Genomic DNA, 115,343 nt, shown 5'->3' with positions numbered 1-115,343 from the left:
GCCGGATGCTGAATTGGATGGCGACTATGAGCCTGGTGACCCACGTCAAGTGTTGGTGCAACAACTGCTCTTGTATCAACAATTCCAAGATGTATCCCCCTTGCTAGAGATGCGTCAAGAGGCTCGGGCAGCGCTCTTCTCTAAACAAGCTGATGACTTGTCGGACTACCAGGAGCAGATTCCGCTTCAAGAAGGTGAGATTAGCCTGGATCAACTGGTGGCGCGTATGCAAGATGTCTTGGCCCGCCAACTAGCTCGTCAGCCCTTGGAACGCCAAATTCATCATGATCCTTTGACAGTGGAGCAGAAGATGGATGATATTTTAGCGCGCTTGGGACGACTAGAGCGGCAAGAACGCTTGTCTTTTGAACAGTTGATTGACAAGGCCAGTCGCCCGGAGATTATCACGACCTTTATGGCGCTTCTGGAGCTAGTCCGTAAGCAGTTCATTGTTTTCTACCAGGCCGAAGCCTTGGCACCAATTGAAATTGAAAAAATAGACGGAGTCGAATAGATGGAATTAATTACCCGCCTGCATGGCATTATCTTTGTAACAGGAATTGAAGGAGTCAGTCGTAAAGATTTGGCGGCTAGCCTTCAGGTGCCCTTAAATCAAGTGACAGAGGCCTTGCAACAACTGCAATTGAATTTACAGGAAGACCCACTGTCACCTGTAGAATTGGTTAACTACAATGACCAATACCGTCTGGTGACTAAGTCTGAGCTGGCGTCTGATGTGGAGGCCTATGCTCACTCGCCCTTTACCCAGAAGCTCAGTCGTGCTGCCGTTGAGACGCTAGCTATTGTAGCTTATCGCCAGCCTATTACCCGTATGGGGATTGATGAGATTCGTGGCGTGTCCAGTATTACCATGTTACAGAAGTTACTTGCCCGCGACTTGATTCGTGAGATTGGTCGACTAGAAGCGCCAGGACGCCCAGTCCTCTATGGGGTGACGGACTACTTCATGGATTACTTCGGTCTCAAGTCTTTAGAAGATTTACCAAATATTGAGCCACTTAACCTCAATGATGAGGTCACTTCGGATGAATTATTTAATACTAAGCAATGGCAGATTAGTCTAGATGACGAGGCGTCTTATCAGGATGAGCCATTTCTTGATTCCGATTTAGAAGAAGGGGAGGAGGATTAGATGGATCGTTTGCAGAAAGTAATGGCCCATGCAGGTATTGCTAGTCGTCGTAAATGCGAAAGTTTGATTACAGAAGGCCGGGTCAGCGTTAATGGCCAGACAGTTCGTGCATTAGGGACTCAGGTATCCAGTAAGGATCTTATAGAAGTAGATGGCGTTCCAATCTATCGGGAAGAACCTCGCTACATTCTGATTAATAAGCCAAGACATGTCATAAGTGCTGTATCCGATGACAAGAACCGTCAAGTCATCCTAGACTACATTCAAGGCATTGAAGAGCGAATTTATCCAGTCGGACGTTTGGACTATGATACGACTGGGCTTCTGCTCTTGACCAACGATGGGGCTTTTGCTAATCAACTCATGCATCCGCGCCATCAAATTGATAAGGTCTATGTGGCCAAAGTCAAAGGGATTCCATCTGAAAAGTCACTTGCTCGACTTGAAGCCGGTATTGTGTTAGATGGTAAGAAAACAGCCAAAGCCAAGGCTCAGCTCTTAAGCCAGAATCTGGATAACCAGACGGCAATTGTAGAATTGACCATTCGTGAGGGGTGGAATCACCAAGTTAAGCGTATGTTTGAAGCGGTGGGGCACCCAGTCAACAAACTCAAGCGGGAACGCTATGCTTTTCTGACTCTAGGCAAGCTCTTGCCAGGAGAATGGCGAGAGTTAACAGCTCATGAAGTCAATAAGCTTAAGCAAATGAGTCAGAGCGAGGGACAAGCCGGGCAAGAAGCAAGGACAGCTAAACCTAAGCGTATAATGGGACGTCCAACTGGTCAAAAGCCGTCTCGTAAATCGCCTGCATCTAGCTCAGGCCGTAAGGCAAGAAAAGGGCAGTCCAAGTCCATGCCTGCCAGAAATTTTAAATAAGAAGATGCCCGGCTAGTCAAGTCGGGCATCTTGTGCTATAATGAAGGTATCAATCGAATAATACAATTAGTCTTCAGGGCAGGGTGAAATTCCCGACCGGTGGTAAAGTCCACGAGCCTAGTACTTTAGGGTCTAGGTTGAACTGGTGAAATTCCAGTACCGACAGTAAAGTCTGGATGGGAGAAGTAAGCTAATTAACAGATAGATTCACAGGGTTTATTTGTCTTTGCTGCGTTTACTTTCCCAAGTAAGCGTATTTTTTTGGCTTCTAGAAGACGGATAAAAGGAGGAATATCTATGAAAAACATGCGATTGACACGTCAAGTATTACTGGCTATTTTAGGGGCCTGGGCAGTGGTTTTCCGACTGCTCGATTTTCCCTTGTTGCCATCGGCACCTTTTCTTAAGTTCGACTTTAGTGATGTCCCGGTCTTCATTGGGCTTTTAATCAATGGTCCGATTGGGGCTGCAGTGGTAGCCTTTATCCGGGATTTTATTGAATATCTGCGTAAAGGTGGAGAAGCAGGCATCCCACTAGGTGTCAGCATGAGTTTCATTGGCACCATGACCATGATGTTGATTCTGAATTTTTATCTACGTCACAAGAAGGGCACTTGGCAACTTGAACAGATTGTGCTCACATGCATCAGCTTGGCCTTTAGCTTGACTTTGGTCATGAGCTTGCTCAATTATTTCATTGCACTACCTATCTATGTAGAGGTCATGCATTGGCCAATCAAAAATATGATGGGGATGGTCCTAGTTGCCATTGTGCCGTTTAACTTACTTAAGGCAGTTATCTTAGGAATTATCATAGCCTTGGTTAACAACCAATTTAAGGCTTATCTGATTAAGAGAGGTCTCCTGCTAGCTAGCTACCAATAAGCAATAGAAAGGCCGGGATTAATCCCGGCCGTTTTTTTGTTTTATAGCTACTGAGATGGGGAAGGGGTATAGTCAACTTCTTCAATAGCGCGAGTCGGACAATCGAAGATAGCAGAACGCGCTAAAACCTGTGCTTGCTCAGTGGCATCTTCTTGCACAAAGGCAATTCCATCGTCTTCACAATCAAAGACTTGTGGAAAATTGAGATAACACTTACCGCAAGCAATGCATTTTTCCGATTGAACAATTAACTTAGACATACAATTAGACATACAAAAACCTCCTTTTATGTTACGGAAATGTTACAGAGCCTTATCAAATTCATATAAAAGCGTTTACTTCCACCGTATTTTTAGCACAGGTCGCTTAGAATATGGTACTATAAACTAGTAAATACTAATATGTGCAACATGTGCCCTTTATGGATCTAGTCACATTGTATCATATTTTAGGAGGAATTTTGATGTCTGAAGAACAAAAATCAAATTTCGATCAAGAAAATTTGAATGAATCATCAAATCAATCATCGGAAACGTCAGGCAAGTTTAGAATGCCATGGAACAACAAATTTGGCGAAGACGAAAACTTAAAAAATCGACAATACTCTCGGACGGCTCGTAACCAGCCAGAGCGTGAGGCAACTACCTTGTCCAAGGTCTTACTCTTTATGGTTATCTGCGTATGTATCGTACCATTTATTCTCTTCTTCTGGGTCAATGCGTCACGTCCACAGAATCCATCACCACGGACGGCTTCACAAGTGTCTATCTCTCGGGCTGAAAGTTCAAGTGCAAGCTCTAGCAGCGCTAGCGAATCTAGCTCAGCTGTAGCCTCAGCTTCAAGTCTTGAATCCAAAGCAAGTGAATCTGGTCAAGGCTTGAATAACCAGCAAGGTGAACACCCTAACCAAAACCAACAAGGTCAACAACAAGGCCAAAACCAGCAAGGTCAACAACAGGGTCAAAACCAACAAGGCCAGCAGCAGCAAAACCAAGGTGGTACGACTTATGTGGTACAAGCAGGGGATTCCTGGTACCGGATTGCAGCCAATAATGGGGTTTCTCTGGATGCCTTGTTAGCCGCTAATGGTGCGACGGTTGAAACAACCATCTTACCTGGTCAAACCATTGTTATTCCATAAAAAATTGAGAATTCCCTAGTTTTAGGGTAGAATAGAGCTTAGGAAACTAAGCTCTATTTTTTTGTAGAGAGATAGAAGAGGATGAAGCATAGATGACACATTTGACAATCGCAATTGACGGGCCTGCTTCCTCAGGCAAGAGTACGGTCGCTAAGTTATTGGCTGGCCAATTAGGCATTACCTACATTGATACAGGAGCTATGTATCGTGCAGTTACCTTAGCGGCGCAGCGCCAAGGAGTGAGTGTAGAGGATCAGGCGGCCTTAGAGAACCTATTAGCCCAACTTGATTTGTCCTTCCGTCGCCAAGATGGAGTACAACACGTTTATTTGGGAGAGGAAGATGTCTCATCTGCTATTCGTAGTGTTGCGGTGACACAAGCGGTCTCTGAAGTATCGGCTCAGCCCCAAGTTCGTGAGGCTTTGGTTGCCATGCAACAAGCCATGGCAGCCAAAGAATCCGTGGTAATGGATGGCCGCGATATCGGGACGGTGGTTTTACCTAATGCCAGCATTAAGTTTTTCTTCGTCGCTGATGTGGCCGTTCGAGCTGCGCGTCGTTATAAGGAAAACTTAGAGCGGGGCATGACCGATCAGACCTTGGCTGAAATTGAAGCGGATATTGAAGCGCGTGATCTCTATGATAGTACTCGTGAACACAGTCCGCTTAAACAGGCAGACGATGCCATCTTAGTTGATACCAGCCATGAGACTTTGGATTCACTTTTGACCAAACTGACGGAGATGATTCAAAAGCGAATGTAAGGCCTTAAAAGCCAAGCAAAATTCGACTATAAAAGAATAAATTGCAATTATGACTAGACTAATCGGTTAGAATTTGATAAAATAGATGCTAAGTAGGTTCACAAATCGTAAAAATTTTCTGAACAACGCTTGAGTATTGCCTTAGGAGGAACTGGTAGATGACAGAAACTGTAGAAAACCAACAATTACAAACAATGGAGGATGCTTTGGATAGCGTCTTAGACATCAAACCTGGTGATGTCGTAAAAGGGGACGTCTTGGCTTTTGAAGATAACCAAGTACGTGTCTCAATTAAAGAAAGTGGCGGTTTAGAAGGTGTAATTCCACGTCGTGAACTTTCAGCAAAACCATTCAACGAATTAACTGAAGTAGTAAACATCGGTGACGAAGTTGAAGTAGTGGTTTTAAAACCAATCCGTGATAAAGAAAACGGGAACTTCTTACTCTCAAGAAAACGTCTTGAGTCTAAGAAAGTATGGGCAGAGCTCAAAGAAAAATTCGATAACAAAGAAATCATCACAGCACCTGTTAAAGAGGCTGTTAAAGGTGGTTTAGTAGTAGATTTAGGCTTACGTGCTTTCGTGCCAGCTTCTATGGTTGATTCTTTCTACGTAGAAGATCTCAAAGTATACGTTGGTCAAACCTTAGACTTTGTCATCGTTGAACTTGATGAAAAAGAAAACCGTTTAATCCTCTCTCACAAAGAAATCGCTGAACGCGAACGTGCAGAGAAACGCGCAGCTGCTTTAGCTAACTTGGTAGAAGGTTCTATCGTTGAAGGGACAGTTGCTCGCCTAACTAACTTCGGTGCTTTCGTTAACTTGGGTGATGTAGATGGTTTGGTTCACTTGAGCCGCATCTCTCACTCTCACATCCGCAAACCAGGCGATGTCTTGAACGTAGGCGACAAAGTAAATGTTAAAGTACTTTCAGTTAACCCAGAAGACGGCCGTGTATCCCTCTCTATCAAGGATACTTTAGAAGGCCCATGGGATAACATCCAAGAAAAAGCTGCTGAAGGGACTGTCCTAAAAGGGACTGTTAAACGCTTGACTGACTTTGGTGCTTTCGTAGAAGTTTTACCTGGCGTAGAAGGTTTGGTTCACATTTCTCAAATCTCTCATGAGCACATTGCAACTCCAGGTGAGAAATTACAAGAAGGTCAAGAAGTTGACGTGAAAGTATTGAGCGTTAACCCAGAAGACCAACGTTTATCATTGTCTATCAAGGCTTTGTTGGAACGTCCAGCACGCCCTGAAGGCGAAGTAAGCGACAAGCCAAAACGCGAATCAAAACCACGTAAACCTAGAGCTAAAGCTGAACCAGCTCCTACAATCGTAGCAGAAGCTGAAGGTTTCACTTTAGGTGATGTGTTAGCTGGTGCTTTCGGCGACCTTAACACCGAAGAATAAGCCACTGTAACCACGAAAGACTGGCCTGAGTGTCAGTCTTTTTCGTGTCATAAACCATAAATGAAGGAGGAGACCTTATGTCCATGCCAACCGTGGCCCTCGTAGGCCGCCCAAATGTGGGGAAGTCCACAATATTTAACCGATTGGTGGGGGAGAGACTCTCCATTGTCGAAGATTATCCAGGGGTGACGCGTGACCGTATCTATGCGACGGGTAAATGGTTAGGCCGTGAATTCCGTGTCATTGATACCGGTGGGATTGATATGATTGATGAGCCCCTTATGGATCAAGTGCGCTACCAAGCTGATATTGCCATGGAAGAGGCAGATGTCATTGTTTTCTTGACTAGCATGCAAGAAGGTTTGACGGATGCAGATGAGGCCATCGCCCATCGCTTGCACCGAACTAATAAGCCAGTTGTACTGGCTGTTAATAAGGCAGATAACCCAGAAATGCGCCAAATGGTCTATGATTTTTATGCCTTGGGGCATGGCGATCCCTATCCTATTTCCGGTTCCCATGGGACGGGTTTAGGGGATCTCTTGGATGCAGTTGTGAGTCATTTTCCAACAGACTTGTCTGAAGCTGAGGAAGAAGATGTCATCAAGTTCTGCTTTATTGGTCGTCCTAATGTCGGTAAGTCCAGTTTAGTTAACGCCATTCTTAAGGAAGAGCGGGTCATCGTCTCCAATATTGAAGGGACCACGCGTGAAGCAGTCGATACCCATTTCACAGATGAAGAGGGGACGCGCTATACCATGATTGACACTGCTGGTATTCGTAAGCGAGGCAAGGTATACGAAAACACTGAAAAGTATTCAGTGCTGCGGGCCATGTCCGCCATTGAACGTTCCGATATTGTCTGCTTGGTTTTAGATGCTGAGACTGGGATTCGAGAACAAGATAAGAAGGTGGCTGGATATGCCTATGAGGCAGGTAAGGGTATGGTCATTCTGGTCAATAAATGGGATGCAGTAGACAAGAGTGATAAACTCTTTGAGACCTTTACCAAGGAGATTCGTGCGCATTTCCAATACTTGACTTTTGCGCCAATTCTCTTCGTTAGTGCCCATACAGGTCAACGTCTCAATAAGTTACCTGAACTTTTGAAGACTATCTACGATAACCGTCATCGTCGCATTCAATCTTCAGTCTTGAACGATGTCTTAATGGATGCAGTCGCCATGAACCCAACCCCAACAGATAAAGGCCGTCGCCTCAAGATTTACTACTTAACTCAAGTGGCTGTCAACCCACCAACCTTCGTGGCTTTTGTTAATGATGTTGAGCTCATGCACTTCTCTTATGAGCGTTTCTTAGAGAACCAATTGCGTCAATCATTTTATTTTGAGGGAACCCCGATTAAATTGATTACGAGAGCGCGACAATAAGGCGAAAAGTGGTAAAAAATCAAATTTTAAAGGGCGAATCTATTGTATTAAAGCCTATTATGTGGTAATCTATACAAGAAATAGCAATCTGCTATGGAAAAACGCGTAACCACGCATACTTTAGGAGGAGTTTTATTATGGCAAACAAAGCTGAATTAGTAGAAAAAGTAGCAGCTAAAACTAACTTAACTAAGAAAGATGTAACAGCAACTGTTGAAGCGTTGTTCGAAACCATCCAAGAAACTTTATCAAAAGGTGAAAAAGTTCAAGTAATCGGCTTCGGTACTTTCGAAGTACGTGAACGTGCAGCTCGTAAAGGCCGCAACCCACAAACTGGTAAAGAAATCAAAATCGCTGCAAGCAAGGTTCCAGGTTTCAAAGCTGGTAAAGCCTTGAAAGACGCTGTTAAATAATAACAGTCATTAATTAGTAAGTAACAGAGGTTGAAACTTAGCTTTCAGCCTCTTTTTTTATCTTTAGGGCAAGCTAGTAGATAGAAAAGGACCCAGGTCTTAACCTAGGTCCTTAATTGTTTTATTCTATAAAAGTTCCATGACATCAACCATATCTTTAAAATGCTCGGTCTGGTTATAGGCGATGAGCTGGAATTGGCCATGCAGGTACTTAACGGTTGTCACCGAGGCGTTGGCTAGAGGGTCGCCCAACTCGAAATCCGCTACTAGACCATGGATGAGGTTCTGAATAGTCAGGCCATGACAGACTACCAATATTTTGTGGTCACTGCCAGCATGGCGATTTAAGAGCTCTAAGAGACCTGTTTCAACACGATGCCAGAATTCTGGGTAATTCTCAGCCATACCGGTAGGATCAGAAGCCTTCATTTTATTCATAGTCGCTTCTACTTGGATGCCAGCATCCCGTGGGAGGCCCAGTTCTTTGTTAGTTTCAGCAATCATATCCCGCCAGACGGATTGAGCTTCTAGCCCCTCGTAATAACCGAAGAAGACTTCGCGAAATTCCGGCATAGGGGTGATAGTTAAATCTTGGCTGTGGTGGTTTTCTTCCAAGAGAATTTGAGCAGTTTTGATGGTTCGCCCTAAATCACTCGTGTAGACAGCATCGAATTTGACGTCGGCAAGGCCACGGCCAGATTGATGGACAACTTCTAGGCCTTCTGGGGTAAGGGGAGCATCAGCCCAACCTTGGAATCGACCCAAGCGATTGAGATAAGTTTCGCCATGTCTGACGAAGTAGAAAGTAATGCCTTTAGTCATTGGATAGCCTCCTTGTCTTATACAGTCTCATTATATCATTCTACGTTCCGACTGTCATCTGAGGTTATGTTTTTTACTTATAACCAACTATAGGAATAAAATCAGCTAAAAGAATTGGCCAGTAAGTGCATTTTGCGCCAAAATGTGGTAACCTTAATATTATCTATTCTACTTTGCAAAATGCAGAGAACGATTCAACTATAAACAACAAGGGAATGATTATTAATGAGAACAGTGAGACGCCTGAATAACCATTCAGAGTCGCGCATTGATTATGGCATTATCCTGAATGTCATGATTTTAGCCATAATTGGTTTAGCCAGCCTTTATGCGACCACAGTCATGATTGAGAACAAATCTATTTTGCCGACACTCTACCATGCCCTCTGGTACTGTATTGGGGCTATTGCGATTATAGTGGCTATTCAATTTGATAGCGAACAATATTGGAAATTGTCTACCATCTTTTATGGAGTGGGGTTAGTCCTCTTGATTGCCGTCCTCTTCTTCCACGACCGAGGTTTGGCGGCTGATACAGGGGCACGTTCTTGGTTCCGTTTAGGACCGATTAGTTTCCAACCCTCGGAAATTTTTAAGATTGCCTATATTGTCTTTATGGCTCGGATTATTACGGAACATAATAATGAATACACCAACCGTAGTCTCAAAACCGACTGGCTACTGCTAGGGAAAATCATGCTATTTGCTGCTCCAGCACTCTTCTTGATTCAACGTCAAAACGACTTGGGGACCAACTTGGTATTGCTATCCATTACTGCGGGGATGGTCTTGATGTCAGGCATTTCTTGGAAGATTCTATTACCAATTACCTTATTCGTCACTATCGTTGGTGGGGTGCTCATTTACTTGGCTGCTTTCCAACGTGACTTCTTGCTAAGTACTGGATTAGTTCGACCATACCAAATTGCCCGGATTGACTCTTGGTTCCGACCTTTCGATGATACGCGTGGTGATGCCTACCAGTTAGCTCAATCTATTAAAGCCATTGGGTCAGGGCAATTATCTGGTAAGGGCTTTGGGGTCTCTCAAGTACCTGTTCCAGTCCGCGAGTCTGACTTTATCTTTACGACTATCGGTGAGAACTTTGGTTTTATTGGGGCAGGGGTCTTACTCTTTGTCTACTTCATGTTAATTTACCAAATGGTGCAAACTTGCTTTGAGACCAAGAATGAATTTTACACCTATATAGCGACAGGTGTTATTACCATGATTATGTTCCATATTTTGGAAAACATTGGGATGAACATTGGGCTCTTGCCTATTACTGGGATTCCGCTACCTTTCGTTTCGCAAGGGGGTTCTGCTCTCTTGGGGAATATGATAGGGATTGGCTTGATACTGTCCATGCGTTATCACCATCGCTCCTACATGTTCTCTAGCCAGAACGACTCGGAATTTTAATCGTTGAAGAAAGGATTAAGTATTATGAAACGTTATGGCAATCAACTTTGGGTCCAAGTAGTTGGACCTGACCGTTACCGTATCGGCATGACAGACCAGCTCCAATGTGATGCAGGCGATATCTCCTACGCCAATATTGCCCCACTTGGAGCATTAGATGTCGATGATACCCTAGTTAATTTAGAAGCTTCTAAGGCGGCCATTGAAGTCGCTAGCCCTCTTAAAGGCCAAGTAGTAGCGCGAAATGAGGCGGCTGAAGCAAATCCTAGCCTCTTGGATTCTAAGGATCCGGCTGACCACTGGTTAATTGAATTAAGTCAAGTGGATTTTCAGGCTTTTGAGGCACTCGCTGAAGAGGAATAACCCCACTCACTAGCTCTCTAGCTAGATATAGAAAGAAGGAATGACCATGCGGCCAGTAATCGGTGTGACGGGCAACATTATGCAAGCCCCTGAAGATAAATTCAAATCTTTTAAGGTAAACTACTCCCCTTGGGGATATACGGAAGCAGTACGCTTGGCCGGTGGGACACCGGTCATCCTACCTATGACGGAGCCGACTTGTGCTGCCCACTACGTGAGCCTCATTGATGGTCTGGTTTTGACTGGCGGGGAGGATATCTCACCTTATCTCTATAATGAAGAGCCACATGTCAATATTGAAGCTACTTCGCCAACGCGGGATGCAGTCGAAACGGCTCTTATTAAGGAGGCCTTGGCTCAGGGTAAGCCTATTTTAGCTATTTGCCGAGGCATGCAACTGGTCAACGTTGTTCTGGGTGGTAATCTCTATCAGGATCTAGCAGGCCAGGCTAATGTGACCATTCAGCACGTCCAAAAATCACGTCCAAGCATGGCAACCCATTCCATCAAGGTAAAAGCCGGTAGCTACCTGTCTCAATTAGTGGCCGATGGTTGCCTCATTAACTCCATTCACCACCAAGCCATTCGAGAATTAGGAGAGGGCTTAATCGTGTCAGCCCGCAGTAAGGATGGGGTTATCGAAGCGATTGAAAGCCAAGAAGGTTCCCTCATTCTAGGGGTTCAATGGCATCCAGAGCGCTTGACCAAACACGATGAATGCAGTATGGCGATTTTCCAAGATTTAATCGAGCGCTCGCTTGAGGCCAAGCAGGCTCGTTAGATCTTAAGGTAAGTAAGAAGTAAATAGAAAGGAGGGGACAGGCATGACCTTTCAAGCTTGCATTAGCCAAATTCGCAAGGGCCAATTGGGGGCTAATTACTTTCTAGCTGGTACCGAGCGCTATTTGCGGCAACAGTTGCAGGATGCCCTGATTGATCAAGTAGATCAGGCAGGTAGCTTTGAAGTTAGTCGCTTCGACTTGAATGATACGGAATTAGCCACCATTCTGGACGAGGCAGATGCCTTCTCTTTCTTTGCTGATAAGCGTGTTGTCCTGATTGATAATGCCCAGGTCCTGGTCTCAAACTCTAAGGTTAAGGTCGATGACCATGACCAGAAGCGACTCCTGGCCTACTTGGCAGATCCTAATCCTGGCAGTTTGCTGATTTGGCTCTGTGACAGCAACCAAGTAGATAAACGTAAGAAGCTGACCAAGGCTTTTCAGACGCAAGCCAAATGGGTCGATGTGGCGCCTTTAGACGCTAAGGAAATGGGAGCCTACCTTCAGTCCTATCTGGCAGACAGCACGCTCCAGATTAGCCGTGAGGGGCTAGAAGAGTTACGTATGAGGGTCAATGATGATTTGACCTTGGCTATGGCGGAGCTCCACAAATTGGCCCAATATAGCAACCAAGGCAAGCCTATCACCCTAGAAGTTATCAAAGACTTGGTACCGAGAAGCCTTGAAACGGATGTTTTTAGTTTGTCGCAGGCGGTCTTGAAGCGGAAGTTGAGTCAGGCGGTCCAAATCTACCAAGATCTACTCCTAGCCAAACACGAGCCCGTGGCCTTGCACGCGCTCCTAGTCAGTCAGTTTCGTTTGTTAATTCAGGTCAAATTGCTTGGACACCAGGGCTATCAGCAAGCTGAGATAGCGCAACAATTGAGCGTCCATCCCTATCGCGTTAAATTAGCCCTAGAGACGGTCAGACGCTTAGATTTAAGACAGCTCTATGATTTTTACGATGCCCTTGCAGAGGCTGATTTTCAGCTCAAACAAGGCATTGGTGTTAAGGAGATACAATTTGACTTGCTAGTGAGTCGTTATATTACAGGAAGTCCCTAATTACTGGAGCAGATAGCTGTTCCAGTAATTTTTATGTTGCAAGGGCAAAAAAATAAGCTACCCTCAAGGTAGCCTACTTTCTTAGTTAGCTTTAAGTAAACGAGCCAAACGTGACTTGTCACGAGCTGCTTTGTTTTTGTGGATTAAACCTTTAGTTGCTGCGCTGTCGATTTCTTTAGCAGCTAGACGGAATAATTCCTCAACGTTTGCTTCGCCAGCTTCTACTGCAGAACGGAAACGTTTAACCGCAGTACGCATTGCAGAAACGTGTGCACGGTTGCTTTCAGTCTTAGTAGCTGTTTGACGGATACGTTTTTTTGCTGATGGGTTGTTAGCCATTTGAGTCACCTCTTTCATTGCGATTTGTCTATAGTCCAAAGGACTAAGTCAACAAGCCTTATTATACATGAAAACCCGGTCAGTATGCAATAAAAAGATGGAAAATAATTCAAATTCGTCTAGCTTAGTCTCTAAGTCCTTGGACTAGACAGGGACTAAGCTTTTTGTTATGATGAGAAAAGAAGCGAAAATTTGTTCGCGCATTGATTGACTAGATAGAAGGAGGAGAGGGCATGGATTTTCAATTAGTCGCCCCCTATAGCCCCAGTGGGGATCAGCCTCAAGCGATTGAAGCTCTGGTCCAAGGGGTCAATGATGGCGTTAAGGAGCAGGTCTTGTTAGGGGCAACGGGGACCGGTAAGACCTTCACCATTGCTAATGTTATTAAGCAAACGGGCAGACCGACCTTGGTTTTGGCTCATAATAAGACCCTAGCTGGGCAACTTTATAGTGAGCTCCTAGAATTTTTCCCAAACAATGCGGTCGAGTACTTTGTCTCCTACTATGACTACTATCAGCCTGAAGCCTATGTGCCATCGTCTGATACTTATATTGAAAAAGACGCCAGCATTAACGATGAAATTGACAAACTCCGCCATTCGGCTTCTTCAGCCTTAATTGAACGCCGAGACGTCATTGTGGTGGCCTCTGTTTCCTGTATTTACGGCTTGGTTGACCCTGAGAACTATCGCAATCATGTCTTGTCTTTGCGAGAAGGCATGGAAATTCCTCGTAATGTTCTGCTAGCGCGTTTGGTTGAAATGCAATTTGTCAGAAATGACATTGACTTTCAACGGGGGACCTTCCGAGTAAGAGGCGATGTAGTGGAAATCTTTATGGCTTCGCGCGACAAGGAAGTGGTCCGAGTGGAATTCTTTGGGGATGAGATAGAACGTATCCGCGTTGTTGATTTCCTAACCGGCGAAATTAAGTATGATGTAGACCATTATCCTATTTTCCCTGCGACTCACTTTGTGGCCAGCCAGGAACAGACAGCAGTGGCAGTCGAGTCCATTCGTCAAGAATTGGAAGAGCGCCTAGCCGAATTACGGGCAGACAATAAATTGCTAGAAGCTCAACGCCTAGAGCAAAGAACCACCTATGATTTGGAAATGATGCTTGAAATGGGCTACTGTAGTGGGATTGAGAACTACTCTCGCCATATTGATGGTCGGGCACCAGGTCAAGCACCTTATACACTCTTAGACTTCTTCCCAGATGACTTTCTGATTGTGGTGGATGAGTCTCATATCACCATGTCGCAAATCCGCGGTATGTATAATGGTGACCGGGGACGCAAGCAGCAGTTGATTGATTACGGCTTCCGTTTGCCAAGTGCGCTGGACAATCGACCTTTGCGACTGGAAGAGTTTGAAGAGCATGTTAACCAGATTATCTATGTTTCTGCGACGCCAGGACCTTATGAGCTAGAGCATACGGGTGGTGAGGTCATTCAACAAATCATCCGACCAACGGGCCTCTTGGACCCAGTGGTTGAAGTGCGGCCAATTGAAGGTCAGATTGATGACTTAGTTGCTGAAATTAAGGCTCGGACTGAGCGAGATGAGCGGGTTTTCATCACTACCCTAACCAAGAAAATGGCGGAAGATTTGACCGACTACCTCAAGGAGCTGGATATCAAGGTCAAGTACCTGCATAGTGATATTAAGACCCTGGAGAGAACGGAAATTATTCGCGACCTTCGTCTAGGTGTCTTTGATGTCTTAGTCGGGATTAACCTCTTACGGGAGGGCTTGGACGTGCCAGAGGTCACCCTAGTAGCTATTTTGGATGCAGACAAGGAAGGCTTCCTACGAAGCGAACGCTCCTTGGTACAAACCATCGGCCGAGCAGCTCGTAATGCTAATGGTCGCGTCATAATGTATGCGGATCAGATTACGGCCTCTATGCAGTATGCCATTGAAGAAACAGAGCGACGTCGTTCTATCCAAATGGCCTACAACCAAGAACATGGGATTGTTCCTCAAACTATCAAGAAGGAGATTCGCGATTTAATCCGGATTACCCACGATGTAGAAAACGAGGACAAGCAAGAGTCCCTCCTCAAGCAGTTCCGCAAGCTGTCTCGTCTACAAAGAGAAGAGCAATTGGAACGCTTAGAGATGGAAATGCGTCAGGCCGCCAAGGATCTCAATTTCGAAGCAGCCGCCGATCTGCGTGACATGATTATGGAACTTAAGGGCGCCTATAAATAAGCTTAAGGCAGGAATCGCTTCCTGCCTTTTGATCTATTTACAGGGCAGGTAGGTAAATTTACTGGCATCTTTTGATAAAATTCGGCAGATTTGAGTAAATCAGCCTTTCCATTCTTGCTTAAATCTCCTATAATAGAAGTGTCTATATATTTAAGCAAAGAATAAGGTGATGGTATGCAACAGGAGGTAAAATTACGAGGACTAGATGGGCTTAAAGGTCTATTTTTATTAGTTCTTATGGGCGTTGGGATTTTTCAAGGTGATTTATTGGCGGGCCAATTGGTTCCCCTTGGTCTCTTCACTGTCCTTGGTTATCAATGGGCCTATCGCTTAGAACGACAGCAGGACGTCCCCTTTTGGCGTCACTGGCAAGCCGTCTGGTCTGCTTGGCTGCCAGTTCTGTGGTTGACCTCTATCACCACGATTGGCCTCTTAGCGTTAGATTTTTCACTTTTAAATCAGCGTAAATTTGACTTGATTTTTGGTCCTCTCTTAATCGAAAATGTCAGACAGCTTTGGCTAGGTGGGGTGACTAGCTTAAGTCTTGATGCCTCAAGTGGTCTCAAGAGTTTATGGTATCTAGGCCATGGGGTACAAGTAGCGGGGCTAGTTGCACTTATTAGCTGGCTTCTAGGTCGTACTAGTCTAAGTCTGCTAGGTAAGGGCATGGTCTGGATGGTTGTTCAGGCTAGCCTATGGCTATTGGCTGGTTTTGCTGTTATGAATGGTAGCCCACTCGCTTATATTGAGCTAGCCTTTTATGCCTTGGCTTTTGTGGCTGGGGTTTCCATGGTTTACCTCGTGCCGGTTCTGCTCAATCAAATTTACCGTCTGTCTAGTAAGTATGTCTTATTAATGGGTCTAGGCCTAATCGGTAGCTTAATGCTTCTGGCCTTCTTCCTTAGCCAAACTTGGACAACAGCGCTCATGGGTCTGGTATGGACTGCAGCTGTGCCACTTTTTACCACTTGGCTTATCTTGTCCTACGTGGCTGGGACACCTGTCTTGCGTCGTATTCTTGAGTTTTCAGCTTGTGTAGCCTTGGGGCATCGTCTCATTCATTATTATGTGGCCTATGCCTTTGTAACTTTCTGGTTAGCAAATGGTCCCTTCTGGTTACAAGTGATTCTAGCAATCTTGCTTGGAGAAGTACTCTACTGGCTCTTGGTAAAGGGATTACCGCAGCTTTACTTCTTCAATGGTCGCTCTTGGATTAGCGATTATTATGCCCTCTATCAGGCCATGGCTGAAAAAAATCTCAAGACCTGGCAATTAGTCGGTGCCATTGTCATCTTCCTTTTACTCTTTGTTAGCATTTGTGTCCTAGGTTTACTAGTTCTGATTCAGTAAATCAGGTCTATAAATAAGAAACAGCAAGCCTTAATAGTTCAGGCTTGCTGTTTTTATTAGGCTTCCTAGCCAATGAAATCCTTCATTATGCTAGGGAGTTGTTCACTAATCTGATGGGGTAGGACCACCCACTGAGTCTGAGCCATTTCTTGTGCCAGGTAGGAGTGGAGGAAAACGGCACTACATAGGGCTAAATTAAAGTCATCTGGGAATTGAGCCAAAAAGGCAGCGACCATTCCAGCCAGGGTGTCGCCCATGCCGCCGGTTGCCATGGCAGGTGTGCCGACTGTCAATTGGTAGCAGGAACCATCCGTCAAATAGAGCTCTGTACCTGGTTTCTTAAGTACTAAGTTGAAGCCAAGTTGTTTTTGAGCGGCCAGATTGGCTTGAGGGGTCTGATCTTCAATGGCAAGGTCAGATAGGCGTTGCCATTCAGCCTGGTGGGGCGTGATAACTACAGGCACTCCACTAGGTAAGGGATGGGGATGACGAGCCAAAAGCGTTAAGGCATCGCCATCTAAGACTAACTTTTGTCCAGGTTTTAGCCAATCTAAAATTCGATGCAGACGTTGGCAGGAAAAAGCGTCCAGTCCCATGCCTGGACCAAGCAAAACTAGATCAGCTGCCTGAGTTAACGCCTTAAGCTGAGCTAGGTTAGACCAGTCACTGACCATGGCTTCAGGCAGACGAGCATGGAGGGCTGTGTGGTTGGCGACATCAGTGGCAACAGTCGTGAGGCCACTACCTGCGTAGACAGCCGCTTGGGCAGCTAGAATAATGGCGCCACCTAGATGAGCATTGCCACCTACTAAGAGCGTCCGGCCAAAAGTTCCCTTGTGGGATTGGCTAGGTCGCTTAGGTAAACGATGGGCTAGCCCACCGTAAGTTAAAGGCTGAAACATGACAGTCACTCCTTTGGACTTAGGTCTTATACACTTTTATTATAGCACTTCTAGTTCAAACTAGGCTAGTTTTGCCTAGCCACTGGTGGGAGAGAATGAGCCAATATTCTGCCTATAAGCTAATAAACTGACCTATATCTTGGGAGGAGTGCTTAAAAATCAACTAATATTCCTGATTTTGGGCATTTTTAACAGCCTAGTCATTGAATTTTTGTCCTATTTGTTACATAATAAAGAACATAGATAATCGTGAAAGGACGTGTTTATATGGCTGAAACCTGGTCTAAGGTGGTAGTCTCACTCGACACCCTGGATCCAGCGATGATTGACTTACTCAGTCATCTCCTCTTTGAAGCTGGTGCCATTGGGGTGGAAGTGGATTATGCCCAAGGTTATTTGGAGAATCACCCTAATTTATTTGGAGAATTAGCGGAACCACTGCCCAAAGAACGTCTGGAGCACGAGACAGAGCTAATCGCCTTCTTCGAAGAGATGCCAGATCTAGATAGCCTCAAGACCCAGTTGGAGAGCCAATATAGTAATCCGCTTCGCCTTGAAGCCAGCGAGATTGAAAATGAAAATTGGCAGGAAAATTGGAAGGTTAACTATAAGCCTGAGCGTATTAGTCGCTACCTAACCATTGTGCCGATTTGGGAGGACTACCAAGCCCAAGCAGGTGAACAAGTTATCTACTTGGATCCAGGTTTGGCCTTTGGGACAGGCAATCACCCAACTACTCAACTAGGGGTTCAGGCACTTGAAATGTACCTGCGTGGAGGCGAACGTGTCTTAGATGTCGGTACGGGGTCGGGGGTTTTAGCCTTTGTAGCGGCAGCCTTAGGTGCCAAAGAAGTGTGGGGCTACGACTTAGATCCTCAAGCTGTTGATAGCGCCCTGCAAAACTTGGTACACCAGCAGGAACGTCAAGATGATTTGGCCAAGGTATTCAAAGAAACGCCGATTCATTTCCAAGTTAAGGATTTGCTCAAAGGGGTAGACTGGCCAGTAGAGGTGATTGTAGCCAATATCTTGCCTCATATTCTGGTTAATATGTTAGAAGATGCCCATCGCTTACTAACTGAAGATGGTTACCTGATTCTGGGCGGAATTCTCAACGAAAAGGCTGATCAACTCTTAGAAGACTTAGAAGCACATGGTTTCCGCCTTGTTCAAAGGGTCCAACTAAAGGGCTGGACGGGTCTGGTAACCCAGAAGCAAGAGGATTAAATCATGCAACGTTATTTTATCGACCAAACGGGCTTACATGTTCAGGAATTGGTAACCTTAACGGCTGATGACAGTCGACATTTCCTAAGGGTCATGCGGTCTCAGCCTGGTGCTAAGGCTTGGCTAGTGGCCGGGGACGGGCAATGTTACTTGGCTCAATTAGAAGGGGAAGTGGACCGACTAGCCCAGTTCCGCCTCTTAGAGCTCCAAGAAGGAGCTAACCGAGTAGAGTTGCCTGTTGAGGTCACCGTTGCCTGTGGTTTGTCTAAAAATGATAAGTTAGATTACATTGTTCAAAAGGGAACCGAATGTGGCGCCAGTCATTTTCAACCCCTGTCCCTCAATCGAGATGTCGTCAAATGGGATAATAAGAAGGCTGGCCAACGCCTAGACCGCCTACAAAAAATTGCCAAAGAAGCGGCCGAGCAATGCCACCGCCTCCGCATTCCTCAAGTGGCGCAGCCCCTAAGCTTAGCTCAATTACTGGCTAAGTCAGCTGACTATGATGCTTGCTTAGTAGCCTACGAAGAAGATGCCAAACAAGGCGAGCATAGTCGCTTACGTCAAGCCTGCCAATCACTTAAGGGGCAAGCAGGCGCCAAGGTCTTGGTCGTTTTTGGGTCAGAAGGTGGCTTGACTCCTGAAGAAGTCTCTCAATTATGTCAAGCTGGCTTCCAGACGGTCGCTTTAGGGCCTCGTATTCTCCGAGCGGAGACGGCGCCAATTTATTTCTTATCTGCCTTATCCTATGCCCTAGAACTTGAACTATAAGGAAGGAGTCTATCTCATGGAATTAGCAAAATACATTGATCACACCGCGCTTAAGGCCGATGCTGGCCGTGCTGCCATTGAAACGCTCTGCCAAGAAGCCCGTGACTATGGCTTTATGTCAGTCTGTGTCAACCCTACTTGGGTGGCGACTGCTCATACTTTACTAGCAGGTTCAGACGTTAAAGTCTGCACGGTTATTGGCTTTCCTCTGGGGGCTAATACCTCAGCTGTCAAAGCCTTTGAGACCCGCACCGCTATCCAAGAGGGAGCGGATGAAGTCGACATGGTCATTAACATTGGTGCTGCAAAAGACGGCAATTGGGACCTAGTCAAAGCGGATATCCAAGCCGTAGTGGAGGCTGCTAATCATCAAGCCTTAGTTAAGGTTATTTTAGAAACATGCCTCCTGACCAAGGAGGAAATCGTTAAAGCCAGCCAAGCAGCTAAGGAAGCTGGGGCTGACTTCGTCAAGACCTCGACCGGCTTCTCAACCGGCGGTGCCACTGTCCAAGATATTAGCCTCATGCGGGAAACCGTAGGTCCTGACATGGGAGTTAAGGCCAGCGGCGGAGTTCAAAACCGAGAGGATGCCTTGGCTATGATTGAAGCGGGCGCTAGCCGAATTGGCGCCTCCAAGGGGATTGCGATTGTGACCGGCCAGGCTACAAGCAATGCACCAGGAAGCTATTAGTAATTGCAAGTAAGAAAGGAAGAGTAGGATGGCACAAGCACCAGATTTAACGGCCGCAGATGTCATGGCCCTCTGCGAAAGCTACATGAATGAAAAGCATGTGGCCTTCGTTAAAAAGGCGTTGGATTTCGCCACTGAAGCCCACAAGGAGCAATTTCGCTTATCGGGAGAAGCATACATCGTGCATCCTATTCAAGTTGCGGGAATTCTCGCCCAACTCAAGATGGATCCTGATACGGTTGCAACTGGCTTCCTCCATGATGTGGTGGAAGACACTGACTACACCCTAGAAGATATCGTCCGCGAATTTTCTGAGACGGTAGCCTTCTTGGTAGATGGCGTCACCAAGTTGGGGAAATTTAAGTTCCAGAGTAAGGAAGAAGCCTTAGCAGAAAACCATCGTAAGATGCTCTTGGCCATGGCCAAAGACATGCGGATTATCATGGTCAAACTAGCTGACCGCCTTCATAATATGCGGACCCTTAAATTCCAAAAGCCGTCCAAGCAAGTGGAAAAATCTCAAGAAGCCATTGAGATTTATGCACCGCTAGCTGACCGTTTAGGGATGAACCTGATTAAGTGGGAGCTAGAAGATATTGCTCTGCGTTATATCAATCCAGACGCCTACTATCAGATTGTCAACTTGATGAAGTCCAAGCGGGAAGAGCGCGAGACCTATATTCAAGAAGCCATTCTGGATATTAACGAGGCCATTGAAGAATTACATATCAAGGCCGATGTCTATGGGCGTCCAAAGCACATTTATTCTATTTACCGTAAGATGGTCAAGCAGAATAAGGATTTTGATGAAATCTATGACCTCTTAGCTATCCGGGCTCTGGTACCGACCATTAAGGACTGTTATGCTGTCCTAGGGGCGGTCCATACCAAGTGGAAACCAATGCCTGGCCGCTTCAAAGACTATATCGCTATGCCTAAGGCTAATCTCTATCAGTCCATTCATACGACGGTGATCGGTCCGCATGGCAAACCGGTTGAAATTCAGATTCGGACCTTCCAAATGAACGAAGTGGCGGAGTATGGGGTTGCAGCTCACTGGGCCTACAAGGAAGGTAAGACCCAGCAAGTCCGCGAAGATGAAGCCATTAAGAAGCAACTGACTTGGTTCCGCGATATTGTAGAATTAGAAGATGAAGCCAAAGACGCGGGTGAGTTTATGGACTTCGTTAAGGAAGACATCTTCAAAGACCAAGTCTATGTCTTCTCACCAAAGGGGGATGTCTTCGAACTGCCTAATGGGGCGGGACCCTTGGACTTTGCCTACCATGTCCATACGGATGTGGGGCAGAAAACAATTGGGGCCAAGGTCAACGGTAAGATTGTCCCACTTAACTACAAGCTCAAAAACGGAGATATCGTGGATATCTTAACCAACCCGAATTCCAATGGACCAAGTCGTGACTGGTTGAAATATACCGCCACTTCCAAGGCACGTAACAAAATCAAGCGTTACTTCAAACTCCTTGATCGCGATCGCAATAGTGAACGTGGTCAAGCCATGGTGGAAGAAGAGCTCAAGAAAAATGGCTATAGCCTTAAACAATTGGCTAAGAAGGCCTATGAGAAGGAACTCTTTGAACGCTATAATGTGCCGAGTTTGGCTGACCTTTTTGCAGCCGTAGCCTTGGGAGAAGTATCTGCCATTAGTGTCTATAACTTCTTGCACAGCAAGGAACAGAAGGATGTGTCACCGGCAGAGCCGCTAAGCAATGAGCAAACTCTCAACAAACCTGAGACCGGGGCCATGAAGATCCAACATGAAAATGGCGTCATGGTGCGTGGGGTTAACAACCTTATGATTCGTCTTAGTCGCTGCTGTAGCCCGGTTCCAGGTGACCAAATTGTGGGTTACGTGACACGAGGGCGGGGGATTTCAGTTCACCGTAAGGACTGTCCTAACTTACTCAATGAACCTGATTTGCAGCAACGGACCATTCCAGTTGAATGGGAAAGCACCGGCCAGCTCGGTGCCGACTATGTCACCGAGATTCGAGTAGTTGGCTTTGATCGCAATGGGCTGATCAATGAAGTCTTGCATGTGGTCAACCACTCGGTTAAGACCTTGCGTAATGTTAACGGGAAAGTTGACGACAAGACTTCAACGGCGACAGTCACTATTAAGGTTGCCATCTCCAATACGGCTCAATTAGAAGATCTCATGGTCAAATTACGTAACATTCCGGACGTTTATGAAGTAACCCGGGTCAATAATAAGTAGGAGGCCCCTGAATGCGAGTACTTATTCAACGTTGTCGTCGGGGTCAGGTTTCAATTGACGGTCAAGTGGTAGGAGCGATTGATAGGGGCTTTGTCCTCTTGGTTGGTGTGACTCACGAAGACGGCCCAGAAGATGTGACCTATTGCGCCCGAAAAATCAGCAAACTGCGTGTTTTTGAAGATGAGCAGGGGCGGATGAATGCCAGTCTGGATAGTCTGCCGGATGGCGCCATTCTATCTATTAGCCAATTTACGCTCTATGGCGATGTTCGCAAGGGCAACCGGCCAAGTTTTACCCAGTCGGCTCATCCAGAAGTGGCGGAGCCTCTATATGAGTCCCTTAACCAAGCCTTAAGGGAGGCAGGCTTCCGCGTGGAAACCGGGCGCTTTGGCGCAGACATGCAGGTCTTAATTGAAAATGACGGACCAGTGACCATCCTAATCGATTCAAAAGAAAAATAAGCAAAATCCAGAGATTGAGACTAACTTAATCCCTGGATTTTTTCTTAATAATAAACAAAAAAGGAGCCCTGATAGGGCTCTTTTATGATGCGGAGAAAGGGATTTGAACCCTCACGTCCTATTGGACACATGCGCCTGAAGCATGCGCGTCTGCCGTTCCGCCATCTCCGCTTAGCACAAAATGTATTATACTACATTTTGCTGAAAAAGGGAATGACAAAGGTCTAAAAGCGTTTAAGTTTTTACTTGACTAGAGGCTAACGCCCATAAAGTCACGAATGATGGGAACTAGACCATCTTGGTCGTTGGAGAGGGTAATATGGTCGGCCGCTTCTTTAAGCAGTGGGGTGGCATTAGCCATGGCAACGCCCAAACCGGCTGTCTCAATCATGGTCAAGTCGTTATTGCCATCGCCGCAGGCAATAACCTGGTCCAGCGTCAAACCAAGGTGCTGGCAGAGGACTTTAATGGCTTGGCCTTTGGATACTTGATGGTGAACGAACTCCAGGAAATAAGGCTTAGAGGTGGTGGCATAGGTTAAATCGCCGAAGCGTCCCTTCAATTCAGCATCTGCAGCTGTAACTAGGTCTGGGTCACCAACTCCAATGAATTTCATCCGGGCTTTAGCTAGTTGAGACAGGTTAGCGATGGCCTCCGGATCATAACGGTCGGGAATGCCTGTTAATTGACTTTCAATGTGGCTATAGTCATTGGACTTATCCATGACCACGTACTCGTCGATATAGGTTAGGACAGTCAGCCCCTTAGCTTGAATATATTGGACAATGTCATCTTGAGCGTCAGCTTCTAGGCGTTGGCTGAAGAGTTCCTGGCCATCTGCCATACTGGTGATGGCAGCGCCATTGAAGGAAATGATGTAAGAATCGAAATGGTCTAATTTCAGCTGCTTAGCCGTTTCAATCATAGAAGGGGTTGGTCGGCCGCTAGCTAGCACGACTTTCTTGCCTTGCTCCTGAGCCTTCATCAAGGCCTGGTAGGTGGCATCAGAGATAGTGTTCTTACTGGTCATCAAAGTATCGTCAATATCTAAGACCAGCATTTGATAATCTGTCATAAGTGGACTCCTTAATCAATTTGCTAGATTTATTGTATCGAAAAGCCTAGAAAATGACAACTATCTGCGTTACAATTAATAGGTTAAGGCAAGCGCCAGACAGACCATGTTTAAGGCGTTAAGGAGGCAGGAGAGCAGATGCAAGAATTAGCAATTATCGCCCACCAAGGGGCAGGCGGTGGCCAGGGGGGGGAAGTCTTGGAGGAGACTCTGGCAGCCCTGAACAAACGCCAAATAGCGCCTAAAGTCTATATTAGCACCTATGCTGTCCATAGTGAGCTTTTGGCTCAGCAATTGGCCCAGGAGCCGATCATTGCGGTTATTGGGGGTGACGGTACTTTGCACGAAGTTGTGGCCAGTCTAGCTGGCCGTTCACAGCCTCCTGCCATTCTCTATTTGCCGGCGGGACGTGGTAATGACTTTGCTAGGGCATGGCAGGCTAATCGGAAGCTAGCTCAAGCCTTAGATCAATTGCAAGCAGGTAGCCGACTTCAAGTGCCGATTCTACGTATGCAAGATCAACTCAGTGGACAAATTAGCTATGGGATTAATAGCTTAGGGATAGGTTTTGATGCCATGGTTAATCAGCAATCCAAGGCTTTGAGACTAGGGCGTTTGCTTGCCAAGTGGCATTTGGGCAAGTTGTCCTACCTAGTGGCTGTTTTTGCTAGCTTACCTAAATTAGAGGCTTTTGAGGTTAGCCTTAGCCTTGATGGTCAGCCAGTTCAAGTGGTGTCTGACTGCTATCTCTTCAGTGTACTCAAGAATCCTTATATGGGTGGGGGCATAAAATTAGATAATCTAGGCCAGGCTAGCAATCCAGAGATCAGTGTGATGGCCTTTCACAGTATCAAGGCACGGCATTTACCAGGCTTGATTTGGCGGGTCTTAGTCTCCCATAAGCAGGACCAATCGCCTCAAGTCAGTCGATGGGCCGGGCAAAAGCTTGATTTGGCCATTAAACAAGGCGTTCTAGGTCAAGTAGATGGGGAGGTCCAAGAGGCGGCGCCACGTCAGCTGACCGTTGATTGGTTGACTTATCCATTTATTCTAGCAGAACCTTGACTTTTAGGGACTTTTAGCCGTATAATGATATAGGTATAAGGCTATGTTGAACCCAGCCTCAGAGAGACTTCATATGGTGGAAGAAGTCACGGGTATCAATGCTCCCTTAGGTCTGACTAGTGGCAACATTAGCGTAGGATTGGCGTTAACAATCATTAAAGATGTAATGAAGCAGATTCGTTATAAGCAAGGTGGTACCGCGACTTATCGCCCTTGCATGTAATGAGTGTGTTTTTTATTTTTTAGAAAAAGGAGTTCATCGTATATGAAACAATTGACGAGTGCGCAAATTCGCCAAATGTATCTTGATTTCTTCGCAGAGAAGCAACACCAAATTATTCCAAGTGCCTCTTTGATTCCGGTCAATGACCCAACCCTCTTGTGGATCAACGCCGGTGTGGCACCCCTTAAAAAATACTTCGACGGGACGGAAGTGCCAGACAACCGTCGTTTGGCTAACGTGCAAAAATGTATCCGAACCAATGATATTGAGAACGTCGGTTACACTGCCCGCCATCATACGCTCTTCGAAATGCTAGGGAACTGGTCTATCGGCGATTACTTCAAGAAAGAGGTTATTGCTTGGGCTTGGGAATTCTTAACGAGCGAGCGTTGGTTAGGTTTTGAAGCAGACAAACTCTATGCTACCTACTATCCAGAAGACAAGGAAACACCCGAAATCTGGAAGCAACAACCAGGTTTTATTGCTGATCACTTGGTGGCAGTAGCAGATAATTTCTGGGATATCGGGGCTGGCCCATGCGGTCCGGATACTGAAATTTTCTACGATCGTGGACAAGACTTTAACAACTTGGAAGCGGACGACCCTGAAAACTACCCTGGTGGTGAGAATGAGCGTTGGTTGGAAATCTGGAACTTAGTCTTTTCTGAGTTCAACCATTTACCAGATGACACCTATCAACCACTTCCTAACAAGAACGTCGATACCGGGATGGGCTTGGAACGGGTAGTCTCTGTCATTCAAAATGCTAAAACCAACTATGAGACAGACCTCTTTGTGCCAATTATTCAAGCCATCGAAAAAGTCTCTGGTGTAGACTTTGCTTCAGCTGGTGACAAACAAGTTAGCTTCAAGGTTATTGCTGACCACATTCGCGCGGTTTCCTTCGCGATTAGTGATGGAGCATTGCCTTCCAATGAAGGGCGCGGCTATATCCTACGTCGTCTCATTCGCCGTAGTGTCATGCATGGTCGTAAATTAGGGATTAGCCGTAGCTTCTTAAGTGAATTAGTCCCTGTTATTGCGGACATTATGGGGGCTTATTATCAAGAATTGACGGAACAATTAGCCTTCGTTCAAAAGGTCATCTTAAATGAAGAAGAGCGATTCCACGAGACCATTGAAGGTGGGGAAGCTCACCTGAATGATTTGATGGCTAACCTCAAGGCTGAGGGCAAAACCGTGGTTCCGGGCGCCCAAGCCTTCCAACTCTATGATACCTTTGGTTTCCCGTTAGAGTTAACGGTTGAATTGGCTGATAGCCAAGGCTTCTCAGTTGATCAAGAAGGTTTTGAGACAGAAATGGAAGCCCAACGTCAACGGGCTCGTGCAGCTCGTTCTAAGGAAGAGAGCATGCAAGTCCAAAGCGACCTCTTACAAAACATTACTGATGCCTTTGATTTCGTGGGTTATGAAACGCTTGTTACAAACGCGACTATCAAGGCCATTGTGCTAGATGAAGCCAAGGTAGATCAGTTGCCAGCTAATCAAGAAGGTTGGGTATTCTTCAACCGTAGTCCTTTCTATGCTGAAATGGGTGGGCAAGTAGCTGACTCTGGGATTATCCTAGATGGCGATCAAGAAGTAGGCCAAGTCCTAGATGTTAAGAAAGCACCTCAAGGTCAGTTTATGCACCGCATCAAAACGGGGGATATGCCATTGACTGTCGGTCAATCCTATACCTTGGAAGTGGATCGCGCAGCACGCCTGAAGACCAACCAAAACCATACCGCAACCCACCTCTTACACCGTGCCTTGAAGGTTGTTTTGGGTAGCCATGCCAACCAAGCAGGTTCTTACGTTGGGCCAGATCGCTTGCGATTTGACTTCTCACACTTTGGTAAAGTAACACCTGAGGAACTCAAGCAAATTGAAGCCTTTGTCAACCAATGGATTGCCAACTCTGCTAATGTTGATATCGCTGAAATGTCCATTGAAGATGCTAAAGCAACAGGTGCTATGGCTCTCTTTGGGGAAAAATATGGTGATGTTGTACGGGTTGTGAATATTGCAGGCGAATCTATCGAGTTGTGTGGTGGGACCCATGTGAACAACACCAATGAGATTGGCACCTTCAAACTCCTAGCTGAGTCTGGGATTGGGGCCGGGATTCGTCGGATTGAAGCTTTGACTGGTCAAGCTGCTGTTGCGGATTATCAGGCTCAAGCTGATCTCCTCCAAGAAGTGCAAAATCATCTCAAAGTGGCTCAAGCTAGCCAACTCTTACCACGTTTAGAGCAATTGCAAGAAGAACTCCGTCAAGCCCAAGCTCAGGTGGAGTCGCTCAACGCTAAGTTGCTACAAGCTGAAGCAGGGCAAGTCTTCCAAGATGTTCAAAATGTTGGGGATGTCACTTATGTAGCCATTAACTTAGGCAATCAATCTGTTGACGGTCTGCGTCAAATGGCTGACATCTGGAAGAAAGAAGCACCATCTAATATCTTAGTCTTAGTTGCTAGCCAGGAAGAAAAAGTAAGTCTCATGGTCCAAGTGGACGAGCAAGGCTTAGCAGCTGGTCTTAAAGCAGGTAACCTCATCAAGCCATTAGCAGCAATTGTTGGCGGTGGCGGTGGTGGTAAGCCACAAATGGCTCAAGCCGGTGGTAAGAAACCAGAAGCCATTCCAGAATTATTGGCGCAAGTCAGCACCATCATTAGCGAACAATTATAGGCTTTTTTGCCGGAATTATTGCAAAAAGGTTCCAATCTTGTACAGAGTCATGTACAATAAGATTAAACGAGAGGATTGGTGATAGTATGCAATCATTAGATGAAACCATCTTATTTAGCTTAGATGATCTCAATAAGCAGACCATTCGCGAAGTACTAGAGATTGTATTTAGCGCCCTAGAAGAAAAAGGGTATGATGCAACCAACCAGATTGTGGGTTATCTCTTGTCAGGAGACCCAGCTTATATTCCACGCCATCGTGACGCTAGAAACTTAATTCGTCGTTATGAGCGCGATGAAATTGTGGAAGCCTTAGTCCGCTACTATGTTAAAGGAAATCGCTAAACCATGTATAAACGTATTATGGGCTTGGACGTAGGATCCAAGACAGTAGGAGTAGCTGTTAGCGACTTAATGGGCTGGACTGCTCAAGGTCTTGAGACCATTCGTATTGACGAAGCAGCGGGGGACTTAGGTTATGACCGCCTGCTGGAACTGGTTGATCAGCACCAGGTTAAGGAACTTGTCATTGGTTTACCAAAGAATATGAACAATAGTCTGGGACCAAGAGCAGAAGCCTCAATGGCTTATGGTGAGGGGATTAGTAAGTTAAGACCTGAATTGACTATCCACTATCAGGATGAACGCCTCACCACTTCGCAAGCAGAACGTATGCTTGTGACGGAGGGCAATGTCAGCCGCAAGAAACGTAAGCAAGTCATTGATAAGCTGGCGGCGGTCATTATCCTACAGAATTATTTAGACCGAATTAATTAAGGAAGGGGGCATAGCTATGCCACACGAACACGACCACCATCACGATCATGATCATCATGACCACGACCACCACGAACATATTACCATTGTGGATGAGAACGGAAATGAGGCTTTATACGAAATTCTCTTTACCTTCGAATCAGAAGATTATGGTAAGAACTACGTCATCCTCTACCCAGCGGGTGCTATTGACGATGAGGACGTAGAACTTCAAGCTTACTCATTTACGGAAGGCGAGGACGGACAGTCCGGTGAATTACTGCCAATCGAAGATGAGAAAGAATGGGATATGGTTGAGGAAGTCCTCAATACCTTCTTAGACGAAGAAGGCAATTTCTAAGCTAGTAAAAAGGGAGTCTATAGACTCCCTTTTTTATGCCCAAAATTATTATGGTTAAGGATAAAAAGAAGAGGGCCAGGAGTAATCCTAGCCCTCTTGAAAATGAAATATTAGTTATTCCATTCGAGTGGACGAGAGTTTAATTCTTCAATCAAAGCTTCGTGTGAAGCTGCTGCATCAGACTCGTCGTCTTGTGCTGGTAATGGTTGGAAACCATCGTTTGCTGCACCACCATCAGCTGATTCGTTGATGGTAATCTTCCAGTAGTAGGTGCTGTCTGCTTTTTGTAATAAGGAAACAGAACCAGAAACTGCACGTGAGCTTAATAAGGTTTGAGCGTGTGCATTACCTAAGAATTTGTTAACAACGTCAGAAGGAGATGCAGTTGCACGAGCTACCATACCGCTAGAATCCCAGTTCTTCAAGAGACCTTTGAGGGCTTCTTGACCAGCTGAGTAGCTTGCATCGTCCCAAGTCAAGGCAGGTAAGCCTTTAGAGGTACGAGCTTGGTTGATTAAGGCAAAGGCTTCTTTAGCCTTGTCCATGTCTTCGTAACCGTACTCAGAATTTTCGTCTTGTGCAATACCTTCTACTTCGTAGACGTAGTTGACATAGCCCCATTCGTATTCTTCTTTACCGGTGCTAGTAATCTTAGCTTCTAAGATGTAACGACCACCCCAAGCACCTGCAGCGTTACCTTTGAGTTTGTCTTCATCTTCAACAGAGTAGGTTACTTTTAAGTCATAACCATAGTTATCTTTGAAGACATGGTTAACTTTAGATAAGACATACTTCTTAAACTCTTCCGTGTTGCTGAATGGGAGAGGATCGCCAGCTTTACCTTTACCTACAATGATATCAGAGTAGAGTTTAGGAGAGACAGTTTCATCGTAAGTGTAGCCGTACTCGTCACTGTTGTTTGGATTTTCGTGAACACCTGATTCAAAACCTGGGTCACCTGGCCAGTAAGCTTCACCGTGAAGGAACCATCTGCCTTTTTCCCATGTCCACCAGTAAATGTCTTTACCGTTTGCGTCTTTTTCAACGAAGTAGTGCTTACCATTGTTGTAACGGTAACGAGAGTCGTTGTAGACTTTAGGGTTATTAGGTGTACCTGGAGGGTAAACAGCAGTTCTTACACGAGCATAACCTTCACGTGGAATAGGGTATTCGCTACCGCTCCATACAGAAGAGATATCTGTAGATTCGCTAGTTGAAGTTGGATCTGGGTAAGATAATTGGCTGCTTGAAGAGCTTTCAGCACTTGAACTGCTTGAGCTGTTAAAGTCAAAGTCGCTTTGTGATTCTTCTGAAGAAGATTCTTCAAGACCTGGGAAGATGTTTTCCGCTGATGATGAAGAAGATGCTTCAGATGAAACAGAAGAAGATTCTGATGAAGATTCAGAAGATACTTCAGATGAAACAGAAGAAGACTCTGATGAAGATTCAGAAGATGCTTCAGATGAAATAGAAGAAGATTCAGAAGAAGAATCTGATGAAGAGTTATCTTCCTCTTCTAAAGGTACCCATTGGTTGTTTTCCCATACCAGGTACTTGTTGTCGCCAGTCAATTTGTAGTAGCGACCGTTGTAGTAGAAGTAGTCATTAGAGGTAGACTCTTCAACGTAACGTACCCATTGGCCATTGCTGTAGTAGTATGTTACGTTATTACGGTCGGTATACCAGTAACGGCCATTATAATAAGTAATACGACGAGTCGTGTTGTTGTAGTTATAGCCGTAGTCATAGTTGTAACCATAGTAGTAGTTATTGTAGCCATTACCGTAGTTATAGCCATAGTAATAGTTGTTATAACCATTGTTGTAGTTATTGTAACCGTAGTTCCAATAGTTGTTGCGAGAATTACTGTAGTTGTTGTAGCCGTAGTTCCAGTAATTGTTGCGAGTATTGTAACGAGTGTTATAGCTACGAGAGCTGTTGTAGCCATAAGAGTTGTTCCGCGAACGAGCCGCAGAAACATCTGAGTTAGTAGCAGTGGCTGTTAACAAGGCTGCAGCCGCTAACCCAAAAAGAAGTTTTTTCTTCATAGGTAGTTTCCCCTCTCAATATAGAGTTTTTTTTATATGTTGGTCGTCCTGCCGAGAAAACCAAAGCCATTGAACGCCCCTAACATTTTTGTGTCCAATGTTTCAGTTTCAATACGGATTTCCAACACTGTAGACGATTATAGCAAAAATAAAATTCAAAGGCAAATATAGTTTGATGAAAATTTTAAATTTAGAATTAGAAATTGGTTAATAAAAACAAAAACCCTATATTATCAATGGGAAAGAGTTTGTTAAAAAACGAAATATACGAAAGTTGCTAACTTTATTATACATCAAAAATCTCGAATCCGAGGTATTACTTTATTGAACTGTGAAATATTTTGATATTCAAACTATTTTATTGACCTCTTCCTTGTCTATCCTTGGTTTACAAATAAAAGGAAGTAGCTTAACCGACTTGTAAAGGGATAATAATGGCTATTTAACAGAAAAATTGATATAATGCATAAGATATATTGAATCTATCACATAGCGAAGGAGGTTCCTCAGTGAAAGTAGATTGGGACAAAGTCAAACAAGATGCGGAACTTAAGGAAGATCATCAGGTAAAAGAAGAATTGATGACCCAACGCATCGTCAAATACATTATCTTAGGACTAGTTGCCTTGGCCTTAGTTGTAGGTTTAGGTTGCTTCTGGTACTATAACGATTCCCTAAAGGCAGTTAACAACCAAAAGATAGAGACTGTGCAAGTAACCATTCCGATTGGCTCTAGCAGTAAGGACATCGCGCGTTTACTTAAGTCTCAAGGCTTGATTAAGAATGCCGATATCTTTAGCTTCTATATGAAGGCCAAAAGTGTCAATGGTCTCCAAGCCGGTCACTATGACTTAAGTCCTTCCATGGATGCAGATACCATCATTGCAACCCTTCAAAAGGGTGGTAAACCGATTGAAGTCGATGTGGATACCAAGCTAACCGTTGTTGAAGGTATGCAACTGGAACAAATTGCCCAAATGGTAGAAGAAAACACCCCGATTAAGGCTGCAGATTTCTTAGCAACTGCTAATGATGCTAGCTTCATCGAAGAGTTAAAATCTCAATATCCGAGCTTAATTTCAGGTTTGGATGGGGTAGAAGGGCTCAAATATAAGTTAGAAGGTTACCTCTATCCGGCAACCTATGACTATATCGCCGGTACCAATGTTAAAGACCTGATTAAACAAATGGTCGGCAAGATGAACCTTGAATACCAAAAGCTTAAGGAAGATATGGGTAATACCAACTTGACCTTCCATCAAATTTTGACCTTAGCTTCTATTATAGAGAAGGAAGGGGTCACGGATGAAGACCGTAAGCTCATTTCGGGTGTCTTCTATAACCGTATGAACAACGATATGCCACTGCAATCCGATATTACCGTCCTCTATGCCTTAGGTGAACATAAGGAACTGGTGACCATTAAAGATACGGAAGTGGATTCACCTTATAACCTATATAAACATGTTGGCTTAGGACCAGGGCCTTACAATAGTCCAAGCCTCAGTGCCATCCAAGCTGCCATTTACCCAACAGCGTCTGACTACTTCTACTTTGTCGCGGATATCGAGACAGGGAATGTCTACTATGCGACAACCTTGGAAGAACATGAAGCTTTGGTAGCTAAGTATGTCAACAAGAACAGCAGTCAAGAATCTAGCGTATCATCTAGTCAAGCAGAATAAGAATAGAATGAGGGGAAAATAGTATGTCAAATCGTCCGATTGTAATTGGCGTAACCGGGGGGTCCGGGAGTGGAAAATCTAGCGTTAGTATGAAACTCATGGAGATTTTCGCCGATTTATCTGTCATGATGCTCCAACATGACTTCTACTATAAGGACCAATCGCACCTACCTTTTGAAGAAAGACTTAAAACCAACTATGACCATCCATTGGCTTTTGACACGGATTTATTCGTGGCCGATCTTAATCGTCTCTTAGAGGGACAAGCCATCGATAAGCCGGTTTATGACTTTGCCAACCATACACGTAGTAGTGAGGTCATTCATCAAGAATCCAAGGATGTTATCATCGTGGAGGGGATTCTCATTCTGGAAGATCCGCGCTTACGTGACTTAATGGATATCAAGGTTTATGTTGATACCGATGACGATATTCGTTTGGCTCGCCGGATTCTCCGCGATATTAAAGAGCGCGGCCGTTCAGTGGAGTCGGTCATCAACCAATATGTGGACGTGGTTAAGCCAATGCACCATCAATTTATTGAGCCAACCAAGCGTTACGCCGATATTATTGTCCCAGAAGGGGGCTATAACCAAGTGGCGATTGATCTTTTAGCCACCAAGATTCATTCTATCCTACAAGGCAAGGCTCTCGAAGCCAAGCAAGAAGCCTAAGCAAAAAGATGCTCTATAAATTTTTATGCCTAACTGTCAAATTATGATTGCTAAATGACCAAGATAGTGTTATATTATTTCTGTTCTGACAGAGGCAATACCGAGTGAGTTGGCTTAAGGCCAATTCGCTCGTGTTATTTTGTTTCTCATAAGGGGACGAGAAGCATCTATCCATTAAAAAATAAGGAGTTAAGTCGTATATGGAAGAAAAAGTATACCCAATGACCCTAGAAGGGAAAGCCAAATTAGAGGCTGAATTGGAAGATTTAAAAGTTAATAAACGTAAGGAGATTATTGAGCGCATTAAGATTGCCCGTTCATACGGTGACTTATCTGAAAACTCTGAGTACGATGCAGCTAAGGACGAACAAGCCTTCGTTGAAGGCCGTATCTCTGTCATTGAGAAAATGATTCGTTTTGCGCAAATCATTGATGATCGTGATGTGGCAGATGATGTAGTAACCTTAGGTCGTACGGTAAGCTTCATTGAATTGCCAGGTAGTGACGAAGAGTCTTATACCATTGTGGGTTCTGCTGAAGCAGATCCATTAGAAGCCAAAATCTCTAACGATTCACCAATTGCTAAGGCGATTATTGGTAAAAAATTAGGGGATGTCGTAACGGTGGAAACACCAGGCGGATCTTTTGACTTGAAGATTACCAAAATCGAGAAAAATTAACTTGCTTAGAGGCTAGTATGTGATGCTAGCCTCTTTTCTTTATGCCGAATTTTCGAGTGTCTTTTCCATGCTGGGGTGGTTAAGGGTTTTCCTATGACTTAAAATTGTTTATAATAAGAAGGGTAAGCTAAGAAAGGAGGGCGGACAGATGATAGCTTTTTTCAAGCGACATATTTTCCAGATTTTGGCTTTAGCCGCGGCAGCTTTGGTATTTGAACTCATGGGACGAGGCGTTACCTTCCTCTTGTTTTTAGGGAGTCTAGTCCTATTGGTCGCCAGTGTCTACATCCCAATCGGAATTTTCAGGGGCATGACCCTGGTTTTGGCCTTGACGAGTTTCTTCGTAGCCATTTTTATGACTCAGTCTATCTGGCTAGTGCTCTTGGTCTTGGTGCTCTTTTATTGGCTCTTCCGGGGACCTAACGGCAATGAGTTCCTAGTTTGGGGAGAGTCACTACTCCATCCCTTCGGTGGTTCCAAGGAAGGCTATCATGGGGTTAAGTTAATTCAACCTCAGAGTGGCCAGCGGACCCTAATCAAGCGTGAATCCCTGATTGCCTCTATGGAATCTAAAACCAACTATTATGAATGGGATGATATCAATATCGTCTTCATTGGAGGTAGCTCCATTGTCGATTTAGGCAATACTCTCCTACCACCAGAACAATCGACCATTGTTATCCGCAAGCTATTTGGCCGGACGCGTCTGATTATTCCGCGTGATGTAGGCTTCCGACTCAATATCTCAGCTATATCAGGCGCGGTGGTCTTCGAGAACCAAAGCTATTCTTTAGTAGGGGAAAACTTCCGTTGGGAGACTGCAGGATATGCCACAACGCCACGTCGGCTAAATATCATGATTTCTGTTGGCTTTGGTGAAGTGGAGGTGATTGTGCTATGAACCTACATTTATGGCGCCGTCTCTTCCTCTATCAGCTCTTGGTTAATTTGGCCATTACAACCATTATGGTGGGTCTTCAAGTCTATGTTTTCCAGACCTTGAGTTTGGCTAGTCTCTGGGAGTTGACCTGGTTCCAAATTCCATTTTATCTAGTCTTAGTAGGGGCTAACTTCAGTATTGCCCTGGTAGTATCAGGCTTCCTGACTTTCTTCCTCAGTGCACCTTATGAAGAGCTTCGGGCTAAGATTAATTGGCTTTTGTTAGGGAAATATCAGCATCCTATCTTTAAGGATTCTGGCAAGGGGCTGCACGCCTGGTACGATTATAGTGGTGTGGTTTCATCAGATCTCAACCGTATCCGTGACAAGCTCGTCCAGCTGTCTAGAGACCTGCAGGATTTTGCTGCTTCCCCAACCTTCGTAGGGGAAGAAACCAAGGAAGAAATTATCGAGACTGAACGCCATCGGATTGCGCGGGAGCTCCATGATTCGGTAAGTCAGCAGCTCTTTGCGGCAACCATGATGCTTTCAGCCATCAAAGACCAAGAGCAGGTTGAGATTGCAGAACCTATCCGCCAACAAATTATTCGGGTCGATAAGGTCATTGCGACGGCTCAAATTGAGATGCGAGCTCTCTTATTACACTTGAGACCGATTGGATTAGAAGATCGGTCCCTTAAGCAGGGGATTGAACAGTTACTACTTGAGCTCCAGACCAAGATTCCGACGACGATTGTCTGGGACTTGGCCGATGTGCGCTTGGAGTCCGGTATTGAGGACCATCTCTTCCGCATTGTGCAGGAAGCCATTTCCAATACCTTAAGACACGCTAGAGCTAACCGTCTGGAGGTCTACCTTCAAGTGGATGAGAGCTCGGCTCAACTCAAGATTGTGGATGATGGCTTAGGCTTTGACATGGATAAGGCTGATAAGGTGGGGTCTTATGGTTTGCGCAATATCCGGGAACGGGTGACCAATCTTGGGGGCGAATGTAAAATTCTCAGTATGACAGGTAAGGGGACCGTTCTGGATATCACCCTTCCTATAAGATTTTAAGGAGGTAAGTAGATGATTAAGGTATTACTAGTGGACGACCATGAAATGGTCCGACTAGGAGTCTCATCATATTTAATGATTCAGTCTGACATGGAAGTAGTGGGGGAAGCCAGTAACGGCTTAGAAGGCTATCATAAGGCCCTTGAATTACGACCAGACATTATCCTTATGGATTTAGTCATGGATGTCATGGATGGAATTGAAGCCACTCAGAAAATTATGGCAGATTGGCCTCAAGCTAAGATTATTATCGTAACCTCCTTCCTAGATGATGAGAAGGTCTATCCGGCTATGGAGGCGGGAGCTAGCTCCTACTTACTTAAGACTTCGTCGGCTGCTGAAATTGCCCAAGCCATCCGTTCTACCTATCAAGGGCATAAGGTGATTGAACCTGCCGTGACGGAGAAGATTATCGAGCACCGATTAGATCAAGCACGGCCTAAGCCTCATGATGAGTTGACTAATCGGGAGTTGGATGTCTTACGTCTAATAGGTCAAGGCTACTCCAATCAAGCCATTGCCGAGGAACTGGTCATTACCCTTAAGACGGTTAAGACCCATGTCTCCAATATCTTCACCAAGTTGGAAGTAGAAGACCGTACTCAGGCGGCTATTTACGCGGTTCACCATCATTTGGACGGTCAGTGAGCACCTAGTTAGGTCCTGTCTCAAGGACCATGCTATAATAAAATTAGCAAGTCAAGAGAAGGAGTGTAAGGGATGGAATTAAAAGTAGATCCAGCATCAGTTGCTTGGTTTAAGGAAGAAGTAGGATTGCCTCAAGGGGCGGGTGTACGATTTTTAGTCAAGGTTTATGGTTGTAGCCCTATTAACAGCGGCTTTTCCCTCGCTATGGAAACCAACTACCCGAGTGAACCAGGTGTCACTTATGAAGCAGACGGCGTGCTCTTCTATATTGAGAGTCGTGACGAATGGTTCTTCGATGGACATGATTTGTCGGTTGAGTTTGATGAGGGTCATGGTGAGCCAGCCTATATTTTTGTCAAAGATGGGGTGGCTGTCAATCCCCTAGTGAAGGAGGCTTAAGACATGACTCAAAATCAACGCTATGGTTCGCAAAATAAAACCAACCAACTAGTTAAATTAAGTGTCTTTGTGGCCTTGATTATTATCCAATCATGGGTGCCTATGTTGGGTAACATTCCGACCCCAGTCTTATCCATTACTTACATCCATGTTACCGTCATTCTAGCAACTCTCTGGTTAGGTTGGAAAGAGGGCGTCCTTGTTGGGACGGCTTGGGGGTTAAATTCCTGGATTCGTGCCCTAACTGTGCCTATGTCACCAATCCATGCCCAAGTCTTAAGTGATGTCATGGTCAGCGTCTTGCCACGTATGCTCATGCCATTGATTTTGGCCGGTTTGATTGTGGTCTTCAAGTCTTGGAGTAAAAATCCACGTCTAGTGGGAGCCTTGGCTGGCTTCAGTGGTAGTTTTCTCAATACTTTCTTGGTTTTAGGAGCGATGGTTTTATTCAAGCAAGAAGCTTATATGACCATTAATGGGGTAGACCAGACCGGCCTTTGGCGATTATTAGGGGGCATTATTGCGACCAACGGGATATTGGAAGCTTTTGTGGCAGCTATTCTAACCCCAATTTTCTATCAAGTGACCTTACAACTGGCTAAGCGTCAGGGGAAACACTAAGAATAAAACAAGCGAACCTAAAAAGTTCGCTTTTTTTGTACTTGTTTAGGCCAGGATGAAATTATTTGGTCAATATTTAGGCAACTCACTGATTGAACGCCTCGTCATGTCGTCGTTTTCATGAAAATACACGAACGATTGAGAATGGCTTTAGTAAAACATCAGCTAATTTCTTGCTAGATTGACCTAATAATGGTATAATGTAAGGGAATTCAGAGCGAGTTCACAAGTAAGAAATATTCAAAGGAGATGTTTTAATGAAGAAAGCTTTTGGATTAGCAGCTACAGCCTTGACAGTAGCAAGTTTGGTAGCACCTGTTGCCGTAAATGCGGCTGATTTTTCTGCAGTGATTGTCACAGACGTAGGTGGGGTAGACGACAAGTCCTTCAACCAAAGCGCCTGGGAAGGTCTTGAGCAATTCGGTAAAGAAAACAAGTTAGAAAAAGGGGTAGGTGGCTATGACTACTTACAATCCAATAGCGACTCTGACTATGTGACTAACCTTAACTCAGCAGTCCAAGCAAACTTCTCCTTAATCTTCGGGATTGGTTATAAATTAGAAGCTGCAGTCAAAGAAGCAGCCACTCAATACCCAGATAAGCACTTTGCTATTGTGGACTCTGTAGTTGACTTACCAAACGTTGCTTCCTTGACCTTCAAGGATAATGAAGCAGCCTTCTTAGCAGGGGTAGCCGCTGCTAAGACCACTAAGACCAAACAAGTTGGTTTTATCGGTGGGGTTGAAGGTTTCGTTATTGACCGTTTCGAAGCTGGTTTCGTTGAAGGGGTAAAAGCAGTTGACCCTTCAATCAAGGTTGAAGTTCAATACGCAGGTTCATTTGCTGATGCAGCTAAAGGGAAACAATTAGCTGCTGCTATGTACTCAGGTGGTGCGGATGTTATCTTCCACGCTTCTGGTGGTACCGGGAACGGTGTCTTCTCTGAAGCTAAGGATATCGTAACTAACGATCCTAAACGTGAAGTATATGTTATCGGGGTTGACTTAGACCAAGATGCAGAAGGTCTAGTCACTGTAGATGGCAAAGAACGTCACTTAACCTTAGCATCTACGCTTAAAGGGGTAGGGGCTGCGGTTAAACAGTTCTCTCAAGAATCCAAAGATGGTAAATTCAAAGCCGGCAGCACCGTATACGGGTTGAAAGACGGTGGAGTTGACTTAACAACTGCCCAATTATCACCTGAGGCTAAAAAGGCTGTTGAAGAATACAAAGCTAAAATCGTTAAAGGTGAAATCACTGTACCTGAAAAACCAAATCGTTAATAAAGGCTTAGGTACTAGGAGCTGGGGCAACCTGGCTCCTTTTTTGAAAGTAAAATGCTCTTATAAAATAGGGGAAGTATTAATTAAGAAGGAGGGATTCTATGGAAACAGTGACGCATCCAGTGATTGAAATGCGTGGCATTTCCAAACAGTTTGGGGCATTTTTCGCCAACAAAAACATCAACCTCGAGCTCAAAAAGGGTGAGATTCACGCCTTACTTGGTGAAAACGGGGCGGGCAAATCAACCCTAATGAATATTCTTTCGGGGCTTCTGCAACCAACTGATGGGCAGATCTATATGAATGGGCAGGCTGTTAACATTGCCAATCCGACGGTCGCTAACGACTTACATATCGGGATGGTGCACCAGCACTTTATGTTGGTGAATGACTTTACGGTCGTTGAGAATATCATGTTAGGGAATGAAATGGTTCAAGGCTTACGTTTGGACTATAAGAAGGCCAAGGCTCATATTATGAACTTATCCAAGCAATATGGTTTAGCCATTGATCCAGACGCTAAGGTTGCCAACATCACGGTGGGGATGCAACAGCGGGTGGAAATCCTCAAGACCCTCTATCGTGGCGCCGATATTCTGATTTTTGACGAACCAACGGCAGTTTTAACACCACAAGAAATCGATGAACTCATGGTTACGCTCAAGTCCTTGGCGAGTGAGGGTAAGTCCATTATTATCATTACCCATAAGTTAGCAGAAATTAAGCAGGTAGCCGACCGTTGTACTATTATCCGGCGTGGGGAGTCCATTGATACGGTTGATGTAGCCACTACTTCTGCTAAGGAATTAGCCGATATGATGGTGGGGCGTTCCGTCTCCTTCAAGACCGAGAAGAAGGCTGCTAGTCCTGGCGAGGTCTTCTTGAATGTGGAAGACCTAGTGGTTAAGGATGAGCGGGGCATTGTTGCTACTAAAAACTTGAGTTTCCAAGTAAGACGTGGCGAAGTAGTGGGGATTGCCGGGATTGACGGGAACGGTCAGTCCGAGCTAATTCTAGCACTTGCGGGTCTCATCCCGATTGAATCTGGTAAGATTGAGTTAGGTGGTCAGGATATTGTAGGTAAATCACCACGTGAAATTACGGAGTTAGGCTTTGGTCATATTCCTGAAGACCGCCACAAATATGGCTTGGTTTTGCCTATGAAGGTTGAGGAAAACTTAGTGCTTAAATCCTACTATCATACGCCATACTCTGAAAAAGGCTTCTTACGTTTCCAAGCTATTGAGAAGAAGGCCAAGGCCTTGATTGAGCAGTATGATGTGCGGACTGTCTCTGAAAAAGTGCCAGTTAAGTCACTCTCAGGCGGGAACCAACAAAAGGCCATTATTGCCCGTGAGTTAAGCTTGAACCCTGATTTCCTGATTGCAGCTAACCCAACTCGGGGCTTAGACGTAGGGGCCATTGAATTTATCCATAAGGCCTTGATTGCTGAACGTGATGATCAGAAGGCTGTCCTCTTGATGAGTTTCGAATTAGACGAAATTCTCAATGTATCCGATCGCATTATTGTCATGCACGACGGCCATATCATGGCAAATATTCCGGCATCTGAAACCAATGAACAAGAAATCGGCTTGATGATGGCGGGGACCTCTTATGAAGAAGTATTAAGCAATCGTCAAACAGGAGGTGACGCTAATCATGAAGGATAAACTACGTGCCGTTATTGTTCCTATTGCATCTGTTGTGATTGGGATTATCGTGGGAGCCTTGATTATGTGGCTCTTCCGTTATGATGCGGTTAAAGGTTATGAGGCCCTCTTCAATGGGGCAGTGGGTAAACCTTTCAATATTGGGCAGACTCTACGGGCTGCCACTCCGCTTATGTTGACAGGTTTAGGCTTTGCAGTGGCCTATACGGCTGGCTTCTTCAACATCGGTTTGGCTGGTCAAGCCCTCTGTGGTTGGTTAGTCTCCGTTTGGGTAGGGCTGACTTTGGGTGACTTACCATCCTTTATCGTCTTACCAATTGCCATTGTGGCTGGGATGGTAGCAGGTGCCCTCTGGGCAGCCATCGCTGGTTTCCTTAAGGCTTACTTTGACACCAGTGAAGTCATCGTGACTATCATGCTCAACTATACAGCAATCTACTTATCAGACTATCTCTTACGTAATGTCATTACCAATCGTTTGGATGCAACGCCTATCTTGAAGGATAATGCCACCTTAAAAATGCAATGGTTGTCGGACCTAACTAATGGTTCTACCTTGCATGCGGGTATTTTCATAGCTGTTTTAATGATTATCGTGGTTCATATTTTAATGACACGTACGACCCTAGGTTTTGAACTCAAGGCAGTAGGGATGAACAAATTCGCTTCAGCCTATGCGGGTATGAATGCCAAACGCAATATTATCCTATCTATGGTGCTATCTGGTGCTCTTGCAGGTCTAGGTGGTGTCATGAACGGGCTAGGTGAGTTCCGTAATATCTTCCTGATGAACGGTAAGGCACCAGAAATTGGTTTTGATGGCATGGCCGTTGCGCTCTTAGGCATGAATAATCCAATCGGGATTTTCTTCTCAAGTATCCTCTTCGGTGGTCTCAAGACCGGTGGGAACTTAATGCCTTTGGCTGCTAAGATTCCGAGTGAAATCGTCAACGTTGTCATTGGCTGTATTATTTTCTTCGTTGGATGTAGCTATATCTTCCGCTTCATTATGGAGAAGGTTCGTAGCAATAAAGTCAGCAGCAAGGAGGGAGCATAATGCAAAACATACTCGCTTTAGTTGTATCCAATGCGCTCTTGTACGCAACACCGCTGATTTTTACTGCCCTTGGTGGCGTCTTCTCTGAGAGAAGTGGGATTGTTAACGTAGGTTTGGAAGGAATCATGGTCATTGGGGCCTTCTCATCAGTTGTCTTCAACCTGACTTTTGCCGGTCAATTTGGCGACTTAACTCCATGGCTAGCGCTCCTAGTCGGTGGGCTTTGTGGCTTGCTCTTTGCCTTGATTCATGCGGTAGCGACCGTTAATTTGCGGGCTGACCACATTATTTCAGGGACCGTGCTCAACTTGATTGCACCATCCTTGGCTATCTTCTTAACCAAGGTCCTTTTCCAAGGTAAGGGTCAAACAGACTCAATCAAAACCAAGTTTGGTAAATTTGACTTTCCAGTCTTATCAGACATTCCAATTATCGGGCCAATCTTCTTCGCTAAAACTTCTATCTTGGCTTATGTAGGGATTGTGCTAGCCTTTGTAGTCTGGTATCTGGTCTTCAAGACGCGTTTTGGTTTGCGCTTGCGGTCAGTCGGGGAGAACCCACAAGCTGCCGATACCTTGGGGATTAATGTCTACCTCATGCGCTATTCTGGCGTCTTGCTTTCTGGCTTACTAGGTGGGATTGGTGGGGCAGCCTACACCCATACTATTTCAGAAAACTTCGCGGTATCGACCATTGCCGGTCAAGGTTTTATGGCCATGGCCGCTATGATTTTCGGTAAATGGAACCCAATTGGGGCCATGTTAGCAGCTATCTTCTTCGGTTTAGCTCAGTCCTTGGCCGTTATCGGGGCTTCTATTCCAGTTATTAGGGATATCCCGTCAGTTTACTTGCAAATTGCACCTTATGTGATTACAATTATTGTATTGATTGGTTTCGTTGGCCGCTCCAAGGCGCCAGAAGCCGTTGGGACAACCTACATCAAATCAAAATAAGAGGAGAAAGACCCGTGTTGGCTCCATTCAGGGGCTGGCATGGGGCTTTTTTCCTAATGAAGGAGAGAAAGCCATGCAAGAATGGCAAGCTGGCATCCACTATCAGGCGGTTGCCTCCACTAAATATAAAACCAACCAAGTCATTATAAAGGCTATCTTACCTTATCAAGCTGAGCGGGCGGCGGCCTGGTCCTTGCTGGCTCGTATGATGGAAGACGGGAGTGATCGTATTCCAAGTAAGGCGGCCTTGGAAGGAATTTTGGCCCAACTCTATGGTGCCTCTCTATCAGTAGGGGTCCAACGTAAGGGGCATTTTCTAGAATTTGTTATGGCAAGCCAAAGTGTTCGGCCAAGTCTTGTTCAGATGCCTGACTTAATGCCAGCTTGGCTAAACTTAATGGGTCAGTTATTGTTTGAACAGGAGTCGCTGGCCCTAGCCACGCCTCAAGCCCAGGCTCGGTTTGAACGGGAGCAGGCCTTTCAGCTGCAACGGATTGAGCGTATGGGGGATGACAAACGGCGCCTAGTTGTTCAGAAGCTCTATCAAGAGCTTTATCGGGAGAACCCTGACAATGCCTTGGCCAATCTAGGAGATGAGGCCAGAGTCCGAGCCCTGACCCTAGCTGACCTGGCTAAGGCTCATAGGGAAATATGCCAGGAAGCCCAATTCTATCTTGTCAGCAATGGTGATTTGACCGATAGTGATTTGATTAAGTGGCTAGAGAGCTGGTCACTAAAGGGCCGCCAGGCTGACTGGGATTATGGTGATAACTATCTGGCCTTAGATAAGCCTTTGTCAACTGATAATCTAGGGCAATTGATTGAGGAAAAGGTTCAGGGCCAGCAAGCTAATTTGGCTATGGCTTTTGCCTTTCCGCCGGCCAAGAGCCTTAAGGAACGTATTATACTACAAGTGGCCAATGGGATTTTTGGTTACCTACCGGTTTCGCGTCTTTTTACAGAAATTCGGGAGAAGCAGAGTTTGGCCTATGCCATTCATTCTGGCCTAGATTTTCATCGCTCTTTTGCCTTGGTTCGAGCAGGCATTAGCCCCGATAAGGTGGGGCATGTTTATGAGGAAGTCCAAGCTCAGTTGGCTGACTTAATACTGAGCTTGGAAGAAGGGGAGTACTTAGAGGAAGTGAAACTGACCCTCTTGAGTGCCGATGTACAGTCGCGAGACTATCAACATTTGGAGACTGATAAGATGATTGCCCAGGATTTGTATCCTGACTTCGATTTGTCGACAGACTACTTTGAATCTGTGGTGAGAGCCCTCAAGGCGGAAGAGGTCATTGCTTGCTTAGGCAAATGGCGTTTGGTGGGGGCCTATGCCCTAGTAGGAGGTAAAGATGAAAGAACACTATCATAAAGTTTTGGATGAAACCTTCTTTGAAAAGGTGCTAGCTAATGGTTTAACCGTTCGCTTGGTACCTAAACCAGGTTACCACCGCAGTTACGGAATTCTGACGACACACTATGGTTCAGTGGATCAAGTGGTGCGACACAAGCAAACGGGAGAAGAAAAGACCATTCCTGCGGGAGCTGCCCATTTCTTAGAACACAAGATGTTTGAAGGCCAAGGAGGGCTAGATGCTTTTGCGCTCTTTATGAAGCAGGGGGCTATGGCCAATGCTTTCACCCACTACTTTCAGACTTCCTATCTATTCTCTGCTTCCTATTATATTGAACGCAATGTCGAAACCTTACTTGATTTTGTGCAGACGCCTTATTTCACACCAGAAGGCATCGAGAAGGAAAAGGGCATTATCACGCAAGAGCTCTATATGTATCAGGACGATCCTCTCGGGGTCTCCTATCAAGCTCTCAATCAAGCCCTTTATCCCGACCATCCTTTAGGCGTAGATATCCTGGGAACGGAAGAAAGTATTAAGGCCACCACTTATGAAGACCTACGCTTGGCTTATGATACCTTCTACCATCCAAGCAATATGAATTTGATTGTAGTAGGGAACTTTGACCCACAAGCTTTACTAGCTGTCATTGAGGCTAATCAAGCCCGCAAAACATTTGAGCCACCTCGCTATCAAAGGGTAGTAGAAGAGGTGACAGCTCCCGTTCTGCCTAAAACTCAGCTTGAGCGGGAAATCAGTCAGCCAATTATCGAGTTGGCTTGGCGCTTTTCACCACAAAAATTATCGGGCATAGAATTGATTCGCCAACGTATTATTGGGGAAGTCTTTTTCGAATTACTAATGGGACCTATGTCGTCAGCCTATGCTAGCTGGTACCAGCAACAGTGGGTAGATACCAATTTCTACCAGTCTTATCATTTAGACCACAGGATGCACCATTTGGCTATTCATGCCCAGAGTCATCATACATCAGACTTGATTGCTGCAATCAAGGAGCTCTTGGCTAGCTGGCAACATAACCCGGATTTGACTGAGGAGCAGTTGAAACAAGTGGTGACAGGGCGCATTGGTGATTTCTTACAGCACCTAAATTCCTTGGAATTCATTGCTTATGAACTGATTGAAGCCGTGATGGATAGTTACGAACTAGCTGATATCCTGACTTGCCTTCAGGAAATCAAACTATCAGACCTTCAGGAATTTGGTCATCAAGTGCTCTCAGGAGCCTCAGAGGCAGTTGAGGTCCTAGTTAATCCCATAAGTGAATAAGCCGAGGGGTCAAGTCCTTAGTGGGACTTGACCTCTTGATTTTCTAGCAGAAGTTTTATAAGTTTTGGAGAAAAAGATTAACTCCCCTAGTCAGAATATGATATAATACTTCTTGAATGTAGAAAGAAAAGGATGAACGGCGATGAGTGAATTAGGAACAAAATTACGCGATGCCCGCATTGAAAAAGGCTATACCTTAAATACCTTACAACAAATGACAAAAATCCAAAAAAAATACCTTGTGGCCATTGAAGAAGGACGCTTCGAAGAAATTCCTGGTAACTTCTATACTAGAGCTTTTGTAAAACAATATGCTGACATGGTTGGCCTAGATGGGGATAGTTTACTCTTAGATTATCAAAGTGAGCTTGAAGCGGTGGAACATGGCTTATCTCAATATGAAGAGCAGGAGACAGAAGCTATGCCAAGTCGTTTGAATCGTAATCAAGCCCAATCCGAACAATCCCTTTTAGACCGTTACGCTAAGCACCTACCGGTATTAATGTTGGCCGGTGTCTTCATTCTAGTCATGGCCTTTATTACTTGGACCATCTACTCCGTATCCCAACGTGAGCGCCAACAACAAGCCAATAGTTCTAGCGCGACAAGCTTGGTATCATCAGTAGAACCAAGTTCGGCAGCTCAACATGCAGCTAGCAGCAGTAGCGAGACTTCTTCTCAAGCTAAGATTGACGGCGCTGAATTCTTTGGCGATGTTCAAGCTAAGCGCGTTTCTGGTGAAGGAGAAGAGACCACTTACGAACTTTATGCCCCAATGTCTAGTTACAAGTTTACAGTCAAAGGTAAAAACTATGTCTGGGTTGGGGTTTACGAAGATGAGGAAATCACCATGGATACGACGGTAACTGAAGGTGAAACCTTAGATATTAAGGTCAAAGGTCAAACCCGTAGTGTCCGCATACGCTTGGGATACCCTGAAGGGGCCGAGATTCAGGTGAATGGTAAGACTGTGAAAATCGCCAACGACTATATCACAGATTCCATTGTCTTCCGCCTACATGCCGACCAGCCAACTGGCTCAAGAACTAATGAAGCTAATCAAGGCGCTGAAAATCAACAAGGCCAAAACCAAAATCAAGCCCAAGGTCAAGGCTCTTATCAAGGTCCAGCCGTTCTAGATCCAAATCGCCAACAGAACAACGATAATAATGGGCAGTAAGGCCCTAATCAAGAGGGAGGATAGTCATGAATATCGCCAATAAGTTAACGCTCTTGCGCATGCTGATGATTCCGGTCTTTATTCTTTTGGTCTTAAATCCTTCGGCTGATCAAGTTGTGTGGTTAGGGACCGCCATTCCTATTAATCAAGTCTGGGCTGCCTTGGTTTTTGCTCTAGCAAGCTTTACGGACTTTTTGGATGGCTACCTAGCTCGTAAATATCATTTGGTAACCTCTTTTGGGGCATTCTTCGATCCTATGGCTGATAAATTGTTAGTCATGGCGGCACTGATTTTACTAGTTCAATTAGGCTCGGTACCGGGATGGGTGGTTTTCATCATTCTAGCTAGAGAATTGATGGTGACAGGCTTAAGAGTATTGATTGCCCAATCCAATGGTAAGGTCATGGCAGCAGCCATGCCAGGAAAAATCAAAACGACAACTCAAATGCTGGCCATTATCTGCTTCTTATTGCAAGATATGGGACGGTCTGTCTGGGGCTTCTCCCTGGCTAATCTCTTGCTTTATGTCTGCCTCTTCTTCACCATTTACTCGGGTTTGGAATATTTTTATCATGCCCGCTATGTCTTCTCTGATGGACTCAAATAAAGCCGAAAGTAAAAATTAAAAGCCTGAATCTTAGATTTAGGCTTTTTAGTTTGCTTTTTTAGGCTAGTTTTAAGATATAACAGGAGAAGGAGGGGAGATAGGAAGCGAAATAGGTTAATTTTATACAAAATTAGTTAGGTTCATATGTCCGATTTTTAATTATGGTTGCCTACAACATGCCTGTAACATATTTGTTATCCGCCAACCCTTGTAAGTTTCTGTGACTTTGATAGAATAGGAATGAAGTAACTATCGAAAGGAAGGTGTCGTATGCAACTCTGGATTTTAGTATGTATTTTACTGGTTGTAGCCATCGTCTTATTTGCCTTATCCATTTATGTCAAGGATGACAACGTTCAGGATCAATTGGACGAATTTACAGCTCAACAATCACAAGAATTCTATGCCATGAAGACGCGCTTAGCTGAGCTTGAAAAAGCAGCTCGCGAGCAAGAAGTTGTCAAAGTTGAGGCGCCTGCGCAAACAGGCAACCACTATGTGGAAGCTGAAGCAGAACCAGCTTTGGAAGTTAATCTTGACGATGTGTCAGATTTAACTCGCGAAGAAGTAATCCGTCTCTACTCACAAGGTTACACCATGCATGAGATTTCTCACCATGTAGCCTTATCTCAAGAAATTATCCAATCCATCGTTGACGATTACATTGAGAACCGTTAACAGACGACAAGGAGGAATAGTATGAAATTATCGCGTAACACCTTACGCTCACTAGCTGTCGGCGTCTTGGCCTCAGCAGTGGTTACGGCTGCTTTTGCCCTATCTCAAGGTCAATTGCCTGTCCAAGGTGTCAATGGGACTAACGTCTTGAACGGCGGGACAACGACAGCCAACGCTGATCAACAAGCGCGTCTTGATGCTTTATCAAGCGAAAAAGCTGCTTTGGAATCAACCCAAAACACCTTGAACGCTTCCTTAGCTTCACTCAAAGAACAAGCTTCACGTCAAAGCAGTGAATTAGAAGCCTTAAAGAGTCATTCAACTTCTTCTTCAAGTGCAAGTAATGAATCTTCAAGCACATCAAGTGAAGGTTCAAGCTCAAGCTCTAATGAAGCAAGCCAAGCAGATGCGACAGAAGCTGGCCAGGAAGAAACCAATAATACCGAAACTGCAGGGCCTAGAAATGGGCAATGGACTACAGAAGGTGGTAACTTCACTGTTAACCCAGGGGACACATCCGAAGATGTTGCTCAAAACTTGTATGATGCTGGGATTATCAGCTCACCAGATGTCTTCTTGGAAGTGGTAGATCAATGGGATCTATCCACACTCCTGATTGCAGGGACCTATGAGTTGAATTCTGGTATGAATGTTAATACAATCGCAGAAATTTTAACCAACGGGGCCTACTATTGGCAACCATAGGAATGATGAGGTGGAGATGCATTCTCCATCTCTTTTTTTATGGAATTTAGGGAAAATAGCCAGAATGGTCTAAAAAAGTGGCAAAATCATGAGAATAATCGGCATCAAGACTAGAATTTTTTCTCATAATTGTGTAAAATAGGGAAGAGAGTATCTAAATTGCATTAGGAGGCGATTAAATGGAAGATACAAAAAAACACCGCGTATTAATTATTGAGGATGAAAAAAACCTCGCGCGCTTTGTTGACTTAGAACTTCAGCATGAAGGCTATGAAACGGCCATCTGTCATGACGGACGAAAGGGTTTGGAGACTGCCCTTAATCAGGAATGGGATGTTATCCTATTAGATTTAATGTTACCTGAATTGAACGGTCTAGAAGTCTGCCGTCGAATTCGTCCCATTAAGGACACCCCTATTATTATCATGACGGCGCGTGATTCCGTTATTGACCGCGTATCTGGTCTAGACCAAGGGGCAGATGACTACATTGTTAAGCCATTTGCCATTGAGGAATTATTGGCGCGCTTGCGGGCACTCTTCCGTCGCATTGACCATAACAAGGAAGAGAAGAATCAATCCCAGCAGTCATCCGTTAAATACCGCAACTTGGTTATTGAGAAGAAGGGCAGAATCGTTAAACGTGATGATCAAGTCATTGATTTAACTAAGCGTGAGTACGAACTCTTGCTCTACTTGATGGAAAACCTCAATACGGTTATGTCTCGTGAAGTCCTACTAGACAAGGTATGGGGCTACAAGACAGAAGTCGAAACCAATGTAGTGGATGTCTACATTCGTTATCTCCGCAACAAAATTGATGTTCCTGGCAAGGATTCTTATATCCAGACCGTTCGCGGGACAGGCTATGTCATGAGAACCTAGTCATGAGATTACCGAGTTTCCAGCTTAAACAGCCACTTTCGCTTAAATGGAAGTGGAGTATCTTATTATTTTTAGTCTTTAATCTTATTGGGGTTGCCAGTTTAATGGGATACCGGCACTTGAGTCAAGAACAAGCCCTTGCTGCCATTAAGGCTAATGGTCAGATGCGCTTGGATCAAACGCAGTCTGTGCTCAAGGCAGCCAAATTAGATATTGATCGACTGGGGACCAATGCAGAGAATGCAAAGGCTGATGACTTGTCACTTTTAGCGGCTTTGGAAAATCCTGAAACTAGTTTGCGCCTCTATAATAGTGCCAATCAATTAGTTTATGAGACACGTCGTCTGGATGTGCCGACTGTGGCAGCATCGCCTCAAGTGGATATCTATCCTTATAAGAAACAACTTTTAGTCATAGGAACGGTTAGTTTGCCAGGAAGGGATGGGGCGACCGGGGGAACCCTGCAATATATCTATCGTCCCCTTCAATATCAGGACTGGTTAGCTAAGCAACAGCAACTAAGTAATTGGGTCTTGGTCGCCATTTTATTGTTATCCCTTGTCTTTGCCTATGGTTTAGCGCGTTATCTTTTACTTCCTTTGGAGTATCTTAATAATACGCTGGACTTGGTGGAAGAAGAGAGTTTGTCAACCATCCGGATTCGCAAACCGCGCAGTAATGACGAGTGGAGTGATTTGAACATTCATATCAATCGCCTCCTGGACAAAATTGATGGCTATGTTCAAAATCAAAAGCAATTTGTGGAAGACGTCTCTCACGAATTGCGGACGCCAGTCGCCATTGTAGAAGGCCATTTGCAAATGCTTAATCGTTGGGGTAAAGACGATCCCGAGATTCTAGCTGAGTCCATTGATGCCTCCTTACAAGAGATAACCCGCATGAAAGACCTAGTCCAAATGATGTTAGACTTGTCGCGGGCAGATCATGCTGAAGTTGACTACAAGGATGAAATGACCGAAATTTATACCACAACGCGCCAGGTCTTCAATAACTTTGTTATGCTCTACCCTAATTTCCGTTTTTATCTGGACTCGGAAGGGGAGGACAAGGAACTTTATGTCAAAATCTATCGCAATCACTTTGAGCAGATTTTGATTATTCTCCTGGATAACGCGGTCAAGTATAGTACCGATCGCCAAGAAATCCATATCGCGGTCAGTGCTTCCTTCACGACGGTCGAAATCGCCATTCAAGATTTCGGTGAGGGTATGAGCCAGGAAGACAAGCAAAAAGTCTTCGGACGCTTCTACCGGGTGGATAAGGCACGTTCCCGCCAGAAAGGTGGGAATGGCTTAGGCCTTAGCATCGCCAAGCAATTGGTGGATAGTTATAAGGGCCGAATCTATGTGGAGAGTGTGCTCCACCATGGTTCCATCTTCTATGTAGAATTCCCAATTTTGCTGGACAAGGCAGAAATTGAGAAGAACAAGAAGAAGGTTTTGACCAAAAATTTATAAGCCTAGAGAGGATGGGAAGCTTCCCATCCTTTTATTTGTTTGAATTAAGACGCGTCATCCCTCGGGCTAGAGGATGATTTTACCTTGACTAGACGAAAATACTTGAAAAAGAGAGCGTATTTTTATATAGTTAGAAGGTGAAAACTTTCGGAAATGAGTGAAGTAATTTTGAAAAAACAACGTAACTGGCAATTGATGGCCCTCTTGGTCGTCGTTGTATTGATTGCATCAGGCTGTGTGTCCTATGATGCTAATGGTCAACCTTATGGGGCGGTCTATGAATATCTGGGTAAACCAGCCGCTGCCTTCCTAGACTTCTTAGCGGGCTTCTTATTCAATAGCTATGGTTTAGCTATTATCATTGTGACCTTGCTAACACGGGTCTTCATGTTGCCATCCTCCCTGAAGATGACGCGTGATACCATGATTAGCCAGGCGCGTATGAAGGTGGCCCAACCAGAAATCAACGAGATTCAAGAAGAAATCAATGCAAGTAAAGATCAAGCAGAGCGTGCTCGCTTGCAACAAGAGTTGATGGGTGTCTACAAGAAATACAACATCAACATGCTAGGTGGTTTATCTGGCTGCTTGCCACTGCTCTTACAAATGCCAGTCATCTCGGCCGTTTATGCCGCGATTCGGACTTCGCAAGCTATTCAAAACTCTACCTTCTTAGGTATCCAGTTAGGGCAACGTTCAACCCTAATTGTGATTCTGGTGGTTGCTGTCTCTGTTCTTCAAAGCTGGCTCATGCAAAAACAAATGCCAAGCACACCAGGTAATGAGAAGGCCGGTCAAACAAGTCAAGTCATGTTCTGGATGAACCCAATCCTCTTTGGTTGGATGACTTGGACAACAGATGCTGGTTTAGGTCTCTACTTCTTGGCAGGGGCAGTCTTCATGATTGGGCAACAGCTCTACACTAACCATGTAGTCAAACCAAAGATTCAAGAAATCATTGACCAAGATATGGCTAAGGTAGAGGTAACGCCACGTCGTCCGCGTAAGGATGTAACTGCCCAAGCAACTAAGGAAGCTAACCGTAACCGTCTCGTGCCAACTAAGGAAAGCGTTGGGGCTGCAGGCTCAAAACGCCGAAATGCGGGTAAACAACAAGGTCGCTAATTTTAATAGGAGAGGCTGAGAAATCTCAGCCTCTTTTACTTTTGCCAGAAGGTAGGGTGGCCTCAAAAAGTCTTGATCAATATGAGCGCAAATGGCCAAAAAAGTCCCTAAAAATAGGGTTTGAAACTTTTCTATTGGGGGCTTTTGTGGTAAAATAAAACTATTGATTTACTGCAAGTAATGGAAGGTATGGAGGTTCGAAATGTCAGCAAGTCGTGGGTTACTCATTGTCTTATCTGGCCCGTCCGGAGTAGGAAAAGGGACAGTGCGGGCAGCAGTCTTTGCCAATAATCAGTTTCAGTATGTATACTCAGTGTCAGCCACTACGCGCGCTCAGCGCCCAGGGGAAGTTGATGGCAAGGATTATTATTTTGTAAGTCGCGAAGAGTTCGAGACCATGATTCAAAATGAGGACCTACTAGAATATGCTGAATATGTGGGCAACTATTACGGTACACCAATTCAGAAAATTGAAGAAAACCTAGCGGCTGGTCACGATGTCTTCTTGGAAATTGAAGTTCAAGGTGCCATGAAGGTTAAGGAGCGTATGCCAGAAGGAATCTTCATCTTCTTAGCACCACCTAACTTGGAAGAGCTAGAATCCCGGATTACAGGTCGGGGTACAGATGCCGCGCATGTCATCCAAGAGCGCATGGCGACAGCCAAGGAAGAAATCGAATTGATGCAGCATTATGACTATGTCGTAGTTAACGACCAAGTCCAACATGCAGTCGACAAGATTAATGCCATTATTCAATCAGAACATCTCAAGGTCGAACGTGTAGTGGATCAAATCCGACACGACATGGAAACTTATTACGAAAAGGAGCGGATTTAGCCATGATGTTATACCCATCAATTGATAAATTATTAGAGAAAGTACCTTCCAAATACAGCTTGATTATTTTAGCTAGCAAACGATCACACGATTTGCAAGTCTACCAGAACCCACAACTAGACAAGTATGAGTCAGTTAAGGCCGTAGGTAAGTCACTCGAAGAAGTCATTGACGGCAAATTATATATCAAAGAAGACTAGTCAAGAAACTACTATGAGGACGTGTGTATGCAGTTCATATCATAGTAGTTTTTTCTACCAATTCCCCTGAATTCATTCGGAGAAAGGAGCCTGCCCATGTTTGTCAAGGTGATTGTCGATATTCCGGCTGCCCAAGTCAATCGACCCTTTGATTACCAAGTCCCTGAGGCCTATCAGGATAGTCTACAACTCGGCATGCGGGTACAAGTTCCTTTCGGCAATCGTCAATTGCTTGGCTTTGTGGTGGGCATTCACCATACCAGTGACTTCAAGGGGACACTCAAGCCCATTACAGCAGTCCTAGACTATGAATCCTTTATTAACGAGGAGTTACTAGACTTGAGTGAGCATCTGGCCCAGACCTTACAAGCCTTCCGCATTAATGTCTTGCAAGCCATGTTGCCTGCCATGCTCAAAGTCAAATACCAGAATATCTTTCTGATTCATCAGCCCCAAGCTCTCAGCGACTATCGGGTACCAAGTGACTGGCTCAATCAGAGCCAACTTGATAAGGACCAGGTAGAGGCGCATTTAAGTCGTAATCAAATCAAGCAATTACTGGACCAGGGCGCCCTAGAATTGGTCTATCAGGTCCAAGACCAGACCACCACTAAGACCCAGACCATGATTGAGCTGGCTATGCCGGCTGAGGCAATCCAACAGGTCATCCAAGAGCTACCCGCTAGAAGTCAGAAAGTAGCTCAGCTCTTGACCTATCTCTTGGAATCGGGTCAGCCCCAGTGGGAACAACAAGCCCTCTTGGCAGCTAGCCAAGTCAGCGCTAGCAGCCTTAAGACAGCTCTCAAACATGGTTATATCAAGTCCCAAAAAATTAGTGTCTATCGAGACCCCTTGGCTCATCTGGAGGTCGAGCAGAGTCATAGTCGCACCTTGACTGCGGCTCAGGAGGAGGTCTATGAGCAGGTTGCCCAGGCACTAGAAGCACATCAGGACCAGACCTTCTTACTAGAAGGTGTCACTGGTAGTGGTAAGACCGAAGTCTATTTGCAACTGATGGCCAAGGCCAGCCAAATGGGCCGGGGCGCTATTCTACTAGTTCCTGAAATTGCCTTAACCCCGCAAATGGTACGTCAGGTTAAGAGTCGCTTTCAAACTGGGGTGGCGGTCCTGCACTCAGGTTTGACAAACTCTCAGAAATACGATGAGTGGCGCCGCATTATTCGGGGCCAAGCCACCATTGTCGTGGGGGCCCGGTCTTCGATTTTTGCGCCTATTCGTGATCTAGGTCTAGTCATCATTGACGAAGAACATGAGACGACCTACAAGCAATCAGATACGCCACGCTATCATGCCAGAGAAGTGGCCATCTGGCGCTGTCACTATCATCAGGCACCGCTGCTTCTAGGATCTGCGACCCCTTCGCTAGAGTCTCGCTCGCGCGCCCAGGTAGGGCGTTACCAACATCTGCGCCTGCCTGAACGTGTTAACGGACGGCCTTTGCCGCCAGTTACCCTGGTGGATATGACCAAGGAAATGGTCCAACATACCACGGACGAATTATCTTCTGTCCTCAAGGACAAGATTGCTGACCGTCTAGCTAAGGGGCAACAGATTGTGCTCTTACTTAATCGGCGGGGCTACGCCTCTTATATGCTCTGTCGGGAATGTGGCCAAGTCATTCAATGCCCACGTTGCGATATTTCCTTAACCTATCACAAGCATGAGCATCGGCTCAAATGTCATTACTGTGACTACCAAAGCCCAGTACCTGACCGCTGTCCTAACTGCCATAGTGACTATCTCAGAACTTTTGGCTTAGGAACGCAGAAGATTGAGGAATTACTCAATCAGCATTTTCCTGACGCGCGTGTCATCCGCATGGATATGGATACCACACGCAAGAAGGGCCAACACGAAGCCCTCTTGGATAGCTTCCGTCGCCATGAAGCGGATATTCTCCTAGGAACTCAAATGATTGCCAAGGGTCTGGACTTTGAGAACGTGACCCTAGTCGGCGTAATCAATGCCGATACGGCCCTCAACCTACCGGATTTCCGGGCAGGGGAGAAGACCTTCCAACTCTTGACCCAAGTAGCTGGTCGAACAGGTCGGGGACGTTTCGAGGGTGAGGTCCTGATTCAAACCTATAATCCAGACCACTATGTTATGCAATTGGCCCAGCAACATGATTATGAATCCTTCTTCTACTATGAGATGAAGCGGCGTCATTTAGGCCATTATCCGCCTTATTTCTATACCACTTTAATTACCATTTCTAGCAAATACCAGGCCAAGGCCCAAGCTATGAGCCACCAAGTTAAGCAAGCCCTCTTGGCAAGTGGGGCAGCGATTGAGATTCTTGGTCCCAGCCAGGGCGCTATTGCTCGGATTAATGAACGCTATTATTTCCAACTCTTACTCAAGTACAAGGATGGTCAAGTCATCAAGGAAAGCCTCGGGGCCATCTTGGACCAATCTCAGCTTGAAGCCAAGCAGGGGATTTATATCACCATTGACCACGAGCCACTCTTTTTCAACTAGTGAGGTGTATCGAACATGAAAAAAATTATCTTTATGGGAACGCCACAGTTTGCGGCAGAAATTCTCCAAGGCTTACTCGAGCATGCCTCCTACCAGGTCATTGCGGTAGTGACCCAGCCAGACCGTCCGGTCGGACGCAAGCGGGTTTTGACCCAGTCACCCGTTAAGCAATTGGCCTTGGCCCATGATATTCCCCTCTACCAACCTGAACGCATTAGTCGTTCTGAGGAATTAGAAGAACTGATTAATCTAGATGCTGACATTATCGTGACGGCGGCTTATGGTCAGTTCATTCCTACCCGTCTTATTAATTCAACGCCCCATACGGCTATTAATGTCCATGCTTCGCTACTACCTAAGTATCGCGGCGCTGCGCCTATCCATTATGCTATTTGGAAGGGCGATCATGAGACCGGTATTTCCATTATCTACATGACCAAGGAAATGGATGCAGGGGATATTCTAGCCCAACGTTCCTGTGTCATCGAATCAGATGAGACCGTGGGTGCCCTCTTTGGTAAGTTAGCTATTATCGGGCGGGAACTGCTGCTCGATACTCTCTTCAAACTTTTTGCCAATGAGATTACAGCGGTAGAGCAAGATGTCAGCCAAGTGGTCTTTTCGCCTTCAATTACCAAGGAACAAGAACAGCTTAATTGGTATGAGTCTGCTCACCAAGTGGACTGTCATGTTCGGGCCTTCAATCCTTTTCCTTCGACTTATACGGTCTTAGGAGACTTGCGGATTAAGGTTTGGGCAGGAGCACCAATGGATTATGAGCCAAGCCCAGAAGATTTAGCCGCAGAGCCAGGGACCATACTGGCCTATAAACGTAAACACCTGATTGTTAAGTGTGGTCAGGATTCCTATTATGGTATCCGTGAGTGGCAGGAGTCTGGCAAGAAGCGCCTAAGCCTAGAAGACTATTTCAAGGGCAATGATTTGGCGCAATTAACAGGCCAAGTTTTTGCTTCGCCACAAGTAGAAGAAGAGGAAGCTCATGAAAGTTAAGTCACTAGCCGCTAAGCGGCTCAAGCATAATGTCCGCTTTCAGGCCTTACAGCTCCTAGTAGAGATTGACTGGCATGACCAGTATTCCAATGTCCTTCTCAATCGGGCGCTGAGCCAGACAGAGCTCAAGCCAGTCGACCAAGGGCTTTTGGTTAATTTAGTCTACGGTAGCATTCAACATCGTTTGACCCTGGATTTCTACTTGGAACCTTTCATCAAAGGCAAGAAGTTAGAGGCATGGATTCGCTCCCTCTTAAGAATGACCGTCTATCAGATGCTTTATCTAGAGCGGATTCCGGACCATGCGGCCATTAACGAAGCGGTTAACATTGCCAAAGTCAATGGACACGCAGGCCTAGCCGGGCTAGTCAACGGCGTCTTACGCAATTTCCGTCGTCAGGAACTACGCTCCTTGGATACAGTGACAGACCCAGTTGAAGCCCTCAGCATTCAATACAGTATGGCCCCTTGGATTGTGTCCCTCTTACAAGAACAGTATGATCACGCAAGCTTGGCTGATTTATTGGCTAGCCTCAATCAACGGCCACGTCTAACTGCCAGAATTCAAGCCCATCCCAATGAACGCGACCAAATCCTGGCCCAGCTAAGGGCAGCCGGCTATCAGGTTGAGGCCGGCAACCTATCGCCCTATGCTATTGAAAGCTTAGATGGTCGTATTCTGGAGTCGCCTGCCTTTCAAGCGGGGCGCTTGACTATTCAGGATGAATCTTCTATGTTGGTAGCGCCGATTGGCCGGCCGGTGGCAGGCCAGCGACTTTTGGATGCCTGTAGTGCCCCTGGAGGCAAGGCCACGCATATGGCCTATTTACTAGGGGCAGGGCACTTGGATGCCCTAGATATTTCTCAGGCCAAGCTAGACTTGGTGGCGGGACACATGGAACGCCTAGGCTTAAGCCAACAAGAAGGCTTGAACATTTCGCTTCATGCGACAAATGCCTTAGACTTTATGCCCCCAAGCGGGACACTCTATGATATAATCTATTTGGATGCACCATGTTCAGGTCTCGGCCTCATGCGTCGCAAACCGGAAATTAAATACACTAAGCAAGCAAGCGATATTGAAGCACTTAGCAAGCTTCAGAGTCAGCTCTTAGACCATGTTGCCAGTCTGCTCAAACCAGGCGGAACCTTAGTCTATTCAACCTGTACCTTGGCTCAAGCTGAAAACCAAGCCCAGGTCCAGGCCTTCTTGGCAAGACAGGCTGACTTCCAACTAAGTCCTATAGGGCCAGAAGAAGTTCAAGGAGCGTCAGTTCTGACTGCAGATGGCATGATTGAAGTCTTGCCACAAGACTACTTGACCGATGGCTTCTTCATTGCACGTATGACTAAGTCAGCCTAGCTTGCACTAAAATCAACTTATGAAGGAAACAGAGGTGACTACATGAAACTTGCACTATGTTCCAATATCGGGAAACGTCGAACAACCAACCAGGATTATGCGGATTATTTTCTTAATGATTTTGGACAACTCCTGCTCATCCTCTGTGACGGGGTAGGGGGCCATTTGGGTGGCGACGTGGCCAGTCAACGTACCACCCAATATATTGGGCAATATTTCCAAGATTTGAACCAGGCCTTAGCACCTGAACAGGTGTCAGCTTGGATTGAAGGGACTTTAAAGCTAGTCAACCAACAAATTTATCAAGAAGCCCAAGCCGATAAGAACTTGAATGGCATGGGGACTACTATTGTCTTGGCTTTGATTGTCGATGGCACTATCTATTTAGGCCATGTAGGGGATAGTCGCGCTTATATCTACAAGGAAGGTAAGCTCCAGCAATATACGGAGGATCATTCCTTGGTTAACGAATTGATTCGGGCCGGGGAAATTACCTTGGAAGAATCCTATCTTCATCCCCATCGTAATGCCGTCACCCAATCCATTGGTTTGACGCATCCACTGGAGGTAGCCATTCAGACCGTACCAAGCCAGGAGGCGGAAATGTTGCTCCTATGCTCTGATGGTTTGACCAATATGGTGTCACCTCAAGCCTTGGAAGAGCTCTTCCAGTCATCGCGCCAAGAGGCAGATTTTGCCCAACAATTAATTGCAGCAGCTAACGAAGCCGGAGGCATGGATAACATTTCCGTTATCATTGCTTCAGACTTAAGCACAGAAAACTTAGAGGAGGTATCTGAATGGAAATAGGCGATAAATTATCAGGCAGATACCTGCTGACAGACTTTATCGGGCAGGGTGGGATGGCCAATGTTTTCCTAGCCCAAGACTTAATCTTAGAAAGACAAGTAGCCGTTAAAGTCCTGCGTTTTGACTTCCAAGACAACCAGGATGCCATCCGTCGCTTCCAACGTGAAGCTATGTCGGCTAGCCAATTGCTGCACCGCAACATTGTCGAAATCTATGATGTCGAGGAGAAAGAAGACCAGCAATACATTGTCATGGAGTATGTGGATGGGACAGATCTTAAGACCTATATTCGTCAAAATGCACCCCTATCTTTAGAACTAGTGGTGCTGATTATGAGTCAAATCCTGTCGGCTATTGAAGTGGCGCATAAGAACCAAATTATTCACCGGGATATTAAGCCTCAGAATATTTTGATTACCAAGACGGGCGCTATTAAGATTACCGACTTTGGGATTGCCATTGCCCTGTCGGATACTTCTATTACTCAGACTAATACGCTCTTGGGTTCGGTTCATTACCTATCGCCTGAGCAAGCGCGTGGTAGTAATGCGACTGTTAAGTCGGATATCTACGCCCTAGGGGTCGTCCTCTATGAATTGATTACTGGCTCTGTGCCATTTGACGGTGAATCGGCTGTTTCGGTGGCCCTCAAGCACTTCCAGGAAGAATTCCCACGTATCCGTGACAAGATGGACTATGTGCCGCAAAGCTTGGAAAACGTAGTCCTCAAGGCTACTGCTAAGGATCCAGCCAACCGTTACGATTCTGTTCACAGTATGTTAGCAGACTTATCGACGGCACTCAATGCTAGCCGCATGAATGAGCCGGTCTTTGTCCCCAATGCTAGTGGTCAGGCGCGAGTTCAAATGAAACCTATTAAGCCAGTCAAAACACCGGTTGCGGCTCCAATTGAAGCACCAGAACCCATCGATTATGATGCCTATCAACGTATTGACGAGGTGGCACCTTTGGATAAGCCACGTCGTAAACGTCGGATTGCGGCCTGGCTCTTGGCCATCATCAGTCTCTTAGTCATTTGCGGTGGCGTCTATATCGCCTATACGCGCTTGACCGAGTATACTTCTGTGCCGGAAGTAGCCAAGCTCAGCAAGGATGAGGCGGTACAGAAAATTCAAGCAGCCAATCTACAAGTAGGAGCCATTAAGCAGACTTGGAGTGACAGTATTCCTCAGGGTCAGGTGATTAAATCAACACCAGGCTCAGGCGCTCGGATTCGCAAGGCTTCAACGGTCGATTTAGAAATCAGTAACGGGAAAGAACAGGTTGAAATTGGCAACTATGTCGGTCAAGATTATGAATCGGTTCGCTCCCAACTGACAGCAGCCAACTTTATTGTAGAGCGTCGTGACTTTGCTTCTACGCCAGAGAATAATGGTAAGATTTTAGCCCAAAGTGTGGAGCCAGGTTCCAAGGTAGTGCCAAGCAATACCTCCCTAGTCTTTACCGTAGGGAAGGTGGCAGACTCCACCACCATGCAGGATTTCAATAACTTGCCATTGGAAATGGTGCAAAACTTCGCGGAAGCTAACGGATTGACGGTTGACGTCAGCGAAGACTATGACAATGATATTCCTAAAGGGCGTGTCATCAGCCAAAGGCCTAAATATGGCGTTGCCCTGAGTCAAGGCGATACCATCAAGGTTACCGTTTCGAAAGGTCGTAAAGAAGAGAAGGTTCTGACGGCAGTTCAACGGGTAAATATTGAGTACGTGCCAAAATATGCTAGCACGGACGTCAACCAACGTAACCCATTGCCAAATAAGATTCAGGTCTTCATTGGCGATAGCCGCAACAATATTAATACGCTGGCCCAAGAATTTGAGATTTCAGAGTCTCGCAGCATCGAGATCCTACTCTATATTATGGAAGGCGGCGTTGGTCAATACCGCGTCATGCGGGATGGCGAAGTCATTGCAGAGAGCAATGAAGTTTATCCAAATGACAATTAACCTCAGGAGGCTAGAAAATTCTAGCCTCTTTTTGATAGCAGAGTCGGACTGATAGTCTGGAAAGTTTGGTCAGCCAGAACTGACAAGGCGCTTAAAATATGGTACCATTAAATCAGTATCAAGCAGAGGGTGACAGTATGGCAGAAGACAAAGTAATCATCAAAGAAGGCATTATTTCCCAGTCTCTCAGTGGCTTTTATTCGGTGCGGTCTGAGGGCCAAACCTATGTGACCAAGCCCAGGGGAAATTTCCGTCACCAGCAGCTTAAGCCCTTGGTGGGGGACCATGTCACCTTTGAATGGGAGGAAGGCCTAGACCCAAAGGCCGACCAGGCCCTAGGCCGCTTGATTGAGGTCCTGCCTCGTCGTAATCAATTCGTTAGACCAAGTGTGGTCAATGTCGATGATGCGCTCGTGGTCATGTCGCTAGTAGAACCGGACTTCTCCTATTCCCTAGTCGACCAATTTCTAGCCTCTGTGACTTCCCATGGCATTGAGCCCCATCTGATTCTGACCAAATACGACCTCCTGCTAGCACAAGAAGGTGAGGAACAAGCCCAAGATCGTGTCGCCCAGATCCAAGCCCTTTATGAAGCCGCCGGTTATACGGTAACCGTCATGGATCCAGAATCGGATGCATTAGCTAATCTCAGTCAACTCTTGCATCAAGGTCTTTACGTGGTGATGGGCCAGTCTGGGGTCGGCAAGTCTACCTTGCTCAACCAGCTCCTACCCCAAGTTAACATTGAAACCGGTGAAATTAGTCACTATCTGGGGCGTGGGCGCCATACCACAAGGGAAGTAACCCTCTATCCCTTGAATCAGGCTTTGATTGCTGACACACCAGGCTTTTCGGCCCTAGATTTCGAGCAGATTGAGAAGGATCAAGTAACCCAACTCTTCCCGGAAATTCAAGAACTCAGCCAAGAATGTCGTTTCCGTTCCTGTCTCCATTTGGAAGAACCGGGTTGTGCGGTCAAGCAAGCATTAGAAGCGGGGGGCTTGGCTGCTAGTCGCTATCAATCCTATTGTCAATTAGTCCAAAAAATTGACCAACGTAAACCCCAATACCATCTCAAAAAACGTCGTTAAGGAGAAAACTTTATGTATATTGCACCTTCCATGTTGAGTGCCGATTTTAATAACCTGGCCCAATCCATCCGAATGGTTGAAGAGGCTGGAGCTGACTACCTACACATTGATATTATGGACGGGGACTTTGTACCCAACATTTCCTTTGGGCCTATGCTCTATCAAGGCTTGCGCGCTCAGTCTAAGTTAGTCTTTGATGTTCACATGATGGTGACCAATCCGGAACGCTACGTGGACCAAGTAGTCAAAGCGGGCGCAGATGTGGTGACCGTTCATGTGGAGGCGACGCCTCATATTCATCGTGCCTTGCAGTTAATCAAGGCAGCAGGTGCCAAGGCGGGGGTTGTCATTAATCCAGGCACGCCAGTTTCGGCCATTGAGGCAGTCCTAGGCCAAGTAAACCAAGTCTTAGTCATGACAGTTAATCCAGGTTTTGGTGGCCAAGCCTTTATTCCCGATACCTTGGACAAAGTCCGCCAATTAGCTGATTTGCGCCAAAAACAAGGCTATAGCTATCTAATTGAAGTTGACGGTGGAGTGAATGACAAGACGGCTGCTGACTGTCTAGCGGCGGGCGCAGATATCCTAGTAGCAGGTTCTTACGTCTTCGGGCATTCAGATCCAGCCCAAGCGATTCAGACGCTCAAAGATTTAGCTTAGGCAGAATAGGAAGTAGGGGGCAGTCTAAATGGCGACAGTATGTGTCATTGTTTGTGGGGGTGGACCTAATCCAGCCCTTGATCAGATTGAAAATTTAATCCAAGCCTATGACCAAGTTTATTTTGTAGGGGCTGATCGTGGGGCCCTAAGATTAGTCAGAGCAGGTTATGTACTGGATGTGGCCTTGGGCGACTTTGATTCGGTATCAGAAGAAGAGCGCCAAGTCATTGAGGCGCACAGCCAGGAATTTCAAGCCTTCCCTAGCGAGAAGGATGATACTGATGGCCATTTGGCCTTGGACATGGCCATGACCCGCTGGCCGGAGGCAGATTATGTGGCGCTTGGTTTTCTAGGTGAAAGGGGCGGGCGGCTGGACCATTTCTTAGCTAATATTTGGCTGGTCCATCAGCCACGCTTTCAAGCAGGTCTGTCTCGTCTTAGCTTACTGGAGGCTCACCACAAGGTGCGTTTCTTAGAGCCTGGTCAGCATGTCTTGGCCTATGAACCTTGTCTCTACCTGTCCGTCATTAGCCTGACACCAGTTCAAGGCCTGTCCATTCAAGGGGCCAAGTACACCTTGCCAGCAACCGATTTTGCTAGTCCCCAATCCCTGATTAGCAATGAATACAAAGCCAGTCAGGAACCTGTGGAGATTGCCTTTGAGTCGGGTCTGGTCATGATTTTCTGGGTCAATCAAGTGTAAAAACCGAAAAAATCCCCCTCAAAGACTTGTCAAATGAGGGAAAATATGATAAATTAGTTCAGTATGATAAAGCAGAGACATTAAGCTCCTGCAGCGAAAAGGAGGAAACAAGAATGGCTAAAGAATGTTATTTCACTGGGCGTAAAGCTCGTTCAGGTAACACTCGTTCAAAAGCGATGAACAAAACAAAACGTCGTTTCGGCGCTAACTTACAAAAAGTACGCATCTTAGTGGATGGCGAACCTAAGAAAGTTTGGGTTTCTGCTCGTGCTTTAAAATCAGGTAAAGTAGAACGCGTTTAATAGCGATGATCCCAGTCCCTTGGATTGGGGCTTTTTTTTGAATAAGACCTCCTCTGTCTAGACAAGTATAGAAGACAGGCCCCCAGTTTGGAATGGTCTTTATCTTAATGAGTGCACAATCAAGCATTTTATGCTAAAATAGATATGATATATTAGATGTGAGGAGGAAATCGCATGACAATCAAAATCCAAACACCCAATGGACAAGTGTCCCTAACTCAAGATGTGATTTCAACAGTTGTCGGCACTGCCGTAACAGATAACTACGGTGTGGTCGGAATGGTAAGTAAGAACTTCTTCCGTGATAACTTAATTGAGATTCTAGGACAAGAGAATTACTCCAAAGGGGTTGTCATCACCCAACGTGGGGATGATGTTCTCGTGGATGTCTACATCTTAGTGTCTTACGGGACTAAGATCTCAGTTATCTGCCAAAATATTCAACAAGCCGTGAAATACAGTGTTGAACAATTGCTGGGCTTCGAAGTCAGCTATGTCAATGTTCACGTACAAGGCGTAAAAATTGATTAAGTCAACCGTATAAAACGGTAAGGAGGATAAAAATTGGAATTGAAACAATTAACGGCAAAAGAGTTTGTGCCTATGGTTGTAGCCGGAGCGGAACGCTTAACATCCAATGTCGAATTAATTAACTCACTCAACGTATTCCCAGTGCCAGATGGTGATACCGGGACTAACATGAACATGACCTTCGTTTCTGGGGCGGAAAACCTCAAATCCAGTCAAGCTAGTCACGTCGGTGAATTAGCTGGCGCCTTAGCCAAGGGACTATTGATGGGGGCGCGTGGTAACTCTGGGGTTATCTTATCTCAGATTTTCCGTGGTTTCTCACAACGTATTAAGGAAGAAGAAGCCTTAGACGCTAAGCATTTTGCCCAAGCCTTCTTAGGTGGGGTAGAATCAGCCTATAAGGCAGTCATGAAACCTGTCGAAGGGACTATTTTGACTGTTGCCCGTGAATCTGCTTTGCGCGGTGAGAAGGCTGCTGAGAAGACCGATAACATTATTGAAGTTATGAAAGCCATTGTTGAGGGCGCTCAATTGGCCTTAGACAAAACACCTGAATTATTGCCAGTCTTGAAACAAGTTGGCGTAGTCGACTCTGGTGGTAAAGGCTTGCTCTGCGTCTACGAAGGTTTCTTGTCGTCCTTGACAGGAGAGACCGTAGTAGAAGTTAAGGCAGCTCCTGCAGCTCCTGGCCACTCTCACGCTATGTTCGAAGATGGCAATGAGCCACCAATGGCTTTAGAAGATATTACCTTTGGTTACTGTACGGAAATTATGGTTCGCATTGGCCAAGGCCCAACAGTTGAGAAGGCCTTTGACTATGAAGCCTTCCGTAGCACCCTCAACACCAAAGGGGACTCCCTCTTGGTCGTAGCGGACGATGAAATCGTCAAAGTTCACATCCATACTGAGAACCCAGGCGAAATTATGCAATTGGGTCAGGAATTTGGGGAACTGATTAAAATCAAAGTCGACAACATGCGTGAACAAGTCCGTGGCTTAGAAGCGGAAGAGCATGCCATGAAGGAAGCTCCAGTAGAGGCTGCACCAAAAGTTCCTTATGCTATTATTGCGGTAGCAGCAGGTGAAGGTGTGGGTCAACTCTTTACTGATCTAGGGGTTGCCAAAGTCTTGGCCGGTGGTCAAACCATGAACCCTTCAACAGAAGACTTCGTCAAAGCCATTGAAGCAGTTAATGCGGAACAAATCATCCTCTTGCCTAACAACAAGAACATCATCATGGCGGCTGAACAAGCAGCCCAAGTAGCAGAAGTACCAACCATTGTGGTGCCTACTACTACGATCCCTCAAGGGATTACGGCTATGATGGCCTTCGATGCTAGCTTAGATTTAGAAGCTAATGGGGCTCAAATGAATGAGTCACGTGATTTTGTCCAATCTGGTCAAATTACTTACTCCATTCGTGACACTGAGATTGATGGCGTGTCCATCAAGAAGGATGACTACCTGGGCTTAGTCAACAACAAGATTGTCTTGTCCTTGCATGATTTGAAGGATGCTCTCTTGGCAACCTTAGAAGCCATGGTGGATGAAGACTCTGAGTTGGCAACTATTATTGTCGGGGAAGAAGGAACTACTGAATTAGCAGATGAGGTAGCAGAACTCTTAACTGACAAATTCAATGACTTAGAAGTCGAAATCGTCCAAGGTGACCAACCTGTATACCACTACATGATGTCAGTGGAATAATTAAATCAGTTAAAAGACTAAGGCTCATGCCTTGGTCTTTTTCTTTGCCCAGATGAACTTGGGCACTAGCTTGAATAGTCGCTATCTGGCTATAAAAATGTTATAATAATGAGACAGACAAGCAGAAAGGAGGGGCCTTATGGGACTTAATTGGTTAGATAGCATTGATCATCTCAAGGGAGTAGGACCCGCGCGCGTCAAGCTCTTTCAACAGGTCGGCGTCTCAACTGTCCGCGACCTCATGTTTCATTTTCCCTTCCGCTTTGAGTCGGTAGCCGTGCGTCCTTTGGCGACCATCCTAGATCAGGAGAAGGTCACCCTTAAGGGCAAGGTTGTGACGCCACCTGTGGTAGCCTACTTTGGTGGCAAGAAGAGCCGGGTTTCTTTCAAGCTGGCGGTCAATGACCACGAAATTATCAACGTGTCTTTCTTCAACCAACCCTATCTTAAGCAAGCTATCCAGTTGGGGCAGGAGCGGGCCATTTATGGCAAATGGCAATCCAATCGTCAGACCCTCTTAGGTATGAAGCTGATTCAAGTAGCTCAGGAAGGCCAGGACTTTGCGCCAGTTTACCATGCTACTAAGGGCCTTAAGCAGAGCGCTATTGTGGCTAGTATTGCGGCTTCCTTTAACCAGTATCAAGAGGCCATCCCAGAGGTCTTACCCCAACACCTCAACGACCAGTATCGGCTCTTAGATTTGCCTTTGGCCCTCTATGCCATGCATTTCCCGGCTGACCAAGAGCAACATCATCAGGCCACGCGGAAAATTATCTATCAGGAGTTTTTCCTCTACCAATGGCGCCTGCAAGCGGCCCTTAAGCAGCATGAAACAGAGCAAGGCATCCAGATTCATTATGACAATAACCAGCTTAAGACTTGGATTAGCCACTTACCTTATGAGCTAACTCAGGCTCAGAAGCAGGTAGTTAATGAAATCTGTCGTGACCTCATGGCCCAGCACCCTATGCGACGCATGGTGCAAGGGGACGTTGGGAGCGGGAAAACCCTGGTAGCCTTTCTGGCTATTCTAGCTAGCTTAAGCGGTGGCTTCCAGTCAGCTCTTATGGCGCCGACTGAGATTCTAGCTAAACAGCATGCCCAGTCCTTTAACCAGCTCTTTGCCTCTATGGGCTTGAAAGCCGCTCTCCTGACCAGTGCTATGACAGCCAAGGCCAAGCAGGCCGTCTTAGAGGGCTTGGCTGATGGGCAGATTCAGGTGGTCATCGGGACCCATGCCCTGATTCAAGAAACGGTTCAATTCAAGCAATTGGGTTTGGTCATCATTGACGAACAACACCGCTTTGGGGTGGGCCAGCGTCAAGCCCTAGTAGATAAAAATGACAAGATAGCCGTCAACCTACTTCAAATGACGGCAACGCCTATTCCACGTTCCCTAGCTATGACCCTCTATGGAGAGATGCACGTCTCCACCATCGATCAGTTACCTAAGGGCCGTCAGCCCATCACGACACGCTGGCTCAAGGAAGATCAATTAGAGGAACTAGAAGACCATGTGGCCCAAGAATTAGCGGCCGGACATCAGGTCTATTATGTTCTCCCTCTGATTGAGAGTTCCGAACACTTGGAACAGATAGAGAACGTGCTAGAGGTGGCCGACCGTTTGGCTGACAGTTTCCCAGACTTTAAGGTAGACGTCTTACACGGCCAACTTAATAAGGAAGAGCAAGAAACCGTCATGGACCGCTTCAAGCAAAATCAAGTTCAGATTCTCGTGGCGACCACCATGGTGGAAGTCGGAGTCGATGTGCCCAATGCCACCATTATGGTGATTCAGTCAGCCGAGCGCTTTGGCTTGGCCCAGCTCCACCAGTTGCGTGGGCGAGTAGGGCGGAGTCAGCTAGCCAGCTACTGTTACCTAATCGGCAGTCCCACAACCGAGCAGGGCAAGGAGCGCCTTAAGATTATGGTGGACCACCAAGATGGTTTCCTGATTAGTCGTGAGGATTTGAAGATTCGCGGTATGGGGGACTTGATGGGCCGCAGCCAAAGCGGTTTGCCGGAATTCCATTATGCTAACTTGATTGAAGACGAAAAAATCTTAACAGTTGCCCGCAAGGATGTTCAGGACTTACTCAAGCATCCAGAACGCCTATCGGAAGCCGAATGGCAGGCGCTTAATCAATGGAGTCAGACGCAAGCGATTGAGGTCTAGCCTAAACTGCCAGATTCTAATCTAGGTTGACGGCTTGGCAGGGACTTGTTATGATGAAAGCACGAGAATTGGTATAGCGATTGCCAAATATTGATAGATATGATTAGTTTATAAGGAGGAAGACAAGGAATGATTAGAATTGCAGTAGATGCCATGGGTGGGGATTTCGCGCCTGAATCAGCCGTAAAAGGGGTAAACCTTGCCATTGCGGCCTTTGATAACATCGAAGTGCTCTTATTTGGTGACCAAGATAAAATTCGCCCATATTTAGAAGCGACAGAGCGGGTTGAAATCATCCATACCCCAGAAAAAATCAACGGGGATGATGAGCCCGTACGTGCTATTCGCAAGAAGAAGAATGCCTCCATGGTATTAGCAGCGCAAGCAGTCAAGGAAGGCCAAGCTGATGCCTTGCTGTCAGCAGGGAATACCGGGGCTCTCTTAGCTAGCGGTTTGCTGATTGTGGGTCGGATTAAGAATATTGATCGTCCAGGCCTTATGCCAGTCTTACCAACTGCTTCTAGTCAGCATCCTTACTTGGTCTTGATGGATGCCGGTGCTAACGCTGACTGCAAGCCAGTCAACTTACTGCAATTTGCGGTTCTGGCCAACTTCTATGCCCAACGAGTTCTGGGGATTGCTCAGCCTAAGGTTGGCCTGCTTAACAACGGGACGGAGGCTACCAAGGGCAATGAATTATCTAAGGCGGCCTATGAACTTTTAGCTGCTGAGACTAGCCTTGACTTCTACGGCAACGTGGAGACTAAGACCTTGCTAGATGGCCCGGTGGACATTGTGGTCACCGATGGCTTTACTGGTAATGCCGTATTGAAGACTCTGGAAGGGACGTCTAAGACCCTCTTTAGTCTCATTAAATCCCAATTATTGGCTGGCGGGCTGAAGACTAAACTAGGGGCGCTCTTAGTCAAAGACGCCTTATCAGGCCTCCGTGACAACTTTGATGACACCAAACAGGGTGGGGCAGTCCTCTTAGGGGTTAAGGCGCCAGTTATCAAGGCTCATGGCTCTTCTAACGAACAAGCCATCTTCAATGCCATTCGTCAGGCTCGCACGATTGTGGAATCTGGCATTATCCAGGAAGCAACTGACTACTTCGGTCAGGAAAAACCAGCTCAAACAGAAGAATAAGATTATTGGACCAGGCCTTGTTAGTCTGGTCTTTTTGCATGGGCAAAAGATGTTTGGGACCCATCAAAAGCTTGAAAAATTATTGATAGGCAAAGAAATTTTAAAGAAAAGATAGTGGGTAGTTTCGCTTAAATAGGGAATCCTATATTGCACAATCTTCATCTTGTTTTTCAATATCCATAGCCCATTTCTGGTTAACCCATAATAGGCTATTTATCTTGAAAAACAGGATTATTATAATGGCCTCTTGGTGACAGATTGATGGCGGATAAAAAGGGAATTTCCAGCTTTATTAGGAATGATTTTCAAGATATCGCTTACTTAGTCGCAATCATGGGCAAAGTCTAAGCAAGTTTTGAGGGATAAATGAGAAGAATGAGAGATTTCATAATTTTCTCTGCTAAAACCATGGACAATTGGCTTAAAACTTAGTAAAATAAGGAAGTGTAGATTTTATGTCATATTGAACGGAGGTGTATGGATGCCCCAGACCCAGGAAGTTTTCCAAAAAGTCCAGCGATTGATTGTTGAACGATTTGGCTTAACTGAAGACAAGGTCACTAATGAGATGACCTTTGAAGATCTCGGTGCAGACTCAATTGACGTCTTCGAACTGATTATGGAGCTCGAGGACACCTTTAGTGTTCAATTTGAGGATAATCGTATTGAAGCCCTTAAGAATGTAGGCGAAGTGGTCAATTATATCGACCAGCTTACTCCCTAAGAACTGAAAAGACGATGAAGTCGGCACGCTCTATCTATGCAGTGCTACTTTTTTTACTTAGACGAAGACATAAAACATGATCACGAATGGAGGAACTAGAATGGATAACGAGAAAGTTATTCTAGAAGTAAAGGACTTACACATTGGATTCCGTGTTAAGGATACCTTCTATAATGCGGTAGACGGCGTCAGCTTTACCTTATCAAAGAATGAAAAATTAGCCATTGTTGGGGAGTCTGGTTGTGGGAAGTCCACTCTCGCAACTGCAATTATTGGGTTGCATAATCCTCGCAATACTAAGATTGAAGGCCAAATCAACTATCGTGGCGATAACTTAGTAGAATACACTGAGAATCAATATAACAAAATCCGTGGGAACGATATTGGGATGATTTTCCAAGATCCATTGGCATCGCTCAACCCATTGATGACCATCGCAGCACAAATTGATGAAGCCCTCTACTACCACACCAAACTCAATAAGGAAGAACGTCAAAAACGTGTCTTAGAGCTCTTGGATCAAGTAGGGATTGTCAACCCAGAGCGGACTGCTCGTCAGTACCCACACGAATTATCTGGGGGGATGCGTCAGCGGGTCATCATCGCCATTGCCTTGGCATGTAAACCACCCATTATTATTGCCGATGAACCAACCACTGCCTTGGACGTAACCATTCAAGCTCAAATCTTGGACTTGATGAACGACATCCAGAAGGAGACCGAAGCAGGGATTATCCTTATTACTCACGACCTCGGTGTTGTAGCCGAGACTGCTGACCGCGTAGCCGTTATGTATGCTGGTCAATTCGTTGAGATTGCACCGGTTGAAGAACTCTTCAACAATCCGCAGCACCCATATACGCGGTCACTCTTGCGTTCAATTCCGCAAACCAGTGAATTAGAAGGGGGCTCTGACAAGCTCCACGTTATTCAAGGGGCTGTCCCACCATTGACCAAGATGATTCGGACTGGCTGTCGTTTCGCACCACGTATTCCTTGGATTGCGGAAGACGCCCACGAAGAGAACCCAGGACTACACGAAGTATCACCAGGTCACTTTGTTCGTTGTACCTGTTACAAACATTTCCATTTTGAAGGGGAGGAGAACTAATGGCTGAATTTATGCGCATTGAGGACCTAAAGGTCCACTATCCTATTCGGTCTGGTTTCCTGAACCGTGTGACCGATCATGTCTATGCAGTAGACGGCGTCAATTTGACCTTAGAAGAAGGTAAGACTTATGGCTTGGTTGGTGAATCAGGTTCTGGTAAGTCAACTATCGGGAAGGCCATTATCGGTTTAGAGAAAATTACCTCAGGTAAAATCTTCTATGAAGGTGAAGAAGTATCCAAGGCTGCACGTCACCGTCGCTCTAACTATCGTCACAACGTGCAAATGATCTTCCAAGACTCCCTTTCTAGCTTCAACCCTAAACGTCGGATTAGTGATATCTTAGGGGAGCCAATGCGGAACTTCCTCAGCTTAACACCTGATGAAGAGAAGAAACGTAAGTTAGAACTTTTGGATATTGTGGGGCTATCGGAAGAAGCACTCTACAAGTATCCACATGAGTTCTCTGGTGGTCAACGTCAACGGATTGGGGTAGCACGTGCTGTGGCTCTCAACCCTAAATTAGTGATTGCCGATGAGCCAGTTTCGGCCTTAGACTTATCTGTTCAGGCTCAAGTCCTCAACTTCATGAAGCAAATTCAAGAAGAATACAATGTAAGTTATCTCTTCGTATCACACGACTTGGGTGTTGTTAAGCACATGTGTGATGAGATTGCCATCATGTATCGTGGCCGCTTCACTGAGTATGGGACACGTGATGATATCTATAATGACCCACGTCATATTTATACCCGTCGCCTCTTGTCGGCTATTCCAGAAATGAACCCTAATAATCGTGAGCAGAACAAGCTTAACCGTTTACGGGTTGAGAAGGAATACCGTGAGAATGCGTCGCTTTATTATGACGAAAACGGTCGAGTGTATGACCTTAAACCAGTTTCTGAGACTCACTCTGCAGCCCTCAGAACGCTAGACACTGACAAAGGAGGCGAGCTCTAAAATGTGGAAAGTGATATTTAGACGTTTGTTACTGATGATTCCGCAACTTTTGGCGCTCAGTGTTCTGATTTTCGTTATGGCTGAGTTAATGCCAGGGGATCCTTTGACTGGTTTGGTTGATCCAAAAATATCCGCTGAACAAATTGAAGCTATGCGGGTAAAATTAGGTTTGAACCAACCGCTTTGGAAACGATACATCGACTGGATGGTTGGTATGTTCCATGGTGATTTTGGACGTTCCTTTGCCCACAAACAGCCTGTAACGGCTATTATTGCCCAACGCATTTGGCCAACGGTATGGTTGTCTCTATTCACAACGATTATCACCTACATGATTGCCTTACCATTAGGGATTTTGTCAGGGCGTTATAGTGGTGGTTGGTTTGATAAAGTTGTTAACTTCTACAACTTTTTAACCTTCTCTATCCCTAGTTTTGTTTTAGGCCTATTCTTCCTTTGGTTATTTGGTTATACTTTAGGTTGGTTCCCAACACGTGGTACAGTTGGGGCTGGCTTGCAACCTGGTACTTTGGACTATGTGTTGTCTCGTATCTACCATATGATCCTACCTGCCTTTACTTTGGCCGTTTTAAGTACAACTTCGACTATTCAATGGTTGCGCTCTGGGATTGTAGATGCTAAAGCAGATGACTATGTTCGGACTGCTCGTGCAAAAGGTGTGCCAGAACGTGTTGTATATAACAAACACATCCTTCGAAACGCTTTATTACCAATTGCAGCATTCTTTGGTTACGAGCTTACTGGGCTCTTTGGCGGGGCAATGATCACTGAGCAAATCTTTACTTATCAAGGGATGGGGCAGTTATTCATTACTTCAGTTTCTGGACGTGACTATAGTGTTATGATTACCCTAGTATTGTTCTATGGCTTCTTGACACTACTTGGTGGTCTCTTGTCCGATATTATTATGGTATTCGTAGATCCACGAGTACGGTTAGACTAGGAGGTGAGAGAGCATGACAAAAGATAAAAGCGAAAAATTAGCTAAAACAAAAAATAAAGATCCAGAATCTCTCCCACCAATGGGCTTTGAGGTCATTCGTCGTGAATTCATGAAGGATAAGCTAGCGTTGTTTTCATTATTAGTGTTGATTGCAATCTTCTTGTTCCTTTATGTCGCTCCATATTTCTTGAATTTGGAGTCTGCAACCAAAGTTCAGATTTTTAACCGTTATACGACACCTGGTTCAGTAGTTGATGGACATACCTATACCTTAGGTGCTGATGAGGGTGGTCGCGATGTTCTAGGACAGTTAATTTTGGGTGGTCGTAACTCTGTCTCGATTGCCTTAATTGTTACTGGCTTGCAAATGGTTATTGGGGTAATCTTAGGTTTAATATCAGGTTACTATGGAGGTCGTGTTGACAATGTCATTATGCGGGTGGTTGACTTCTTCTTAATCATTCCAACTATAGTTCTGATAATTGCAATTGGGACAATTTATAAGAGTAATGATATCTATGGCCTATCCTTGACTATTGGTTTCTTGGGATGGATGGGGGTTGCTCGATTAATTAGAACGAGAACCTTAAGTGAAGCATCCAAAGATTACATTAGTGCGTCTAAGACTATGGGAACCTATGACTGGAAGATTATGTTGTTTGAACTTCTCCCAAATATTTCTTCTATCGTTATTACGCGTTTAGTATTAGCTTTGGCAGGTAACATTGGGTTAGAAACAGGGTTATCTTTCTTAGGGTTTGGTTTACCAATTGGGACCCCGTCTCTTGGGACTTTGATTGGGGCAGCTAAGACAGCTGACATTATCGAGAACAAGCAATGGGTATGGTTACCTGCTGCACTCTTCATTCTTGTTATGATGCTCTGTATCAACTATGTAGGGCAAGCTTTACAAAGAACAACTGACGCCCGTCAACGTTTAGGTTAATAGAAAAACTGAGCCTTAGGGCTCAGTTTTTTTGTGCTTATTGCTAAGTTTTTGATCTGAGAAGGAAAGGGTGACATCATAATGTAGTATAGTCTTTCGCTATAGTATATTATAGTAAAAGCATCTTTGACTATCACTAATAAAAGTCTTAAACTAGTCCCTAACATATCTTTTAGCCCTAAGGAGGTTGACTTATGACTAGAATCAAGACTATTTTCCGTGCCTTACTAGCGCTTGGACTTACTGCCAGCACGCTACTGCCAGCTCAACAATCGACGATATCAGCGCAAGAGGTAACCCTTAACCCTGCCGTTGAGCAAAAACTAAGTATTCCAGCCCCGTCTGAGTTGGCCACCTTAGATTCTGGCCTCTACTCAGATATCGCTAGTATGGATGTGATCGGGCAAGTTTTTGAAGGCCTCTATCGAATTAAAAATGCGCAGGAAGTAGAACTAGGTCAGGCAGCTTCCGTTAAGGTCAGTGAGGATGGCTTAACTCATACCTTCACCCTGCGTGATGACATTTATTGGTCCAATGGTGATCCAGTCAAAGCACAAGACTTTGAGCTGGCCTTCCGGCGTCTAGCGGATCGTCAAGCTGGTACGAGCGTGACCTCGATTGAAATTCTTAAGAATGGGGCGGCTATCCGCAATGGTGACAAGCCTGTGGAAGAATTAGGGGTCAAGGCCATTGATGATAAAACCCTGGAACTAACCTTGGAATACCCCGTGCCGGCCCTAGCTAAGATCCTAACAGGATCTCGCTATATGCCGATTAACAAAGCCTTCTTCCAAGAAAAAGGGGATAGCTATGGGACCACAGCAGATAATGTGGTGACTAATGGGCCCTTTACGATTCAAGGATGGAATGGGACCAACCTGGAGTGGGACTTAGTTAAAAATCCTCAATACTGGGATGCTAGTCATGTTTATCTGACACAGGTGCATCAACAAGTCATTAAGGAGAATTCGACTGGGGCAGATTTATTTGATAGCAATCAGTTGGACTTTACGACCTTGTCCGACCAATTTGTCCAAGAATACGCAGGTGCGCCAGACTTCCACAGCATTCCCAAAGCGACCATCGGTTACCTGAGCTTTAATACCACTCGTCCAAGAACAGGCAATGCAGCACTTCGTCGGGCTATTGCTCAGGCATTTGATAAGCAAGTCTATGCAGATTCCGTTATTCAGGATGGCTCTCAGCCACTCAACAACTTAGTGCCAAAAGCCTTTGATGTCAATGAAGCAGGTGAGGATTATCAAGACAAGGCAGGCCCAATGTTGACCTACGATGTCCAAGCAGCACAAGCAGATTGGGCTAAAGCTAAGGAAGAACTAGGCCAAGAGACGATTGAGTTACAGCTCCTGACGTCGGATGTGGGCCTCTCCAAACGTACTGCCGAATTCCTCAAGGAAGAGCTGGAGAAGAATTTACCAGGTCTCAAGCTAAGCGTCCTATCGGTGCCACTTAAGAATCGTCTGGAGATTCAGCGTAAACTGGACTACGATATTTTCTATGGGACTTGGACTCCTGAATATCAGGATGCGGTCAACTTTATTGAACAGTATAAGACGGGTGGCGGGACTAACTTCGCCAAATATGCCAACCCTGAATTTGATAAGTTAGTCGAATTAGCTCGCAATGACTATGCCAAAGACCCTGCCAAGCGTCGCGAGACCTTAATTGAGGCAGAGAGAATTTTAGTCAAAGAAGATGGCGTGGTCGCACCTATCTATCAAGCTAGTGCAGCCTACTTACTCAAGCCGAAGGTTAAGCAATTTGAAGTATTGCCTTTTGGCCGATCCAATAACTTACGTCCAGTTTATATTGATGAGTAGGGACATGAAGACTAACAACCTTGCATGTATTTAAGGATGATTTGTCTACCAAAATTCACTTTTTCTGTCCAAATAGAGTCAGATTTGACCTAAATAAATTTTTCCCTACAAAAACATGAATATAAAGTGAGAAAATTATAATAAATCGCTTGCTATTCTGAGTTAAAAAGGGTAGAATAAGGTCATATAAAATATTATCCATTGGGGGTACAATATGAAGAAGTCTATGAAGAAGAGCTTAGCTTTAGTAGCTGCTGCTTTTACGGTAGCTGGTGCTTTTGCGCCAACCTTGGCCCACGCTGAAGGTGCTAAATTACCAGAAGTGGTAGATAACGAAGGCACACCAATCTCAGGTGGGACTTTGAAAGTTGCCTTGGTCGGGGACCCATTTGCGGGTGTCTTAAGCCAACTCTATTATGAAACAGGTCCGGATGGAGATGTCGTTGAGAACTTTACAACTGGTTTATACAGTTTTGATGAGAACTTTGTCATCACTAATGATGGTTTTGCAAAGCTGACCTTTGATAAGGACAACAAGAAAGTAACCATCAAAATCCCTGAAAACACTAAATGGGATGATGGCGAGCCATTAACTATCGATGACGTTATCTATCCTTACTATGTTGTAGGTCACAAAGACTACACTGGGATTCGTTATGGCGATGACTTTGAGAACGTTGTAGGGATGGCAGAATACCATGAAGGTAAAGCTGAAGAAATCTCAGGTCTTAAGCGTGTTGATGACTGGACCTTAGAAGTATCCTACAAGGAATTCCCAGCTGGGATGTTACAAGCAGGGGGCGGTGTTTCTCAATATATCGCACCTAAGCACGTTCTTGAGAAAATTCCAATTGCTGAACAAGAAGATTCAGATGCAGTTCGTAAGAACCCAGTAGGGAACGGTCCTTTCCGTGTTAAATCCATTACACCAGGGGAATCTGTTACTTTCGAAGCCAACGAATACTACTACAAAGGCAAGCCAAAAGTAGATGGCATGCAATTAGATGTAGTCAACCCTTCGACTGCTGTTTCAGAAATGAAGGCAGGTAACTACGATATCGCTAAGTTGTCTTCTGATGAATACCCAACTTATGCGGACGCAACTAACTTCAAGACCTTAGGTCACTGGCAAAACGCCATGAGCTACATCGGTTTCAAGATGGGTAAATGGAACGCTGATAAGAAGGAAGTTGAGTACGACCCAAGTCGCGTTGTCTCTAATAAAGCTCTCCGTCAAGCTATGGGTTACGCTGTTGACAACGATGCAATTGGTCAGAAGTTCTACAACGGTTTACGTACACGTGCTAATACCACTATTCCTCCTGTCTTTAAGGGCTACAATGATGGTTCTATCGAAGGTTACACCTACCAACCAGAAAAATCTAAACAGATCCTTGCAGATGCTGGGTTCGTTGACAAAGACGGTGACGGTTTCGTAGAAGATCCAAACGGTAAGAGCTTCACCCTTAAATTTGCTTCTATGCAAGGGGGCGCAACTGCTGAACCAATCGCTCAATACTACATCGACTCTTGGAAACAAGTAGGGATTAACGTTGAGCTTGTGGACGGTCGTCTCATGGAATTCAACGCCTTCTATGACTTGCTCAAGACTGACGGTGACGTTGATGTCTACCAAGCAGCCTTCGGGGTAGGTGGGGATCCAAACCCAACTAACTTGTTTGGCCGTAAGGCAGCCTTCAACTACACTCGTTGGGCAACTGAAGAGAACGACAAGCTCTTGGATGCTTTAGGTTCTACTGAATCCTTCGACGAAGCATTCCGTAAGAAAGCCTTCACTGACTGGCAAACATACTTCACTGAAGAAGCACCTGTTGTTCCAACTCTCTTCCGTCAAGAGTTAGTGTCAGTTAACAACCGTGTGAAACACTTTGACTTCAAAGTAGGTTCAACATTTGACCTTTCTGAAATCGAATTGACTGCTGATCAACCAGTTAAATAATTCAGATTAATGAAAAGAGACTAGGACATTTGTCCTAGTCTCTTTTGCATCTGAGCAAGTTAAGAGGGGATTTTAACAAGAAAAATAACAAAAGAATTGATTGATTCAGAAATCGTTACCATATCCTTTATCAAGCGGTTTACTTAAGCTTTAATATGAGTATATGATAAGCTGAAGATGAGAGAACGATGAAGAAATCTCTTGATATTTTCTCAGTTATCAGTTATAGTATCCTTAATCGTAATGACTAAGCCAATATGAAGGAGGAAATCTTATGAAAAGTCGTATTAGCAAGTCCTTGACTGCATTGGTAGCAGGATTATCTGTAGTCGGCATGTTGGGCCCTTGGGCAAGTGCTCAAGCTCAAGATGCTAATTTATCTACAGTAATCGATAATGAAGGGACACCGATTTCAGGTGGGACCCTCAAGTATGCCATGGTTGGGGATCCCTTCTCAGGTGTTCTATCTCCGCTTTACTCCGATAACGGCAAGGACTATGAAATTGTTGCGATGTTCTCTCCTAACTTGTTTGGGAATGACGCCAACTATAAGTTAGATGACTCTGGCTTTGGTAAAATCAAGTTCGACAAGGATAACAAGAAGGTAACTATCACCATTCCGCAAGGAACTAAATGGGATGATGGCGAGCCAATCACTATTGAGGATGTTATCTATCCATACTATGTCATCGGTCACAAGGACTATACGGGTGTCCGTTATGGTTCTGACTTCCAAAATGTCGTGGGGATGGAAGAATATCACGCAGGTACGACCGATACTATTTCAGGTTTGAAGAAGGTTGATGATTATACCTTAGAAGTGACTTATAAGGAATTCTCCAACTCTATGCTACAAGCTTGGGGTGGGGTGAGTAACTATCTAGTTCCTAAACATGCCTATGAGAATATTCCAATTAAGGAACAAGTAGACAGTGACCTTGTGCGTAAGAATCCGGTTGGTTTTGGGCCTTTCAAGGTTAAGTCCATTACACCAGGTGAATCTGTCATCTTAGAAGCCAATGAATACTACTACAAGGGTAAACCTAAGATTGACAAAGTTCAAATGGATGTAGTCAACTCTTCAACCGCTGTCTCTGAGATGAAAGCCGGCAACTATGACGTAGCTAGTCTACCTGCCGATTCTTATAGTACCTATAAGGATGCTACTAACTTCAAGACTATTGGACAAGTAGAGAATACAGTTCAATACCTTGGTTTCCACTTAGGTAAATGGAATGCTGATAAGCAAGAAGTTGAAGTAGATGAAAGCAAGATTGTCAATAACAAGAGTCTGCGACAAGCCATGGGCTATGCTGTGGACAATGGCGCAATCGGTCAGCGTTTCTATGAAGGGTTACGTTGGCAGGCCAACTCGCCAATTCCGCCAACCTTTAAGGATATTGCGGATAGCAGTCGTGAAGGCTATACCTACCAACCAGAAAAAGCCAAGCAAATCTTAGCCGATGCTGGATTCGTAGACAAGGATGGCGACGGCTTCGTTGAAGATCCTAAGGGTAATCAATTTAGCCTCAAGTACTTGGCCATGTCAGGGACTGATGTGGCTGAGCCAATTGCCCAATATTATGTAGATGCTTGGAAGCAAGTCGGCATTAATGTCGAACTCTATGAAGGTCGTTTGCATGAGTTTAACTCCTTCTATGATCTCTTAGGGACGGATGCAGACATTGATGTCTTCTCAGCCGCTATGGGCTTCGGCGGGGATCCTAACCCAGCCTTTATGTTTGGTCGTAACGCCCAATTCAACTATATGCGTTATGCTAGTGATCAAAATGATAGCTTACTCAAAGACATCCGCTCTGATGCTTCCTTTGACGCGGATTACCGTAAGGAAGCCTTCAAGAAATGGCAAGACTTCATCATGGATGAAGTCCCAATGGTGCCAACTCTCTATCGTTACCAGTTAACATCCTTTAACAACCGGATTAAGCACTATGATGCAACTCCAGGGGTTGACTTCGACTGGAACCAAGTAGAATTAACGGCCGATTCACCAATCAAGGAATAGGCGTCTAAGAACGCACAAGAGGCTGGGATTATCCCAGCCTTTTTTGTCATTTCTGGGGATGATGGCCTAGTAATTCTGAGTGTTGAGTGGCCTTTTAATGGCTAAAAGCATCGGAATATGATACAAAAATTAAAAATAAGTGAAAAAACTATTGCTTTTCAATATGAAAAGGAGTATAGTAAACTCAATAATTAAATGACACCTATGTTTGGAGGAGAAAAACATGAACAAAACTTTGAGAAAAAGTCTTACCCTTATGGCTACGGCCTTTTCTGTCGGCGCCATTATGGTGCCTTCAGTGACAGCTGTGGCTGAAGGCGATTTGCCCTTATCTGTTTCTAACGAAGGAACAGCCATTGAGGGTGGAGTATTCAAATATGCCTTAGTTGGGGATCCCTTCTCTGGCGCACTCAGCAGTCTTTACGCTGAGAAATCTAATGATATGACCATTACTGGTTTTATCAACCCAGGCCTCTACGGTTATGATGGCGACTATAAGATTGACGATTCTGGTTTGGCTAAGTTGACCTTTGACCAAGCTAACAAGAAAGTCACCATCAAGATTCCGGAAGGGGTGACCTGGACAGATGGCCAGCCCCTCACCATTGAGGATGTTATCTATCCATACTATGTAGTAGGGCACAAGGACTATACCGGTATCCGTTATGGTTCTGACTTCAAGAACGTTGTCGGGATGGAAGAATACCATGAAGGTAAGTCTGACACCATCTCTGGTCTTAAGAAGATAGATGATTACACCTTAGAGATTAGCTATAAGGAATTCTCAGCTTCCATGCTCCAAGCAGGTGGTGGGGTATCCTCCTACGTCGAACCTAAGCACATCTTAGAGAAAACACCAGTCAAGGATCTTGAAGATAGCGAACAAGTTCGGACAAATCCAGTCGGCTTCGGGCCTTTCAAGGTTAAATCCATTACCCCAGGTGAGTCTGTTGTCTTCGAACGTAATGACAACTACTACAAAGGCAAGCCTAAATTAGCAGGCCTACAAGTCGATGTGGTCAACGCCTCAACGGCTGTGTCAGAAATGAAGGCAGGTAACTATGACTATGCGTCATTACCAGAGGATGCTTACAACACATATAAGGATGCAAGCAACTTCAAGACCTTAGGTCGTCTGACAAACGTCTACAGCTACATTGGTTTCCATGTTGGGACTTGGAATAAGGAAAAAGAGCAAGTACAACCAGATGACAGCAAGCCAGTGTCCAATAAAGCGCTCCGTCAAGCCATGGGTTACGCCATTGATAATGATGCCATTGGCAAACGTTTCTACGAAGGCTTACGGGTGCGGGCAAACTCTCCAATTCCATCCATGTTCGCAAGCTACAACGATGGTAGCATCGAAGGTTACACCTACCAACCAGAGAAGGCTAAACAGATCTTGGCTGATGCCGGCTTTGTCGACAAAGATGGCGATGGCTTCGTGGAAGATCCTAAGGGTAATAGCTTCAAGCTGACCTTCGCTTCTATGTCAGGTTCTGATGTAGCTGAACCAATTGCACAATACTATGTTGATGCTTGGAAACAAATTGGGGTGAACGTTGAACTCTATGAAGGTCGTTTGCTTGAGTTCAACACCTTCTACGATCTCCTAGATAAGGACGCAGATATTGATGTCTTCCAAGCTGCCATGGGGGTAGGGGGCGACCCAAACCCATCTACTCAATTTGGTCGCGACAACCAGTTCAACTCTATGCGTTGGGCAACTGACGAAAACGATAAGCTCTTAGCAGCTATTAACTCTGATGCAGCCTTCGAAGATGCAACCCGTAAGAAAGCCTACGATGAATGGCAAAAATACGTAATTGAAGAAGCGCCTGTTATTCCAACGCTCTACCGTCATACCCTTGTTTCAATTAACAATCGGGTCAAGAACTATGATATTACCCTAGGTTCTGGGACTGAATGGCAAGATGTAGAATTGACTGCTGATCAACCGGTCAAAGAATAAGACAAAAAAGATGCAAGGACTTTCTAGTCTTGCATCTTTTTTGCTTGAAGAAAAATAATAGGCTAGGATTACATGCGGTAATCCTAGCCTAGGGCAGTAGCCGAATTATTTGATTGGTTCGTCAGCCGTCAATTCTAACTGCTCGATCCCGAAGCTTGTGCCGGTAGCAACATCATAGTGTTTAACACGGTTGTTGACAGAACGGATACCGTAACGGTAGAGGTAAGGAATAGCAGGAAGCTCTTCGTTGGTGTAAGCTTGCCATGCGTGGAAGGCTTCCTTACGGTAGGCTTCATCGAAGGCCTTGTCAGAAGAGAGGGCTTCTAGCAATTCTTCGTTCTTGTCGTCAGCCCAACGTTCGTAGTTAAATGGTGCTTTCTTACTATAGAAACCAGTTGGATTTGGGTCACCACCGGTACCCCAAGCCCCTTCGAAGACATCAAAGGATTGATCATCGCCACGGAGCATTTCAGCATAGGAGTTAAAGTCATAGAGACGACCGTCTAACAATTCGACATTAATCCCTACTTGCTTCCAAGACTCAACGAAGTAGGACCAGAGTGGTTCAGCAATATCACTTGAGCTACGAGCTAAGAATTTGAGGGTGAATGGCTTACCGTTAGGATCTTCTACGAAGCCGTCGCCATCTTTGTCGACAAAGCCCGCATCAGCTAAGATTTGTTTAGATTTTTCTGGGTCATAAGTAAAGCCTGGAAGATCTGAAGCGTGCACGCTCTTGAAGAGGGAAGGAATCAAGGTGTTGGCACGGAAGCGGAGGCCGCTGAAGAAGCGTTGACCTACAGCATCTGCATCGAAGGCGTAAGCCATGGCTTGTCGTAAAGCCTTTTGTTGGATGACCTTGCTAGTGTCCATCTCAACTTCTTCCTTCTCCTTGTTCCAGCTACCAAACTTGAAGCCAATGTAGGAATAGGTGTTTTCAACTGTCCCAATGGTCTTGAAGTTGGTGGCATCCTTAAAGGTGTCGTAAGCATCAGTTGGCAATTCAGCCAGGTCATAGTTACCAGCTTTCATTTCAGCTACGGCGGTAGATGGGTTGACCACCTCAATGACAGCACCGTCAACTTTTGGTTTGCCCTTGAAGTAGTATTCGTTGGCTTCTAAGACAATGGCTTCACCTGGTGTGATGGATTTGACGCGGAATGGGCCCATGCCGACTGGATTTACGCGTACTTGGTCGCTATCGGCAATATCCTTAACGGCAATCTTGTCATAAATATGTTTAGGTTCTACATATGGAGAAATCCCGCCCCCAACTTGCTTCATAGAAGCTGAGAAGGTTTGATAGCTGATTTCTAAGGTATAGTCGTCAATTTTCTTAAGACCTGAAATAGTATCCGTCTTGCCTTCGTGGTAGTCTTCGATCCCGACTACGTTCTTGAAATCTTCTCCGTAACGAATCCCAGTGTAGTCCTTGTGAGCGACAATATAGTAAGGCGCGATGACGTCATCAATGGTAAGGGGTTGGCCATCTGACCATTTTTGGTCTTTACGAATGGTGATGGTCACTTTCTTGTTCTCTGGATCTAGTTTGGCACTTGCTAAACCGGTATCCTTGATTTGAAGGTTTTCGTCATATTCAAAGAGCCCAGTGTTGATGTAGCCTACGACGCTTAAGTCAGTCGCTTGGTCAGCGACTAAAGAGCTGAAGGCGCCAGCAAATGGTTCGCCAGCAACCTCCGCAATTTTCAAAGTGCCACCTTGAATAGGGGTCCCTTCGTTGTCGACGCTTGTCTCAAGCGCAACTTGCGCATTAACTGCAGGGCTGATGGTCCCTGCCAAGGTAAAGGCAGCCAAGCCTAAAATCGCTGCTTTACGCAGTACGGAATGATTCATTTATATTCCTCCACAAATAATTATAAGATACTGTAACAGTTTACTCCTATTTTCAAGCCTTTTCAAGGCAATATGAGCGAATAGCCTATGTTAAATTACTATTAGACCTTATAGTTTTAGATTATAGCTCGACTTCCCTTTGTCAAAAGGGGGTCAAACGTGATAAAATAGATAGGATGAAAGAGAGGAGGTGAATGGCTATGAATCGGACCATTCGTGTAATAGAAAAGCAGTTGAATCTGACTTTCAATAAGCCGGAATTAATTCAACAAGCCTTTCGCCATACATCCTATGCAAATGAACAAGCCAGACGCCATTTGCCGCATTATGAGCGCTTGGAATTTTTAGGAGATGCCGTTTTAGAACTACTATCCAGTGAATTTCTCTATCACAGCTATCCAAACTTACCCGAAGGCAAATTAACTCGTATGAGAGCTCAAATCGTACAAGAGAAGAGTCTGGCCTACCTAGCCCGACAACTTAAGTTCAACCATTTTCTCCAATTAGGTAAGGGAGAAGAGTCCAGCGGTGGTCGGGAGCGTGACTCGATTCTAGCTGACTGCTTCGAAGCGGTTCTCGGCGCAATCTATGAAGATCAAGGCTTAGAGGTCGCAAAAGACTATCTCAACCAGGTCATGTTCAGTCAACATCAACTCTTGCTAGGCAGAGTAACTCAAGACCACAAGACCCTCTTCCAAGAGCGAGTTCAAAAGCAAGGGGCGGTTCAGATTGACTATCGTCTCAAAGATAAGCAGGGGCCTGCCCACGACCAAATTTTTACCGTAGAGCTCTATGTTAATGACCAGCACATTGCCACTGGACAGGGATCTAGCAAGAAGCAAGCCGAAATGCAGGCGGCAGAACAGGGCATGGCATCCGTAGATCCAAAAACCGGCAGCCTCAAGTTGCCAGATTCAACTATTAGAAAGGGAGGTTAAGCCTTGTATTTAGCACGTATTGAAATGACAGGTTTTAAGTCTTTTGCCGATAAGACTGTCATTGAATTTGACCGCGGCATGACGGCGGTCGTCGGCCCTAATGGGTCGGGCAAGTCTAACCTCTCGGAAGCTATTCGTTGGGTCTTAGGGGAACAATCCGCTAAAAGCCTACGGGGCAATAAGATGGAGGACGTCATCTTTAACGGGACCCAAGCCCGTAAGGCGGTCAACCTAGCCAAAGTCACCCTGGTACTCAATAACGAAGACCGTTACTTGGACTATGATTTTAGCGAAATTTCCATTACGCGTTCCTATAACCGTAATGGGGAATCTCAGTACTTCATTAATAATGAAGCAGTTCGCCTCAAGGACATCGTCGACTTACTCCTAGACTCTGGTTTGGGTAAGAACAGTTTTGCCATGATTTCCCAAGGTAAGGTGGAGTCCATCTTCCTCAATAAGCCGGAAGAACGCCGTTCTATTTTTGAAGAGGCGGCAGGGGTCCAGAAGTATCAATTCCGTAAGCAAGAAGCTGAGCGCAAACTCAGCAAATCCAGCGACCACCTTAGCCGGGTACGGGACATTATTCATGAGTTGGAGCTCCAACTCAAGCCGCTCAAGCAACAACAGGAAGCAGCCTTGCTTTATTTGGAACAGAAGGAAGCCCTCAAGCAATTAGAGATTTCCCTCTATGTCTATCAGGTTGAACAATATCGTGATGCCTGGCAAGCGGCCAAGGCTAAGAACCAGGCCCTTAGCCAAGAATTAGCTCAAGTAACTGCCCAGTTAGAGGCCTTAAGCACTCAACTGGAGCAAGAACAAGCCAGTTTAGAGGATTATATCCAACAAATTGATCAAGCATCAGAGCGCAACCAAGCCCAGGTTCAAGTCATTGAGCAGACTAGGGCCAAACAACAAATGCTGGATCAACAAATCCAGTTTAATACCTCCAATTTACAGGAGAAGCAACTGAGCTACCAACAACATCAAGCGGAGGCTCAAGCTCTAACTGAGCGCCTATCAGCCTTGAAGGAAGAAGAAGGCAAGGTTCAGTTAGAACTTGCAGAAATTAAGCAACATCTGGCCAAGCTGGAATCCGAGCGATCCAGTCTTGCGGGTCTGTCTGAAGACCAGGCTGAGCGCCTGCGAGCAGACTTAATTGATGCCTATCAGGCTGAAGCCAGTGCTAAGAACCAGTTAGCTCACCAAGAGCAAATTAAGCAACAAGCCCAAGCACGTCTGGCTCACTATCAAGCTCAGGCCGCTCAAGCCCAGGCGGATCAAGGAGACTTAGAGAGTCAGTACCTGGAGGCTCAGGAACGCTACGAAAGCAGCCGTGAGGCTCAAGTCAGTGCCCGCCAAGCCTTTCAGACCCTCAATGAGCAGTTACGTCAAGGCAATAGCCAGCGTGAAGCCTTGCAGGCCAAGCTCTTCCAATTTGAGCGCCAAAGCCAGATGCTGGATGCTAAGGTCCAATCCTTGGCCCAGCTGCAAGCAGACTATGCGGGTTATTACGCAGGCGTCAAAGCCATTATGAAGCGTAAAAAGCAATTGCAGGGAATTGAAGGCACAGTGGCGGACCTGATTAAGGTACCGGCTGACTACCAAGTAGCCATTGATACGGCCCTAGGTGCTAGCGTCCAACACGTAGTAGTCACAGATGATGCAGCTGCCCGGGCGGCCATTGCCTACCTCAAGCAAGCCCAAGCAGGGCGTGCTACCTTCCTGCCTCGTGCTAGTATGAAGACCCGCCATCTAGGCGCTGGGCAAATCCAAACAGCTAGCCAGACAGCTGGTTTTATTGGCCTAGCTTCTGATTTAGTGGAGTTTGACCCAGCAAATCAGATCATTGTGGCCAATTTGTTAGGGACTACCTTGGTCTGTGACCGAATCGAAGCTGCCCAAAGCCTTGCCAAAGCTCTTAAGCATCAGGTCAAGATTGTCACTCTGGATGGAGAAGTTCTCATGCCGGGTGGTTCCATCACCGGTGGACGCCAGAAGCAACAAACTAGCTCCATGTTAGCTCGTAACCAAGAGTATGAAGCAGCCAAGGCCGACTTGGCGCAAGTCATCAAAGAGCGAGCTCAAGCGGAAGCTGAATGGCAAGCTTTCCAAGTCCAAATTCAAGACTTGCAGGGACAGGTGGAAGCCGCTCGACTTAGCATGAGTCAGGCGGATTTAGCCTTCCAACAAGCTCAGGAAGGACTAGGTCACTTGGCTAGCCAAGTCAAGCATCAGTCCCAACATCAATTAATTGCCCAAGACGAAGTCAGTCAGCTAAGCCAGACTATTGCCAATGCGGAAGCCCACTATGAGCAAGCTCAGGAAGACTTAGTGGCAGCCCAAGCGGCCATTGCCCGTCTCAGTCAGGATTTACAACAATTGAACTTGAGCGAAGAGGATCGCCAACAGCAACTACAAGTTCTAGATGCCTCGCTATCCCATTACCGGACGCAAGAAGCCGTTAAGCAAGTAGAAGTGCGGCAGTTGCGACATGACCTGGCAACAGCTAAGAGTCAATTAGAGGAACGTCAGAATTTCCTTATGCAGTATGAGAATCTGGCAGATCAGAATTCTGCCGATTTAGCTGAATTAGAGCGTCAATCGGCTGATTTGCTAGAGCAATTAGCGGACTTAGAGGCCACGGCTCAGGAGCAACAGGCGGAACTGGCAGCATTAAGAGAAGCGCGGCGGGTTCTCAACGAGACCTATCGGGCTCATGAACAAGAAGATCGCCAACTCCAAGGTCAGCTTCAACAACTTTATAAGGATGAAGCGCGAGCACAGGCTCAGATTGAGAAAAATGAATCCCTGATTGATTCTCACTTGGATTATTTAAGCCAAGAATATCAACTGACCTATGAAGCAGCCAAGACAGAAGCTAGCCAGCTAGAAGATGCCAGTCAAGTCAGCCAACAAGTTAAGGAAATTAAGCGTCAGATTGACAATCTTGGTCCGATTAACTTGGCGGCCATTGACGATTATGCTGCCTTAGACGAGCGTTATACTCATTTACGGGAGCAAGAAACCGATCTTCTGACTGCTATGGGACAATTACAAGAAACCATGGATGAGATGGACGCGGAGGTAATCAAGCGATTCAGCGAGGCCTTCCATCAAATCAACCAACAATTCCAGAAAATCTTTAAGAAACTCTTTGCCGGTGGGGAAGCCGCCCTGCAATTGACTGATCCAAGTGATTTGTTGACAACAGGGATTGACATTATCGCCCAACCGCCAGGCAAGCGTAAGCAGCATCTAGCCCTCCTATCTGGGGGCGAGCGGGCCTTTACTGCCATTGCGCTCTTGTTTGCCATTCTGGAGACGCGTCCTGTTCCCTTCTGTGTCTTGGACGAAGTGGAGGCGGCCTTGGATGATGCCAACGTCTTCCGTTACGGCCAATATCTGCAGAACTTTACCGAGAATACGCAGTTCATCGTCATTACCCACCGTAAGGGGACCATGGAACATGCCGATGTACTCTATGGGGTCACTATGGAACAATCCGGTGTCTCCAAGTTGGCTTCGGTGCGCTTGAGTGAAGCCAACTACGACTAAGTGTTAGACTCAGACCCATATATAGAAGGAGGAAGGCTATGATTAAGCTAATTGCCATTGACCTCGATGGTACCTTACTCAATGCTCAAAAAGAAGTTTCCCAGGCTAATCGTCAGGCGCTAGCCTATGCTAAATCCAAGGGGGTCAAGGTGGTGCTCTGTACCGGCCGACCTTACTTTGCCATGAAGCATTTCCTAGCTGATTTAGGCTTGGTAGACCCAGAAGATTACATTGTGACCTTCAACGGTGGTATGGTGCAGAAGGCTCAAGATGGTCAGGTACTGGTCTCTAATACCTTAGGGACATCAGATGTCTTGGCCTGGTATCAAGTGACACAGGATTTGGATTTACCAATTAATGTCATTGATGCAGATCGACTCTATGAGCCGACTACCTATCCTGCAGGCTATCCATCCCTGTATTTGGAAAATGTCACCAATGTACCGAATGTGGTGCAGGATTATACAACCTTTGAGCCGGATCATACCTTTAATAAATTCGTCATTGTCACCACCCAGGAGCATTTGGATGCCCAAATTCCTAAGTTAGATCCAGCCTTCAAGGAACAATACGCTGTCTTCAAGTCGCGTTCCTTCTTCCTTGAAGTCATGAAAAAAGGCGTCAGCAAGGGCGATACCCTAGCTAAATTAGGGGAGCTCTTAGACATTAGTCCGCAAGAAATGATGACCATGGGGGACCAAGAAAATGATCTGTCCATGATTGAATTAGCAGGTCTAGGCGTAGCCATGGGCAATGCGACCGATCAAGTCAAGGAAGCCGCCCAATATGTCTCCTTGACCAATGAGGAAGATGGCGTAGCTCACGCTATTCATAAATTTATCGTATAAAACAAAAGTCAGCTAAGATTTAGAAAGGGGTGAACCCATGGGGTTATTTGATCGTATACGGCGTGCCTTTACCGGGGAAGATGCCGTTGTCAAAGAAGAAGAAGTAAAAAAAGAAGACCAGATAGTCATTGACTCCTATGACCAAGGGACAGCCAAGACCCGTCGCAACTTCACTGATATTATGACCAATCTCTTCACCAGCTTCCGCGAAGTGGATGAGGAGTTCTATGAGGACTTGGAAGAAGCCTTTATCGGGGCGGACGTTGGTTTTGCAATGACTATTGCCATTACCGATGCTATTCGTGATGAAATCGAACGGACAGGCGTTCACAAGCCAGAAGATGTCAAGCGCGTCCTCCTGGAAAAAATGGTTCAAGTCTATGAACGGGGTGGACAAAACCTGGTCTCTCTCAAGGAGAACCCAGATGGCCCTACCGTAATCCTCTTTGTCGGGGTTAATGGGGTAGGGAAGACAACCTCGGTCGGTAAGATTGGTTATCAGCTCAAGCAAGAAGGCCACAAGGTCCTGATGGCAGCTGCCGATACCTTCCGGGCTGGTGCTGTCGAGCAACTCAATGTCTGGGGCGAGCGTCTGGACATTCCAGTGGTAACGGGCAAGGCCCAAGGCGACCCTGCCGCTGTTGTCTATGATGCGGTTAAGAAAGCCAATGCGGAAGGCTATGACTATCTCTTAGTCGATACGGCTGGTCGTCTACAGACTAAGGCCAATCTCATGGAAGAATTGGCTAAGATCAAGCGAATCATTGAACGGGAAAACCCAAATGGCGTCCAAGAAGTCCTATTGGCTTTGGATGCAACAACCGGGCAAAATGCGCTTATTCAAGCTAAGCAATTCAATGAAGCAACTGAGATTACTGGCTTGGTGCTGACTAAGTTGGACGGGACAGCCAAAGGGGGCGTGGTCCTCTCCATTCGCTATGAATTAGATATTCCAGTTAAGTACATTGGTCTCGGTGAGAAGGCGACTGACTTGAAGAAGTTCGATGCCGAAGCCTATATGTATAGCTTGGTCAAGGATGTTCTAGAAGTAAAAAATTAAGATAGGGAGAGGTTGGGTCAGCCCAGCCTCTTTTTGTAATGGAGATGAAGTCGCTGCTATTTGGATTATCGCAATCTTAAGGAAAACTTTACTTGCGTGTGGGATTTTTTTAGGGTAGGATAGAATGTTAACAATCTATCTGTTTGAGGAGGCCCTATGCAAAAACAATCTTCCTTTAAGTTTGTCATTCAATATAATCTACTCTTATCCATCTTTGCTAGTACGGCCATTTCAGCCGCTATTTTAATAAAATATAGTCAGTTTTCTTGGGGACAGTTGGCTGTGGATACGACACAAGCCATTATTATCAGTGTCTTGGTCGGCGTGGGCTTTCCTTTTGACTTGATTACCAAGCCACTTAAGTCAACTCTGTCATTAAGCGGCTGGCCTTTGCGTTTGGCAACGAACGCCATGATTTGTGCGGTAGTCGCGGCGGCTGTGACCATCTATTTCAAGCTGCTGATCTTTGGCTTTGGGCCGGCAACTGGCCCTGCCTTCCTAGCCGATTATCCCTTGTCCTGGGCAGTTGGGGTAAGTGTGGCTTTTATTCTAGAACCTTATCTCTTATCATTTTTGCAAGCAGATAGCTAAAATAACCTAGTGCTCTTTGGGCACTAGGTTATTTTTACAACATTAAGACTTAGGCAGGCCTAATCTAGTTTGTCTTGACTCTAGAAACATGGTAAAATAAGACAAGAAGGATTAGGAGACGAGGTGTCGCAATGAAAAAAAGCCAAAGTCAAGAAGACTACCTTAAGTTCATTCACGAGGCAGGTCATGGCCAATATGTTTCTAACAAGGAAATTGCCACTGGTCTCAATGTAGCCCCCCCTTCGGTGAGTGAGATGATTACTAAATTAGCCCAAGAAGGCTTGGTTGCCTATAAGCCCTATAGCGGGGCCATGCTGACGCCTCAGGGCAAGAAATTAGCCATTGAATTAGTACGTAAGCATGAAATCTGGGAGTATTTCTTAGAGCACAAACTAGGCTATACTAAGACCGAAGTCCACGAATTGGCTGAGCTCTTAGAACACGCAACTTCAACGGATTTGGCCAATCGCCTGGCTGCCTATATTCAATATCCTGAAGGGTAGGCGTCTCTAATGGATTTAGCAAAAGTAATGCGGGTCAACCAGCTGCTTGGTTTTTACGGCGGGCTTCTGACTGACAAGCAACAGGCCATGCTAGGGCTCTACTATGAGGAAGATTTTTCCCTGGCCGAAATTGCCGGCCACTATGACATTAGTCGCCAGGCTGTCCGGGATAATTTGAAGCGGGCTGAGCAGATTTTAGAACATTATGAAGATCAGCTCCATCTCTTAGCACGTCGAGAGGCAAGACTAGCCTTGCTAGACCAGCTAGCCAGTCATACGGATGAGGCGGGTCAGGCTTTCCTAGCAGAAATACGGGCTATGGATCAGTAGCTTGATCCTGTAATTATGAACAAGATAAAATCAAAACATGGGGCTAGTTGAGTGCTAGCCAAGAAGGAGGAAAACAATGGCGTTTGAAGGATTATCCGAACGCTTGCAGAATGCCATTAGCGGCATTGGTGCCGGAGGTACCATTAGCGAAGCAGATTTAAGACAGATGATGCGGGAGATTCGTCTAGCCCTCTTAGAGGCCGACGTCAACTTCCAAGTGGTGAAGAGCTTTGTTAAGACAGTCAATGAACGGGCCTTAGGCTCAGATGTCTTGGCTTCTTTATCACCTGCTCAACAAGTAGTCAAGATTGTTGACGAAGAATTAACCGCCCTCATGGGTGGCGAACAGGTGCCACTTAACTTTGCGACTCAACCGCCAACCATTATCATGATGGCTGGTCTCCAAGGGGCCGGGAAGACGACAACCGTGGGTAAATTGGCCAAATACGTCCAAGCCCAAGGCAAGAAGCGTCCTTTACTGGTAGCGGGCGATATTTACCGTCCAGCGGCCATTGCCCAGCTCCAAACTATCGGCCAGCAACTAGGCTTTGATGTCTTTAGCTTAGGTTCTGATGTTAGCCCAGTTGAAATTGCCCGCCAAGCGGTTGCTCAAGCCCGTATACAAGGCAATGATGTGGTCTTAATCGATACGGCAGGTCGTCTGCACGTCGATGAGACCCTGATGGAAGAGTTACGTCAGATTAAGGCAGCGGTTAACCCGCACGAAATTCTTCTGACAGTGGATGCCATGACCGGTCAAGACGCGGTCAACGTGGCTAAAGCCTTCAACGATTCTCTGGATATCACTGGTGTGATTATCACCAAATTAGATGGGGATACCCGGGGCGGGGCGGCTTTATCGATTCGCTCAATCATTGACCGTCCAATTAAGTTCACCGGTCAAGGTGAAAAACTAGATGCCCTGGAGCCATTCTATCCAGACCGTATGTCTAGCCGGATTCTGGGTATGGGGGACATGATGACCCTGATTGAGAAGGCTCAACAGGAGTTTGATGAAGCCCGCGCCCAAGAGATGGCGGATAAGATTAAGGCCAACAGCTTTGACTTTAATGACTTTATCGAGCAAATGGACCAAGTCAACAAGATGGGCCCGCTCAAGGACTTGATTAAGTTAATCCCTGGGATTAACAAGATTCCTGGCCTAGATGAATTGGATGTCAACCAGAAGGATATGGCGCGTGTTAAGGCCATTGTCCTCTCCATGACACCAGCCGAACGCGAGAATCCAGATATTATCTCTCAGAGCCGTCGTAAACGGATTGCAGCTGGTTGTGGTCAGTCCTTAGCTGATGTTAACCGCATGATTAAACAGTTCAATCAGTCACGCGATATGATGAGCCAAATGTCTAATGGTAAGATGGGCGGTATGAAGAAAATGATGGCCCAACTCCAACAAGGCGGCGGTGGCTTACCAGGTATGGGTGGCGGCGGTATGAGCGATACCGACTTCATGACACCAGAACAGTTAGCTAAACGTAAGGCTGAAAAGGACTTACAACGCAAACTCAAAAAATTGAAGAAACGTCGTTAAGACAAGCAAAGAGGCTGGATATTCCAGCCTCTTTTTCTAGCTACATAATAGGAAGTTTAAACTTCTTTGAAGGTCTTATCACCCTTATAATTCTGCTCTAGCTTGCGGAATTGGTCGCGGGTATCTTGTGGCAGGGCCTGGCCGATATCCATCATGCGAACAATGTCCTTGAAGGCAGCTTGAGGAATAGCCAAGTCTGCCAAGTCTTCAGGACTAATCTGCAGATTGATTGGATTAGGATCTCCTGCAGCAAACTTATTGACAAAGTCTGGATCCGCCACAAAGGGAGTAGAAATCCCAACTAATTCAGCATGTTCTAAGACTTCTTGGGCCTTGGCAATAGAGTTAATGCCACCCGTTACCATGAGAGGGAGTCGACCGGCTAGATGCTCATGGACGACTTGGTTGATTAGACGGCCTTGATGGGGTCCCGCAGCTCTTACGCGGTTACGGAAGACATGCCGTCCCCAACTTGCCAGGCAGAGGTAGTCCAAGGGAACACGCTCTAAAATCCAATCCGTCACTTGATTGAATTCTTCTACTGTATAGCCCACTTCTTGGCCGCGCGTTTCCTCAGGCGTACAGCGATAGCCTAGGATAAAGCCAGGCGGCGCCAGTCGGTCCACGACCTCCATGATGGCATCCCAAATTTCTAAAATAAAGCGGGCGCGATTTTCTAGACTATCAGCCCCATATGCATCCGTCCGCTGGTTAGAGAAGGTAGATAAGAAGGACTGAGGCAGCAAACGTTGGGCACTGGATAACTCGATGCCGGCAAAGCCCGCTTGAATGGCCCGCCGCGTTGCATCCGCATAGTAGCCAATAATGGCCTTAATCTGTGACTGATCTAAGGCTTTGACTTGATGGGGGATAGGAGAATTCAGGGTCATTGGGCTGGGGCCGTAAACATAGCCCTGACGTCGCAGGTAGGGCTCCGCAAATCGCCCCGCGTGGGTCAATTGGATGAGCGCCTTGGCGCCATCTTGCTGCATAGCCTGAGCAAGTTTTGTCAAACCAGGAACACAGGCATCCTCAGCTAGACTGGGTCCAAATTCGAAGAGTTGTCCTTGGGGATGAATGTAGGCAGCCCCGGTGATTTGTAGGGGGGCAGACTGAGCTCGACGGCGTGAGTAGGCCAAGTCTTCTTCGGTAATGTGGCCTTGCGCGGTCGAGGAATTGGTGGTCATAGGTGAGAGGACGAAGCAATTAGCTAAGCTATGGGAACCTAGACTTTGTGGGCTAAGCAGGGGGGATGACATGTGAGACACTCCTTCAGCAGCTGTTCAATCAGCTAGCATAATCAGATACTTACACGTTAGCACGAAAAATTCTTCTGGTCAATCGCCATGAGTTGACAATCCCCTAGGTCTGATTGATAATAAAATTATTGATGAAAATGGAGGGGTCACATGTTATTAAGTGTTTTGGATTATGCCATGGTAGACAGTGGCCGAACAAGCCAAGAAGCCCTAAGGGAGACAGTGGCCCTGGCGCAATTAGCAGATGAATTGGGCTATCACCGATTCTGGGTGGCCGAGCACCATCAGGTGCCAGCCCTCGCCAGCGCTAGCCCAGAGCTCATGATTATGCATTTGCTAGGCAAAACGCAGCGTATTATGATTGGTTCGGGTGGCATCATGCTACCTCACTACCAGCCTTATAAGGTAGCAGAGTGGGTGACTACCCTCAGGTCTCTCTACCCAGGTCGTGTCAATGTGGGCTTAGGAAATAATCCAGGTACCAGCGCTGTCAGAGAATTGATGGGCACGGCTGAACTTAAGCGTTCAGATTATGCCCAGCAAGTGACGGATTTGGTTGAGTATTTGGCGGATCCAGAATCAGTTGGTTTGCACGCGGCAGGACCTAGCCAGGAGGCCTTATGGTTGCTGTCGGCTGGCCTTCACTCAGCCCAGTTAGCAGGAAGTTTGGGTCAGGCTTATGTCTATGGCTATTTCCTAGCACCTGGCAAAGACCCACTTGCCAGTGCCCAAGAAGCCTTAAACACTTATCGAGCTGCCTGCCAAGAAGCAGGCCACAAGCCGCAGGCTAGCTTGGCGGTCTTTGTGGTCTTAGGTCAGGATGAGACTCAGTGTCAGCAACTCCTATCAGCCTTAGACATCTGGCAACTGGGTAAGCAAGATTATGCTGAGTTCAAGACCTTTCCAACAGTCCAAGAGGCGGCCGCTTATCCCCTAAGCCAGGAGGACCGAGCACAGATAGAAATCAACCGCCAGCGTGTGGTCGTGGGCACCCTCGATCAAGTCAAGCAGCAGCTAGATGACTTGGCAGCTAGTCTAGACCTTGAGGAGCTGATGGTTATTCCCTTAGTGCCAGATATTAAAAATCGTCAAGCAACACTCCAGGCTTTAGCACAAGCCTATCAACTAAATAAAGACAAGAAATCGGAGGAATTATAATGAAGAAATTAGGTAACTATTTATGGGTTGAAAAAGAAGGGGATATCTACACCCTCAGCATGACCCCAGAATTACAAGACGATGTCGGAACGGTCGGCTATGTGGAATTTACCCGCCAAAGCCAAGTCGAGGCTGGCGACTCCCTCTTAAGTTTGGAAGCCTCTAAGACGGTCTTAGATATCTTCTCACCCCTGTCTGGTCGTATTGTGGAGCTTAACTCAGCTGCTCAAGATCAGCCAACCTTGCTTAACTCAGCCAATCCAGCAGAATCTTGGCTGGTGCGTTTGACTGATGTTGAGGAAGCAGCCTTCTTGGCCTTACCAGATCCGCTAGACTAAGAGAGGTGGGGCTGACATGTTTGCGCAAGATTTGGATGCCCTGATTCGCCATCTTGGGGCTAGCCCTGAGCCGGGGACTGATGAAGAAAAGTTCCGACAATATCGTGGCTTAGTCAATCAACGCTTACCTTATCCAGTTAGTCAGGACTACCTCGATTTGGAAAGTCGCTTCTTGGCAGCCTGGCGCCAGCAGGATGCTATCTATCATTTGGCAGATTGCCAGAAGACAGCGCATCCCTCACTTTATCTCTGGCAGGGCGATATTACCCGTTTGGCGGTAGATGCTATTGTTAATGCAGCAAATTCAGCCATGCTAGGTTGCTTTGAACCTAACCATTATTGCATTGATAACCAGATTCATACCTTTGCCGGCGTTGGCTTGCGCCTGGCCTGTGCCGATTTGAAAAAGGCCCGAGGTGGCAAGTCGCTGCCTGTCGGACAAGCCCTCATGACACCCGGCTTTAATTTACCAGCCAAGCAGGTCATTCATACGGTAGGGCCACGCATCCATCATTTGCCGGTATCGCCCATGATGCAGGACTTACTCAAAAAGGCTTATCGGGCTTGTTTGGCTTGTGCCGACCAAGCGGGTTTGGAGACAATCGCTTTCTGCTGTATTTCGACCGGTGAATTTTCCTATCCTATTGAAGAGGCGACTCCAATTGCCATTGAGACGGTCTCTTCTTATCTAGCAGAGACAGGTTCCAAGCTCCAGGTCATCTTCAATGTCTGGACAGATAGCCAGTACCAACTCTATCATGACTTACTTCATTCCAAGGAGGCCTCCCATGTGGCAAGCACTTACTAAAACCTATCCCAATCAAGCCCAGCAACTCTTGGCCCTGCTTAAGGAAGCAGAGGCCGTAGTCGTAGGGATTGGGGCTGGCATGTCAGCCGCGGATGGTTTTACCTATATTGGTCCACGTTTCCAAGAGGCTTTTCCTGACTTTATTGAAAAGTATGGCTTCCTCGATATGTTGCAGGCCAGTCTCTTTGATTTCCCTAGTTGGTCGGAATATTGGGCCTTCCAAAGTCGCTTTGTCTGCCTCAACTACTTGGATCAGCCCGTGGGTCCATCTTACTTGGCTCTCAAAGACTTACTCAAGGACAAGGACTATCATATCATAACGACCAATGCCGATAATGCCTTCTGGGTGGCAGATTATGATCCCAAGAAGGTCTTCCATATCCAGGGGGAGTATGGCTTGATGCAGTGCAGTCGCCATTGTCATGCCCAGACCTATCGAGATGATGCGCTGATTCGCCACCTAGCTCAGCACCAATTCCAAGGTCAGGTGGCTTATGAAAATATTCCTCTCTGTCCTAAGTGCGGGGCACCGCTAGAAATCAACAAGCGAAATGCTGAAAAGGGCATGGTGGAAGATGGAGACTTTATGGCCCAATTGGGTCGCTACAAGGATTTCTTGGCTAGCCATGAAGGGGACAAGGTGCTCTATCTTGAAATCGGGGTAGGTTTTACCACACCACAATTTATTAAGCAACCTTTCCACCAAGCGGTCATGGCCAATCCGGATGCCATCTTGGTGACTTTAAATCAAAAACAATATCGCATGCCACGCGCCATTCAAGACCGGACGGTCTGGCTGTCTCAAGACAGTAAAGACCTCTTGTTGGCCTGTGCGGCTAATCAAGCATAGGAGGATCACATGTATTTAATTGAACCTATTCGCAATGGCCAATATCTGCCTGATGGGGCATTAACGCTGGCTATGCAAGTCTATGTCCTTAATCATTTAGACCTAGACGAGACCATACTTTTCCCTTATTACTGTAAACCTAAGGTGGAAATCGGTCGCTTCCAGAACGCAGAAGTTGAAGTCAACCATGACTATCTTAAGGAACATGATATTCAGTTAGTCCGTCGTGACACGGGCGGTGGGGCGGTCTACTGCGATCAGGGGGCCGTCAATGTCTGCTATATTATGCCAGGTGATACCAATATCTATGGCAACTATCAACGTTTCTACGCACCCGTTGTCAAACTCTTGCATGATATGGGGGCAAGTGAGGTCGAACAAAGTGGTCGTAATGACCTGACGGCACTAGGTAAAAAGGTATCAGGTGCTGCCATGACCATGGTAGGTGGCAAGATTTATGGTGGTCACTCCCTCCTATTAGATGTCGATTATGAAGCTATGGTGGAAGTGCTCAATCCTAACCGTAAGAAAATTGATTCTAAGGGCATTAAATCGGTGCGCAGCCGGGTTATGGGCTTGCGCGAACTCTTGGATGAGCCCTATCGTCATATGACCATTGATCAGTTTAAGGATGAGGTTATTTGCCGTCTAATGGGGATTGACTCCATTGATCAAGCCAAGCGTTATCAGCTGACTGAAGAAGATTGGACAGCCATTGAAGCCCTGGCTGATTCTAAATATCGCAACTGGGAATGGAACTATGGAAATTCGCCACGCTATAGCTATAATCGCGATGCTCATCTGGGAATCGGGACTGTAGAGTTCAGCCTAGAAGTTGAGGCTGGTCGCATTAGCAAATGCCGTATCTATGGTGATTTCTTCGGTAAAGGGGCCATCCAAGATATTGAAGAAGCCTTGCTAGGCACAGCTGTTACCAAGCAAGATTTATTAGCAGTCCTATCCAAACAGGACTTGGCTCATTATTTTGGCCCAGTTACCGACCAAGAGCTGGTGGACTTAATCCTATCCTAACATTTCGGCTCCTGTCCTTTGAAAAGGGCGGGGCTTTTTTTTGATGCGGCTTGAAAAATTTTCGTCATTAATTTTTTGGTGGGTGTCTCAAATGGAGTGGCCAAAACTAATATCACTGCTAACAAGAAACCGATATAATGAGTTAGCCATGAAAAGCGCCTATCACCATAGATAAACATAAGTTTGAAAGCTAAAAGCTTCTAAACCTAAAATCACAAGAAAAATTTTTGCAAACCTAAACATTTTAGGTTGACCTAATCTTTTCTCTGGTGTACAATATAATTAGCGGTAAGAGAGGAGATGATTCATGTGATTAAGACACAGGATCTAACGGTCAGTTATGACAATCAAGTGGTCGCTTTGGAAGGGGTTAACCTAGAATTAGCAGGTCCGACCATTACCGGCATTATTGGGCCCAACGGTGCTGGTAAATCTACTTTTGTCAAAGCAATCTTGAATATGGTAGACCATGATGGCCAGATTTTTCTGGACGGGGTGCCTGCCAAGAAGATGCTGAAGAAAGTAGCTTACGTCGGACAAAAGAGTGACATTGATTTCAACTTTCCAATTAAGGTCAAAGAATGTGTCTCCTTAGGCACGTATAGTAATCTCGGTATTTTCCGCAAGGTAAGTAAGAAAGAATGGAATAAAGTTGAAAAAGCGCTCGCCCAAGTTGGTTTGAGTGACTTCGCTAACCGACAAATCTCAGCCCTCTCGGGGGGACAGTTCCAACGCGTTCTGATGGCGCGCTGTCTGGTTCAAGAAGCAGATTACATCTTCTTGGACGAGCCCTTTACTGGGATTGATTCGGTCAGTGAAGAGATTATTATGAAAATCTTGAAGGACCTCAAGAACCAAGGCAAGACCGTCTTGATTGTCCATCATGATTTGCATAAGGTACGGCGTTACTTCGATCAGTTGATTATCATCAATAAGCAACTGATTGCTGTAGGGCCTACTGAGCAGGTATTTAATGACCAAAATATGAAGGCCGCCTATGGCGACAGCGTCTATTTTGGTAAGGGAGGTGACCAGGTATGACCTTGATTCATGAGTTTATTGAGAATGTGTCGACCCTGCATTATATGCAGAATGCGCTAGTCACCGCCATTGTCATTGGGATTGTCTCAGGGGCTGTAGGGTGTTTCATTATCCTAAGAGGGATGTCTCTTATGGGGGATGCTATCTCCCATGCGGTGTTACCAGGGGTCGCCTTATCCTTCATCTTGGGGATTAATTTCTTCGTCGGGGCCATTGTCTTTGGGCTTTTTGCCTCCATGATTATTACCTTCATTCGAGGAAATTCAATTATCAAGGGGGATACAGCGATTGGGATTACCTTCTCCTCCTTCTTGGCCTTGGGGGTCATCCTGATTGGCTTGGCCCGGAGTTCGACAGACCTCTTCCATATTCTCTTCGGGAATATCTTAGCGGTTCAAGATTCTGACAAGTGGATTACCATTTGGGTTTCAGTAGCAGTGTTGATCGTCATCATCCTCTTCTTCAAGGAGTTGTTGATTACGTCCTTCGACCCGCAAATGGCTAAAGCCATGGGTATGAAAGTCAACTTCTACCACTACCTCTTAATGATTCTCTTGACCTTAGTGTCTGTAACGGCCATGCAAAGTGTCGGAACCATCCTGATTGTGGCCATGCTTATTACACCTGCTGCCACCGCCTATCTCTACGTCAATAGCCTTAAGTCTATGATTCTCCTCTCATCGACTTTGGGGGCTGTGACTTCAGTATTAGGTCTCTTCCTCGGGACTAGCTTCAACGTGGCGGCCGGCTCCAGCATTGTACTCACCTCAGCTGTGATTTTCGCGATTAGCTTCTTCATCTCTCCAAAACAACAATTCTTTAGAAAGCGGGTTTTACGCAAATGAAACATAAGCTAATGAAATTAGTGGCACTCTTGACGGTATTGTTTTGTTTGGTACCAAGCGTGAGCGCCCAAGATAAAAAACTCAAAGTTGTCGCAACTAACTCTATTATCGCCGATATCACCAAGAACATTGCGGGTGATAAAATCGATCTTCACTCCATCGTACCAGTAGGCCAAGACCCTCATGAATATGAGCCACTACCTGACGATATTAAGAAGACCACCCAAGCTGATTTAATCTTCTACAATGGCATTAACTTGGAAACTGGCGGCAATGCTTGGTTCACTAAATTGGTTCAAAATGCCAAACGAGTGGAAAACAAAGACTACTTCGCAGTCAGCGAGGGTGTGGAAGTTATTCACTTGGAAGGTGAGGGCGAGACTGGTAAGGAAGACCCTCATGCTTGGTTGAACTTAGAAAATGGGGTAATTTACGCTAAAAACATTGCTAAACACCTGATTGAAAAAGATCCAAGCAACAAGGACTTCTACCAAAAGAACTTGGATGACTATGTTGCTAAGTTAGAAGCTTTGGACAAGGAAGCCAAAACTAAGTTTGATGCTATTCCAGAAGAGAAGAAAATGATTGTTACCAGCGAAGGCTGCTTCAAGTACTTCTCTAAAGCCTACAATGTACCATCAGCTTACATCTGGGAAATTAACACCGAAGAAGAAGGCACACCTGACCAAATTCGTGATTTGGTTAAGAAGCTCAAAGGTTCTAAGGTATCAGCTCTCTTCGTAGAATCAAGTGTGGATGACCGTCCAATGAAGACCATCTCTAGCGAGACCGGTATTCCAATCTACGCTAAAATCTTCACTGACTCTATTGCTGAAGAAGGCCAAGAAGGCGACAGCTACTACTCTATGATGAAGTATAACTTAGATAAGATCTCAGAAGGTTTAGCTAAGTAAACAAAATTTTCGCATCTGTAAAGTAAAAATACTTTACAGATGCTTTTTTATATGTTAGACTAGGGTCTGTAATCAATTGAGGAGGTGAAATTAACATGGCAGTTAAAATTCGTTTGAAACGTATGGGTTCTAAGAAAGCACCTTTCTACCGTATCGTTGTTGCTGACTCACGTTCTCCACGTGATGGTCGTATCATCGAGAAAATCGGTCACTACAACCCATTAACTAACCCAGCTACTTTAGAAGTTGAAGAAGAACTCGCATTGAAATGGTTATCAAATGGTGCGCAACCATCTGACACCGTGCGTAACCTCTTGTCTTCAAAAGGGATCATGAAGAAATTCCACGAAAGCAAATAGTCTCGAGCAGTGTTCTAGATAAAGGATGATGAGATATGGTAAATATTGAAGCATTAATTACTGCAATCGTGAAGCCGCTCTTGGACCACCCAGAAGATTTTGGTGTGGAACAAGTAGAGACCGATGACTTCATGGAGTATCATTTGCACTTGAATCCGCAAGATGTAGGTCGTGTGATTGGTAAGAAGGGCCGTGTAGCCCGCGCCATCCGGACTATCGTCTACAGCGTTAAGACTCGTGGTCGCAAACGGTCACGCATTGTCATTGCTGACCATGCGGAAGAAAGTTCAGCAGAATAATCAAGCGCCCTTAGGGGCGTTTTTCTATATTCATTAGGAGGAAATCGGTGAAGAAAGAAGAAAGAAAAAAGCTTAAAGAAGTATTTGGTTGGCGGACATGGGCCGGTAGTGGCCTCTTGCTGTTCTTATTAATTTTTACGTCCTTTGCTTATCTGGCCCTCCTTGCGACCCAACCCCAAGCCCTTTTGGCAGGCCAGGAACCTTTCCCAGAAAGCTCGAGCAAGCATGTAGTGGTAGAAGCAGAGTCGATTTTTCTCTTGGCCGAGGAGGATAATGTGGCCATCTACCTTGTCTCAGCTGCTAAGGTAACAGATAAGCCTTACCTAGTCTTGGTCGCTAGCAAAGATGATCCGGATGTCGCAGCTGCTCGACTCAAGACCTATGGCGCGCTGCTCAATGAGCCTGCAAAGCTGATTGGGGAAGTGGATAAGAGTGACGCGGCCAAGAAACTCTTAGATACGATGGCAGATAATAGTGAAACTGGTCTTCCATACCGTAATCAGCTATGGACGGAATATCTAGTCAACATGAAAGAATATCGTCAGTCACAAAGGACCATCCATTGGCTAGTTTATGGTTTTACATCAGCCAGTGTCTTGTGTATCTTATGGGGCTTGTTCAACCGCTACCGTCGACGTCAGTTCTATGACCGTCTCTATCAACGTTTCCCTGAACTCAAGGGCCAGCTTGACCACTTGCAAGCAGCCAGTGATTATGCAGATGACTATCGTGGCCTTTATCTCTACAAAGACACTTTGATTTGCTTGGGGCTGCGCATGGCGGTTCTGCCTATAAACGAGCTAGTCGCTTTGACCTTGAATAAGATAGTTTCGCGTGGTCGTTACGGGGTAAAACATGTTAACTACTTCTTCCGCGCACGAGATGTGAAGGGGCAATTCCATACCTTTAGATCCTACCATGGTCGCAAGAAAATTTTGGCGGAAGACTTGGAGACCTTCCTAGTTGTGCTAGGGCAAGGCTATCCTGATTTGCAAATCACTTCTAAATAAGCTTAAGGCGCCTTTGGGGCGTCTTTTTCATTTGTCGGGTTTTATGCCTCAGAGACTTTATTATCAAGCTCAGTGCTTTTGTTAAGGGAATCTTTCTTATTAAGTAAGAAATCTCTTGAAAATAGCTGTACAATTCTATGAAAGGGGTTTATAATAGAGATATACTTAAGGAGAAAGAAGGGTGTTTATGAAGGAAAAGAACTTGCGTGGCCTTTGGGCAACTGTTTTTCTCACCCTTTTATTTGGTGGATTTGCTATTTTAATGTGGTTTATAGGTGGGATTGCAAGTAGCCCTCAGTATGTTGTGGACCGAGGTGGTCTCTATCCAAACGATTTTGGACAAAACGTAGCTATTAAAATTGAAATCATTGAAGAAATTGGCAACATTAAGGACGATGACAAGGCTGCTATGTACTTGGTTTTATCAGGTAGTAAAGTTCTTGGCCTCATTGCGGATAAGGATGATGCTGATATTAAGTCTGCCTTTGCAAGCCAAGAAAAAGGTTTACTAGTTAGCAATCCTGTTCTGGTAGTTGGTGAAAAAGATAGCAGCTCTGCTGCTAAGGATAATATCTCTAAAATTCGTCAATCACTTGAGACTGATGCTCAGACTTCCTTAGATGGCTCCTATATTATTCATGTCAAGAAGCATAAATCTAGTGCCCAAATGCTTATGTACGGTGCCTATGGCTTTAGTGCACTTACCGTGTTCTTCATCGGGCTCTTTGCCTTCAATGTTTCCCGCCGTAAGAAAGCCTATCGTGAGCTCTATGCCCAATTCCCAGAATTGGAAGGCAACTTGGATCTCTTAGTATCAGGTGGCCAATATGCTGACAGCAAGCGTGGCCTCTATGTCTACAAGGATCATTTCATTGCTTTGGCGCAGCGCAATACCATTGTGCCTGCCAAGGATATCCTCTACTTAGTGGCTGTTAAACAAACCATTCAACAGGGGATTGCGAGCCATGTCAACTATACGGTTGAAGCCTATGATAAGAACTTCAAGAAACATGTTCTTAGCACATTAGGTGGGTCGAAGAAGACCTATGATGATGATGTCAATGCCTTTACTTACTTCGTAGATCAAAACTATCCTGAAATTCTAGTGGGTGCAGATCATGCACCAGAATACCAAGCATTGAAAAATGCTGCAGGTCTTTAATAAGCCCTCACCGGGAGAGTCAGCCATAGGGCTGGCTCTTTTTCATGGAATGGGTTCACAAGCCCCCCTAAAAAGAGTATAATAAATTTATCATTTAAGAAAGAAGGTAAGTTATGAAACGCAATAATCTACGTAATGTTTGGCCTTATTTAATTTTTGCCATGATTTGCGCTGCCCTTGGTGGCTTCCTCTTCTATAAGAGTCAGAATTCAAGTGCTGACCAGTTTGTAGAACAAGGCCTGGTCTATCCTAAGACGGAAGCTCTGACGGGGCATACCGCAGTAAGCATTAAGGAAATTATTCCTGTTTTGGAGATTACCATCACAAAAACAAAAAATGGGGTAGTAGTGTCTGAAAACAAAAATACAGGCTTGGTTGCTTACTTGGTCTCTGACGGCGAGCGGGCTTTTCCAGTAGTATTACATGATGATTCCAAAGTAGTTAAAATCCTAGAGGAACGGATTAAGGCTGGTCAACTGGAATCTAATCCCCTAAACGTTGTGGCTTATGCCTCAAAAAGTAAGGATGACCTGCAAATTGCAGAAAAAGTTATCCAACGTGCTGATGTTGATGCTTCTGTCAAATCAGGCTATGATGATTCTGCGCTCCTAGATGTGGCAGAAGCTGAGAGCCGTCTCAACATTATGAAGTTCGCAAGTTATGCCTTAGGCGCAGCGGTTCTATTATTGCTACTTACCGCTCTCTGGAAATACTGGAAAAATACTAAGTTCTACAATACCCTCTATGATCACTTCCCAGAATTAGCACAAGACCTGGATAAATTAGTGACCGACAGCGATTTCCACAGCCCTGAGTTAGGTCTCTATGTCTATAAGAACCACTTGGTAGTGATTGGGGCTAATGATCGTATCATCGACTTGACTCAAATCATTTATACTTATGCAGTCCGTCAAACCAATAATTCAGTGGTTACCTTCCAAGTTCACTTGCATAATAACCAATTCCGTCGTCTTGTGGTCAAACCGCGTCGCTATCAAAGAGATTTCACGCAATCCATGTTAGATCGTCTCATGGTTTACTTGCAAGAAGCCTATCCATCTATGTTGGTAGGCGTTCAACATGCGACCGATTATAAAGAATTAAAACGTCAAGCACGTGGCTAGGCCATAAGTGACTAAGCAAAGGACTGGGGTAACCTGGTCCTTTTTGATAGTGGTGATAAGACAGACACTCTTGTATAATAGACTTAGTAAATGTGAGGGAGGCAAACTATGAAAAAATATAAATTAATGAAGCTCCTGCCTTATATAATCGTGGCGTCTATCTGCCTATTAATTGGGGGTGGCCTTGCTTTTATCAGCCAAGGGACGAGCGCTAATAGTCTCCGTGCCCAAGGCTTGGTCTATCCCAATGTCTCTAGAGTCAGCCGTTTGACTGCTGTCCCAGTAACCAGAATCACTTATGTCTCCGCCGTTAGCAATGTGGTAAAGGAGCGAGGTAAGATTGTTTATCGCGATGATAAGACCGGAATGAGTCTTTTCCTCGTTAGTGATGGGGGGCTGGATATTCCGATTCTGTTCCGAGATGACTCCTCTCTTCCTTCTATACTCAAAGAAAAAAGTGATCAGGGGCAACTAGCAAATGAGCCCCATTATGTCATGGCCATGGTAGATGATAGTGACAAGAGTAAAGAATTTCTACAATCAATCGAAAGTTATGTCACCAATAAGACGGGCAATCGCGTTTTTATAAGCGGGACCTTGCTTAATCAAGACAAGGCGGAAACCTATATTCAATCCATGAAGTTAGTCAGCTATCTCTTCTTTGCTTTAGCGCTGGCGGTATTGGGCTTCACAGCCTATCGCTATAGTGCCATGCTACGTTTTTGGAGCCAAGTTTACCAAGCCTTGCCAGAGTTAGCAGAGGACCAGGATTTGCTAGTGAGTCAGAGCCAGTTTAAGTCTAAGCAACTGGGGCTCTATCTTTACCGTGACTATCTCCTTGTCTTAGGAGCTAAGGAGCGCTTGATTGACCTTAGCACGGTATTGGGCTTAAATCTGAACAATGAAAGCAACAATGGCCGCTTGAAGAGCCGGCTAATCCTCTATTATGACCGAGATCAGTTTGAAACAGTTAAACTTCGGCCCTATCCAGAGAGGGAGGCGCGTGCCTTCCTAGAAGGTCTGATGGCCCATCTTGAAACACACTATCCTCATATCCTGCTAGCTGATGAGCGTTTAGCTATCTAGGAGTTGGCTAGACAAGGAAAAGGCAGTTCGTTATAATAAAGTAACGAATAATAACTAGAAAGAAGGAATTCTATGAAACCTAACTTTAAACGTGGCGTGATTAGTCTCGTGATATATGGGTTGCTATTATTAGGTGCAGCCGGCTTCTTCCATTATGTGGCGACTCAATCGACACCTGACAAGTTAGCCAGTCAAGGTTATGTTTATCCTAAAACGCGTGCAACCACTAAGAGTAGCAAGACCACCTTTGCAGTAAAAGCTTTTTACAGAATTGAAGCTACCAAGCATGAGAAAGAACAAACCTTTGTTGTGGCGGATGATAAGAGCCTTCTAGTGACGGAGGCTAAACCTGATTTAGCCATTATCAAAAAGCTAGAAGAAGCGCAAAGAAAGGGCATCCTAGCGACTAACCCTATTACGATTATGGGGGAAGTTAAGGAGCTCAGTAGCATTTCCCTTCAAAACACTAGAAAATCACTCGAAAAGCAAGAGCCAGGAGTGACAGACAATAAGGAATTTGAGATTAAGAAACTCAACCTGACCAGTGTTGCGAGTGTTGAAAGCACTGGTACCATTATGACGGCAGGTACTGCCTTAGTAGGCTTAGGTTTCCTAGCCTATGCTGTCTTCCGTTATCTAGATAATAAACGCTTCTACGATCAACTCTTAGTAACCTTCCCTGAGCTAGGTCAAGATGATCAAGCCTTACGTAAGGGAGCGACCTACTACGAGAAGCATTTGGGCGTCTATGTCTATAAGGATCAGCTGATTGTCATGGGACGTAAGAATGCCATGGTGGACTTGCGTGACATTATCTATAGCTATGTCTACAAGGAAACCAGACGCTTTAAGCTCTACAAGTCCGTCAAGTTTGTGGTTTATCTCCATACCAAAGACTTCAAACGCTTAGCTGTCTTCCCAGCCAAACACACAGTTAAAGACACTGAAGCCAAGTTAAATCGACTGATGGAATATCTGGATGCCAGCTATCCTCAAATGCTAGTCGGATTTGACCATAAGGACGAATATATGGCCCTCAAACAAGCGGCGGGCCGTCGTTAAGACAACTAGAATCAGGCTCCCTTTCATGGTATACTGAAAGGGTAGGCCTGATTTTTATTAGGCATAAAAGGAGGACAAGTATGACTTATTACCGTGTAGCCCGTATTGTGAATACCTTCGGGATTCGGGGGCAACTCAAATTAATTGCCGATACTGACTTTCCAGAGGAGCGCTTTGCAAGTGGTAAGACCCTCTATATTCTGAAGGATTTGAACTCTCAACCGCTAGCTAGTGTTCAAGTCGCCAAGGCTGCTATCCATAAAGGGACTTGGCTCATTAGTTTTGTTGGTTTCGACAATATTAATCAGGTTGAAGGTTTCAAAGGCTGCTGGCTAGCCATTGACGAGAGTGAACAGGAGGAGTTAGAAGAGGATAGTTACTATCATCATCAACTCTTGGGCTTGGAGGTTGTGACCCTAGAAGGCAAGACTCTTGGGAAGATTAAGGAAATTCTTCAGCTAGGTTCCAATGATGTCTTTGTGGTTCAACGCAATATTCCTAAGGCCAAAGACGCCTTGATTCCTTTTATTGGCGATGTGGTCAAAACTGTTGACCTGGAAGCCGGACAGGTTAAGATTGAACTAATGGAAGGGCTGATTGACGATGAAGCTTGATGTCTTGACCCTCTTCCCTGAGATGTTTGAGCCCATGCATCATTCCTTGATGGGGCAAGCTCAAGCCAAGGGACTGATTGATTTCCAGACCCATAACTTCCGGGACTTTGCGGTTAATAAGCATGGCCATGTGGATGATTATCCCTTTGGTGGTGGGGCAGGCATGTTACTGCGGGTGGATCCCATTGTTCACATGCTAGAACATATTGCGCCCAAGGAAAATGCCCGCATTATCCTGATGGATCCAACCGGGGTGCCATTTAGTCAGAGTTTGGCCCAGGAATGGTCTCAGGCGGAGCAGTTGGTCTTTATTTGTGGTCACTACGAGGGCTTTGATGAGCGGGTGCGGTCTTTCGTAACCGATGAAGTTTCACTGGGGGATTATGTCTTAACCAATGGGGAACTGCCGGCTATGATTATGATTGATGCTACTGTGCGTTTGATTCCTGAAGTCTTAGGTAATGCGGAGTCTATTGTGGGCGAATCCCATCAACGTTCACTCTTAGAGCATCCACAGTATACCCGCCCACGAGATTTTCGTGGCATGGAAGTGCCAGAGGTACTATTCAGTGGCCATCATGATAAGATTCGCCAGTGGCAAGGTAAGGAAGCCATCCGGCGGACTTTGGAGCGTCGTCCGGACTTACTTGAACAGGCCGATTTGTCCAAAGAAGAACGCAAGTGGTTAGCTGAAATTCAGGCCGAAAAAAATGTCAATTAGGCTTTACAAATAGACAGAGTTTGGTATAATACTAGAAGTGGTGAAAAACCGCAGATATCACAATATTCCGCTGGCTACGCCCTAGGGCTAGTTATGAGTGTTAGTCGAGAGGAGAAAAAAACATGAGTAAAGTGATTGAAAAAATTACCTCAGCTCAATTACGTAGCGATATTCCTGAGTTCCGCCCTGGTGACACTGTACGTGTACACGCTAAGGTTGTCGAAGGTTCACGCGAACGTATCCAAATCTTCGAAGGGTTAGTAATCAAGCGTCGCGGTGCTGGCATCAGCGAAACTTACACAGTTCGTAAAATTTCGAACGGTGTAGGGGTTGAACGTACTTTCCCAGTACACACTCCACGTGTTGCTAAAATCGAAGTTGTTCGTAAAGGTCGCGTACGTCGTGCTAAGCTCTACTACATCCGTGCCTTGTCTGGTAAGGCTGCACGTATTAAGGAACGCGGTAGATAAGAGACGTCTCAAAATATTGTCCAAGAATAGCTCAACTGAGCCATTCTTGGGCTCTTTTTTTATGCTTAGAATTGTCGATTTTGTCAGACTTGTACGAGAAGTTGTACGAGTCTATTTCTGACCAAAATCGACTAAAAGAATATTCACTTTGCAATATTGTTTTCTTTTAGATAGGCGGAGAAGTTGTCCGCAAAGGTATCGCGTTGCTTATTAGTTACGTGATTATAGATATTCATGGTTGTTTCGATTTGACCATGGCCTAAGCGCTCCTTGACGACATCAAGGGGAGTGCCCATCTCGAAGAGTAGCGTACAGTGGGTGTGACGCAGGCCGTGAACTGTAATCTTAGGCAACTGATACTTCTTAATCACATGGTCTAGCCACTGATTAGGGACAGTAGGGTAGATCAGGGTGTTGTTGCTATCGGTGGTGAATATCATTTGGTCTGGATGGTTGGTAGAGATTCCCATTGCAAAGAATCCTTCCGTTTGAGCCAATTTCCAGCGCCTAAGGATTCTTAAGGTGTCCTCGTCGACGGATAGCGTTCGCACAGCATTCCGAGTCTTAGGTGTCGTCAGCATAGGCCTATGACTCGTATCATAGCTGACGCCTCGTTCAATCTTAATGGTTCTATGCTTGAAGTCAATGTCCGTCCATCTGAGGCCCAAGGCTTCACCTTTACGCATACCCGTCATGGCAAGTAAGCGAAAGAAGGCCAGGAATTTGGGGTGTCCATAATCATCAAGTGCTTGGAGAAGACGTTGCAGGTCTTCCATCTCGTAGAAGTTGCCATTTGGGTCAAACTTAGGTTTGATAGGTATCTTGACAAGTTCCATGGGATTCATGGAAATGAGGCCAAGTCTCTGGCCAAGCCGTAAAACTTCTTTGACGATGGCGCGCATATGACCACAATCTGCATAGTGCTTCATCCAACCATCTACCATATTCTGGCAGGTTTCGTAATCAATCATGTGGATATAGTGATTGCCGATGTATGGCTTGATTCTGAGTCTATATCTGTCCTGAGTACACCAGAAGGTTACGGGCTTAACAGTTTTCTCGTAGTCAGTCAGCCATAATTGATAGAGTTCGTCAAAGCGATAGCGACGGTTGAGTTTCTTACGGCGCTTTTCGGAGAATTCTAGCTTCTCGCGTTGAGCATAAAGTTGAGCTTCCTTGGCTGTGAGGAAGCCTTTTTTTCTTGCACGAACTTCTTCGCCAGTAGCACTATCAAGGCCAAGATAGGCATTGATTTCATAGCGTACTTGTCCGTCCTTAGTGAGGTATTTTTTTGCTTTCATTTCAGTTATTTCCTTTCTTGCCATCCGCTAGGCCACTGGGAAATAATAATGAAGCTGTTGCTGCCTTAGTTCGGCGTATTAAGCGTATAAATCACACGCCCGATGATGCGGGCCACCTGCTCGCCTGTATAGACCGTAGCACTTGGATCTAGGGGTTTATAGATTACCTGGTCGCCCAGGGTATCCATGATGCGAATCAGCGGGTGGTCAATGCCAGTCACGAATAGGGCCAGACGGTCGCCTACCTTTGGCTTGGCTTGCTGATTGACGAAGATTAGGCTGTCCTTTTGGATCTCAGGCAGCATGCTGTCGTCCTTTGAATAGAGGGTGACATAGCTATCAGGGTTCATGAGGAACTTCAAGGGGTCTTTCTCGCTTGAATAGACCAGGCGATTGGTCTCGCTCAGGCCGTCCACCACGGACAAATTCTTCTTGTGGCGAATAAGGCGTGAGCTAGTGGCCTTATGATTGTCCTTGCGCTTGCTATCCTTGTTGTCAGACCAACCTACTAGGTAGGCAGGAGAGACATTGAGGGCATCGGCCAATTTCTTTACCACATCCACACGAGCCTTTTCCAAGGAAAATCGCTCGTAACGGGATACGGCTGATTTCTCAATCTGGGCCATTTGGGTCAGTTGTTTTTGCGACAAATCCCGTGATTCCCTTATTTTTCTTAATCTGCTCAAGTTTCTTTCACCTCCTGCATTTGGAACTATTTCCACACTCATTATACTCCTAAAGACTGTTAAGTGCAATTAACAGCTTTTGGATTTCGGATAAAAAACGCGTGACAAAGGTTGATAATGGGTGTATATTGTAATTAACAAGAAAACGTTTTACATAAAAAGGGGGAATTATTATGCGAGATCACATTAACCAGAAGCTTCTGGTTGAAGAGATGATGAAATGTCGTTATTCGCAGAGTGATTTAGCTGAACGGTCAGGCGTTAGTCGTACCACCATCAGTAAGATCTCTTGCTATCGCTGTTATCCGTCATTGGACGTGGCAGTTGCCATTGCCAGAGCCCTCAAACTACCTGATCAGGTATTGCTACAAATCTTCTTCAGGCGAGAGGGCGACAAGACTAAGCGCTCGGCTTGAAAGTCGGTGATACTAGATGCCTACACAATCTGATGCCTTAATGAGTCAATTAGCTGATTATCTTTGGGAAAATTATGCGGGGAAAATGAATGACCTGCTTGCTACACTGTCCCAACGCGTTACTCAGTTAGAGGCGAGTCAACACAAGGCTTATCTGACACAACATGAAGTCATGGAGACCTTCGGTATCGGCCATCGCACCCTCAAGACATGGGTGGCTAATGGTCTGCCGGAAATCTGGTTAGGGAACAGGGTCTACTATGACAGAAATGACTTGCAGCACTATATGGAGACACAAAAAATCTAAGAAGCCATCCGCTAGGCCCTGTAGACTGCAAGTATATAAGTTCAAAGATTAACATATCAAATCAGGGAGGGACCCCAAATGGAAAAGAAACTGCAAGCTCGAATTTATGATCTGGAGGTTGAAAGAGCCAAGCTGGCTGACAAACTCCAACACCTAGAGAAGAAAGTAGCCCGTATGGAGACCGAGGTCTCGACAGCCTATGTGACGCCAGCCGTTGCGAGCGCCCTAGACTTAACCCGCAAAACCAAGATAACGCAAATTCTCGGCGGGCCCAATGCCCCCGCCTATCGCAACCTTCGCCTACGCTATCAGGTCTTTCAAGAAGCTGAAGCTGACTTCAAGCTTTGCTTTGAGGTGCCTCGCTATCACATGGTCAAGATGGATCAGAAGGACACAGTCGTCGCATTCTGGCAACGTTGGATTCCGTCAGATGCCTTAACTCGTGCTATTCTCAATGCGAATGGGGTGCCGGTACCTATGGGAGATGAGCCCCATGCCAATTAAGCGGCTGATTGACACGCGCTTTTGGAGCGACGGGCAAGTGTTGGATTCCTATTCGCCAGAGGACAAGCTCTTTGCCCTATATCTGCGGACCAATCCGCACTCTAGTCAGTTAGGCGTCTATGCCTTACCAAAACGCACCATGTCCTTTGAAATTGGCTATACGCCAGAAGCCATTGCCGTCTTACTGGATCGTTTCCAGACCAAATACCACGATATTGTCTATTCTGATGCAACGCAAGAGGTGGCCATCTTAGGCTACCTCAAGTCTAGCATCATCAAGGGCGGCAAGCCTGTACTCGATCTGCTTAAGCGGGAGCTTGAAGAAGTTGTTGACGGAGACTTACTCCTACATCTACATGAGGCCATGGCCGACTTCCTAGGGCTTTCGACACGGGAAGTGGACGGGCAAATCCTGAAACTGATTGAGGTGGAACTCCAACGTCGGGGGCTCAGGACTCAAAATCAGAATGACAAAGACAATGACAATGAGATAAATCATGACAATGAAATATACAATGACAATGAAGAATCGTCAGGACCAATCGGTCAGACGACACGTCATAACGAATCGTCTGCACGAATCATTAAGCAAGAGTCTCCAGCTAATATGGCAAGTAGGCCATCGACACCACTAAGCGCTAGCGGTGTTGAGACAGGGCAGAAGTTGGTTCAATCAGCTTTCACTATGGCATTTGGCCCTATCACGCCATCTATTACTGACACCTTGAATCAATGGACCCGCAAACTAGGGGCTAGTAAGGTCCAAGACGCCATTAACTTGGCCAGCAAGAATAAGGCCAAGGATCCTATTCGTTACATCTCAGCGGTTTGCATGAATTGGGAACAATCAAACCGCTAGCCTTACCGCAACGCACAAACAAGAGGGATACACTATGTTTGAATTACAATTTGCCGAATTAGAACCCCACAACCCCCACCGAAAGGGGCAAATTTTAGAGACACTACAAGAGGCCCAAGTCAAAGCGGAAGAAGCCCTAGTGGCCTTCCGCGACTATGGCATAGATGATGCCCAGGTCTTTGGCCAGAGTATCCGCCGTCACCAGAAAGTGGCCGGCCCAGATTATGCACGTTATCAGATCGTCAGGCATGGTCCCCATGATGCGCTAGAAGTCGACTATGAGGGCTATGTTACTCCAATCGTGATTTGCCATACGGCCCTAGCCGAGGAAGTAGTCAAACTCAGCATGCTAGTCCTAGAGACAGGGCCACACTTGGCCAGAGGGGAAGGGAAGATTACCAATCTACACCGTCAGCTGATTAAGCTTCTTAAGGCAGGCAGTGACTATGCCTTATCTGATGCCTTGACTTGCCTAGAGGCCGTTCTCATCGTGATGAAAGAGGTCGGTGTCCAGCTTCGACCTAAGGTAGCAGATCTGGTGGCCCGACAGACAGACCCGCTATCCTTTGCGGAATGTATCCGAGGCCTAGACCGAGCCTTCCTGACAGGGCTGAATGTGGACTACTATCTATCCGAGCTCTATGCTCTGGTGGTCCAACGCATTCAAGCCCGTTATCACCCCGAACTCTATGATCAGCTAGTTGACTTGTTGGCTAGTCCAAAAGAAAATCGGGAAATCGCCCTTATGACCCAGGCTTATCATCTGGGAAGTTAGAAGACAAAGAAGAACCCCTCCCAATTTGTGGGAGGGGTTCTAGGCTGAAATGAAAGTAGTGTGTCACTCAGGGGGACACTTCTATTATACGCCCAAAGCCCTTGAATGTCTGTACCTTGCACTTAACAGCTTTTATAGTGACCTGCGGGCTCGGCCTGCGCCCCAACCCGCAGAGGGGGCTAGGAGCTCGTCTCAGCTTGCCTAAGCCAGAGGCTAGTAAAACTAGCCCCTGGCGTGGGGTGGTAGCTGTCTAGCTAGGCTAGGGGTTGACTCAAGGGCTTCCCGTGGGGCTAGCCCCACACCCCACCAGCGCAGCCGGCGCTGGACTCGGGCCTCTGGACAGTGGGCTGATCTAGGGTCGGTGGCCATACCTAATCCCCTCACCCCCTGTCCGGTCGGTGGTCGTGTGGAATAACACTGCGGTCCCAATGTCAAGGCTACCCTACGGCATTGGGGCAATGGTCTTGACATTGGGACCGCAGTGTTATGGAGCCGGGTACTCGCCGACGGACAGGGGGGTGAGGGGATTAGAGAGGTAGTCGATAAACACATTGACTATCTCGGATGCTCCCTTCTCATTGGACTTACAGTTGGATACTTGAGGTGGGAAGGGCTAGATTTTATTTGATAGGACTATAGGAATTTATATATGAGGGAGTGACCAGACATGTTAGACCAGGAAGTCCTGGTTGAGATGTATGGTAGTGTGATTCATCATGTGTTGCATAAGCAGGGGGTGCATAGGCAGCGGGATGAATATGGGGACTATTACAATGAGCTCTATATCAAGTTGGTTGACTTAGCTGGCAAGTTTCGTGGCAATGCCTTGGATGAGGCGGAACGTGGGCGTTTCGTCGGCTATGCCAAGCCAGCTCTAACGCGCTATTTATGGTGGCTGTTGAAGCGAGATAGTTATCGGAAGGTAGAAGTGTTGACGGATGGGAGTCAGCATGAGTTTGGACTTGTAGACCAGGTGAGTGAGCTGTCACTGGTGGAATATATGGCAGACGCTGAGAGGATGCTAAGCCCTGAAGAATACGAGTTCTTTAAGGTGGCCTCTGACACTCGATGGACGGTGACGGAGAAGGCGCGGATGTTAGGGATTAGTCGGAAGAGGTATTATGAATGGTTGAGAAGGATTGAGGGGAGGGTGGGGTGCGGATAGCAATCCTATATGTTATAATAAGTATATAAAAAATAAACTAATGAGGTGCCATTATGGAGAATTCATATAAACCAGATAAAAACGCTGGTAAAAATAAATTAGTAGCTCTCTATAAAAAGGGAGAATATAGAAATTTCATCACTAAATATGAAGCATTCAAGAAAACCGAGGCATACAGGAATCTAACTAAAAAAGATAAGGATGAGTTAAAGAGATTATATCGATTGGCCAAAGATGAGCTAGATAGAAAGAAAGATTTGGAGCAAAAAGTTGACAAAACAAATCAGGAGTTACTTAGTCTAGACGGAGAGACTGAGTCTAAAGAAGATGCGACGCAAGATGTGGGAGGAGTTAAAATTAAAATAGATGTAAGTGATTTAGACAATACGCAGACATATAATCTTGATCGATAACTATGAATTAAGTCGGAAATTCTCAATTCTTTTAAGGTGGAAAGTCTTGTAAGAGACTTTCCACCTTTTTTATGTAGGTAACACTTTTCGTGCCACCACCCTATATATAAGTGTAGCTACAAATAACCAACAAAGGAGCGAGATACAATGGCACGATCATTCGTTAAGGGCACCCTCCAAATG

The 115,343-nt window shown here is 45.7% G+C and carries 112 protein-coding genes, 1 tRNA gene, 1 pseudogene and 1 riboswitch (1 of these 115 running past the window's edge); of the genes and pseudogenes, 103 read left to right on the top strand and 11 right to left on the bottom strand.

Features of this window, described 5'->3' with window-relative positions:
• The 4 genes and pseudogenes from ACO53F_RS00570 to ACO53F_RS00555 form a co-directional block, all read left to right on the top strand.
• Window positions 1-514: the 3' portion of a segregation and condensation protein A gene (locus ACO53F_RS00570; RefSeq protein ID WP_485136913.1), read on the top strand. The gene continues 296 nt to the left of window position 1, outside the view; only the last 514 of its 810 coding nucleotides appear in the window; its start codon lies beyond the left edge, outside the window; it ends in the stop codon at window positions 512-514.
• Window positions 515-1,153, top strand: a complete 639-nt coding sequence (gene scpB, locus ACO53F_RS00565; protein WP_485136912.1) for an SMC-Scp complex subunit ScpB — start codon at window positions 515-517, stop codon at window positions 1,151-1,153.
• A pseudogene (locus ACO53F_RS00560) lies at window positions 1,154-1,852 on the top strand (pseudouridine synthase); the annotation flags it as partial. It lies immediately after the preceding gene.
• Between the two features lie 242 nt (window positions 1,853-2,094).
• A riboswitch (FMN riboswitch) is annotated at window positions 2,095-2,221 on the top strand.
• 105 nt (window positions 2,222-2,326) lie between these two features.
• A complete protein-coding gene (locus tag ACO53F_RS00555) occupies window positions 2,327-2,914 on the top strand; it encodes an ECF transporter S component (protein ID WP_485136911.1) in 588 nt (195 codons plus the stop codon).
• A 47-nt stretch (window positions 2,915-2,961) separates the two neighbouring features.
• Here the strand turns inward: ACO53F_RS00555 and ACO53F_RS00550 are convergent, their stop codons facing one another.
• Complete coding sequence (locus ACO53F_RS00550) at window positions 2,962-3,186, bottom strand: ferredoxin (protein ID WP_485136910.1); 225 nt, start codon at window positions 3,184-3,186, stop codon at window positions 2,962-2,964.
• A gap of 191 nt (window positions 3,187-3,377) precedes the next feature.
• Between ACO53F_RS00550 and ACO53F_RS00545 the strand changes: the two genes are divergently transcribed.
• The 5 genes from ACO53F_RS00545 (at window position 3,378) to ACO53F_RS00525 (ending at window position 8,035) form a co-directional block, all read left to right on the top strand.
• Window positions 3,378-4,055, top strand: coding sequence for a LysM peptidoglycan-binding domain-containing protein (locus ACO53F_RS00545; RefSeq protein ID WP_485136909.1), 678 nt, complete (start codon window positions 3,378-3,380; stop codon window positions 4,053-4,055).
• Between the two features lie 92 nt (window positions 4,056-4,147).
• Complete coding sequence (cmk, locus tag ACO53F_RS00540) at window positions 4,148-4,819, top strand: (d)CMP kinase (RefSeq protein WP_485136908.1); 672 nt, start codon at window positions 4,148-4,150, stop codon at window positions 4,817-4,819.
• A 158-nt stretch (window positions 4,820-4,977) separates the two neighbouring features.
• Window positions 4,978-6,231, top strand: a complete 1,254-nt coding sequence (gene rpsA, locus ACO53F_RS00535; protein ID WP_485136907.1) for a 30S ribosomal protein S1 — start codon at window positions 4,978-4,980, stop codon at window positions 6,229-6,231.
• Window positions 6,232-6,308: 77 nt separating this feature from the next.
• Window positions 6,309-7,622: a ribosome biogenesis GTPase Der gene (gene der / locus ACO53F_RS00530; RefSeq protein WP_070755423.1), complete on the top strand. Its 1,314-nt coding sequence runs from the start codon at window positions 6,309-6,311 to the stop codon at window positions 7,620-7,622.
• A gap of 137 nt (window positions 7,623-7,759) precedes the next feature.
• Window positions 7,760-8,035, top strand: a complete 276-nt coding sequence (locus ACO53F_RS00525) for an HU family DNA-binding protein (RefSeq protein ID WP_023390831.1) — start codon at window positions 7,760-7,762, stop codon at window positions 8,033-8,035.
• A 126-nt stretch (window positions 8,036-8,161) separates the two neighbouring features.
• Here the strand turns inward: ACO53F_RS00525 and ACO53F_RS00520 are convergent, their stop codons facing one another.
• A complete protein-coding gene (locus ACO53F_RS00520) occupies window positions 8,162-8,857 on the bottom strand; it encodes a histidine phosphatase family protein (RefSeq protein WP_485136906.1) in 696 nt (231 codons plus the stop codon).
• 225 nt (window positions 8,858-9,082) lie between these two features.
• Between ACO53F_RS00520 and ACO53F_RS00515 the strand changes: the two genes are divergently transcribed.
• Genes ACO53F_RS00515 through holA form a run of 4 tightly spaced genes read left to right on the top strand, consistent with a single transcriptional unit; the run spans window position 9,083 to window position 12,489 of the window.
• Window positions 9,083-10,279 carry an FtsW/RodA/SpoVE family cell cycle protein gene (locus tag ACO53F_RS00515; protein WP_485136905.1) on the top strand — a complete coding sequence of 399 codons (1,197 nt, stop codon included), beginning with the start codon at window positions 9,083-9,085 and terminating at the stop codon, window positions 10,277-10,279.
• 24 nt (window positions 10,280-10,303) lie between these two features.
• Window positions 10,304-10,642 (top strand): glycine cleavage system H family protein, encoded by a 339-nt coding sequence (locus ACO53F_RS00510; protein ID WP_485136904.1) that lies wholly within the window; start codon window positions 10,304-10,306, stop codon window positions 10,640-10,642.
• A 46-nt stretch (window positions 10,643-10,688) separates the two neighbouring features.
• A complete protein-coding gene (locus ACO53F_RS00505; RefSeq protein WP_070755427.1) occupies window positions 10,689-11,423 on the top strand; it encodes a gamma-glutamyl-gamma-aminobutyrate hydrolase family protein in 735 nt (244 codons plus the stop codon).
• 43 nt (window positions 11,424-11,466) lie between these two features.
• Complete coding sequence (gene holA, locus ACO53F_RS00500; protein ID WP_485136903.1) at window positions 11,467-12,489, top strand: DNA polymerase III subunit delta; 1,023 nt, start codon at window positions 11,467-11,469, stop codon at window positions 12,487-12,489.
• Between the two features lie 81 nt (window positions 12,490-12,570).
• On the opposite strand, the gene rpsT is transcribed toward holA, so the two are convergent.
• Window positions 12,571-12,828 (bottom strand): 30S ribosomal protein S20, encoded by a 258-nt coding sequence (gene rpsT / locus ACO53F_RS00495; RefSeq protein ID WP_070755429.1) that lies wholly within the window; start codon window positions 12,826-12,828, stop codon window positions 12,571-12,573.
• 233 nt (window positions 12,829-13,061) lie between these two features.
• Here rpsT and uvrB point away from each other — a divergent pair, with 233 nt between their 5' ends.
• Window positions 13,062-15,044 (top strand): excinuclease ABC subunit UvrB, encoded by a 1,983-nt coding sequence (gene uvrB, locus ACO53F_RS00490; RefSeq protein ID WP_485136902.1) that lies wholly within the window; start codon window positions 13,062-13,064, stop codon window positions 15,042-15,044.
• A gap of 174 nt (window positions 15,045-15,218) precedes the next feature.
• Window positions 15,219-16,394, top strand: a complete 1,176-nt coding sequence (locus tag ACO53F_RS00485; RefSeq protein WP_485136901.1) for a hypothetical protein — start codon at window positions 15,219-15,221, stop codon at window positions 16,392-16,394.
• Between the two features lie 65 nt (window positions 16,395-16,459).
• On the opposite strand, the gene ACO53F_RS00480 is transcribed toward ACO53F_RS00485, so the two are convergent.
• Window positions 16,460-17,296, bottom strand: a complete 837-nt coding sequence (locus ACO53F_RS00480; RefSeq protein WP_485136900.1) for an NAD(P)H-hydrate dehydratase — start codon at window positions 17,294-17,296, stop codon at window positions 16,460-16,462.
• A 267-nt stretch (window positions 17,297-17,563) separates the two neighbouring features.
• Here ACO53F_RS00480 and prmA point away from each other — a divergent pair, with 267 nt between their 5' ends.
• Genes prmA through dtd form a run of 5 tightly spaced genes read left to right on the top strand, consistent with a single transcriptional unit; the run spans window position 17,564 to window position 22,685 of the window.
• The gene (gene prmA, locus ACO53F_RS00475; RefSeq protein ID WP_485136899.1) at window positions 17,564-18,523 is read left to right on the top strand and encodes a 50S ribosomal protein L11 methyltransferase; all 960 of its coding nucleotides are present in this window, start codon (window positions 17,564-17,566) and stop codon (window positions 18,521-18,523) included.
• A gap of 3 nt (window positions 18,524-18,526) precedes the next feature.
• Complete coding sequence (locus tag ACO53F_RS00470) at window positions 18,527-19,294, top strand: 16S rRNA (uracil(1498)-N(3))-methyltransferase (RefSeq protein WP_485136898.1); 768 nt, start codon at window positions 18,527-18,529, stop codon at window positions 19,292-19,294.
• 16 nt (window positions 19,295-19,310) lie between these two features.
• Entirely contained in the window at window positions 19,311-19,985 is a 675-nt protein-coding gene (gene deoC, locus ACO53F_RS00465; protein WP_485136897.1) for a deoxyribose-phosphate aldolase, read from the top strand.
• Window positions 19,986-20,013: 28 nt separating this feature from the next.
• A complete protein-coding gene (locus ACO53F_RS00460) occupies window positions 20,014-22,224 on the top strand; it encodes a RelA/SpoT family protein (protein WP_485136896.1) in 2,211 nt (736 codons plus the stop codon).
• Window positions 22,225-22,235: 11 nt separating this feature from the next.
• The gene (gene dtd / locus ACO53F_RS00455; RefSeq protein ID WP_485136895.1) at window positions 22,236-22,685 is read left to right on the top strand and encodes a D-aminoacyl-tRNA deacylase; all 450 of its coding nucleotides are present in this window, start codon (window positions 22,236-22,238) and stop codon (window positions 22,683-22,685) included.
• A gap of 88 nt (window positions 22,686-22,773) precedes the next feature.
• Here dtd and ACO53F_RS00450 read toward each other — a convergent pair.
• Window positions 22,774-22,856, bottom strand: a tRNA-Leu gene (locus ACO53F_RS00450).
• A 79-nt stretch (window positions 22,857-22,935) separates the two neighbouring features.
• Window positions 22,936-23,760 carry a Cof-type HAD-IIB family hydrolase gene (locus tag ACO53F_RS00445; RefSeq protein WP_485136894.1) on the bottom strand — a complete coding sequence of 275 codons (825 nt, stop codon included), beginning with the start codon at window positions 23,758-23,760 and terminating at the stop codon, window positions 22,936-22,938.
• 138 nt (window positions 23,761-23,898) lie between these two features.
• On the opposite strand from ACO53F_RS00445, the gene ACO53F_RS00440 reads away from it, so the two are divergent.
• The 5 genes from ACO53F_RS00440 (at window position 23,899) to ACO53F_RS00420 (ending at window position 28,852) form a co-directional block, all read left to right on the top strand.
• Window positions 23,899-24,825: a diacylglycerol/lipid kinase family protein gene (locus tag ACO53F_RS00440; RefSeq protein WP_485136893.1), complete on the top strand. Its 927-nt coding sequence runs from the start codon at window positions 23,899-23,901 to the stop codon at window positions 24,823-24,825.
• Window positions 24,826-25,090: 265 nt separating this feature from the next.
• Window positions 25,091-27,736: an alanine--tRNA ligase gene (gene alaS, locus ACO53F_RS00435; protein ID WP_485136892.1), complete on the top strand. Its 2,646-nt coding sequence runs from the start codon at window positions 25,091-25,093 to the stop codon at window positions 27,734-27,736.
• Window positions 27,737-27,822: 86 nt separating this feature from the next.
• On the top strand, window positions 27,823-28,080 hold the full coding sequence (locus tag ACO53F_RS00430) for an IreB family regulatory phosphoprotein (RefSeq protein ID WP_023390811.1): 258 nt from the start codon (window positions 27,823-27,825) through the stop codon (window positions 28,078-28,080).
• A gap of 3 nt (window positions 28,081-28,083) precedes the next feature.
• The gene (ruvX, locus tag ACO53F_RS00425; protein ID WP_023390810.1) at window positions 28,084-28,512 is read left to right on the top strand and encodes a Holliday junction resolvase RuvX; all 429 of its coding nucleotides are present in this window, start codon (window positions 28,084-28,086) and stop codon (window positions 28,510-28,512) included.
• A gap of 16 nt (window positions 28,513-28,528) precedes the next feature.
• Window positions 28,529-28,852 (top strand): DUF1292 domain-containing protein, encoded by a 324-nt coding sequence (locus ACO53F_RS00420; RefSeq protein ID WP_485136891.1) that lies wholly within the window; start codon window positions 28,529-28,531, stop codon window positions 28,850-28,852.
• Between the two features lie 110 nt (window positions 28,853-28,962).
• On the opposite strand, the gene ACO53F_RS00415 is transcribed toward ACO53F_RS00420, so the two are convergent.
• Window positions 28,963-30,900, bottom strand: a complete 1,938-nt coding sequence (locus ACO53F_RS00415; RefSeq protein ID WP_485136890.1) for a spore germination YkwD domain-containing protein — start codon at window positions 30,898-30,900, stop codon at window positions 28,963-28,965.
• Window positions 30,901-31,409: 509 nt separating this feature from the next.
• On the opposite strand from ACO53F_RS00415, the gene mltG reads away from it, so the two are divergent.
• The 45 genes from mltG to ACO53F_RS00190 all read left to right on the top strand — a co-directional run bounded on the left by mltG (window position 31,410) and on the right by ACO53F_RS00190 (window position 81,348).
• Complete coding sequence (gene mltG / locus ACO53F_RS00410) at window positions 31,410-32,585, top strand: endolytic transglycosylase MltG (protein WP_485136889.1); 1,176 nt, start codon at window positions 31,410-31,412, stop codon at window positions 32,583-32,585.
• Window positions 32,586-32,608: 23 nt separating this feature from the next.
• A complete protein-coding gene (gene udk, locus ACO53F_RS00405) occupies window positions 32,609-33,259 on the top strand; it encodes a uridine kinase (protein ID WP_268443090.1) in 651 nt (216 codons plus the stop codon).
• Window positions 33,260-33,459: 200 nt separating this feature from the next.
• Window positions 33,460-33,939 (top strand): transcription elongation factor GreA, encoded by a 480-nt coding sequence (greA, locus tag ACO53F_RS00400; protein ID WP_023390804.1) that lies wholly within the window; start codon window positions 33,460-33,462, stop codon window positions 33,937-33,939.
• 148 nt (window positions 33,940-34,087) lie between these two features.
• On the top strand, window positions 34,088-34,840 hold the full coding sequence (gene liaF / locus ACO53F_RS00395) for a cell wall-active antibiotics response protein LiaF (RefSeq protein WP_485136888.1): 753 nt from the start codon (window positions 34,088-34,090) through the stop codon (window positions 34,838-34,840).
• Window positions 34,837-35,895, top strand: coding sequence for a sensor histidine kinase (locus ACO53F_RS00390; RefSeq protein WP_311465320.1), 1,059 nt, complete (start codon window positions 34,837-34,839; stop codon window positions 35,893-35,895). Before liaF ends, ACO53F_RS00390 begins: the two co-directional genes overlap by 4 nt.
• A gap of 12 nt (window positions 35,896-35,907) precedes the next feature.
• Window positions 35,908-36,543, top strand: a complete 636-nt coding sequence (locus tag ACO53F_RS00385; RefSeq protein ID WP_023390801.1) for a response regulator — start codon at window positions 35,908-35,910, stop codon at window positions 36,541-36,543.
• 72 nt (window positions 36,544-36,615) lie between these two features.
• A complete protein-coding gene (locus ACO53F_RS00380; RefSeq protein ID WP_023390800.1) occupies window positions 36,616-36,942 on the top strand; it encodes a HesB/YadR/YfhF family protein in 327 nt (108 codons plus the stop codon).
• A 3-nt stretch (window positions 36,943-36,945) separates the two neighbouring features.
• The gene (locus ACO53F_RS00375) at window positions 36,946-37,563 is read left to right on the top strand and encodes an ECF transporter S component (RefSeq protein WP_485136887.1); all 618 of its coding nucleotides are present in this window, start codon (window positions 36,946-36,948) and stop codon (window positions 37,561-37,563) included.
• A gap of 257 nt (window positions 37,564-37,820) precedes the next feature.
• A complete protein-coding gene (locus ACO53F_RS00370; RefSeq protein WP_314760879.1) occupies window positions 37,821-38,846 on the top strand; it encodes a BMP family lipoprotein in 1,026 nt (341 codons plus the stop codon).
• A gap of 101 nt (window positions 38,847-38,947) precedes the next feature.
• A complete protein-coding gene (locus tag ACO53F_RS00365) occupies window positions 38,948-40,519 on the top strand; it encodes an ABC transporter ATP-binding protein (protein WP_485136886.1) in 1,572 nt (523 codons plus the stop codon).
• The gene (locus ACO53F_RS00360) at window positions 40,509-41,576 is read left to right on the top strand and encodes an ABC transporter permease (RefSeq protein WP_485136885.1); all 1,068 of its coding nucleotides are present in this window, start codon (window positions 40,509-40,511) and stop codon (window positions 41,574-41,576) included. Before ACO53F_RS00365 ends, ACO53F_RS00360 begins: the two co-directional genes overlap by 11 nt.
• Entirely contained in the window at window positions 41,576-42,529 is a 954-nt protein-coding gene (locus ACO53F_RS00355; protein ID WP_298077379.1) for an ABC transporter permease, read from the top strand. The genes ACO53F_RS00360 and ACO53F_RS00355 overlap by 1 nt, the downstream gene beginning before the upstream one ends.
• A 73-nt stretch (window positions 42,530-42,602) precedes the next feature.
• On the top strand, window positions 42,603-43,901 hold the full coding sequence (locus ACO53F_RS00350) for a M16 family metallopeptidase (protein ID WP_485136884.1): 1,299 nt from the start codon (window positions 42,603-42,605) through the stop codon (window positions 43,899-43,901).
• Window positions 43,882-45,174 (top strand): EF-P 5-aminopentanol modification-associated protein YfmH, encoded by a 1,293-nt coding sequence (gene yfmH, locus ACO53F_RS00345; protein WP_485136883.1) that lies wholly within the window; start codon window positions 43,882-43,884, stop codon window positions 45,172-45,174. The genes ACO53F_RS00350 and yfmH overlap by 20 nt, the downstream gene beginning before the upstream one ends.
• 142 nt (window positions 45,175-45,316) lie before the next feature.
• Window positions 45,317-46,354 (top strand): RodZ domain-containing protein, encoded by a 1,038-nt coding sequence (locus ACO53F_RS00340; RefSeq protein WP_485136882.1) that lies wholly within the window; start codon window positions 45,317-45,319, stop codon window positions 46,352-46,354.
• A gap of 26 nt (window positions 46,355-46,380) precedes the next feature.
• Window positions 46,381-46,962, top strand: a complete 582-nt coding sequence (gene pgsA, locus ACO53F_RS00335) for a CDP-diacylglycerol--glycerol-3-phosphate 3-phosphatidyltransferase (RefSeq protein WP_485136881.1) — start codon at window positions 46,381-46,383, stop codon at window positions 46,960-46,962.
• Window positions 46,963-47,232: 270 nt separating this feature from the next.
• Window positions 47,233-47,640, top strand: coding sequence for a hypothetical protein (locus tag ACO53F_RS00330; RefSeq protein ID WP_485136880.1), 408 nt, complete (start codon window positions 47,233-47,235; stop codon window positions 47,638-47,640).
• A gap of 21 nt (window positions 47,641-47,661) precedes the next feature.
• A complete protein-coding gene (locus tag ACO53F_RS00325) occupies window positions 47,662-48,345 on the top strand; it encodes a hypothetical protein (protein WP_485136879.1) in 684 nt (227 codons plus the stop codon).
• 179 nt (window positions 48,346-48,524) lie between these two features.
• Window positions 48,525-49,229: a response regulator transcription factor gene (locus ACO53F_RS00320; protein WP_023390788.1), complete on the top strand. Its 705-nt coding sequence runs from the start codon at window positions 48,525-48,527 to the stop codon at window positions 49,227-49,229.
• A 2-nt stretch (window positions 49,230-49,231) separates the two neighbouring features.
• A complete protein-coding gene (locus ACO53F_RS00315) occupies window positions 49,232-50,707 on the top strand; it encodes a sensor histidine kinase (RefSeq protein WP_485136878.1) in 1,476 nt (491 codons plus the stop codon).
• Window positions 50,708-50,860: 153 nt separating this feature from the next.
• Window positions 50,861-51,832, top strand: coding sequence for a membrane protein insertase YidC (gene yidC, locus ACO53F_RS00310; RefSeq protein ID WP_485136877.1), 972 nt, complete (start codon window positions 50,861-50,863; stop codon window positions 51,830-51,832).
• A 202-nt stretch (window positions 51,833-52,034) separates the two neighbouring features.
• Window positions 52,035-52,670, top strand: coding sequence for a guanylate kinase (gene gmk, locus ACO53F_RS00305; protein ID WP_023390785.1), 636 nt, complete (start codon window positions 52,035-52,037; stop codon window positions 52,668-52,670).
• Between the two features lie 2 nt (window positions 52,671-52,672).
• The gene (rpoZ, locus tag ACO53F_RS00300; RefSeq protein ID WP_023390784.1) at window positions 52,673-52,870 is read left to right on the top strand and encodes a DNA-directed RNA polymerase subunit omega; all 198 of its coding nucleotides are present in this window, start codon (window positions 52,673-52,675) and stop codon (window positions 52,868-52,870) included.
• Window positions 52,871-52,966: 96 nt separating this feature from the next.
• Window positions 52,967-55,372: a primosomal protein N' gene (gene priA, locus ACO53F_RS00295; RefSeq protein WP_485136876.1), complete on the top strand. Its 2,406-nt coding sequence runs from the start codon at window positions 52,967-52,969 to the stop codon at window positions 55,370-55,372.
• Window positions 55,373-55,387: 15 nt separating this feature from the next.
• Window positions 55,388-56,383, top strand: a complete 996-nt coding sequence (gene fmt / locus ACO53F_RS00290; RefSeq protein ID WP_485136875.1) for a methionyl-tRNA formyltransferase — start codon at window positions 55,388-55,390, stop codon at window positions 56,381-56,383.
• Window positions 56,373-57,746, top strand: a complete 1,374-nt coding sequence (gene rsmB, locus ACO53F_RS00285) for a 16S rRNA (cytosine(967)-C(5))-methyltransferase RsmB (RefSeq protein WP_485136874.1) — start codon at window positions 56,373-56,375, stop codon at window positions 57,744-57,746. The genes fmt and rsmB overlap by 11 nt, the downstream gene beginning before the upstream one ends.
• Before the next feature lie 42 nt (window positions 57,747-57,788).
• Window positions 57,789-58,556, top strand: a complete 768-nt coding sequence (locus tag ACO53F_RS00280; RefSeq protein ID WP_485136873.1) for a Stp1/IreP family PP2C-type Ser/Thr phosphatase — start codon at window positions 57,789-57,791, stop codon at window positions 58,554-58,556.
• Window positions 58,547-60,526, top strand: coding sequence for a Stk1 family PASTA domain-containing Ser/Thr kinase (gene pknB / locus ACO53F_RS00275; RefSeq protein ID WP_485136872.1), 1,980 nt, complete (start codon window positions 58,547-58,549; stop codon window positions 60,524-60,526). The genes ACO53F_RS00280 and pknB overlap by 10 nt, the downstream gene beginning before the upstream one ends.
• A gap of 137 nt (window positions 60,527-60,663) precedes the next feature.
• Entirely contained in the window at window positions 60,664-61,617 is a 954-nt protein-coding gene (gene rsgA / locus ACO53F_RS00270; protein WP_485137010.1) for a ribosome small subunit-dependent GTPase A, read from the top strand.
• A gap of 12 nt (window positions 61,618-61,629) precedes the next feature.
• On the top strand, window positions 61,630-62,277 hold the full coding sequence (gene rpe, locus ACO53F_RS00265) for a ribulose-phosphate 3-epimerase (protein WP_485136871.1): 648 nt from the start codon (window positions 61,630-61,632) through the stop codon (window positions 62,275-62,277).
• Window positions 62,278-62,305: 28 nt separating this feature from the next.
• Complete coding sequence (locus ACO53F_RS00260) at window positions 62,306-62,980, top strand: thiamine diphosphokinase (RefSeq protein ID WP_485136870.1); 675 nt, start codon at window positions 62,306-62,308, stop codon at window positions 62,978-62,980.
• Window positions 62,981-63,093: 113 nt separating this feature from the next.
• Window positions 63,094-63,282, top strand: a complete 189-nt coding sequence (gene rpmB / locus ACO53F_RS00255) for a 50S ribosomal protein L28 (RefSeq protein WP_023390775.1) — start codon at window positions 63,094-63,096, stop codon at window positions 63,280-63,282.
• Window positions 63,283-63,456: 174 nt separating this feature from the next.
• The gene (locus ACO53F_RS00250) at window positions 63,457-63,813 is read left to right on the top strand and encodes an Asp23/Gls24 family envelope stress response protein (protein ID WP_070755469.1); all 357 of its coding nucleotides are present in this window, start codon (window positions 63,457-63,459) and stop codon (window positions 63,811-63,813) included.
• Window positions 63,814-63,846: 33 nt separating this feature from the next.
• Window positions 63,847-65,520 carry a DAK2 domain-containing protein gene (locus ACO53F_RS00245; RefSeq protein WP_485136869.1) on the top strand — a complete coding sequence of 558 codons (1,674 nt, stop codon included), beginning with the start codon at window positions 63,847-63,849 and terminating at the stop codon, window positions 65,518-65,520.
• Between the two features lie 139 nt (window positions 65,521-65,659).
• A complete protein-coding gene (gene recG, locus ACO53F_RS00240; RefSeq protein WP_485136868.1) occupies window positions 65,660-67,696 on the top strand; it encodes an ATP-dependent DNA helicase RecG in 2,037 nt (678 codons plus the stop codon).
• 129 nt (window positions 67,697-67,825) lie between these two features.
• Window positions 67,826-68,845: a phosphate acyltransferase PlsX gene (gene plsX, locus ACO53F_RS00235; RefSeq protein ID WP_485136867.1), complete on the top strand. Its 1,020-nt coding sequence runs from the start codon at window positions 67,826-67,828 to the stop codon at window positions 68,843-68,845.
• A gap of 481 nt (window positions 68,846-69,326) precedes the next feature.
• Window positions 69,327-69,569 (top strand): acyl carrier protein, encoded by a 243-nt coding sequence (gene acpP / locus ACO53F_RS00230; protein WP_485136866.1) that lies wholly within the window; start codon window positions 69,327-69,329, stop codon window positions 69,567-69,569.
• A gap of 100 nt (window positions 69,570-69,669) precedes the next feature.
• A complete protein-coding gene (locus ACO53F_RS00225; protein ID WP_485136865.1) occupies window positions 69,670-70,680 on the top strand; it encodes an ABC transporter ATP-binding protein in 1,011 nt (336 codons plus the stop codon).
• The gene (locus tag ACO53F_RS00220; protein WP_485136864.1) at window positions 70,680-71,639 is read left to right on the top strand and encodes an ATP-binding cassette domain-containing protein; all 960 of its coding nucleotides are present in this window, start codon (window positions 70,680-70,682) and stop codon (window positions 71,637-71,639) included. Before ACO53F_RS00225 ends, ACO53F_RS00220 begins: the two co-directional genes overlap by 1 nt.
• Before the next feature lies 1 nt (window position 71,640).
• A complete protein-coding gene (gene opp4B / locus ACO53F_RS00215) occupies window positions 71,641-72,603 on the top strand; it encodes an oligopeptide ABC transporter permease (protein ID WP_023390766.1) in 963 nt (320 codons plus the stop codon).
• Between the two features lie 13 nt (window positions 72,604-72,616).
• Window positions 72,617-73,549, top strand: a complete 933-nt coding sequence (locus ACO53F_RS00210) for an ABC transporter permease (protein WP_485136863.1) — start codon at window positions 72,617-72,619, stop codon at window positions 73,547-73,549.
• A 194-nt stretch (window positions 73,550-73,743) separates the two neighbouring features.
• Complete coding sequence (locus tag ACO53F_RS00205) at window positions 73,744-75,390, top strand: peptide ABC transporter substrate-binding protein (RefSeq protein ID WP_485136862.1); 1,647 nt, start codon at window positions 73,744-73,746, stop codon at window positions 75,388-75,390.
• 214 nt (window positions 75,391-75,604) lie between these two features.
• Window positions 75,605-77,350: an oligopeptide ABC transporter substrate-binding protein gene (locus ACO53F_RS00200; protein ID WP_485136861.1), complete on the top strand. Its 1,746-nt coding sequence runs from the start codon at window positions 75,605-75,607 to the stop codon at window positions 77,348-77,350.
• A 274-nt stretch (window positions 77,351-77,624) separates the two neighbouring features.
• The gene (locus tag ACO53F_RS00195) at window positions 77,625-79,376 is read left to right on the top strand and encodes an oligopeptide ABC transporter substrate-binding protein (protein WP_485136860.1); all 1,752 of its coding nucleotides are present in this window, start codon (window positions 77,625-77,627) and stop codon (window positions 79,374-79,376) included.
• A 223-nt stretch (window positions 79,377-79,599) separates the two neighbouring features.
• Window positions 79,600-81,348 (top strand): oligopeptide ABC transporter substrate-binding protein, encoded by a 1,749-nt coding sequence (locus ACO53F_RS00190; protein WP_485136859.1) that lies wholly within the window; start codon window positions 79,600-79,602, stop codon window positions 81,346-81,348.
• A gap of 105 nt (window positions 81,349-81,453) precedes the next feature.
• On the opposite strand, the gene ACO53F_RS00185 is transcribed toward ACO53F_RS00190, so the two are convergent.
• Complete coding sequence (locus ACO53F_RS00185; protein WP_485136858.1) at window positions 81,454-83,202, bottom strand: oligopeptide ABC transporter substrate-binding protein; 1,749 nt, start codon at window positions 83,200-83,202, stop codon at window positions 81,454-81,456.
• Between the two features lie 200 nt (window positions 83,203-83,402).
• Here ACO53F_RS00185 and rnc point away from each other — a divergent pair, with 200 nt between their 5' ends.
• From rnc to ffh, 8 genes are all read left to right on the top strand, one after another.
• Complete coding sequence (rnc, locus tag ACO53F_RS00180; RefSeq protein WP_485136857.1) at window positions 83,403-84,140, top strand: ribonuclease III; 738 nt, start codon at window positions 83,403-83,405, stop codon at window positions 84,138-84,140.
• 3 nt (window positions 84,141-84,143) lie between these two features.
• The gene (smc, locus tag ACO53F_RS00175) at window positions 84,144-87,698 is read left to right on the top strand and encodes a chromosome segregation protein SMC (RefSeq protein ID WP_485136856.1); all 3,555 of its coding nucleotides are present in this window, start codon (window positions 84,144-84,146) and stop codon (window positions 87,696-87,698) included.
• 38 nt (window positions 87,699-87,736) lie between these two features.
• Window positions 87,737-88,546 carry a Cof-type HAD-IIB family hydrolase gene (locus ACO53F_RS00170; RefSeq protein ID WP_485136855.1) on the top strand — a complete coding sequence of 270 codons (810 nt, stop codon included), beginning with the start codon at window positions 87,737-87,739 and terminating at the stop codon, window positions 88,544-88,546.
• A 37-nt stretch (window positions 88,547-88,583) separates the two neighbouring features.
• Window positions 88,584-89,606 carry a signal recognition particle-docking protein FtsY gene (gene ftsY / locus ACO53F_RS00165; protein WP_070755486.1) on the top strand — a complete coding sequence of 341 codons (1,023 nt, stop codon included), beginning with the start codon at window positions 88,584-88,586 and terminating at the stop codon, window positions 89,604-89,606.
• 156 nt (window positions 89,607-89,762) lie between these two features.
• Window positions 89,763-90,197 (top strand): hypothetical protein, encoded by a 435-nt coding sequence (locus ACO53F_RS00160; protein ID WP_485136854.1) that lies wholly within the window; start codon window positions 89,763-89,765, stop codon window positions 90,195-90,197.
• Between the two features lie 131 nt (window positions 90,198-90,328).
• The gene (locus ACO53F_RS00155) at window positions 90,329-90,700 is read left to right on the top strand and encodes a metal-dependent transcriptional regulator (protein WP_070755488.1); all 372 of its coding nucleotides are present in this window, start codon (window positions 90,329-90,331) and stop codon (window positions 90,698-90,700) included.
• A gap of 9 nt (window positions 90,701-90,709) precedes the next feature.
• The gene (gene ylxM / locus ACO53F_RS00150) at window positions 90,710-91,030 is read left to right on the top strand and encodes a YlxM family DNA-binding protein (RefSeq protein WP_485136853.1); all 321 of its coding nucleotides are present in this window, start codon (window positions 90,710-90,712) and stop codon (window positions 91,028-91,030) included.
• A 76-nt stretch (window positions 91,031-91,106) separates the two neighbouring features.
• Window positions 91,107-92,582 carry a signal recognition particle protein gene (gene ffh / locus ACO53F_RS00145; RefSeq protein ID WP_303885727.1) on the top strand — a complete coding sequence of 492 codons (1,476 nt, stop codon included), beginning with the start codon at window positions 91,107-91,109 and terminating at the stop codon, window positions 92,580-92,582.
• Between the two features lie 56 nt (window positions 92,583-92,638).
• Here ffh and ACO53F_RS00140 read toward each other — a convergent pair whose 3' ends face one another.
• Window positions 92,639-93,841 carry an NADH-dependent flavin oxidoreductase gene (locus tag ACO53F_RS00140; protein ID WP_485136852.1) on the bottom strand — a complete coding sequence of 401 codons (1,203 nt, stop codon included), beginning with the start codon at window positions 93,839-93,841 and terminating at the stop codon, window positions 92,639-92,641.
• Window positions 93,842-93,991: 150 nt separating this feature from the next.
• On the opposite strand from ACO53F_RS00140, the gene ACO53F_RS00135 reads away from it, so the two are divergent.
• The 18 genes from ACO53F_RS00135 (at window position 93,992) to rplS (ending at window position 108,734) form a co-directional block, all read left to right on the top strand.
• Window positions 93,992-94,999, top strand: coding sequence for an LLM class flavin-dependent oxidoreductase (locus ACO53F_RS00135; RefSeq protein ID WP_485136851.1), 1,008 nt, complete (start codon window positions 93,992-93,994; stop codon window positions 94,997-94,999).
• The gene (locus ACO53F_RS00130) at window positions 94,999-95,337 is read left to right on the top strand and encodes a glycine cleavage system H family protein (protein ID WP_298077138.1); all 339 of its coding nucleotides are present in this window, start codon (window positions 94,999-95,001) and stop codon (window positions 95,335-95,337) included. The genes ACO53F_RS00135 and ACO53F_RS00130 overlap by 1 nt, the downstream gene beginning before the upstream one ends.
• A gap of 16 nt (window positions 95,338-95,353) precedes the next feature.
• Entirely contained in the window at window positions 95,354-96,145 is a 792-nt protein-coding gene (locus tag ACO53F_RS00125) for a protein-ADP-ribose hydrolase (protein ID WP_485136850.1), read from the top strand.
• A complete protein-coding gene (locus tag ACO53F_RS00120) occupies window positions 96,126-96,995 on the top strand; it encodes an SIR2 family NAD-dependent protein deacylase (RefSeq protein WP_485136849.1) in 870 nt (289 codons plus the stop codon). The genes ACO53F_RS00125 and ACO53F_RS00120 overlap by 20 nt, the downstream gene beginning before the upstream one ends.
• Window positions 96,996-97,004: 9 nt before the next feature.
• On the top strand, window positions 97,005-98,027 hold the full coding sequence (gene lplA / locus ACO53F_RS00115) for a lipoate--protein ligase (protein WP_485136848.1): 1,023 nt from the start codon (window positions 97,005-97,007) through the stop codon (window positions 98,025-98,027).
• Window positions 98,028-98,336: 309 nt separating this feature from the next.
• Window positions 98,337-99,068, top strand: coding sequence for a metal ABC transporter ATP-binding protein (locus tag ACO53F_RS00110; RefSeq protein WP_298077142.1), 732 nt, complete (start codon window positions 98,337-98,339; stop codon window positions 99,066-99,068).
• Window positions 99,065-99,913: a metal ABC transporter permease subunit gene (locus tag ACO53F_RS00105; protein WP_485136847.1), complete on the top strand. Its 849-nt coding sequence runs from the start codon at window positions 99,065-99,067 to the stop codon at window positions 99,911-99,913. The genes ACO53F_RS00110 and ACO53F_RS00105 overlap by 4 nt, the downstream gene beginning before the upstream one ends.
• Window positions 99,914-99,924: 11 nt before the next feature.
• Window positions 99,925-100,827 (top strand): metal ABC transporter substrate-binding lipoprotein, encoded by a 903-nt coding sequence (locus tag ACO53F_RS00100; protein ID WP_485137009.1) that lies wholly within the window; start codon window positions 99,925-99,927, stop codon window positions 100,825-100,827.
• Between the two features lie 95 nt (window positions 100,828-100,922).
• Window positions 100,923-101,186 (top strand): 30S ribosomal protein S16, encoded by a 264-nt coding sequence (rpsP, locus tag ACO53F_RS00095; RefSeq protein ID WP_023390741.1) that lies wholly within the window; start codon window positions 100,923-100,925, stop codon window positions 101,184-101,186.
• A 35-nt stretch (window positions 101,187-101,221) separates the two neighbouring features.
• Window positions 101,222-101,485, top strand: a complete 264-nt coding sequence (locus ACO53F_RS00090) for a KH domain-containing protein (RefSeq protein ID WP_023390740.1) — start codon at window positions 101,222-101,224, stop codon at window positions 101,483-101,485.
• 47 nt (window positions 101,486-101,532) lie between these two features.
• Complete coding sequence (locus ACO53F_RS00085) at window positions 101,533-102,495, top strand: hypothetical protein (RefSeq protein WP_485136846.1); 963 nt, start codon at window positions 101,533-101,535, stop codon at window positions 102,493-102,495.
• A gap of 181 nt (window positions 102,496-102,676) precedes the next feature.
• Window positions 102,677-103,657 (top strand): hypothetical protein, encoded by a 981-nt coding sequence (locus ACO53F_RS00080; protein WP_485136845.1) that lies wholly within the window; start codon window positions 102,677-102,679, stop codon window positions 103,655-103,657.
• A gap of 113 nt (window positions 103,658-103,770) precedes the next feature.
• Window positions 103,771-104,781 (top strand): hypothetical protein, encoded by a 1,011-nt coding sequence (locus ACO53F_RS00075; protein ID WP_485136844.1) that lies wholly within the window; start codon window positions 103,771-103,773, stop codon window positions 104,779-104,781.
• Between the two features lie 108 nt (window positions 104,782-104,889).
• Window positions 104,890-105,867, top strand: a complete 978-nt coding sequence (locus ACO53F_RS00070) for a hypothetical protein (RefSeq protein ID WP_485136843.1) — start codon at window positions 104,890-104,892, stop codon at window positions 105,865-105,867.
• A 72-nt stretch (window positions 105,868-105,939) separates the two neighbouring features.
• The gene (locus ACO53F_RS00065) at window positions 105,940-106,929 is read left to right on the top strand and encodes a hypothetical protein (protein ID WP_485136842.1); all 990 of its coding nucleotides are present in this window, start codon (window positions 105,940-105,942) and stop codon (window positions 106,927-106,929) included.
• A gap of 80 nt (window positions 106,930-107,009) precedes the next feature.
• A complete protein-coding gene (rimM, locus tag ACO53F_RS00060) occupies window positions 107,010-107,543 on the top strand; it encodes a ribosome maturation factor RimM (protein ID WP_485136841.1) in 534 nt (177 codons plus the stop codon).
• Entirely contained in the window at window positions 107,533-108,264 is a 732-nt protein-coding gene (gene trmD, locus ACO53F_RS00055; RefSeq protein ID WP_303886779.1) for a tRNA (guanosine(37)-N1)-methyltransferase TrmD, read from the top strand. Before rimM ends, trmD begins: the two co-directional genes overlap by 11 nt.
• 122 nt (window positions 108,265-108,386) lie before the next feature.
• Window positions 108,387-108,734 (top strand): 50S ribosomal protein L19, encoded by a 348-nt coding sequence (rplS, locus tag ACO53F_RS00050; RefSeq protein ID WP_023390732.1) that lies wholly within the window; start codon window positions 108,387-108,389, stop codon window positions 108,732-108,734.
• A 143-nt stretch (window positions 108,735-108,877) separates the two neighbouring features.
• On the opposite strand, the gene ACO53F_RS00045 is transcribed toward rplS, so the two are convergent.
• Both ACO53F_RS00045 and ACO53F_RS00040 read right to left on the bottom strand, forming a co-directional pair.
• Window positions 108,878-110,035: a site-specific integrase gene (locus ACO53F_RS00045; RefSeq protein WP_485136840.1), complete on the bottom strand. Its 1,158-nt coding sequence runs from the start codon at window positions 110,033-110,035 to the stop codon at window positions 108,878-108,880.
• A 65-nt stretch (window positions 110,036-110,100) separates the two neighbouring features.
• Window positions 110,101-110,721 carry a helix-turn-helix domain-containing protein gene (locus ACO53F_RS00040; RefSeq protein WP_485136839.1) on the bottom strand — a complete coding sequence of 207 codons (621 nt, stop codon included), beginning with the start codon at window positions 110,719-110,721 and terminating at the stop codon, window positions 110,101-110,103.
• A 173-nt stretch (window positions 110,722-110,894) separates the two neighbouring features.
• Here ACO53F_RS00040 and ACO53F_RS00035 point away from each other — a divergent pair, with 173 nt between their 5' ends.
• From ACO53F_RS00035 to ACO53F_RS00005, 7 genes are all read left to right on the top strand, one after another.
• Window positions 110,895-111,137: a helix-turn-helix transcriptional regulator gene (locus tag ACO53F_RS00035; protein ID WP_291431905.1), complete on the top strand. Its 243-nt coding sequence runs from the start codon at window positions 110,895-110,897 to the stop codon at window positions 111,135-111,137.
• Window positions 111,138-111,153: 16 nt separating this feature from the next.
• On the top strand, window positions 111,154-111,444 hold the full coding sequence (locus tag ACO53F_RS00030; protein WP_485136838.1) for a helix-turn-helix domain-containing protein: 291 nt from the start codon (window positions 111,154-111,156) through the stop codon (window positions 111,442-111,444).
• A gap of 78 nt (window positions 111,445-111,522) precedes the next feature.
• Complete coding sequence (locus ACO53F_RS00025) at window positions 111,523-111,948, top strand: ORF6C domain-containing protein (protein ID WP_070756372.1); 426 nt, start codon at window positions 111,523-111,525, stop codon at window positions 111,946-111,948.
• A complete protein-coding gene (locus tag ACO53F_RS00020; RefSeq protein WP_485136837.1) occupies window positions 111,938-112,807 on the top strand; it encodes a DnaD domain-containing protein in 870 nt (289 codons plus the stop codon). The genes ACO53F_RS00025 and ACO53F_RS00020 overlap by 11 nt, the downstream gene beginning before the upstream one ends.
• Before the next feature lie 34 nt (window positions 112,808-112,841).
• A complete protein-coding gene (locus ACO53F_RS00015) occupies window positions 112,842-113,582 on the top strand; it encodes a hypothetical protein (protein ID WP_485136836.1) in 741 nt (246 codons plus the stop codon).
• Between the two features lie 667 nt (window positions 113,583-114,249).
• Window positions 114,250-114,747, top strand: a complete 498-nt coding sequence (locus ACO53F_RS00010; RefSeq protein ID WP_485136835.1) for a hypothetical protein — start codon at window positions 114,250-114,252, stop codon at window positions 114,745-114,747.
• A 53-nt stretch (window positions 114,748-114,800) separates the two neighbouring features.
• Complete coding sequence (locus ACO53F_RS00005; protein WP_485136834.1) at window positions 114,801-115,160, top strand: hypothetical protein; 360 nt, start codon at window positions 114,801-114,803, stop codon at window positions 115,158-115,160.
• Window positions 115,161-115,343 lie beyond the last annotated feature (183 nt).

Source organism: Abiotrophia sp., from assembly GCF_057275535.1.
Note: the sequence above shows the minus strand (reverse complement) of the source record. Positions and strands in the feature narration are given on the sequence as shown.

What these genes read in the sequence shown, in the direction of transcription:
- rpmB (WP_023390775.1), top strand. Translation starts at nt 63,094, where the DNA reads ATGGCTAAAGAATGTTATTTCACTGGGCGTAAAGCTCGTTCAGGTAAC.
- holA (WP_485136903.1), top strand. Translation starts at nt 11,467, where the DNA reads ATGACCTTTCAAGCTTGCATTAGCCAAATTCGCAAGGGCCAATTGGGG.
- ACO53F_RS00375 (WP_485136887.1), top strand. Translation starts at nt 36,946, where the DNA reads ATGACTCAAAATCAACGCTATGGTTCGCAAAATAAAACCAACCAACTA.
- ACO53F_RS00515 (WP_485136905.1), top strand. Translation starts at nt 9,083, where the DNA reads ATGAGAACAGTGAGACGCCTGAATAACCATTCAGAGTCGCGCATTGAT.
- ACO53F_RS00070 (WP_485136843.1), top strand. Translation starts at nt 104,890, where the DNA reads ATGAAAAAATATAAATTAATGAAGCTCCTGCCTTATATAATCGTGGCG.
- ACO53F_RS00090 (WP_023390740.1), top strand. Translation starts at nt 101,222, where the DNA reads ATGGTAAATATTGAAGCATTAATTACTGCAATCGTGAAGCCGCTCTTG.
- ACO53F_RS00325 (WP_485136879.1), top strand. Translation starts at nt 47,662, where the DNA reads ATGAAATTATCGCGTAACACCTTACGCTCACTAGCTGTCGGCGTCTTG.
- ACO53F_RS00315 (WP_485136878.1), top strand. Translation starts at nt 49,232, where the DNA reads ATGAGATTACCGAGTTTCCAGCTTAAACAGCCACTTTCGCTTAAATGG.
- ACO53F_RS00460 (WP_485136896.1), top strand. Translation starts at nt 20,014, where the DNA reads ATGGCACAAGCACCAGATTTAACGGCCGCAGATGTCATGGCCCTCTGC.
- ACO53F_RS00370 (WP_314760879.1), top strand. Translation starts at nt 37,821, where the DNA reads ATGAAGAAAGCTTTTGGATTAGCAGCTACAGCCTTGACAGTAGCAAGT.
- ACO53F_RS00130 (WP_298077138.1), top strand. Translation starts at nt 94,999, where the DNA reads ATGAAGAAATTAGGTAACTATTTATGGGTTGAAAAAGAAGGGGATATC.
- ACO53F_RS00195 (WP_485136860.1), top strand. Translation starts at nt 77,625, where the DNA reads ATGAAAAGTCGTATTAGCAAGTCCTTGACTGCATTGGTAGCAGGATTA.
- ACO53F_RS00105 (WP_485136847.1), top strand. Translation starts at nt 99,065, where the DNA reads ATGACCTTGATTCATGAGTTTATTGAGAATGTGTCGACCCTGCATTAT.
- ACO53F_RS00445 (WP_485136894.1), bottom strand. Translation starts at nt 23,760, where the DNA reads ATGACAGATTATCAAATGCTGGTCTTAGATATTGACGATACTTTGATG.
- ACO53F_RS00505 (WP_070755427.1), top strand. Translation starts at nt 10,689, where the DNA reads ATGCGGCCAGTAATCGGTGTGACGGGCAACATTATGCAAGCCCCTGAA.
- ACO53F_RS00330 (WP_485136880.1), top strand. Translation starts at nt 47,233, where the DNA reads ATGCAACTCTGGATTTTAGTATGTATTTTACTGGTTGTAGCCATCGTC.
- ACO53F_RS00030 (WP_485136838.1), top strand. Translation starts at nt 111,154, where the DNA reads ATGCCTACACAATCTGATGCCTTAATGAGTCAATTAGCTGATTATCTT.
- rpsT (WP_070755429.1), bottom strand. Translation starts at nt 12,828, where the DNA reads ATGGCTAACAACCCATCAGCAAAAAAACGTATCCGTCAAACAGCTACT.
- yfmH (WP_485136883.1), top strand. Translation starts at nt 43,882, where the DNA reads ATGAAAGAACACTATCATAAAGTTTTGGATGAAACCTTCTTTGAAAAG.
- opp4B (WP_023390766.1), top strand. Translation starts at nt 71,641, where the DNA reads ATGTGGAAAGTGATATTTAGACGTTTGTTACTGATGATTCCGCAACTT.
- prmA (WP_485136899.1), top strand. Translation starts at nt 17,564, where the DNA reads ATGGCTGAAACCTGGTCTAAGGTGGTAGTCTCACTCGACACCCTGGAT.
- rsgA (WP_485137010.1), top strand. Translation starts at nt 60,664, where the DNA reads ATGGCAGAAGACAAAGTAATCATCAAAGAAGGCATTATTTCCCAGTCT.
- ACO53F_RS00360 (WP_485136885.1), top strand. Translation starts at nt 40,509, where the DNA reads ATGAAGGATAAACTACGTGCCGTTATTGTTCCTATTGCATCTGTTGTG.
- ACO53F_RS00545 (WP_485136909.1), top strand. Translation starts at nt 3,378, where the DNA reads ATGTCTGAAGAACAAAAATCAAATTTCGATCAAGAAAATTTGAATGAA.
- ACO53F_RS00035 (WP_291431905.1), top strand. Translation starts at nt 110,895, where the DNA reads ATGCGAGATCACATTAACCAGAAGCTTCTGGTTGAAGAGATGATGAAA.
- ACO53F_RS00485 (WP_485136901.1), top strand. Translation starts at nt 15,219, where the DNA reads ATGCAACAGGAGGTAAAATTACGAGGACTAGATGGGCTTAAAGGTCTA.
- fmt (WP_485136875.1), top strand. Translation starts at nt 55,388, where the DNA reads ATGAAAAAAATTATCTTTATGGGAACGCCACAGTTTGCGGCAGAAATT.
- ACO53F_RS00430 (WP_023390811.1), top strand. Translation starts at nt 27,823, where the DNA reads ATGCAATCATTAGATGAAACCATCTTATTTAGCTTAGATGATCTCAAT.
- ACO53F_RS00020 (WP_485136837.1), top strand. Translation starts at nt 111,938, where the DNA reads ATGCCAATTAAGCGGCTGATTGACACGCGCTTTTGGAGCGACGGGCAA.
- ACO53F_RS00520 (WP_485136906.1), bottom strand. Translation starts at nt 8,857, where the DNA reads ATGACTAAAGGCATTACTTTCTACTTCGTCAGACATGGCGAAACTTAT.
- ACO53F_RS00005 (WP_485136834.1), top strand. Translation starts at nt 114,801, where the DNA reads ATGGAGAATTCATATAAACCAGATAAAAACGCTGGTAAAAATAAATTA.
- cmk (WP_485136908.1), top strand. Translation starts at nt 4,148, where the DNA reads ATGACACATTTGACAATCGCAATTGACGGGCCTGCTTCCTCAGGCAAG.
- recG (WP_485136868.1), top strand. Translation starts at nt 65,660, where the DNA reads ATGGGACTTAATTGGTTAGATAGCATTGATCATCTCAAGGGAGTAGGA.
- ACO53F_RS00155 (WP_070755488.1), top strand. Translation starts at nt 90,329, where the DNA reads ATGAAAAAAAGCCAAAGTCAAGAAGACTACCTTAAGTTCATTCACGAG.
- ftsY (WP_070755486.1), top strand. Translation starts at nt 88,584, where the DNA reads ATGGGGTTATTTGATCGTATACGGCGTGCCTTTACCGGGGAAGATGCC.
- ACO53F_RS00415 (WP_485136890.1), bottom strand. Translation starts at nt 30,900, where the DNA reads ATGAAGAAAAAACTTCTTTTTGGGTTAGCGGCTGCAGCCTTGTTAACA.
- udk (WP_268443090.1), top strand. Translation starts at nt 32,609, where the DNA reads ATGTCAAATCGTCCGATTGTAATTGGCGTAACCGGGGGGTCCGGGAGT.
- uvrB (WP_485136902.1), top strand. Translation starts at nt 13,062, where the DNA reads ATGGATTTTCAATTAGTCGCCCCCTATAGCCCCAGTGGGGATCAGCCT.
- ACO53F_RS00480 (WP_485136900.1), bottom strand. Translation starts at nt 17,296, where the DNA reads ATGTTTCAGCCTTTAACTTACGGTGGGCTAGCCCATCGTTTACCTAAG.
- gmk (WP_023390785.1), top strand. Translation starts at nt 52,035, where the DNA reads ATGTCAGCAAGTCGTGGGTTACTCATTGTCTTATCTGGCCCGTCCGGA.
- ACO53F_RS00010 (WP_485136835.1), top strand. Translation starts at nt 114,250, where the DNA reads ATGTTAGACCAGGAAGTCCTGGTTGAGATGTATGGTAGTGTGATTCAT.
- scpB (WP_485136912.1), top strand. Translation starts at nt 515, where the DNA reads ATGGAATTAATTACCCGCCTGCATGGCATTATCTTTGTAACAGGAATT.
- ACO53F_RS00015 (WP_485136836.1), top strand. Translation starts at nt 112,842, where the DNA reads ATGTTTGAATTACAATTTGCCGAATTAGAACCCCACAACCCCCACCGA.
- rsmB (WP_485136874.1), top strand. Translation starts at nt 56,373, where the DNA reads ATGAAAGTTAAGTCACTAGCCGCTAAGCGGCTCAAGCATAATGTCCGC.
- ACO53F_RS00025 (WP_070756372.1), top strand. Translation starts at nt 111,523, where the DNA reads ATGGAAAAGAAACTGCAAGCTCGAATTTATGATCTGGAGGTTGAAAGA.
- ACO53F_RS00525 (WP_023390831.1), top strand. Translation starts at nt 7,760, where the DNA reads ATGGCAAACAAAGCTGAATTAGTAGAAAAAGTAGCAGCTAAAACTAAC.
- ACO53F_RS00190 (WP_485136859.1), top strand. Translation starts at nt 79,600, where the DNA reads ATGAACAAAACTTTGAGAAAAAGTCTTACCCTTATGGCTACGGCCTTT.
- rimM (WP_485136841.1), top strand. Translation starts at nt 107,010, where the DNA reads ATGACTTATTACCGTGTAGCCCGTATTGTGAATACCTTCGGGATTCGG.
- ACO53F_RS00340 (WP_485136882.1), top strand. Translation starts at nt 45,317, where the DNA reads ATGAGTGAATTAGGAACAAAATTACGCGATGCCCGCATTGAAAAAGGC.
- ACO53F_RS00170 (WP_485136855.1), top strand. Translation starts at nt 87,737, where the DNA reads ATGATTAAGCTAATTGCCATTGACCTCGATGGTACCTTACTCAATGCT.
- ACO53F_RS00045 (WP_485136840.1), bottom strand. Translation starts at nt 110,035, where the DNA reads ATGAAAGCAAAAAAATACCTCACTAAGGACGGACAAGTACGCTATGAA.
- ACO53F_RS00250 (WP_070755469.1), top strand. Translation starts at nt 63,457, where the DNA reads ATGACAATCAAAATCCAAACACCCAATGGACAAGTGTCCCTAACTCAA.
- ACO53F_RS00440 (WP_485136893.1), top strand. Translation starts at nt 23,899, where the DNA reads ATGCAAGAATTAGCAATTATCGCCCACCAAGGGGCAGGCGGTGGCCAG.
- ACO53F_RS00350 (WP_485136884.1), top strand. Translation starts at nt 42,603, where the DNA reads ATGCAAGAATGGCAAGCTGGCATCCACTATCAGGCGGTTGCCTCCACT.
- ACO53F_RS00385 (WP_023390801.1), top strand. Translation starts at nt 35,908, where the DNA reads ATGATTAAGGTATTACTAGTGGACGACCATGAAATGGTCCGACTAGGA.
- pgsA (WP_485136881.1), top strand. Translation starts at nt 46,381, where the DNA reads ATGAATATCGCCAATAAGTTAACGCTCTTGCGCATGCTGATGATTCCG.
- ACO53F_RS00140 (WP_485136852.1), bottom strand. Translation starts at nt 93,841, where the DNA reads ATGTCATCCCCCCTGCTTAGCCCACAAAGTCTAGGTTCCCATAGCTTA.
- ACO53F_RS00220 (WP_485136864.1), top strand. Translation starts at nt 70,680, where the DNA reads ATGGCTGAATTTATGCGCATTGAGGACCTAAAGGTCCACTATCCTATT.
- ACO53F_RS00160 (WP_485136854.1), top strand. Translation starts at nt 89,763, where the DNA reads ATGCAAAAACAATCTTCCTTTAAGTTTGTCATTCAATATAATCTACTC.
- ACO53F_RS00320 (WP_023390788.1), top strand. Translation starts at nt 48,525, where the DNA reads ATGGAAGATACAAAAAAACACCGCGTATTAATTATTGAGGATGAAAAA.
- rpsP (WP_023390741.1), top strand. Translation starts at nt 100,923, where the DNA reads ATGGCAGTTAAAATTCGTTTGAAACGTATGGGTTCTAAGAAAGCACCT.
- pknB (WP_485136872.1), top strand. Translation starts at nt 58,547, where the DNA reads ATGGAAATAGGCGATAAATTATCAGGCAGATACCTGCTGACAGACTTT.
- rpoZ (WP_023390784.1), top strand. Translation starts at nt 52,673, where the DNA reads ATGATGTTATACCCATCAATTGATAAATTATTAGAGAAAGTACCTTCC.
- ffh (WP_303885727.1), top strand. Translation starts at nt 91,107, where the DNA reads ATGGCGTTTGAAGGATTATCCGAACGCTTGCAGAATGCCATTAGCGGC.
- rpe (WP_485136871.1), top strand. Translation starts at nt 61,630, where the DNA reads ATGTATATTGCACCTTCCATGTTGAGTGCCGATTTTAATAACCTGGCC.
- trmD (WP_303886779.1), top strand. Translation starts at nt 107,533, where the DNA reads ATGAAGCTTGATGTCTTGACCCTCTTCCCTGAGATGTTTGAGCCCATG.
- ACO53F_RS00210 (WP_485136863.1), top strand. Translation starts at nt 72,617, where the DNA reads ATGACAAAAGATAAAAGCGAAAAATTAGCTAAAACAAAAAATAAAGAT.
- ACO53F_RS00365 (WP_485136886.1), top strand. Translation starts at nt 38,948, where the DNA reads ATGGAAACAGTGACGCATCCAGTGATTGAAATGCGTGGCATTTCCAAA.
- ACO53F_RS00185 (WP_485136858.1), bottom strand. Translation starts at nt 83,202, where the DNA reads ATGAATCATTCCGTACTGCGTAAAGCAGCGATTTTAGGCTTGGCTGCC.
- ACO53F_RS00125 (WP_485136850.1), top strand. Translation starts at nt 95,354, where the DNA reads ATGTTTGCGCAAGATTTGGATGCCCTGATTCGCCATCTTGGGGCTAGC.
- ACO53F_RS00555 (WP_485136911.1), top strand. Translation starts at nt 2,327, where the DNA reads ATGAAAAACATGCGATTGACACGTCAAGTATTACTGGCTATTTTAGGG.
- ACO53F_RS00065 (WP_485136842.1), top strand. Translation starts at nt 105,940, where the DNA reads ATGAAACCTAACTTTAAACGTGGCGTGATTAGTCTCGTGATATATGGG.
- ylxM (WP_485136853.1), top strand. Translation starts at nt 90,710, where the DNA reads ATGGATTTAGCAAAAGTAATGCGGGTCAACCAGCTGCTTGGTTTTTAC.
- ACO53F_RS00550 (WP_485136910.1), bottom strand. Translation starts at nt 3,186, where the DNA reads ATGTCTAATTGTATGTCTAAGTTAATTGTTCAATCGGAAAAATGCATT.
- dtd (WP_485136895.1), top strand. Translation starts at nt 22,236, where the DNA reads ATGCGAGTACTTATTCAACGTTGTCGTCGGGGTCAGGTTTCAATTGAC.
- deoC (WP_485136897.1), top strand. Translation starts at nt 19,311, where the DNA reads ATGGAATTAGCAAAATACATTGATCACACCGCGCTTAAGGCCGATGCT.
- ACO53F_RS00260 (WP_485136870.1), top strand. Translation starts at nt 62,306, where the DNA reads ATGGCGACAGTATGTGTCATTGTTTGTGGGGGTGGACCTAATCCAGCC.
- ACO53F_RS00135 (WP_485136851.1), top strand. Translation starts at nt 93,992, where the DNA reads ATGTTATTAAGTGTTTTGGATTATGCCATGGTAGACAGTGGCCGAACA.
- ACO53F_RS00205 (WP_485136862.1), top strand. Translation starts at nt 73,744, where the DNA reads ATGACTAGAATCAAGACTATTTTCCGTGCCTTACTAGCGCTTGGACTT.
- rnc (WP_485136857.1), top strand. Translation starts at nt 83,403, where the DNA reads ATGAATCGGACCATTCGTGTAATAGAAAAGCAGTTGAATCTGACTTTC.
- acpP (WP_485136866.1), top strand. Translation starts at nt 69,327, where the DNA reads ATGCCCCAGACCCAGGAAGTTTTCCAAAAAGTCCAGCGATTGATTGTT.
- der (WP_070755423.1), top strand. Translation starts at nt 6,309, where the DNA reads ATGTCCATGCCAACCGTGGCCCTCGTAGGCCGCCCAAATGTGGGGAAG.
- ACO53F_RS00075 (WP_485136844.1), top strand. Translation starts at nt 103,771, where the DNA reads ATGAAACGCAATAATCTACGTAATGTTTGGCCTTATTTAATTTTTGCC.
- rplS (WP_023390732.1), top strand. Translation starts at nt 108,387, where the DNA reads ATGAGTAAAGTGATTGAAAAAATTACCTCAGCTCAATTACGTAGCGAT.
- ACO53F_RS00280 (WP_485136873.1), top strand. Translation starts at nt 57,789, where the DNA reads ATGAAACTTGCACTATGTTCCAATATCGGGAAACGTCGAACAACCAAC.
- greA (WP_023390804.1), top strand. Translation starts at nt 33,460, where the DNA reads ATGGAAGAAAAAGTATACCCAATGACCCTAGAAGGGAAAGCCAAATTA.
- liaF (WP_485136888.1), top strand. Translation starts at nt 34,088, where the DNA reads ATGATAGCTTTTTTCAAGCGACATATTTTCCAGATTTTGGCTTTAGCC.
- ACO53F_RS00225 (WP_485136865.1), top strand. Translation starts at nt 69,670, where the DNA reads ATGGATAACGAGAAAGTTATTCTAGAAGTAAAGGACTTACACATTGGA.
- ACO53F_RS00420 (WP_485136891.1), top strand. Translation starts at nt 28,529, where the DNA reads ATGCCACACGAACACGACCACCATCACGATCATGATCATCATGACCAC.
- rpsA (WP_485136907.1), top strand. Translation starts at nt 4,978, where the DNA reads ATGACAGAAACTGTAGAAAACCAACAATTACAAACAATGGAGGATGCT.
- ACO53F_RS00120 (WP_485136849.1), top strand. Translation starts at nt 96,126, where the DNA reads ATGTGGCAAGCACTTACTAAAACCTATCCCAATCAAGCCCAGCAACTC.
- ACO53F_RS00100 (WP_485137009.1), top strand. Translation starts at nt 99,925, where the DNA reads ATGAAATTAGTGGCACTCTTGACGGTATTGTTTTGTTTGGTACCAAGC.
- ACO53F_RS00470 (WP_485136898.1), top strand. Translation starts at nt 18,527, where the DNA reads ATGCAACGTTATTTTATCGACCAAACGGGCTTACATGTTCAGGAATTG.
- yidC (WP_485136877.1), top strand. Translation starts at nt 50,861, where the DNA reads ATGAGTGAAGTAATTTTGAAAAAACAACGTAACTGGCAATTGATGGCC.
- ACO53F_RS00200 (WP_485136861.1), top strand. Translation starts at nt 75,605, where the DNA reads ATGAAGAAGTCTATGAAGAAGAGCTTAGCTTTAGTAGCTGCTGCTTTT.
- ACO53F_RS00390 (WP_311465320.1), top strand. Translation starts at nt 34,837, where the DNA reads ATGAACCTACATTTATGGCGCCGTCTCTTCCTCTATCAGCTCTTGGTT.
- plsX (WP_485136867.1), top strand. Translation starts at nt 67,826, where the DNA reads ATGATTAGAATTGCAGTAGATGCCATGGGTGGGGATTTCGCGCCTGAA.
- ruvX (WP_023390810.1), top strand. Translation starts at nt 28,084, where the DNA reads ATGTATAAACGTATTATGGGCTTGGACGTAGGATCCAAGACAGTAGGA.
- ACO53F_RS00510 (WP_485136904.1), top strand. Translation starts at nt 10,304, where the DNA reads ATGAAACGTTATGGCAATCAACTTTGGGTCCAAGTAGTTGGACCTGAC.
- lplA (WP_485136848.1), top strand. Translation starts at nt 97,005, where the DNA reads ATGTATTTAATTGAACCTATTCGCAATGGCCAATATCTGCCTGATGGG.
- ACO53F_RS00355 (WP_298077379.1), top strand. Translation starts at nt 41,576, where the DNA reads ATGCAAAACATACTCGCTTTAGTTGTATCCAATGCGCTCTTGTACGCA.
- priA (WP_485136876.1), top strand. Translation starts at nt 52,967, where the DNA reads ATGTTTGTCAAGGTGATTGTCGATATTCCGGCTGCCCAAGTCAATCGA.
- ACO53F_RS00380 (WP_023390800.1), top strand. Translation starts at nt 36,616, where the DNA reads ATGGAATTAAAAGTAGATCCAGCATCAGTTGCTTGGTTTAAGGAAGAA.
- alaS (WP_485136892.1), top strand. Translation starts at nt 25,091, where the DNA reads ATGAAACAATTGACGAGTGCGCAAATTCGCCAAATGTATCTTGATTTC.